General features: G+C 61.6%; 86 protein-coding genes and 1 pseudogene. 39 read left to right on the top strand and 48 right to left on the bottom strand.

Annotated elements, in window-relative coordinates:
- Positions 1 to 137: 137 nt before the first annotated feature.
- Positions 138 to 1,337, bottom strand: coding sequence for a glycogen synthase (gene glgA / locus CXQ94_RS18295; RefSeq protein ID WP_104092022.1), 1,200 nt, complete (start codon positions 1,335 to 1,337; stop codon positions 138 to 140).
- A 103-nt stretch (positions 1,338 to 1,440) separates the two neighbouring features.
- Here glgA and glgC point away from each other — a divergent pair, with 103 nt between their 5' ends.
- The 4 genes from glgC to pepN are packed head-to-tail and all read left to right on the top strand — an operon-like array spanning position 1,441 to position 8,073.
- Positions 1,441 to 2,850: a glucose-1-phosphate adenylyltransferase gene (gene glgC, locus CXQ94_RS18290; protein WP_104092034.1), complete on the top strand. Its 1,410-nt coding sequence runs from the start codon at positions 1,441 to 1,443 to the stop codon at positions 2,848 to 2,850.
- A 17-nt stretch (positions 2,851 to 2,867) separates the two neighbouring features.
- A complete protein-coding gene (locus CXQ94_RS18285; protein ID WP_104092021.1) occupies positions 2,868 to 4,307 on the top strand; it encodes an SDR family oxidoreductase in 1,440 nt (479 codons plus the stop codon).
- A complete protein-coding gene (locus CXQ94_RS18280) occupies positions 4,301 to 5,386 on the top strand; it encodes a YeiH family protein (RefSeq protein ID WP_258067211.1) in 1,086 nt (361 codons plus the stop codon). The genes CXQ94_RS18285 and CXQ94_RS18280 overlap by 7 nt, the downstream gene beginning before the upstream one ends.
- 47 nt (positions 5,387 to 5,433) lie before the next feature.
- Positions 5,434 to 8,073 (top strand): aminopeptidase N, encoded by a 2,640-nt coding sequence (gene pepN, locus CXQ94_RS18275; RefSeq protein WP_104092032.1) that lies wholly within the window; start codon positions 5,434 to 5,436, stop codon positions 8,071 to 8,073.
- Between the two features lie 55 nt (positions 8,074 to 8,128).
- Here pepN and CXQ94_RS18270 read toward each other — a convergent pair whose 3' ends face one another.
- The 6 genes from CXQ94_RS18270 to CXQ94_RS18245 form a co-directional block, all read right to left on the bottom strand.
- Positions 8,129 to 9,190, bottom strand: coding sequence for a biotin/lipoate A/B protein ligase family protein (locus tag CXQ94_RS18270; RefSeq protein ID WP_104092020.1), 1,062 nt, complete (start codon positions 9,188 to 9,190; stop codon positions 8,129 to 8,131).
- A 120-nt stretch (positions 9,191 to 9,310) separates the two neighbouring features.
- A complete protein-coding gene (locus tag CXQ94_RS18265; RefSeq protein ID WP_104092019.1) occupies positions 9,311 to 9,565 on the bottom strand; it encodes a type B 50S ribosomal protein L31 in 255 nt (84 codons plus the stop codon).
- A 96-nt stretch (positions 9,566 to 9,661) separates the two neighbouring features.
- Positions 9,662 to 10,123, bottom strand: coding sequence for a peroxiredoxin (locus CXQ94_RS18260; protein ID WP_104092018.1), 462 nt, complete (start codon positions 10,121 to 10,123; stop codon positions 9,662 to 9,664).
- Between the two features lie 44 nt (positions 10,124 to 10,167).
- Entirely contained in the window at positions 10,168 to 10,965 is a 798-nt protein-coding gene (locus tag CXQ94_RS18255) for an RNA methyltransferase (RefSeq protein WP_104092017.1), read from the bottom strand.
- The gene (locus CXQ94_RS18250) at positions 10,962 to 11,741 is read right to left on the bottom strand and encodes a sulfite exporter TauE/SafE family protein (protein WP_104092016.1); all 780 of its coding nucleotides are present in this window, start codon (positions 11,739 to 11,741) and stop codon (positions 10,962 to 10,964) included. The genes CXQ94_RS18255 and CXQ94_RS18250 overlap by 4 nt, the downstream gene beginning before the upstream one ends.
- Before the next feature lie 33 nt (positions 11,742 to 11,774).
- Entirely contained in the window at positions 11,775 to 12,560 is a 786-nt protein-coding gene (locus tag CXQ94_RS18245; RefSeq protein WP_104092015.1) for an ABC transporter ATP-binding protein, read from the bottom strand.
- Between the two features lie 96 nt (positions 12,561 to 12,656).
- Between CXQ94_RS18245 and serB the strand changes: the two genes are divergently transcribed.
- Positions 12,657 to 13,562 (top strand): phosphoserine phosphatase SerB, encoded by a 906-nt coding sequence (gene serB, locus CXQ94_RS18240; protein ID WP_104092014.1) that lies wholly within the window; start codon positions 12,657 to 12,659, stop codon positions 13,560 to 13,562.
- A 186-nt stretch (positions 13,563 to 13,748) separates the two neighbouring features.
- Here serB and CXQ94_RS18235 read toward each other — a convergent pair whose 3' ends face one another.
- On the bottom strand, positions 13,749 to 14,489 hold the full coding sequence (locus CXQ94_RS18235) for an SDR family oxidoreductase (RefSeq protein WP_104092013.1): 741 nt from the start codon (positions 14,487 to 14,489) through the stop codon (positions 13,749 to 13,751).
- Positions 14,490 to 14,600: 111 nt separating this feature from the next.
- Positions 14,601 to 15,335, bottom strand: coding sequence for a beta-ketoacyl-ACP reductase (locus CXQ94_RS18230; RefSeq protein WP_104092012.1), 735 nt, complete (start codon positions 15,333 to 15,335; stop codon positions 14,601 to 14,603).
- Between the two features lie 120 nt (positions 15,336 to 15,455).
- Between CXQ94_RS18230 and CXQ94_RS18225 the strand changes: the two genes are divergently transcribed.
- The 5 genes from CXQ94_RS18225 (at position 15,456) to CXQ94_RS18205 (ending at position 18,505) form a co-directional block, all read left to right on the top strand.
- The gene (locus tag CXQ94_RS18225; RefSeq protein ID WP_104092011.1) at positions 15,456 to 15,956 is read left to right on the top strand and encodes a DUF3099 domain-containing protein; all 501 of its coding nucleotides are present in this window, start codon (positions 15,456 to 15,458) and stop codon (positions 15,954 to 15,956) included.
- A gap of 11 nt (positions 15,957 to 15,967) precedes the next feature.
- Positions 15,968 to 16,204, top strand: a complete 237-nt coding sequence (locus CXQ94_RS18220; protein ID WP_181034300.1) for a hypothetical protein — start codon at positions 15,968 to 15,970, stop codon at positions 16,202 to 16,204.
- A 4-nt stretch (positions 16,205 to 16,208) separates the two neighbouring features.
- Positions 16,209 to 17,102, top strand: a complete 894-nt coding sequence (locus CXQ94_RS18215) for an SURF1 family protein (RefSeq protein ID WP_104092009.1) — start codon at positions 16,209 to 16,211, stop codon at positions 17,100 to 17,102.
- A gap of 84 nt (positions 17,103 to 17,186) precedes the next feature.
- A complete protein-coding gene (locus tag CXQ94_RS18210; protein WP_146070350.1) occupies positions 17,187 to 17,981 on the top strand; it encodes an NYN domain-containing protein in 795 nt (264 codons plus the stop codon).
- A gap of 32 nt (positions 17,982 to 18,013) precedes the next feature.
- On the top strand, positions 18,014 to 18,505 hold the full coding sequence (locus CXQ94_RS18205; RefSeq protein ID WP_258067209.1) for a YbaK/EbsC family protein: 492 nt from the start codon (positions 18,014 to 18,016) through the stop codon (positions 18,503 to 18,505).
- 36 nt (positions 18,506 to 18,541) lie between these two features.
- Here CXQ94_RS18205 and CXQ94_RS18200 read toward each other — a convergent pair whose 3' ends face one another.
- A complete protein-coding gene (locus CXQ94_RS18200; RefSeq protein WP_104092006.1) occupies positions 18,542 to 20,140 on the bottom strand; it encodes an ABC-F family ATP-binding cassette domain-containing protein in 1,599 nt (532 codons plus the stop codon).
- A gap of 137 nt (positions 20,141 to 20,277) precedes the next feature.
- On the opposite strand from CXQ94_RS18200, the gene CXQ94_RS18195 reads away from it, so the two are divergent.
- The 4 genes from CXQ94_RS18195 to CXQ94_RS18180 all read left to right on the top strand — a co-directional run bounded on the left by CXQ94_RS18195 (position 20,278) and on the right by CXQ94_RS18180 (position 31,300).
- On the top strand, positions 20,278 to 20,964 hold the full coding sequence (locus tag CXQ94_RS18195) for a biotin transporter BioY (RefSeq protein WP_104092005.1): 687 nt from the start codon (positions 20,278 to 20,280) through the stop codon (positions 20,962 to 20,964).
- Positions 20,965 to 21,011: 47 nt separating this feature from the next.
- Entirely contained in the window at positions 21,012 to 21,680 is a 669-nt protein-coding gene (locus tag CXQ94_RS18190; RefSeq protein WP_258067219.1) for an energy-coupling factor ABC transporter ATP-binding protein, read from the top strand.
- A complete protein-coding gene (locus CXQ94_RS18185; RefSeq protein WP_104092004.1) occupies positions 21,680 to 22,330 on the top strand; it encodes an energy-coupling factor transporter transmembrane protein EcfT in 651 nt (216 codons plus the stop codon). The genes CXQ94_RS18190 and CXQ94_RS18185 overlap by 1 nt, the downstream gene beginning before the upstream one ends.
- 258 nt (positions 22,331 to 22,588) lie before the next feature.
- A complete protein-coding gene (locus CXQ94_RS18180) occupies positions 22,589 to 31,300 on the top strand; it encodes an isopeptide-forming domain-containing fimbrial protein (protein ID WP_181034295.1) in 8,712 nt (2,903 codons plus the stop codon).
- Between the two features lie 51 nt (positions 31,301 to 31,351).
- Here the strand turns inward: CXQ94_RS18180 and CXQ94_RS18175 are convergent, their stop codons facing one another.
- The 8 genes from CXQ94_RS18175 to CXQ94_RS18140 form a co-directional block, all read right to left on the bottom strand.
- Positions 31,352 to 32,530 (bottom strand): thiolase family protein, encoded by a 1,179-nt coding sequence (locus CXQ94_RS18175; RefSeq protein ID WP_258067207.1) that lies wholly within the window; start codon positions 32,528 to 32,530, stop codon positions 31,352 to 31,354.
- A complete protein-coding gene (locus tag CXQ94_RS18170) occupies positions 32,511 to 33,977 on the bottom strand; it encodes a class I adenylate-forming enzyme family protein (protein ID WP_181034294.1) in 1,467 nt (488 codons plus the stop codon). Before CXQ94_RS18170 ends, CXQ94_RS18175 begins: the two co-directional genes overlap by 20 nt.
- Before the next feature lie 127 nt (positions 33,978 to 34,104).
- Positions 34,105 to 34,455 carry a metal-sulfur cluster assembly factor gene (locus CXQ94_RS18165; protein ID WP_104092001.1) on the bottom strand — a complete coding sequence of 117 codons (351 nt, stop codon included), beginning with the start codon at positions 34,453 to 34,455 and terminating at the stop codon, positions 34,105 to 34,107.
- A gap of 39 nt (positions 34,456 to 34,494) precedes the next feature.
- On the bottom strand, positions 34,495 to 35,262 hold the full coding sequence (gene sufC, locus CXQ94_RS18160; protein WP_104092000.1) for a Fe-S cluster assembly ATPase SufC: 768 nt from the start codon (positions 35,260 to 35,262) through the stop codon (positions 34,495 to 34,497).
- Between the two features lie 40 nt (positions 35,263 to 35,302).
- Positions 35,303 to 35,659, bottom strand: a complete 357-nt coding sequence (locus tag CXQ94_RS18155; RefSeq protein ID WP_104091999.1) for a non-heme iron oxygenase ferredoxin subunit — start codon at positions 35,657 to 35,659, stop codon at positions 35,303 to 35,305.
- Positions 35,659 to 36,975, bottom strand: a complete 1,317-nt coding sequence (gene sufD, locus CXQ94_RS18150) for a Fe-S cluster assembly protein SufD (protein ID WP_104091998.1) — start codon at positions 36,973 to 36,975, stop codon at positions 35,659 to 35,661. The genes CXQ94_RS18155 and sufD overlap by 1 nt, the downstream gene beginning before the upstream one ends.
- Positions 36,976 to 38,451: a Fe-S cluster assembly protein SufB gene (gene sufB / locus CXQ94_RS18145; RefSeq protein WP_104091997.1), complete on the bottom strand. Its 1,476-nt coding sequence runs from the start codon at positions 38,449 to 38,451 to the stop codon at positions 36,976 to 36,978.
- Complete coding sequence (locus CXQ94_RS18140; RefSeq protein WP_104091996.1) at positions 38,451 to 39,221, bottom strand: metalloregulator ArsR/SmtB family transcription factor; 771 nt, start codon at positions 39,219 to 39,221, stop codon at positions 38,451 to 38,453. Before CXQ94_RS18140 ends, sufB begins: the two co-directional genes overlap by 1 nt.
- A 166-nt stretch (positions 39,222 to 39,387) precedes the next feature.
- On the opposite strand from CXQ94_RS18140, the gene CXQ94_RS18135 reads away from it, so the two are divergent.
- The 3 genes from CXQ94_RS18135 to CXQ94_RS18125 all read left to right on the top strand — a co-directional run bounded on the left by CXQ94_RS18135 (position 39,388) and on the right by CXQ94_RS18125 (position 42,118).
- A complete protein-coding gene (locus CXQ94_RS18135; protein ID WP_258067206.1) occupies positions 39,388 to 40,353 on the top strand; it encodes an ABC transporter ATP-binding protein in 966 nt (321 codons plus the stop codon).
- On the top strand, positions 40,350 to 41,120 hold the full coding sequence (locus tag CXQ94_RS18130) for an ABC transporter permease (protein ID WP_104091995.1): 771 nt from the start codon (positions 40,350 to 40,352) through the stop codon (positions 41,118 to 41,120). The genes CXQ94_RS18135 and CXQ94_RS18130 overlap by 4 nt, the downstream gene beginning before the upstream one ends.
- 95 nt (positions 41,121 to 41,215) lie before the next feature.
- The gene (locus tag CXQ94_RS18125) at positions 41,216 to 42,118 is read left to right on the top strand and encodes a heme A synthase (protein WP_104092028.1); all 903 of its coding nucleotides are present in this window, start codon (positions 41,216 to 41,218) and stop codon (positions 42,116 to 42,118) included.
- Positions 42,119 to 42,384: 266 nt separating this feature from the next.
- On the opposite strand, the gene CXQ94_RS18120 is transcribed toward CXQ94_RS18125, so the two are convergent.
- On the bottom strand, positions 42,385 to 43,356 hold the full coding sequence (locus tag CXQ94_RS18120; RefSeq protein ID WP_258067217.1) for a heme o synthase: 972 nt from the start codon (positions 43,354 to 43,356) through the stop codon (positions 42,385 to 42,387).
- Positions 43,357 to 43,781: 425 nt separating this feature from the next.
- Here CXQ94_RS18120 and tkt point away from each other — a divergent pair, with 425 nt between their 5' ends.
- The 6 genes from tkt (at position 43,782) to pgl (ending at position 52,091) form a co-directional block, all read left to right on the top strand.
- Positions 43,782 to 45,908 carry a transketolase gene (gene tkt, locus CXQ94_RS18115; protein ID WP_104091993.1) on the top strand — a complete coding sequence of 709 codons (2,127 nt, stop codon included), beginning with the start codon at positions 43,782 to 43,784 and terminating at the stop codon, positions 45,906 to 45,908.
- 117 nt (positions 45,909 to 46,025) lie between these two features.
- The gene (gene tal / locus CXQ94_RS18110) at positions 46,026 to 47,147 is read left to right on the top strand and encodes a transaldolase (protein ID WP_104091992.1); all 1,122 of its coding nucleotides are present in this window, start codon (positions 46,026 to 46,028) and stop codon (positions 47,145 to 47,147) included.
- A 4-nt stretch (positions 47,148 to 47,151) separates the two neighbouring features.
- The gene (locus CXQ94_RS18105; RefSeq protein ID WP_104091991.1) at positions 47,152 to 48,789 is read left to right on the top strand and encodes a glucose-6-phosphate isomerase; all 1,638 of its coding nucleotides are present in this window, start codon (positions 47,152 to 47,154) and stop codon (positions 48,787 to 48,789) included.
- A 16-nt stretch (positions 48,790 to 48,805) separates the two neighbouring features.
- Positions 48,806 to 50,350: a glucose-6-phosphate dehydrogenase gene (zwf, locus tag CXQ94_RS18100; RefSeq protein WP_104091990.1), complete on the top strand. Its 1,545-nt coding sequence runs from the start codon at positions 48,806 to 48,808 to the stop codon at positions 50,348 to 50,350.
- Positions 50,347 to 51,288 carry a glucose-6-phosphate dehydrogenase assembly protein OpcA gene (locus CXQ94_RS18095; RefSeq protein WP_104092027.1) on the top strand — a complete coding sequence of 314 codons (942 nt, stop codon included), beginning with the start codon at positions 50,347 to 50,349 and terminating at the stop codon, positions 51,286 to 51,288. Before zwf ends, CXQ94_RS18095 begins: the two co-directional genes overlap by 4 nt.
- A complete protein-coding gene (gene pgl, locus CXQ94_RS18090) occupies positions 51,285 to 52,091 on the top strand; it encodes a 6-phosphogluconolactonase (RefSeq protein WP_104091989.1) in 807 nt (268 codons plus the stop codon). The genes CXQ94_RS18095 and pgl overlap by 4 nt, the downstream gene beginning before the upstream one ends.
- A 79-nt stretch (positions 52,092 to 52,170) precedes the next feature.
- On the opposite strand, the gene secG is transcribed toward pgl, so the two are convergent.
- From secG to CXQ94_RS18005, 17 genes are all read right to left on the bottom strand, one after another.
- Positions 52,171 to 52,416: a preprotein translocase subunit SecG gene (gene secG, locus CXQ94_RS18085; RefSeq protein ID WP_104091988.1), complete on the bottom strand. Its 246-nt coding sequence runs from the start codon at positions 52,414 to 52,416 to the stop codon at positions 52,171 to 52,173.
- A gap of 134 nt (positions 52,417 to 52,550) precedes the next feature.
- Positions 52,551 to 53,366 (bottom strand): triose-phosphate isomerase, encoded by an 816-nt coding sequence (gene tpiA, locus CXQ94_RS18080; RefSeq protein WP_104091987.1) that lies wholly within the window; start codon positions 53,364 to 53,366, stop codon positions 52,551 to 52,553.
- A gap of 104 nt (positions 53,367 to 53,470) precedes the next feature.
- Positions 53,471 to 54,709 (bottom strand): phosphoglycerate kinase, encoded by a 1,239-nt coding sequence (gene pgk, locus CXQ94_RS18075; RefSeq protein WP_104091986.1) that lies wholly within the window; start codon positions 54,707 to 54,709, stop codon positions 53,471 to 53,473.
- Positions 54,710 to 54,718: 9 nt separating this feature from the next.
- Positions 54,719 to 55,726, bottom strand: a complete 1,008-nt coding sequence (gap, locus tag CXQ94_RS18070) for a type I glyceraldehyde-3-phosphate dehydrogenase (RefSeq protein ID WP_104091985.1) — start codon at positions 55,724 to 55,726, stop codon at positions 54,719 to 54,721.
- A gap of 286 nt (positions 55,727 to 56,012) precedes the next feature.
- Positions 56,013 to 56,639, bottom strand: a complete 627-nt coding sequence (locus CXQ94_RS18065; protein WP_104091984.1) for a superoxide dismutase — start codon at positions 56,637 to 56,639, stop codon at positions 56,013 to 56,015.
- A gap of 113 nt (positions 56,640 to 56,752) precedes the next feature.
- The gene (whiA, locus tag CXQ94_RS18060) at positions 56,753 to 57,733 is read right to left on the bottom strand and encodes a DNA-binding protein WhiA (RefSeq protein WP_104091983.1); all 981 of its coding nucleotides are present in this window, start codon (positions 57,731 to 57,733) and stop codon (positions 56,753 to 56,755) included.
- Positions 57,734 to 57,757: 24 nt separating this feature from the next.
- Positions 57,758 to 58,771, bottom strand: a complete 1,014-nt coding sequence (gene yvcK, locus CXQ94_RS18055) for a uridine diphosphate-N-acetylglucosamine-binding protein YvcK (RefSeq protein WP_181034298.1) — start codon at positions 58,769 to 58,771, stop codon at positions 57,758 to 57,760.
- The gene (rapZ, locus tag CXQ94_RS18050) at positions 58,768 to 59,691 is read right to left on the bottom strand and encodes an RNase adapter RapZ (protein ID WP_104091981.1); all 924 of its coding nucleotides are present in this window, start codon (positions 59,689 to 59,691) and stop codon (positions 58,768 to 58,770) included. Before rapZ ends, yvcK begins: the two co-directional genes overlap by 4 nt.
- A 121-nt stretch (positions 59,692 to 59,812) precedes the next feature.
- Positions 59,813 to 61,798: an excinuclease ABC subunit UvrC gene (uvrC, locus tag CXQ94_RS18045; protein ID WP_104091980.1), complete on the bottom strand. Its 1,986-nt coding sequence runs from the start codon at positions 61,796 to 61,798 to the stop codon at positions 59,813 to 59,815.
- Between the two features lie 206 nt (positions 61,799 to 62,004).
- On the bottom strand, positions 62,005 to 62,673 hold the full coding sequence (locus tag CXQ94_RS18040; protein ID WP_104091979.1) for a 1-acyl-sn-glycerol-3-phosphate acyltransferase: 669 nt from the start codon (positions 62,671 to 62,673) through the stop codon (positions 62,005 to 62,007).
- Positions 62,660 to 63,406, bottom strand: a complete 747-nt coding sequence (locus CXQ94_RS18035) for an HAD hydrolase-like protein (protein ID WP_258067204.1) — start codon at positions 63,404 to 63,406, stop codon at positions 62,660 to 62,662. Before CXQ94_RS18035 ends, CXQ94_RS18040 begins: the two co-directional genes overlap by 14 nt.
- Positions 63,407 to 63,465: 59 nt before the next feature.
- Positions 63,466 to 66,354, bottom strand: coding sequence for an excinuclease ABC subunit UvrA (gene uvrA, locus CXQ94_RS18030; RefSeq protein WP_104091977.1), 2,889 nt, complete (start codon positions 66,352 to 66,354; stop codon positions 63,466 to 63,468).
- A 107-nt stretch (positions 66,355 to 66,461) separates the two neighbouring features.
- A complete protein-coding gene (locus CXQ94_RS18025; protein ID WP_104091976.1) occupies positions 66,462 to 66,854 on the bottom strand; it encodes a GntR family transcriptional regulator in 393 nt (130 codons plus the stop codon).
- Positions 66,851 to 68,782: an ABC transporter ATP-binding protein gene (locus CXQ94_RS18020; protein ID WP_104091975.1), complete on the bottom strand. Its 1,932-nt coding sequence runs from the start codon at positions 68,780 to 68,782 to the stop codon at positions 66,851 to 66,853. Before CXQ94_RS18020 ends, CXQ94_RS18025 begins: the two co-directional genes overlap by 4 nt.
- A complete protein-coding gene (locus CXQ94_RS18015; protein ID WP_181034293.1) occupies positions 68,779 to 70,521 on the bottom strand; it encodes an ABC transporter ATP-binding protein in 1,743 nt (580 codons plus the stop codon). Before CXQ94_RS18015 ends, CXQ94_RS18020 begins: the two co-directional genes overlap by 4 nt.
- 159 nt (positions 70,522 to 70,680) lie before the next feature.
- The gene (locus tag CXQ94_RS18010) at positions 70,681 to 71,370 is read right to left on the bottom strand and encodes a PIG-L deacetylase family protein (RefSeq protein ID WP_104091974.1); all 690 of its coding nucleotides are present in this window, start codon (positions 71,368 to 71,370) and stop codon (positions 70,681 to 70,683) included.
- A 14-nt stretch (positions 71,371 to 71,384) separates the two neighbouring features.
- Complete coding sequence (locus CXQ94_RS18005) at positions 71,385 to 72,188, bottom strand: trans-aconitate 2-methyltransferase (protein WP_104092025.1); 804 nt, start codon at positions 72,186 to 72,188, stop codon at positions 71,385 to 71,387.
- A gap of 43 nt (positions 72,189 to 72,231) precedes the next feature.
- Between CXQ94_RS18005 and CXQ94_RS18000 the strand changes: the two genes are divergently transcribed.
- The 3 genes from CXQ94_RS18000 to CXQ94_RS17990 are packed head-to-tail and all read left to right on the top strand — an operon-like array spanning position 72,232 to position 76,633.
- The gene (locus CXQ94_RS18000; protein ID WP_104091973.1) at positions 72,232 to 74,769 is read left to right on the top strand and encodes an RNA helicase; all 2,538 of its coding nucleotides are present in this window, start codon (positions 72,232 to 72,234) and stop codon (positions 74,767 to 74,769) included.
- A 47-nt stretch (positions 74,770 to 74,816) separates the two neighbouring features.
- Positions 74,817 to 75,341, top strand: coding sequence for a GNAT family N-acetyltransferase (locus CXQ94_RS17995; protein WP_104091972.1), 525 nt, complete (start codon positions 74,817 to 74,819; stop codon positions 75,339 to 75,341).
- A 35-nt stretch (positions 75,342 to 75,376) separates the two neighbouring features.
- Positions 75,377 to 76,633: an alpha/beta fold hydrolase gene (locus CXQ94_RS17990; RefSeq protein WP_104092024.1), complete on the top strand. Its 1,257-nt coding sequence runs from the start codon at positions 75,377 to 75,379 to the stop codon at positions 76,631 to 76,633.
- On the opposite strand, the gene CXQ94_RS23360 is transcribed toward CXQ94_RS17990, so the two are convergent.
- The gene (locus CXQ94_RS23360; protein ID WP_181034292.1) at positions 76,552 to 77,145 is read right to left on the bottom strand and encodes an FAD-dependent monooxygenase; all 594 of its coding nucleotides are present in this window, start codon (positions 77,143 to 77,145) and stop codon (positions 76,552 to 76,554) included. The genes CXQ94_RS17990 and CXQ94_RS23360 overlap by 82 nt on opposite strands.
- 156 nt (positions 77,146 to 77,301) lie before the next feature.
- On the bottom strand, positions 77,302 to 77,856 hold the full coding sequence (locus tag CXQ94_RS17985; RefSeq protein WP_104091971.1) for an isochorismatase family protein: 555 nt from the start codon (positions 77,854 to 77,856) through the stop codon (positions 77,302 to 77,304).
- Between the two features lie 93 nt (positions 77,857 to 77,949).
- On the opposite strand from CXQ94_RS17985, the gene CXQ94_RS17980 reads away from it, so the two are divergent.
- Positions 77,950 to 79,023, top strand: coding sequence for a GNAT family N-acetyltransferase (locus CXQ94_RS17980; RefSeq protein WP_146070348.1), 1,074 nt, complete (start codon positions 77,950 to 77,952; stop codon positions 79,021 to 79,023).
- On the opposite strand, the gene CXQ94_RS17975 is transcribed toward CXQ94_RS17980, so the two are convergent.
- Positions 79,011 to 79,484: a VOC family protein gene (locus tag CXQ94_RS17975; protein ID WP_104091969.1), complete on the bottom strand. Its 474-nt coding sequence runs from the start codon at positions 79,482 to 79,484 to the stop codon at positions 79,011 to 79,013. The genes CXQ94_RS17980 and CXQ94_RS17975 overlap by 13 nt on opposite strands.
- 155 nt (positions 79,485 to 79,639) lie before the next feature.
- On the opposite strand from CXQ94_RS17975, the gene CXQ94_RS17970 reads away from it, so the two are divergent.
- The 3 genes from CXQ94_RS17970 (at position 79,640) to CXQ94_RS17960 (ending at position 81,132) form a co-directional block, all read left to right on the top strand.
- Entirely contained in the window at positions 79,640 to 80,032 is a 393-nt protein-coding gene (locus CXQ94_RS17970) for a DUF3054 domain-containing protein (RefSeq protein WP_104091968.1), read from the top strand.
- A gap of 75 nt (positions 80,033 to 80,107) precedes the next feature.
- Positions 80,108 to 80,389: an Lrp/AsnC family transcriptional regulator gene (locus CXQ94_RS17965; RefSeq protein ID WP_104091967.1), complete on the top strand. Its 282-nt coding sequence runs from the start codon at positions 80,108 to 80,110 to the stop codon at positions 80,387 to 80,389.
- Between the two features lie 8 nt (positions 80,390 to 80,397).
- Positions 80,398 to 81,132 (top strand): copper homeostasis protein CutC, encoded by a 735-nt coding sequence (locus tag CXQ94_RS17960; RefSeq protein WP_258067201.1) that lies wholly within the window; start codon positions 80,398 to 80,400, stop codon positions 81,130 to 81,132.
- 13 nt (positions 81,133 to 81,145) lie between these two features.
- Here CXQ94_RS17960 and trpD read toward each other — a convergent pair whose 3' ends face one another.
- Complete coding sequence (gene trpD / locus CXQ94_RS17955; protein ID WP_258067198.1) at positions 81,146 to 82,213, bottom strand: anthranilate phosphoribosyltransferase; 1,068 nt, start codon at positions 82,211 to 82,213, stop codon at positions 81,146 to 81,148.
- Between the two features lie 186 nt (positions 82,214 to 82,399).
- Between trpD and CXQ94_RS17950 the strand changes: the two genes are divergently transcribed.
- The 4 genes from CXQ94_RS17950 (at position 82,400) to CXQ94_RS17935 (ending at position 86,722) form a co-directional block, all read left to right on the top strand.
- Positions 82,400 to 83,038, top strand: a complete 639-nt coding sequence (locus CXQ94_RS17950; RefSeq protein WP_181034291.1) for a heme-copper oxidase subunit III — start codon at positions 82,400 to 82,402, stop codon at positions 83,036 to 83,038.
- Between the two features lie 90 nt (positions 83,039 to 83,128).
- On the top strand, positions 83,129 to 83,917 hold the full coding sequence (locus CXQ94_RS17945) for a c-type cytochrome (protein WP_104091964.1): 789 nt from the start codon (positions 83,129 to 83,131) through the stop codon (positions 83,915 to 83,917).
- Between the two features lie 100 nt (positions 83,918 to 84,017).
- The gene (locus tag CXQ94_RS17940) at positions 84,018 to 85,046 is read left to right on the top strand and encodes a ubiquinol-cytochrome c reductase iron-sulfur subunit (RefSeq protein ID WP_104091963.1); all 1,029 of its coding nucleotides are present in this window, start codon (positions 84,018 to 84,020) and stop codon (positions 85,044 to 85,046) included.
- Between the two features lie 2 nt (positions 85,047 to 85,048).
- Positions 85,049 to 86,722: a cytochrome bc complex cytochrome b subunit gene (locus tag CXQ94_RS17935; RefSeq protein WP_104091962.1), complete on the top strand. Its 1,674-nt coding sequence runs from the start codon at positions 85,049 to 85,051 to the stop codon at positions 86,720 to 86,722.
- A gap of 180 nt (positions 86,723 to 86,902) precedes the next feature.
- Here the strand turns inward: CXQ94_RS17935 and CXQ94_RS17930 are convergent, their stop codons facing one another.
- Positions 86,903 to 87,682 (bottom strand): GntR family transcriptional regulator, encoded by a 780-nt coding sequence (locus CXQ94_RS17930; protein WP_104091961.1) that lies wholly within the window; start codon positions 87,680 to 87,682, stop codon positions 86,903 to 86,905.
- 80 nt (positions 87,683 to 87,762) lie between these two features.
- Between CXQ94_RS17930 and CXQ94_RS17925 the strand changes: the two genes are divergently transcribed.
- On the top strand, positions 87,763 to 88,050 hold the full coding sequence (locus tag CXQ94_RS17925; protein ID WP_104091960.1) for an HPr family phosphocarrier protein: 288 nt from the start codon (positions 87,763 to 87,765) through the stop codon (positions 88,048 to 88,050).
- 108 nt (positions 88,051 to 88,158) lie between these two features.
- Here the strand turns inward: CXQ94_RS17925 and CXQ94_RS17920 are convergent, their stop codons facing one another.
- The 5 genes and pseudogenes from CXQ94_RS17920 to CXQ94_RS17900 form a co-directional block, all read right to left on the bottom strand.
- Positions 88,159 to 88,560: a cytochrome c oxidase subunit 4 gene (locus CXQ94_RS17920; protein WP_104091959.1), complete on the bottom strand. Its 402-nt coding sequence runs from the start codon at positions 88,558 to 88,560 to the stop codon at positions 88,159 to 88,161.
- Positions 88,557 to 90,211, bottom strand: a pseudogene (gene ctaD, locus CXQ94_RS17915) (cytochrome c oxidase subunit I). Before ctaD ends, CXQ94_RS17920 begins: the two are co-directional and overlap by 4 nt.
- A gap of 64 nt (positions 90,212 to 90,275) precedes the next feature.
- Entirely contained in the window at positions 90,276 to 91,145 is an 870-nt protein-coding gene (coxB, locus tag CXQ94_RS17910) for a cytochrome c oxidase subunit II (protein WP_104091958.1), read from the bottom strand.
- Between the two features lie 186 nt (positions 91,146 to 91,331).
- Positions 91,332 to 91,718, bottom strand: coding sequence for an iron-sulfur cluster assembly accessory protein (locus tag CXQ94_RS17905; protein ID WP_104091957.1), 387 nt, complete (start codon positions 91,716 to 91,718; stop codon positions 91,332 to 91,334).
- Positions 91,719 to 91,825: 107 nt separating this feature from the next.
- On the bottom strand, positions 91,826 to 93,238 hold the full coding sequence (locus CXQ94_RS17900; protein WP_104091956.1) for a dipeptidase: 1,413 nt from the start codon (positions 93,236 to 93,238) through the stop codon (positions 91,826 to 91,828).
- Positions 93,239 to 93,347: 109 nt separating this feature from the next.
- Between CXQ94_RS17900 and CXQ94_RS17895 the strand changes: the two genes are divergently transcribed.
- Together CXQ94_RS17895 and CXQ94_RS17890 are read left to right on the top strand one after the other, a co-directional pair.
- On the top strand, positions 93,348 to 93,911 hold the full coding sequence (locus CXQ94_RS17895) for a DUF3043 domain-containing protein (protein ID WP_258067215.1): 564 nt from the start codon (positions 93,348 to 93,350) through the stop codon (positions 93,909 to 93,911).
- Between the two features lie 355 nt (positions 93,912 to 94,266).
- Complete coding sequence (locus tag CXQ94_RS17890) at positions 94,267 to 95,271, top strand: aldo/keto reductase family protein (RefSeq protein WP_104091954.1); 1,005 nt, start codon at positions 94,267 to 94,269, stop codon at positions 95,269 to 95,271.
- A 13-nt stretch (positions 95,272 to 95,284) separates the two neighbouring features.
- Here CXQ94_RS17890 and CXQ94_RS17885 read toward each other — a convergent pair whose 3' ends face one another.
- On the bottom strand, positions 95,285 to 96,352 hold the full coding sequence (locus tag CXQ94_RS17885; RefSeq protein WP_104091953.1) for a quinone-dependent dihydroorotate dehydrogenase: 1,068 nt from the start codon (positions 96,350 to 96,352) through the stop codon (positions 95,285 to 95,287).
- A 93-nt stretch (positions 96,353 to 96,445) separates the two neighbouring features.
- Between CXQ94_RS17885 and CXQ94_RS17880 the strand changes: the two genes are divergently transcribed.
- Both CXQ94_RS17880 and CXQ94_RS17875 read left to right on the top strand, forming a co-directional pair.
- A complete protein-coding gene (locus tag CXQ94_RS17880; protein ID WP_104091952.1) occupies positions 96,446 to 98,119 on the top strand; it encodes an FAD-binding dehydrogenase in 1,674 nt (557 codons plus the stop codon).
- Between the two features lie 56 nt (positions 98,120 to 98,175).
- Entirely contained in the window at positions 98,176 to 99,156 is a 981-nt protein-coding gene (locus CXQ94_RS17875; RefSeq protein WP_258067196.1) for an alpha/beta hydrolase, read from the top strand.
- 57 nt (positions 99,157 to 99,213) lie between these two features.
- On the opposite strand, the gene CXQ94_RS17870 is transcribed toward CXQ94_RS17875, so the two are convergent.
- Positions 99,214 to 100,383 carry a DUF222 domain-containing protein gene (locus tag CXQ94_RS17870; RefSeq protein WP_181034290.1) on the bottom strand — a complete coding sequence of 390 codons (1,170 nt, stop codon included), beginning with the start codon at positions 100,381 to 100,383 and terminating at the stop codon, positions 99,214 to 99,216.
- Positions 100,384 to 100,507 lie beyond the last annotated feature (124 nt).

Raw genomic sequence — 100,507 nt, 5'->3', positions numbered from 1 at the left:
ACCTACCACCACGGACTCCCCAAAAACCCATAACACCAAAGACCGCGAAAGTAAGAACCAACCCCAACCCGCAGCCCCGGAAACAACAAAGGACCCCGATCCAAAAGATCGAGGCCCCTCAAACAACCACCAGAAAACTACTTTTGCAGGACACTCCGGTAAACCTCTAGTGTCTGCTCGACGATTGATTCCCAGGAGAAGTGGTCTTGGGCGCGAAGCCGACCCTTCTCCCCCATGGCACGTGCCCGGGCCGGATCGTTGACAACCTCAATCAAGGCGGCAGCAAAGTCGGCGACAAACTTCTCGGGATCCAACGGGGTCCCGGTGCCGTCTGTCACTTGCTCCAACGGCACCAAAAGGCCGGTTTCCCCATGAGCAACAACCTCGGGGATACCGCCAGTGGCACTGGCAACAACCGCTGCGCCACACGCCATCGCTTCAAGATTAACGATGCCCAGGGGCTCGTAGATAGAAGGGCAGGCAAAAACAGTGGCATGGCTGAGCACCTGAATGAGTTCATTTCGCGGCAGCATTCGCTCAATGACGATGACACCATCACGCTGAGCCTTAAGCCCTTCGATTAGTGAATTGACCTCGGCACCCAATTCAGGAGTATCGGCAGCTCCAGCACACAACACAAGCTGCACTTCCGGCGGCAATGCAGCGGCGGCTTTCAACAGATAGGGCACACCTTTCTGCCGAGTAACTCTGCCGACCCAAACAACGCTTGGACGCGAGGGATCGATACCAAGGGAACGAACGACGTCGTCCGTCTCATCACGCTGCCACATATCAACGTCTATACCGTTGTGGATGACCTTCACCTTTGCGGGGTCCACCTCCGGATAGCTACGCAGAATGTCCTGTCGCATTCCGTCTGAGACGGCAATGATGGCGGCAGCGGCCTCGTAGGAGGTCTTCTCGACCCACGACGAAAGCGCGTACCCGCCACCGAGCTGCTCAGCCTTCCACGGCCGCAATGGTTCGAGGCTATGAGCGCTCAGCACGTGTGGAATGCCGTGCAACAGTGACGCCAAATGCCCCGCCATGTTGGCGTACCAGGTGTGGGAGTGCACCAGATCGGCCCCGGCAATGTCGGGAACTATTTGCAGATCCACACCCAAAGTCTGCATCGCAGGGTTGGCACCATTGAGCTCAGGAAGGTTTCCATACGAGGAAACCGTGGCGCCGTGATAGTCCGTTTCACGGTCAGCACCGAAGGCGTGAACCCTCAGATCAACTTTCGCGGCCAGCACACGGCTGAGCTCGGCGACATGGACGCCGGCACCACCATATATTTCGGGAGGAAATTCTTTTGTCACAATATCGATACGCACCCTCCCAAGGTAGTCTGTCTGGACACTTTGTTCTAGTGTGAAGGTGTTCGTTCCGTTCGCGGACGTTATTTATGGCAACATTCAAGCTGTCGGAGGTTGTGACATGTCAGTCAAAAAGGTTCTGGCCATCGTATTAGCAGGCGGTGAGGGCAAGCGTTTGATGCCCTTGACAGCAGACCGCGCGAAACCCGCAGTTCCCTTTGCAGGTTTTCGGTTGGTCGATTTCGCCCTATCAAATTTGGTTAATTCGCGGTACCTAAAGATTGTGGTCCTCACGCAATACAAATCGCATAGCCTGGACCGCCACATTTCCGAGACCTGGCGAATGTCTACATTGTTGGGAAACTATGTCGCTTCCGTTCCCGCACAGCAGCGCCGCGGAAAGAGTTGGTTCCTTGGCAGCGCGAACGCCATCTACCAGTCCATGAATCTGATTGGCGACGCCGAGCCTGACATTGTTGTGGTGGTCGGCGCCGACCACGTCTACCGCATGGACTTTGAGCAGATGGTTCAGAGCCATATCCAGTCCGGGGCCAGGGCGACAGTCGCCGCGGTTCGCCAGCCTCTTGCCATGGCAGATCAATTTGGTGTCATCGAAATTGACAACGAGCCCATACCTGGCGCCATCGGAGCCCACAAGATTTCCGCATTCGTGGAGAAGCCCGCCTCAACCCCCGGTCTGCCGGACGCGCCCGATCAGTTCCTGGCATCCATGGGTAACTACGTGTTCGACACCGAAGCCCTGATCGAAGCGCTTGAACTGGATGCGTCCAAAGATGACACCCAGAATGACATGGGCGGGGACATCATTCCCTACTTCGTCAACCGGGGCGAAGCATTCGTCTACGACTTCTCCACCAACGACATTCCCGATGCCACAGACCGTGACCGCAACTACTGGCGCGACGTTGGCACCATCGATTCCTACTACGACGCACATATGGACCTGATTTCCCCAGTCCCGGTGTTCAACCTTTACAACAGGTCTTGGCCCATCTACACCCACAGCACCGTTTCACCGCCGGCAAAGTTTGTCCGCGGAGACCACAACTCTGTCGGAACGGCCCTTGATTCCATTGTGGCCAGCGGCGTTGTGGTTTCCGGCGGGGTGGTGGAAAGTTCGGTCCTTTCCAACGATGTCTACGTTGGCGCCGGCGCCAGGGTCCAAAACTCGGTGCTGATGGACAAAGTGGTGGTGGGCCCCGGTGCCGTTGTCAGGCGCGCCATCATCGATAAGAATGTACGAATTCCGGCAGGTGCAGCCATTGGCGTCGACGCCGATCTTGACCGCGCACGCGGGTTCCTTGTAACCGAATCCGGATTGACTGTCCTGAGCAAGGGACAGCGCGTTCCAACCCCGGACGCGGCGGAAATTCAGCTGTCCCGGGCCGCGGCAGCCGAACTGCCCGAGGCATTGACCCTGGCGATAGATCGAGACCAGCTCTCTCGAGAGACGGTGGATCTTGTGGTCAGCAACCAGTTGGAGGCTGCCGAGTCAGCAACACTGTCGTAAGAGGCTAAAATTAGAGTGTGACTGCTGCTAACTTGACGCCCGAAGAAATCCAAAATTGCATAAAGGTTTTGGAAAGTATCCATGAATATGACGAAGAACATCCGGACTATGTAAACGTCCGCCGGGCCACCGGGAAGATGTTTAAAGCTGTAAAACGTCATCGCCGAAATGTTAAGCGGGACGCCATTAATGATGCTGACCGGGCGGTAATTGCCAAAACGGCAACCGCCGCTCCCGACCGCATTGATGATGAAACCCGCGGCAATAAACTTACAACTTCAACAACTGGCAAAATGGCGGGAACGCTACAGCGTTCCCGCCCGTGCTACATCTGCAAACAGCACTACACGCAGGTTGATGCGTTTTACCACCAGCTCTGCCCCGAGTGTGCCGCCTTTAACCACTCCAAGCGTGATGCCAGGACCGACCTGAGCGGAAAACGCGCCCTGCTGACCGGTGGCCGTGCCAAAATCGGCATGTATATTGCCTTGCGACTGCTTCGCGACGGCGCCCACACCACTATCACCACCCGGTTCCCCAAGGATGCCGCACGCCGATTCGCAGCCATGGAAGACAGCGGCGAATGGCTTCACCGGCTCCGGATTGTGGGCATCGATCTCCGCGATCCGGCCCAAGTCATGGCCCTGACCGACTCACTTACCGAGGCCGGGCCCCTGGACATCATTATCAACAATGCTGCCCAAACCGTCCGCCGCTCAGGGAACGCCTACAAGCCTCTGGTCGACGCCGAGCTGGAACCGCTGCCTACGGACACCCCCATGCCGGAACTGGTGACGTTTGGGCACGCCCACGACAGGCACCCCCTCGCCTTGGCAAGCCAGATGTCGGAACACCCCAAGCTCGGAGGCGACGAGATCGCCGCACTGGCGATGTCCATGGGCTCTGCCTCCCTTGAGCGGCTTGCCGCCGGGACCGCCATCGACGCCGGGGGGCTCGTACCGGACGTTGCAGCCATCAACAGTTGGACCCAGGTGGTGGACCAGGTGGATCCCCTGGAGATGCTGGAGGTGCAGCTGTGCAACGTTACCGCCCCGTTCCTGCTTGTTTCCCGCCTGCGCCCGGCCATGGCCGCGTCGTCGGCCGATCGCAAGTACATTGTCAACGTCTCCGCCATGGAGGGTCAGTTCTCCCGCGCCTACAAGGGGCCTGGCCACCCACACACCAATATGGCCAAGGCCGCCTTGAACATGCTGACGCGCACCAGCGCCTCCGAAATGCTGGAAGCGGACGGAATCCTCATGACCGCCGTCGACACCGGCTGGATCACGGACGAGCGCCCCCATTACACGAAGATCAGGCTGGCCGAGGAAGGCTTCCACGCGCCTCTTGACCTCGTGGACGGGGCGGCGCGCGTCTACGACCCCATCGTGATGGGTGAAAACGGTGAAGACCAATATGGTGTCTTCCTCAAGGACTACAAGCCGAGCCCGTGGTAACCGCTACCAAGGGCGGAGTTACCGCGTGGTGGATCCGCACGCAACCGCTCTTTCCCGGTCTGGCTGCGGCACTCGTTGCCGTCGGAATCTCCTTGCTCGTCCACAGCTTTGTGCCCATGCTTCCCGCCATGACCATCGCCGTGGTGCTGGGCATTGCAGCAGTTAACCTGCCGGGGACCTCGGCCCTGTGCGAGGGCACCTGGCGAGCCGGGCTCAATTTTTCCGGCAAGCACCTCATGCGGGTTGGCATCGTCTTTCTCGGCCTGAAACTCAGCCTGGGCGACGTCATCAACCTTGGCTGGCAAAGCGTGGCGTTGATTGTGGGCGTGGTGCTGCTCAGTTTCGCCGGGACATACGCCTTGGGCAAGCTGTTCAGGCTTGAGGGCGACACTCCCCTGCTGATCGCCACCGGCTTCTCCATTTGTGGCGCGTCCGCGATTGGCGCCATGGCCGCGGTGAAGGGCACCAAACACAGTGACACCGTGCTGCCCGTGGCCCTGGTGACCTTGTGCGGCACTCTCGCCATCGGCGTCCTGCCGCTATTGATGAACCCACTGGGCCTAAGCCCCTTGCAGTTTGGCCAGTGGGTGGGCGCGGGCGTGCACGACGTCGGTCAGGTGGTTGCGACGGCCCAAACCGCCGGCGCCGTGGCACTTAGTGCCGCCATCATCGTCAAGCTCACGCGCGTCATGTTGTTGGCTCCCATCGTGGGCGTTGTGGGTGGCATGGAACGACGCCGGCACACCCGTCTGGCACAAGCCGCCGCCGCGTCATCTGCTTTGGACCCCAACGCAGAGGCGTCACCCAAACCCCGCTTCCCCCCGGTCATTCCCATGTTCGTGGTTGGATTCCTGGTCATGATCGTGCTGCGCACCACGGGGTGGCTGCCGGCAGGAGTTGTTGAGGCCGGATCCACCGCTCAGGATGTAGCCCTGGGCGCAGCGTTGTTTGGTTTGGGTTCCTCGGTACGAGTCCGTGAACTGTTCCGCACAGGCATCAGGGCCACCATCATGGCCCTTTGCTCCTGGGTACTCATCGCCATGCTGGCCTTGGGTGCCGTCCACCTCATGTCCGCTTAGGAAGCCAGGCGCGGCCCGAATGACTGTGATCATGGTTCAATGAAATGGTGTCGAATTCAAACTTAGGCCGCGCCGAAGCTGCCACTCGTAAAGCCCTGCTCACGGTCCACCACTATGACGTTCGCGTGGATGTCAGCAACGCCCAAAACCTGGACGAGCTGGGCTTCTCCACCCAAAGCGTTATCAGCTTCAGCGCCACCACACCTGGTGCCAGTACGTTTCTGGACTTCATTGGACTCGGCGTGGAATCGGTGGAACTCAATGGCACCCTCTTAGATGTCGCAACTGTGGTCGACGGCGCCCGCATCCACCTGCCGCAGCTGGCCCTGGAGAATGTGGTCACCGTCAAGGCAACGGCCGCCTACTCGAGCAGCGGCGAGGGCCTGCACCGGTTCGTGGACCCCGCGGATCAGAAGGTGTATACCTACACCCAGTACGAACCGGCCGACGCTCGGCGCGTTTTCGCCAACTTTGAACAGCCTGACCTGAAGGCGCCGTTCTCTTTCCACGTCAGCGCACCGGCCCATTGGGAGGTGGCTTCCAACCAATCGGTCACCGACTACAGCGACACAGCCGTGGATGCCGATGGGATTGCCATTGCAGGAACCTGGGACTTTGCCACGACCTTGCCAATTTCCACGTACATCACCACCATCCTGGCGGGTCCGTACTTCAAGGTCTCCGACCAGTTCAGCATGACCTTCGGCCAGGACAGCGCCCATACCGGCACCGAGCTGACCATACCGCTCACCGCTTACTGCCGCGCCTCGCTGGCCGAGAACTTTGATACCGACCCTATCTTTGCGGTGACCAAGGCCGGGCTCAGCTACTTCAACGAACTCTTCGACTATCCGTACCCATTTGGCAAGTACGATCAGGCGTTTGTGCCCGAGTACAACCTGGGCGCAATGGAGAACCCCGGCCTGGTGACTTTCACCGAGTCTTACATCCACACCTCACGGGCCACGGACACGCAGTACCAGCAGCGCGCGAATACCATCATGCACGAGATGGCGCACATGTGGTTCGGCGACCTTGTCACCATGAGCTGGTGGGACGATTTGTGGCTGAAGGAATCGTTTGCCGATTTCATGGGCCACCTGGCCGTTGCCGAGGCCACCGAGTGGGGCGAAAAGTCCTGGACGCTCTTTGCCAGCCGGCGAAAGGCGTGGGCCTATGTGCAGGATCAGCTCCCCACCACGCACCCCATCGTGGCCGATATCCCCCACCTGGAGGCCGCCAAACAAAACTTTGACGGCATCACCTACGCCAAGGGCGCCTCGGTACTGAAGCAATTGGTGGCCTATGTGGGCAAGGATGCTTTCGTTGCCGGCGCCCGCGAATACTTCAGCACCCATGAGTACTCCAACACCACCCTTGCTGACCTGCTGGTTCCCCTCAGCAAGTCATCCGGCCGGGACTTGAGCAGCTGGGCCGCGGATTGGCTTCAGACGGCGGGAATCTCCACGCTGACCCCCTCCGTGGAGTTGGCCGATGACCGGGTCACGGCGTTCAGCATTGGCCAGGAAGCCGTGGACCCCGTCATGGGGTTGCCGGCGCTGCGCCCGCACCGCCTTGCTGTGGGCTTCTACAACAAGAACGACGGCGGCCTTCTGGTGCGCACCCAGTCGGTCACGATCGACGTGGCTGGCGCGCAAACGAGCGTCCCGGAGTTGGTGGGCCTTCCGGCACCGGCGCTGGTGGTCCTCAATGACCAGGACCTGAGCTACGCCAAGGTGCGTCTGGACGCTGTTTCACTATCGACGGCCCTGGAGTCAGCCGGGACGATTGCCGACCCTCTGGCTCGCAGCCTGGTCTGGTCATCGCTGTGGAACGCCGTGCGCGACGGCGTCATGCCGGCACGGCGTTACGTCAACGCCGTGTGCAACCATGCAGGCGGGGAACCGGACATTGCCCTGCTGCAGACCTTGTCCGACAACGCCCTGTTTGCGGTGGCCAACTACTGCCCACCGCAAATTCGTGGCGAGGTGCGTGCGGAACTGCTAGTCGCCGTCGAGCAGCATCTGGATGCCGCGGCCGCCGGAAGCGACGAGCAGCTGGTGTGGGCCAGAACCTTGGCCGCCTTGGGGCGGGCCACCGACACTGCCGTGGCCAGAATCCGCGGGCTTCTGGATGGGGTCCAAGTGCCCACAGGTTTGCGCGTGGATAGCGATCTTCGCTGGCTATTATGGCAAGCGCTGGCTGCGAGGGGTCAGGCGACTGTTGCGGAATTGGATGCCGAACTGGCTGCCAACACGACGGCGGAGACCCGGGTTGGCAGGGTGTGTGCCGGGGCCGCGTTCCCATCCCCCGAGGCCAAGTCCCTGGCGTGGCAGGCTTCCGTCGAGGAAACCGCGTTGACGAACGAACTCCTCAGCGCCACGCTCGAGGGCTTTGCGACCGGCGGGCACGAACTACTTGACCCGTATGTGGAGCCCTACTTTGCGGCCCTCAATGAGATGTGGGAGTCCCGCAGCATTGAGATTGCTGGCCGGCTGGTACGTGGCTTGTTCCCGGCACACCAGGATCTAGGCCTGGGCGAGCTCCCCGTTGAGCACCCCGTGGTTGTGCGCACTGACGCATGGCTGAGTGCCAATGGTGATGCCGCAACGGGTCTGCGCCGCCTCGTCGTGGAGCAGCGTGACCACCTGGTGCGCGCACTCACGGCGCAGTCGGTGGCCAACTAGGGCCCCTTGATGCGCTGGCGTCCGTCCTCGCGGCGGACGCCAGCGCAGGATCCGGTCAGGGGATTCGGTTGAGCCAGGCGTCGGTGCCGAACTTGCTTTCCACCAGTGCTGCGGCCTCGGCAAGTTCCGCCAGCGTCAGTTCTGCCGGCTGCGCGTCGTAGCGCTGGGTGAAAGTTTCACTCATAGTGGTGAGGATCTCGGCCCTGCTCAGGCCTGTCTGCCGCCGCAGGGGGTCCACGCGTTTCTTGGCCGAGCGGGTGCCTTTGTCGGAGAGTTTTTCCTTGCCAATCCGCAGGACCTGAACCATCTTCTCGGCGTCGATGTCATAGCTCATGGTCACGTGGTGAAGCATGGCGCCGTTGCTGAGCCGCTTTTGGGCCGCACCGCCGATCTTGCCTTGATCGGTGGCAATGTCGTTGAGTGGGACGTAGAAGGCCTGCACCCCGATCGACTCGAGTGCGGCCATGACCCAGCTATCCAGGAACTTGTAGGAGTCCTCGAAGCTCAGCCCGTCAACCAGGCTCTGGGGCAGGTACAGGGAATAGGTGATGCAGTTTCCGGCCTCCATAAACATGGCACCGCCGCCGCTGATCCTGCGGACCACGTTGATACCGAACTTTTCCACACCCGCCGGGTCAAGTTCGTTGCGGACCGACTGGAAGCTGCCAATGACCACGGAGGGCTCGTTCCAGTCCCAGAAACGAAGGGTGGGGTTCCGTCGCCCGGCACCCACCTCACGGGCCAGGACCTCGTCCAGGGCCACGTTGACCGCCGTCGGAAGTACCGTGGGGGCAATGATGTCCCAGCTATGATCTAGCCAGCTGGTGGCCTTGGCAAGCGCCCGCCGGACGGCAATGGCCACTGCCTGTGCCGAGAAACCGAAGAGGACCACGCCAGCTGGCAGCACAGCGCTGATGGCGTCGGCGATTTCCGAGGCCGGGGACGCAGCGTCCAGGCCGTTCAGAGCGCGGTTGATATCATCAAGTGCTTCATCCGGTTCCAGAAAAAAGTCACCGCTGACGCTGACATTGGCCAGTGATCCGTTGTGGACTTCCAAGTCCACAACAACTAATTTTCCGCCGTGAACCTTATATTCGCCATGCATTATCGATGCCATGCTTCAAGTCTTTCAAGGCCGGGCCCCAGAGGCAAAATTGCCAGGAAAAGCGCGGTACAAAACAGCAGGCCCGCTCCACGAGGGAACGGGCCTGCTGGGGTGAAACAAAGGGAAGAAGTATTACTTCTTGCCGAAGCCCTGGAAGCGGGCGTTGAAGCGCTCCACGCGGCCGGCGCTGTCCATGATGCGCTGCTTGCCCGTGTAGAACGGGTGCGACTCCGAGGAGATTTCAACGTCGATGACGGGGTAGGTGTTGCCATCTTCCCATTCGATGGTCTTCGTGGACGTCGCGGTGGAGCGTGTCAGGAACTTGGTGCCGGAGGCCAGGTCGTTGAAAACGATGGCTTCGTACTTGGGGTGCGTGTTCTGCTTCACTTTATTACCTCAAAATTTGATCGCCTGGTTTTTGCCAGACTGATGAATGTTATGGCCACTTAGGCCAGCTATGAATAATACCGGCTGGCAGGCGTTTCACCAAGCCGCATTCTGCAATGCCGCCAGGGCCTCGTTGGCGTGGACGTCCATGTTAGTTTCACTGGAAACCTGGAAACGAACTTTCAAGCTTGGATCCACAATGAAGGTGGCCCGTTTGGTGGGCAACGTCTTGGCCAACAGGCGACGCCGGACGCCAAAGAGGTCTGCCACCTCACCTTGGCGATCACTCAACAGCGGGTAGCTGAAATGGTTTTCAGTGGCGAAGGTGAGCTGTTTGGCGGGCGAGTCGGTGCTGATCCCCACCACTGAGGCACCAGCGGCGGCAAATTCCTTCTCCAGGTCCCGGAAATGGCAGGCTTCCTTGGTGCATCCCCCGCTGCTGGCCAGCGGGTAGAAGAAGATGACAAGCGGCCCTTGGGCGGCCAGATCGGAGAGCTTGTGAGGTTTTTCATGTTGGTCCAGTAATTCAAAGTCCGCAACAACGTCACCAATTTTCATGGCTTCAGCCTACTCGCCCAGGCGCAGAAAAGACGGTCACACCACTATTGGGTGGCAAAGAACGCCACAGCACTGGCCGCGGCCACATTCAGCGAGTCCACACCCGCAAACATCGGGATCATCACGGAGAAATCGGCGCGGGCTAGCGTCGCATCCCCCAGCCCCTCCCCTTCTGTTCCCAGGATGAGCGCCAACTTCTCGTCTTTGCGCTCGGCGAGTTCGGTGATGGTGAGCGAATCGGGCTCAAAGGCGAGTGCCGCCGTCGTAAATCCGGCGTCCTCCAGCAGGGACATACCCTCGGGCCATTCCGGGAGCTTAGCCCACGGAACCTGGAACACCGTTCCCATGCTGACGCGAATGCTTCGGCGGTAAAGGGGGTCTCCGCATCGCGGGCTGACCAACACCGCATCGACACCGAGGGCTGCTGCCGATCGGAAGATGGCGCCAACATTGGTGTGATCGACAATGTCCTCGAGAACGGCAACACGACGGGCACCGGCAAGCATGGTGGCAATGTCAAGGGGTTCGGGCCGGTGCATGGCAGCCAGGGCTCCACGGTGCAGATGGAAGCCGGTGATCTCCTCCAGGACCTCCCTTGGGCCCACGAATACGGGAACGTCGGGGTAGGCGGCGAACACATCGGCGAAATCTGGGAGCCATTTTTCGGCCATGAAGAATGAGCGTGGCTTGTGCCCGGCGCTCAGAGCCCGACGCATGACACGGGAACTTTCGGCAATGTACATGCCTTCGGCCGGTTCCCTGACCTTGCGCAGCTGGACGTCTGTCAACTGGGTGTAGTCGTTGACGCGTGGATCGTTGGGATCGGTGAGGTGGATGATCATGCGGCAACCAGTTTCTGAATCATGAAGAACAAGGCCACGAGGCCTAAGAGGACAATGACGGTGCGCAGGGCCAGTGGCGGGAGCCGGCGGCCAATTTTTGCCCCGAGCAGCCCGCCCACTAGTGAACTGACGGCGATCAAACCGACCACGGCCCAGATGATTTTGTCCGGGGCGAAGATCAAATAGGAAATGCCGGCCACAACGTTAACCGAAAGGGACAAGACGTTCTTCACGGCGTTGGCGTTCTGCAGGTTTCCGGACATGAAGATGCCCAGTATGGCAACGAGCAGCACACCCTGGGCCGCTACGAAGTACCCGCCGTAGACGCCGGCGAGGAAGACGAGCCCCACCATGAGCGCGTCGTTGCGTGAGGTGAGCGCCCCCGATGAGCGCCTTTGGGCAATGCTCCGCTGCAACTTTGGCTGCAAAATGACCAGGACCAGCGCCACCACGATCAAGACCGGGGCCACCACCTTGAACACCGTTTCCGGCAGGTGCAGCAGCAAGTAGGCGCCCAGGATGCCACCGAGAATGGATGCCGGCATGAGCCGAATCAGGTTCTCACGCATGCCCCGCAGCTCGCGGCGGTACCCCCAGACCCCCGAGACTCCCCCGGCGATCAAACCCATGGCATTGCTGACCACCGCCATGACGGGGGCAATCCCCAAAGCAATAAGGATCGGAAAGGTGACGAGAGTGCCGGAACCAACGACGGCGTTGATGGTTCCGGCCCACAGTCCACCAAAAGCGATCAAGAGTGAATCGAGAAAACTCACCTGACGATGCGCCGCGTCAAAGGGTGCCCGCGCTTAGTGGCGCGCGGTCGCAGCGTAGCGGCCCGCGTTGTTCGTAACCTGCAAAGGCAAGCCAAAAGTTGCACTGAGGTGTTCCTCGGTCAGCACTTCGGCAATGGGGCCCTGGGCCACCACGGCGCCATCACGAAGCAAAAGCGCGTGGGTGAAGCCCGGCGGGACTTCCTCAATATGGTGGGTGACAAGGACCGTACTCGGGGCGAAAGGATCGGCTGCAAGTTCGCTCAGGCGACGAACCAAGTCCTCACGCCCGGCCAGGTCCAATCCAGCGCCGGGCTCGTCAAGGAGCAGCAGTTCGGGATCACTCATCAGTGCGCGGGCAATCTGGACCCGCTTGCGCTCACCCTCACTGAGGGAGGCAAAGGGACGGTTCATGAACGTTGACATGCCCCAGTCCTCCAGGAGGGCGAACGCGCGGCGTTCGTCGTCGCGCTCGTACGCCTCACGCCAGCGACCGGTCACGCCGTAGGAAGCCGTCACCACCACATTGAGGACCTTTTCGTGCCCAGGTATCTGATTTGCCAAGCTGGCCGAAGCCAAGCCGATGCGGGGACGCAGCTCAAAGACGTCGACGGCTCCCAACACCTCATCAAGGATGCCTGCCACGCCGCGGGTGGGGTGCATGCGCGCCCCGGCAATTTGCAGCAGGGTGCTCTTGCCTGCGCCGTTGGGGCCAAGAATCACCCAACGTTCGCCCTCGGCGACCCGCCAGTCGACGTTTTCCAACAATGTTTTGGTGCCGCGGACCACGCTGACACCTGCCAAACCCAGAACTTCACTCATAACTATTGAGCCTAGGGCACACGGGGTAGTGCGCGCGAACTGTGGACTGTTACATCAAGGGCATTTGTGCTGCCGCAGTTTCGTTAGAATCTATCCATGCCCTCCACATGTACTGCCGTCAGCTATGGCCAAACGCTGCCCCAGGAATCCCTGACCCAGATTCGAGCCCTGCTGACCGGCCACGGCGCCAGGATCCTTGCAGAGTCCAGCGCCCACCATCCGGGCTTTGACGCCGTCACTTTCAGCCTTGAATTGGCAAGCGAAGACACGGACGACGCCGTCGCCAGCCTTCGCGCGGCCCTCGCCGACACTCCCGTTGAGAACGTCGATACCGCCGTCGTGCCAGACTCCCTCCACCAGGCCGCCCGCAAATTCATCATCATGGATGTGGACTCAACCTTGATTCAGCAGGAGGTCATCGAGCTTTTGGCTGCCCATGCCGGCAAGGAGGATGAAGTTGCCCAGGTGACCGAGGCTGCCATGCGCGGTGAGCTGGACTTCGCACAGAGCCTGCATCACCGCGTTGCGACGCTTGCCGGGCTCCCCGAATCCGTTCTGGCGGACGTTGGAGCCAAAATTCGACTCTCCGTGGGCGCCGAACGCCTCGTCTCCCAGGCCAAGGCCGCGGGGCACACAGTGGCGGCCGTATCCGGTGGTTTCTCCCAAATCCTCGCGCCCCTGGCCGCCAGGCTCGGCCTCGACTTTGCCTTGGCCAATGACTTGGAAATCATCGACGGCCACTTGAGCGGCAAGGTATCCGGGGACGTTGTGGACCGGGCAACCAAGGCCCGGGTGCTGCGCAAGTGGAGCGCCGAGTCGGGCATCGATCTAAGTGCCACGATGGCAATCGGCGACGGCGCCAACGACCTTGCCATGATGGCCGCTGCGGCACTGGGTGTGGCGTTCAACGCCAAGCCGGCCGTGCGGGTTGCGGCCGATGCCCAAATCAACTTGCCGAACCTTGACGTGGCGCTGGCCCTGGCCGGCATCCCCACCCGTTAAATCACGGGGGCGGATCCGGCATTCCCTCGGTAGCTATTCCCCGTGCGCTCCCACTGCTCGCGAGCTCGCAGCGGGTCCCTCGCGCTCGTGGGCCCAGACTGACGGCCGCGGGCGGCCAGACAGTCTCCTCAACGCGAGCTACGGAAACACCAGATCCGCCGCCGTCCCGTTTAGCGGGATTCAGGCTTATTTGAAGTAGTCGGCTCCGCCAACGTATTCGGTGTGGCCGGATTCGACGTCGGCTGTTGCCATCTTGGCAATTTCCGCAGCGAATTCAGCCACGGTGTAAAGGCGTCCAGCCTCGGCACGGCGGGCCTCGATAGCGCCGGGATTGGCACGGTCAAGAAGAGTTGCCGTAACGGTGCCCTCGATCATGTCGCCGGAAACTACCACCAAGGAGATCTCCTCGGCGGCAAGGTTCGGGATGAGGGCGCGCAGGGCGTCCTCACCGGCACGCTTGCTCCGTGCCACGGGCACATATTCATCCATGGTGGGTACGGTTTCAATGAAGTGGGCCTGGTGGCTGGTGACAAACACCACACGCGATCCCGGCTTCATTAGAGGCATTGCGGCATTGAGCAGGTTCACCTGGGCATTGCGGTTCAGCTGCAGGGCATAGTCTTCGGCCATACCGCTTTCCATGCCGCCCGAGGCGTTGAGGACCAACAGGTCAAGGGAGCCAAAGTTCTCCATGGCAGCGCTGACCAGGGCATGGACGCCTTCCTTGGTGGTCAGGTCTGCTCCAACTGCCACGGCACGGCCGCCGGCTTCCTCAATCTGTGCTACGACCTTGTTGGCGCGCGGCGCCTTCTGGCGGTAATTGACCACCACGGCGGCACCTTCGGCTGCCAGGAACTTGGCTACGTCCGCGCCAACACCCCTGGATGATCCTGTGACAATTGCCGTCTTTCCGTCAAGCTTTCCCATAAACAATCCTTACTTCAAATACGCGCGTGCGGCCGGCCGGCTCGCGCCGCCCACCATTTTCTTAAGTTCTTCGCAGTGTAACGGGGTCACCCGCTACGGCAAAAGGAGGGGTTAGTGCCCCATCCCCAGTCCGCCGTCGACGGGTATGACAGCGCCGGAGATGTAGGCTGCTTCATCGCTTGCGACCCAGCGAACCACATTGGCTACTTCCTCAGCGGAGGCAAAGCGGCGGGCGGGAATACTGTCCAGGTACTGCTTCTGGGTTTCTTCGGGCAATTCCGCGGTCATATCGGTGCTGATGAAGCCTGGCGCCACCACGTTCGCGGTGATGCCACGTGAGCCCAGTTCGCGTGTCAGGGACCGGGCAATGCCCACCAGGCCGGCCTTGGACGCTGCGTAGTTGATCTGCCCGGGCGAGCCGTACAGACCCACCACGGAGGAGATCAGCACCACACGGCCCTTGCGCAGACGGATCATGCCTTTGGAGGCGCGCTTAATGACGCGGAAGGCTCCGGTGAGGTTCGTGTCAATGACGGAGGTGAAATCATCCTCGCTCATGCGCAGCAACAAGGTGTCCTTGGTGATGCCGGCGTTGGCTACGAGCACTTCTACGGGGCCATGGGCGGCTTCAATTTCGGTGAAAGCGGCGTCAATTGAGGCGGCGTCCGTGACGTCGGCCTTCACACCAAGAATGCCCTCAGGCAGTTCGGACGGGCTCCGGAACGTGACGGCCACTTTGTCGCCATTGGCGAGGAACGCCTTGGCAATGGCGAGGCCAATACCGCGGTTTCCTCCGGTGACCAGGACGCTGCGGCCCTGGGCGGGTGCGCTTACGGGTGCGCTCATGTAATCCTCCATATGTTGGTACTCGCTTTGAATCCTACGGTGAAAGGCGGCCCCGTACACACTTGCCCTTTTGGTTGTGTCTACCCAAAGTGAGAGAATAAATATGTCCCTTGGAGTGTGATGACAGACCATACAGCTACGCCGCCCACCGGTGCCGGCCGGCGGAAACCCTACCGCCGCGTTGCCGCCGTACCGCAGGTCCAGTCGGTCACCAATGCCGCAGAGGCACACAGCGATGAAATGCACTCGCGCATGGTCAAGTACGCCACCACCATGGGCATCAGGATGGTCTGCCTGGTTCTGATCTTTGTTTTTGATGGCTGGTTCAAGCTCATCCCCATCGCGGGCGCTGTCTTGTTGCCGTGGGTAGCCGTCGTCATTGCCAACGCCGGCGCGGACACCAACCACATCACCACCACGGATTTGCTTGATCAGGCACCTCTCTATGAGCTCCCCGAGGCATCGCCGGTTATGGACGACGACGCCGATGTCTCCAGTGTGATTCTCACCGGTGAATTCGTGATCGAGGACGACGCCCCCTTGGCGGGTGGCCCCGACGATGGCGAGGATGATCCAGTGCCGCCGCAGGGACAAAACAAGAGTGGGGATTATCAGCCTTGAACATCTTTGACATGCTTGACCCCGCCCAGGGGCCACAGCAGGCTCCCGTCGAGCACACATGCTCACGCAAGGGCTGCCGGGCCGCAGCAACTACCCAGCTCCTGTGGAACAATCCCAAGATTCATACGCCAGAACGACGCAAGATTTGGCTGGCCTGCGACGACCACGCCTCCTGGCTTGAAGACTATTTGCAAAGCCGTTCCTTATGGAAGGAAACTTTGCCGTTGACCCCCGAGGAATCTGCCTAAACCTATGAAGACTTACAAGTTCCTTTTCTCCAGCAAGTGGGCCGGTTACTTCGCCATGGCCCTGATCTTTGCCATCGCCTGCGTGGCACTGGGGAACTGGCAGATGAGCCGGCGCAACGACGTGGTGGCCAATATTGCCAAGATCACCGCAAACTACTCCGGAACTCCCGTTGATTACAACAGTGTGTCAGCGAATTTTGACCACCTTGACCCCGCCAAAGAATGGACACAGGTCACTCTCAAGGGCACCTATGTAACGGCGGACGAGCGCGTGGTGCGCAACCGGCCACTCAACGGCACCCCCGGCTATGAAGTACTTGTCCCGTTGAAATTGGAAAACGGTGACACCGTCATTGTCGACCGCGGCTGGCTGCCCATTGGCAACAAGGAGGCCGGGCACCCCGACGTCGTCCCGCAGCCCGAACCCGGGATCGTCAACGTGGTGGGCCGGCTCAAGCCCGCCGAGCCAAAGCTTGACCGGGGCGCCCCTGACGGCCAGTTGGCCTCCATTGAACTCAACGATTATGCGGCCCAGCTCAGCTACCCCATCAAGACCGGCGCTTATGCGCAGCTGGCCAGCGAGTCCCCCGCTGCGGCCACCAACCCCATCTCCTTCCCGGCGCCGTCGATCGATGAAGGCTCACACCTCAGCTACGCCATGCAGTGGATCTGCTTTGGCGTGCTGGCGTTCGTCGGCTTCGGTTACGCGGCCCGCATGCAGCGCCGCAGTGATGAATACGACGAGATGGAAGCCGCAGAATCCGGTGTTCCCGTTGAGGAGATCTACGGGCGCGGATCGGCGTTTCACCCGCGCCGGATCAAGAAGATTCGCAAGCCTGGCGCCAAACCCACGGCCGAAGAGGAAGAAGATGCCCTGCTGGACTCACAGGGCTACTAGGGCGCACCGGTTTGATCCACGGTGACTTACCAGCCATTATGAGATGATTCACATCTGATATTGGGGGGTAACAAAGTGGTGGAAGTGGTTCGGCATCGCAATATGGCCGTGTTCATCGATCTCGAGAATCTATTCGGCGGCTATGGGCGCAGCATTACCGGGGTACCGCTGTCAGCGATTGTGAAGACGGTCCAGGCAAAGGCCAATCTGCTGGGTCTTTCACGCGGAGCAGCCACCATCCGCGCCTACGCCAACTGGACCCATCCGGAGATGTCCACCTACCGCAAACAAATGGCGGCAGCCGGAATTGAGCCCGTGCAGGTGTGGACCTGCAGCACGCCGTCCAGTTCAGGGGGCTCCCGGCCGAAAAACGCCGCGGACATCCAACTGGTGGTTGACGCCTTGGCGGTGGCCGCCGATGCCCCCTGGATCGACGTTTTCGCCATCATCAGCGGCGATGGTGACTTCGTACCTCTCGTGCGCCGGCTGCAGTTGCTCGGCAAGGTGGTTCTGGGCGCCAGTGTGGTCAGGGAGAACGCGGGAATAGTCAGCACACAGGCACCGGTGGTCGCAACGCCACCCCCTCCCAAGCCCGTGCCGGACGTCAGCCAGAAGATCGTCGCCTGCGCGCGAACGCCGTCGAAAGCGGAATATGTCAGGGCTGCGGTCGCCTACACCCAGAAGTACCCGAACGCCCTGGTGGGAGGCGCCGTCGTCGGCAGTCATCTTGGTTCCCTCTTGAAGAAACGGTGGCCAACCACCAGCTATTCGACGTTCGGCTACAAAAGCTTTGGTTCCTTTGTTGAGGAGGCGTGCAACTTGCGCATGCACCGGCCAAACACCCCCAAGAAGACGCTGGTTCCCGCCGGCAGCAAGTAGCCCGCTGTGATTTGCGGCATAGAATGGTCTGCGTGAACATTGACCTTGAAGAAGAAACCGGTAACCCGGTGGTCGAAAACGTGCGCCAGGCTCTGCTTGCCGCGGGCCTGAGCGACACCGTGGTGGTGGTTGACGATTCGGTGGCCACGGCAGCCACTGCGGCGGCTGTCCTTGGCTGCGACGTGGGGGCCATTGCCAACAGCCTGATCTTTGAGTGTGGCGGTGAACCCCTGCTGATTCTGGCCAGCGGAGCCGCAAAGGTCGACGCCAAACTGGTTGCCCGGGAGCACGGTCTGCCCAAGATCAGCCGGGCAACGCCGGAGTTCGTGCTGGCGTACACCGGACAGCCCGTTGGCGGCGTGGCCCCCTTGGGGCACAAGGTACACATCAGGACATTTTTGGACACCGATCTCAAACAGTACCCGGTGCTCTGGGCAGGTGCCGGCAGCCACCAGGCCATGCTCTCACTCAGCTACCAGGAACTATTGGACGCCACTGGTGCAACAGAAACTGCCGTGCGCTAGATCAGCGCACGGCAGTTCAAAGGCGGGTTTGGCACGCTACGCCAGGGTGATGAGATCCAGGTAGTCAGGATTCCACAGGTCCTCGTCGCCGTCGGGCAGCAGAACTACGCGCTCGGGATCCAAGGCTTCCACGGCGCCCTCATCGTGACTGACCATGACAACGGCGCCGCTGTAATTCTTCAGGGCACCCAGGATCTCCGCACGGCTGGCAGGGTCAAGGTTGTTAGTGGGCTCATCCAGCAAAAGCACATTGGCCGATGAAGCCACGATGGTAGCCAACGCCAGACGCGTCTTTTCACCACCGGAGAGGACACCAGCGGGCTTGTTGACGTCGTCACCGGAGAACAGGAACGAGCCCAGGATCCCGCGGACCTCGGCGTCATTCATGTCACCGGCGGAGGAACGCATGTTCTCCAGGACCGTGCGGGTGACGTCCAAAGTGTCGTGTTCCTGGGCGTAGTAGCCCACCTTGAGTCCGTGACCGTGGATGATCTCACCCGTGTCAGGCTTTGCCACACCGGCAAGCATGCGAAGCAAGGTCGTCTTGCCTGCACCGTTGAGGCCCAGGATGACCACCTTGGAGCCGCGGTCAATGGCCAAACTGACATCGGTGAAGATTTCCAGCGAGCCGTAGGACTTGCTCAAACCTTCGGCCATCAGCGGGGTCTTGCCACACGGTGAGGGATCCGGGAAGCGCAAAGCGGCAACCTTGTCCTGCGCGCGAACGTCTTCCAGCCCGGCCAGCAGACGCTCAGCCCGCTTGGCCATGTTCTGCGCAGCAACAGCCTTGGTGGCCTTGGCGCGCATCTTGTTGGCCTGGTCCATCAGGACGCCAGCCTTCTTTTCCGCGTTGGCGCGTTCCCGGCGTCGGGCCCGCTCATCAGTTTCACGCTGGGCCAGGTATTTTTTCCAGCCCAGGTTGTACTGGTCAATAGTGGCGCGGTTGGCGTCAAGGTGGAACACCTTGTTCACGGTGGCTTCAAGGAGTTCGGTGTCGTGGCTGATCACGATCAACCCGCCCTGGTGGTTCTTGAGGAATTCGCGCAACCAGGCGATGGAATCGGCATCCAAGTGGTTGGTGGGCTCATCCAGGAGCATGGTCTGGGCGCCGGAGAACAAAATCCTGGCCAATTCCACACGGCGTCGCTGGCCACCGGAAAGGGTTTTTAGCGGCTGGTTCAGAATCCGCTCCGGCAGGGCCAGGTTGGAGGAGATCGCGGCAGCCTCGGCCTCAGCCGCGTAGCCACCGCCGGCCAGGAACTCGTTTTCCAAGCGGTCGTAGCGGCGCATGGCCTTATCGCGAATGGCGTTGTCATCGCTGGCCATGTCCACTTCGGCGGCCCGCAGCTTGGTGATGACCTTGTCCAGGTCGCGGGCGGCCAGAATCCTGTCGCGTGCCAGCTGTTCCATGTCAGGGGTGCGGGGATCCTGGGGCAGGTATCCGATCTCACCGCTGCTGGTGACCTTGCCACCTGCGGGCAGGCCTTCGCCAGCCAGGACACGGGTCAGCGTCGTCTTGCCGGCACCGTTACGACCCACCAGGCCGATCTTGTCACCCTTGTCGATCCGAAATGACACTTCGTCCATGAGCAATCGCGCCCCGGCGCGTAACTCAAGGTCTTGGACCGTAATCAACGTAGTAACCTTTCACATAAGTGGGTAAGTGCCGCGAAACGTCCGCATCCTTAGAAGGTGCCATCACGTTGAACAACCTATTCAGTCTAACGAGGTTCGCGCACAACAAAAATCCCTAGCACTTGAAAGTAGCGAGAATGAATCAAACATCACCCTCGGCGCAACCCGGGTCGCGGCCTGAGCAGCTCAAACTGGCACCGGACACGGCCCAAGGCCAGACCCCCTTGGCGCAGGAAACACCTGCGCTGAAGAAGAAGCGGAGCCGCCCCCGGTGGAGTGCTGGGGATCTGTCACTGATTGCGGTTTTCGCCGCGCTTCTTGCCGCCTCCATAGCCGTACCGGGGGTGAACGTCGGTCCCCTAGGTGTTGCCATCACCTTGCAGACCCTGGTGGTGAGCTTGTGCGGGCTGGTGCTGGGCTTTGGCCGCGGAACGGCGGCCGTATGCCTTTACATCCTGCTGGGGCTGGTGGGTCTTCCCATCTTCAGCGGCTTCCGTGCGGGGCCGGCCGTTCTGGCCAGCCCGTCGGCCGGTTACATCATCGGTTTTATCTTCGGCGTTGCCGTGGTGGGCCTGCTGGCACGCTGGGCGCTGCGTCGCCGCTTCAAGGCCGCAGCCCTCTTCGGCGCGGCACTTACCGGCATGGTGGTGATCCACGCCTTCGGCATTGCCGGATTCATACTCAAGGGCATGAGCCTCGGTGCAGCGATCACCGCTGATGTGATCTACCTGCCCGGAGACATCCTCAAAAACGTGATCGCCGTGGCGATCGCCCTGAGTCTGCATCGCGCCTTCCCCGACCTGCTGGTGCGACGCCGCAGGTGAACACCGCTCCAAGTAACTGCATAGTCCTGGAATCGGCCGGTGTCAGCATCGCCCCGGCCGATTCCGCAGCTGGCCCCGACAAGGTCATTTTGCGACCGCTGACGCTGACACTTGCCGAGCAGCGTATTGCCGTGATCGGCGCCAACGGGTCGGGGAAGTCCACACTCTTGCGTCTGTTGAACGGCCTAGTGCTGCCTTCCACCGGGACGATTCGGGTCAACGGCCAGGACACCCGGACCCACGGTGCGGCGGTGCGCCGGAGCGTGGGGTTTGTCTTCACCGACCCCCTATCCCAGCTGGTCATGCCTACCCCGGCCGAAGACGTTGAGCTTTCGCTGCGCCGGCTAAAACTTTCCAAGCAGGAACGGCGGGAACGGGCGGCGGACATTCTTGCCAGCTACGGGCTGGGCCATCTGGGCGACAGCAGCGTATATGAGTTGTCCGGCGGGGAACGCCAGCTGGTGGCCTTGGCTGCCGTGCTGGCCGTGGAACCGTCCATTCTGGTGCTGGATGAACCCTCCACGCTGCTCGATCTGCGCAATACCAAGAGACTGCGTGAGCGCCTCTCCACGCTGCCCCAGCAAATCATCATGACCACCCATGATTTGTCCCTGGCCGCCACCTTTGAACGTGTGCTGGTGATCGACGACGGCGGCATAGCCTACGACGGCCCGCCCGCCGAGGCTGTGGCCAGGTACCAGGCCCTGGTGGGCTGATGCGCGGCCATGCTCACCTGGTGGCCGGCTTTGTTCCCGGTACCTCGCCTTTTCACAAAATGCCTTTGTGGCGTAAAGCGGTGCTGTTGTTGGTGGTGGCCATTGTGGCACTTGCCTCGCCAGCGTTTTCCGAAGGCGCCGCGGCGCTCATCACCACCGTGATGTTGCTGCTAGTGGTGGTCTCTCACAGGGTGGCTGGCCTACCGTGGCGCCGCTTGTGGCGGGCAGTACGGATGATGGTCATCTTCCTGGTCCTCATTGGCGCGTACCAGTGGTGGAGTTTCGGGGCATTGGTGGCATGGCAGGTAGTGGCTGCCATAGTTGCCACCGTGCTGGCATCGAACATCCTGACGGCAACTACGCCGGTGGATGAGCTCTTGGACGGCTTGGCATCCATGGTGGCGCCGCTGGCGCGGTTCGGTGCGGACCCGGAGCGGTTTTCCCTCACGGTGGCTCTGATGCTTCGTAGCATTCCCTTTGTCATCGGTGCCTTCAGCGATGTTCGCGACGCGGCCTACGCACGAGGTTTGGAGCGCAACCTCCTGGCCCGCACTCTCCCAGTGGTCATAGCCACCGTGGGGTACGCTCGCGCCACTGGCGAAGCATTGGCCGCCCGCGGGCTTGGCGACCCCGAGATGGACGAGAACTAGTCAAACCACGCCGGATGCCTATCCCTTTGGCTAGGCACACAAGCGTCATGTCCTGACTCCGCCAAATCCGCCGGAATTATAGCAAATGCTTGGCTCGAATGTAAAAAGAGATGCGCAAAAACGGAGTGCCCATAGCAATAATTCGACACGATTTCCCATAACCGAACAACTCTCCTAGTCTTTTGGATGATGCCTGGACGACAAAATTGTCCTTGCGTGTACCACTGGGGGCTACAGGCCATGTTCAAAGGGACCATTGTGCGCAAATTACTCGCGCTTCTATCAACTTTTTCCATCGTCACCACCGGGCTTCTGGTTCCGGTGTCGGCCGCCAGTGCGGATACTCCGGGCATCACCGCCACCAAGAGCGCACCGGCTAGTGTTCTGGTGGGCAGCCCCCTGGACTACACGCTGGGTGCATCCAATCCCTCAGGGCCGGCTGCCAAACCCGAATACAACGTCTCTTTCCGGGATGTGCTCCCCGCAGGCGTGAAGTATGTCCCCGGGAGCACCACTCCCACATCGGCTGGCGAACCAACCGTGTTCACCGACCAGCCCACCCCCGGGCAGACCACGCTGGTGTGGCGTGACGTCTTTGACCTGCAAGTAGGCGACTCAAACTCCCTGTCCTTCAAAGCCACCCCGGACGTCGACGCGCACCCGGTGGGGGCAAACGTGGAGAATTCCGCCCAAGCATTTGCCAGCACGGCCCCGCGACAGGTGCCAAAGTTCGATGCCGCAGGCAAACCAACCACGGGGTTCACCTCACAAGCCGCCAGCAACACCACGAGCACCGCGATTTCCGCGCTGACCGTCGGCAAGTCCGAGCCCAGCCCGGAGGCCGAGCTCCTGCGCGGACTCCACAAGCACCCCACCGTCTACACGCTGCCCGTCACCAACAACGGCTCAAAGCCCACGAACGGTGTGGTGGTCAAGGACTACTTGCCAGCCAACCTGGAGTTCCTGGGCTGTGGAGCCGTGGATAACACCACCAGCGCTGGCACCAATGTTGGCAGTAGGGAAGAGTACCCCGGTTCGGGACTGCTCACTTCCACACCTGGACTTCAGACACCCGACTGCATTGTGCCGGCATCGGTGACCACCGTGCAGGACCCTGCTGGGTACCCGAAGGGTGTTTACACGGAAGTGGTCTGGAACCTCGGCACCCTAGCTCCGGGTCAAAGTGTCGAGATCAAGTACGCGGCGGGTGTACCGCTGCGCGAGAACGCTATGTTCACTACCCCGCCCGCTCCTAGCAGTGGGCTCCAGGGCTCCAACCTGGACAACAACACCGGCCCCCTGACCCGCCAAGATGGTCAAGGCATGGCTGCGACAAACTATGTAGCGGCGTTCGGTACCTACACCGGTCCTGTTGCCGACGGAACTAGCCCCGCCATTGTGGCCACAGCCGATCACACCGTAAAGATCCTTGACCTGCGCTTGCTTAAGCGCAGTAGCACCACACAATTTCTAGCGGGGACGGAGGCGTCCTTCACGCTCAGCCTGGAATCCGGTGAGTACACGGACAATTCCGCCATCACCATAACAGACACGATTCCCAACGGCATCTGCCCCCTGGGGGCGAAGAACTACGCAACGGACAACGCCCCGGACTGTGCACCCGACAACGGCGCGCTCCCAACGACGGCCTACGAGTCAGTGAAGCAGAATGCCGACGGTACCTTCACCGTGGTGTTCCAGACAGTGCCGAAACTTGACGCCAACGGCAAGTTCGAGATCACCTACCACGTGCGCCTGCGGGCCAACTACACCGACGGCTCTCTGGCTGGCACGCCGACGTCGTCCGGTGACAGCTTCACCAACACCGCCGTGCAAACGTCTACCTCAAACCCAACTCCCACCAACACGGTGGATGAGGGCCCGAAGAACATCACGGATCCCACGTCGGCCACCCTGACCACCTCGCAGGAAAGCCTCACCAAGGAGATCGCCAAGCGGGTCACGCCTATGGATTGCTCCGTGCAGGAAAACTATGTCGCTTCCACGACGCCGCTGCAAGACGAGCTTTCCTTTGTCAAGGGCGACAGGGTGTGTTTCCGCCTGACAATTGCCTTCTCCAAGGAACTTGAAACAAGAAATGCGGTCCTCACAGACTTCCTGCCGGAGAACCTTGCCTACGAAGTCGGGTCGGCCCAGGCTGGCTACACCAACAATGTTGTCGGTGCCGGCCTTGGCTCCTCGAAAAAGATTGAACCATCCATCGTCGACGGCGGACTGTCGTGGACCTTGGGCTCCGAGCAAAGCGATGGCACCCGAACCATGGAGACGGGCGCCATCTTCCAGGTGGTGTTCAGTGCCATCGTCAAGGGCCCGGCAGCAGGTCCAGCACCCGATAAGGCAGACAATCTGGCCAAGCTCCGGGTAACCAACAGCACCGGGGCCGCACGGTCGCTGCGAGCCCACGCCGGCTTCAAGGTGGACCCGGCCCCCGTTGCCATCACTAAGGGAGTGGCCTCCGTAAACGGAACCACCAACCCGGGCGGTGGCGACCATGTAGCCGTCAGGGAAGGCGACGCCGTACGGTTCCAAGTGAATGTCAGCAACACCTCCGGCCCCAAGGACCCAGATACCACGGGCACTGTGCCGCGGGAGGTCTCCAACGTCGACGTCTGGGACGTGCTGCCACTGCCGCTGCGCTGTGCAGACATTTCGAACATCAGCGACGGCGGGGTGTGCACCAACCCTGGGGACATGAATCAGCCCAGCTTCGCGGGCAGCGACACCAAGTCTGCCATCCGCTGGACGAGCGATGCTGTTCACATAGCGGCGGGCCAGCTTCACAGCTACGGCTACACAGTGAAGATTCCGGCGGGCACCGGGGTCAGCGAGGTTCTTCGCAACACCGCCGCCGTAAGATCCTACGAGGCAAGCACCAACTGGGACGGACCGGCAACGCCGAACTATCCCGGCAACAACATTGATACCACCGTCAAGCCCGAGGATCAGGACCCCAACCCGGTCACCGACGACTCTGATGTGTACCTCCCGACACCCTCTGTGGCCAAGGGCGTGGTCTCCGCGATCAAGGATGCTGGCAACACTGGTGCTGAGGCGGCACCGTCCCCTTCCACTCAGGTGGTTCCCGGAGAATCGGTCACGTACACCGTGACGGCAGTGCTGCCGGCCGGTGCCACGCTCTTCAAGGGCGCCTTCAAGGACACCGTGCCCAACGGTTTTATTTTCGATAGCGCTACGGCCGACTTCGCCGCGGACGGCTCGGTCCCCTCGCCCAGTTTCGGCGCCCTGCCCGCTGCCATGGAGTTCACACCCGGCACCACTTCGCAGGTGACCCTGGGTGACGTCTACGACAACACCGGTACCACGCCGCAGATTATCCGCATGACCATCACGGCACACGCGGACAAAAGCAACGCCGCCGTGGTGAACGGTGCAGCCATCATCAACACCGCCACGCTCAGCTCTGAGGCCGACCCGCGCACCGGATTCAAGCCCACGGATGTTTCCGCCAGCGCCACCACCCATGTGGTGGAACCTGTCGTCGACTTGCTCAAGAGCAACGACAAGTCCGCTGCACCGGAGGGAGTCACTGCTGGCACCACCGTGACTTATACCCTCACGGCGTCGAACGCCTCCGGAAAGCCCACCTTGCATGACGCCTGGGTGGTTGACTGCATACCGGCAGGCCTGACCTTTGGGGCCTTCGTTGGCCCCAGCAACGGTGCCACCGCCCCCGTGTCCGGAACGGATCCCGGCAACAACCCCAACTGCCCTGCTAACACCAAGCAACTCTCCTGGAACGTGGGCAATCTAGAAGGCGGACAAAAGGTAACACTGCAGTACACGGCCACTGTGGATTCAGCAGCCGCAGGCCAGATGGTCTACACGAACTACGCCACGATTGCCGGCAACAGCCTCGCCGGTGCGCGCGATACGCCCTCTGATCCTGGGAATGCTCTGGGCCGCGACTATGCAGACACCGCCAACAGTAGCGTGAAGGTTGCCGGCGCCACCTCTGTAAAGACGGTCGAGCCCGGTGTAGCCACCATTGGTCAAACGGTCACTTACACCGTCACCACCAAGCTGCCCGCCAACGTCAACTTCTACAACGCCACCATTGTGGACACCATCCCCGCGGGCCTTGATCTTTCAAGCGTGAGGCTGGTGGCCGGCTCCGTGAGCTGCACCAACCCCGATGCAAGCAGCTGTGCGCTCGGCGCCACAACGCAACTTCCTGTTCCTGAAAGCGATCCGAAGATTGCTTTCCTTCTGGGCGACTTGCTTTCCAATAGCCAAGTACGAACAATAGCGCTCAAGTACACGGCCAAGGTAGCCGACGTCGCCGTTGCCAAGGCTGGTGCAATCCTCAAGAACGGTGCACTCCCGGCCTGGGATGTGACGGCCAAAGCTGCCCCCGGCGACTCGGGAGCAAGCTTTGAGCAAAAGGGTGCTGAGGCCATTGCCGACTTGAGGATCGTGGAACCAAACGTTGGCATCGCCAAGAAAGTCAGCCAGACTAAACCACAACCCGGCGATGTATTCACCTACACCGTGACAGCCACCAACGCGCCGACAGCCTCCGCCGCCTACAATGTGGAGGTCAAGGACGTGGTTCCTGCCAACGTCATCGTTGATGCGTCCACGATCTCCGGAGGCGGCACCATTGCCCTTCGGAACCCAGTAACCGGCGGTGGTGGCACCATCACCTGGACCGTGAAGGGACCCGTGGCCGCGGGAGACATCCTCGGCGGCGCAACTGGATTCACGTACTCCGCGAAGCTGGCCCCCTCGGGCAGCCTCACCGCGGACCCGTTGACGAACAGCGCAACCGTTACCGGCTACGATTCGCTGCCCACAGACGGCCGGCACTACACCGGACCCACCGCGACGGCGACTGTAACCCCACTGTTCCCGAAGCTGACAGCAGCCAAGGCAACACCCAACGGCAACCTCGCCTACCTGGGCGAGCCGTTCCCTTGGAAAGTCACAGTGACCAATGACGCCGCGGCAGCAAAGGCCTACAAGGTAGGTGCCACTGATGTCTTGCCTGTCAACTGGAACTATGTGGCGGGCAGTGCCCGGGTCTCGGTCAACGGCGGCGTCGCCACCGCGGTGGAACCGGCAGTGACCACCGCCGGTGGCGTGCAGACCCTCAAATGGACGGAACTGGGCAGCCTGCCCGCCGGTACATCCCTGGTTATCAACTACACCGCTACACCCGGCGGCGCGGTCACCACAACACCCGGCGTGGGTATGAGTGTCAACCACACCAACACGGCCACGCCGCAGGGTGAGGATGCCACGGGCGCCACCGGATTCAAGGACACCTCCTACTCCGGTCCCACGGTCAACGCGAAGGCAAACATCGCCTCCGCCGACGTCGCTATTGCCAAAAAGGTAGGCGTGGCACCCATCGCCGGAAGCGGCGGCAGCTGGGTTCTGACAGTGTCAAACAACGGGCCGGACACTGCTACGGGCCCCTTTACCGTCACCGACGCCAGCCCACTGCCCGCGGGCATCGCCATCACTGGTGCCACAGGCCCCGGCTGGGCCTGCACCACCTCACCGGTGACGTGTGTGCGGAGCATTCCGGCAAACACACTGGCCAAGGGCGCCGTATTCCCCGACATCACTGTTAGCTACTCCGTAGCCGCCGACGTCGCCGACGCGACCGCCTACGCAAACACGGCGTCGGTCACGGCCCACAGCTATGACCCCAACAGTGGAAATAACACGGCCACTGCCACAACCACGGTGGCAGCACGAGCCGACCTTGGTGTGCAGAAGACCCTAATCGGGTCCTTGGTGGCCGGACAGAACGCCACCTATGCAATTGCCGTGACCAACCACGGCCCGTCGGTGTCCAGGGCAGGATTCTCCGTCAAGGACACACTGCCAGCCGGGACCACCTTCGTTTCGGCGGCAGGCACCGATTGGAGCTGTGCCAATCCTGTGGACGGTTCCGTGACGTGCACCTACGCCAAGGACCTGGCCCCGGGAGCTGTCGCGCCCCAGATCACGGTGGTTGTGGTGATTCCGTCCTCACAAACCGCAGCGGTGATCAACACCGCAACGGTCACTCCTGTTACTCCTGAACCAGTCGATGCGACGCACCCGAACACCGACACGGTCACCACCGTGCCTACAACGATTGCTGATTTGGGCATCTCCAAGGTCCTTGACAGCCCCCTAGTGGCCGGTGCCAACGCTAGCTACTCCATCAAGGTGGTCAACCACGGTCCGTCGAATGCCCGCACCGTCAAAGTGGTCGACACCCTGGACGCTGCACTCAGTTATGTCTCCTTCACCGGAACTGATTGGAGCTGCACCGCCGTCGGCCAAATCGTAAGCTGCGACTATGTGGCCAACACCGGCTCTTTCCCGGCAACCACACCCGTCACCGTCAGCACGCTGGTCCTGAAGGTCAAGGTATCCCAGAACCTCGGTGCACCCGTGTCGAACACGGCCACCGTGACCTCCACAACCACCGACAACGGTCCCACCCCGAACACCTCCACCGCTCCGGGTACGGTGACCGGCGTCGCCGATCTCTCCATCAGCAAAACCCACACCGGCACCGTCACCGCGGGCTCCCCTGTGAGCTACAACCTTGCAGTGCACAACGCCGGTCCCTCCAACTCCGCCGCCCCCACAACGGTGACGGACACGCTCCCCACTGGCATGAGCTACACCGGTGCCACGGGAACCGGCTGGGTCTGCGCTGCAGAGGGGCAGAGCGTCACGTGTACTCTCGCCGGAAATGTTCTGGCCGGAGCCGATGCCCCTGCCTTGACCATCACGGCCCTGGTGGCAGCGAACGTTGGACCGTCCACCCTCACCAACTCCGCCAATGTCACGGGTGGCACAGGGGTTAGCGATCCCAACATTGCCAACAACACCGCCACCGACCCCACCAACGTGACCGTTCAGTCCTCGATTGACCTGCGTAAGACACTGGATACCCCCGCACCTGTGGCAGCTGGCAGCAACGCCACATTCACGCTCCAGGCCACCAACAACGGCCCCAGCGATGCACGCGATGTGCGTGTCAGCGACACGCTGCCTACGTATCTGGATCTTGTTTCCGCCAGCGGAGACGGCTGGACGTGTTTGGCTGCCCTGCAAATCGTTTCGTGCCACCGTGATGTGCTCGCCGCCGCTGACGGAGGAGTCGCACCTCCCATCACGCTGGTGACCAAGGTGGACCCAAGCACGCCATTGCCGGCACCGGATGGCACGGCCACCATCATCAACTCCGCCACCATCTCCACCTCATCACCGTCCACCGGGCCGCAGGGACCGGTTACAGCGGAGGTTCCCGTGGTGGGCCGGGCGGATCTGGCCATCACCAAGACCGGTTCGGCGCAGAGCGTGGTGGCCGGTGATAGCTTCACCTGGACAATGCAAGTGAACAACAACGGCCCCAGCGACGCCGCCAAGGCTGTAGCCGTCACTGATGAGCTACCGAATTTCCAAACCTTCACCTCCTTCAAGGGTGATGGCTGGAACTGTGTGGCAGGGATCGCACCGGCGGATCCGGCCACCGGGCGCCAGACGGTCACCTGCAGCTACGACGCCCTGCTTGCGGGGGCCTCCGCCACACCACTGGAAATCACTGTCAAGGTGGACCCCGCAGCCACGAAGGGCACAGTGAGTAACTCGGCAGTGGTGGCTAGCCCCACGCCGGATCCACTGACCACGAACAATACGGCGACTGCACCTGTGACGGTTGATCGCGTGCAGGACTTTGCCATCACCAAGTCCCACACGGGCAACGGCACGGTTGGTAAGGACACGGCGTTCACGCTCAGCGTCCGCAACAACAGCCTGACAACGGCCACGAAGGTCCATGTCAGGGACCCCATGCCCCAGGGCTTGACGGCTGTCTCGGCAACCGGTGAAGGCTGGGTATGCGAAATCGTGGAGAATGCGGTGGACTGTGACCTGTCGGAGCCCTTGGCACCCAACGCAGAGGCTCCCGCCATTACGGTGACGGCCACCGTCCTGGCACAGGCCTACCCGTCGACCACGAACGTGGCCACCGTGTCCTCACTTGATCCGGAACTTCCCGGCTCCAAGGATGCCAGCGATATCCTCACCGTGGACCCCTCCGCACAGCTGTCCATCGTGAAATCCCACACCGGGGAGTTCCAAGTCGGTTCGGACGCTAGCTACACGCTGTCTGTGACGAACAATGGCCCCACACCGTCCCCCGGCCCCACAACTGTCACCGACGTGCTTCCGGCGTCGTTGCAGTTCGTCAAGGCTGCAGGTGAGGGCTGGAGCTGTACGACTACGGGCCAAACGGTCTCCTGCGACCGCGCCGGGGAACTGGCCATCGGGGATGCCGCTCCGATCACCTTGACCGTCAAGGTTCTCCCCGCAGCCTTCCCCAGTGTCGCCAACACGGCGACGGCCACCGGTCCCGGTTCAACGCCGGCTACCTCAACCGACACCGCCGCGGTCAATCCCTTGGTGGCCTGGTCACTGAGCAAGACGTTGGAGGACTACTCCAACTTCACGGCCCGCTACATCATCACGGCAACCAATAACGGTCCCAACCCCACGTCGACGGCGACCACCATCACCGACGTCCTGCCAGCCGGGCTGGAATTCATCTCGGCCACAGGGGATGGCAGCGTGTGCACCAACTCTGCTGGCACCATATCCTGCCTCCACACTGGAATTGTTGCCGCCGGTGGCCAGATTCAGGTCACCGTCACCACCAAGGTCACGGCTGCCCCGGGCACCACGGTGACAAATGTTGCCCAGGTTTCAGGTGGCATGGCGGGATCTAGCAACACGGGCACCACTGCCCCGACACCGGACGATGCTAAATCCACGGCAACCTTTACGGCCACGGTAAGCGGGGGCCTGGCGAGCACGGGTGCTACGGTCTTCCCGCTGATGTTCGGTGGAGCCGGGCTGATGCTCCTAGGTCTGGTGCTGGCGTTGAACGGACGACGACGACGACGCCAGCTGCAGCAGTAGCGTGCAGCGGCAGTTCTAAAGAAGCCCCGGTCCACCTGGACCGGGGCTTCTTTAGAACTTCTCCCAACTAAATTGAGCCGAGATTCCCATGCCCCCGGCCATGCTGATCATCGCCAGGGCGGGCAGGCCGGGCTCGGCCCGGAGGCGGGCCTGGGACAATAACCGGACCACCGAGACAGCCCCCGACGCACCGTAAGGGTGCCCCAGAGCAAGCGCCCCGCCGTCGCGGTTGAAACAGTCAGGATCAAGACCTAGGAGGTCGGCCACCGCTAGGACCTGCGCAGCGAAGGCCTCATTGAACTCCACCAGCGCGTCGTTCGGGTTACCAAGCCCCGTGCGGGCCAGCAGTTTGCGTGAGGAGTGGGCGGCGCCCACACCCATGACATTGGGGTCGTTGCCAACGGTGGCGCTGTCGTGAAAAACCAGGCCATCCGGCGCAAAATCACGGGCTCGCGCCAGCGAGGTAACCAGCACCGCTGCGGCGCCGTCGCTGTCCTGGCAAGAGTTCCCGGCAGTGACGGTTCCTGCGCTGTGGAAGGCCGCCGGGAAGCGGGCCAGTAGTGCGGGCGTCAGTTTCCGGTGCAGACCGGCATCCTCGCTCAGGCCGCCCAAGGGCACCAGTTCCTGGACGAATCGGCCTGCCAGTGCGGCCGCCGATGCCCTGTGGTGGCTTTGAAGGGCGTAGGCGTCCTGGCGTTCCCGGCTGATGGAGTACAAGGTGGCGACGTTCTCGGCGGCAACACCGGCGTCGGGGTCCCCTGTCGCCAGCGGTGCGAACTGCGCCCTGTCAAAGAATTCCAGGGAGCCGTCGTCGCCTCGGTGGGCGCGGGCGGGCGCAGTGCTGATGCTCTCCACTCCCCCGGCAAGGTAGGTCTGCCCCGCCCCGGCCTGGATGAGGCGACACGCCAAGACAACGGCCTCAAGCCCCGAGCCGCACTGCCTGTCCACGGTCAGGCCAGGCACCTGCGCCGGGATTCCAGCCGTGAGCGCTGCCAGCCTTGCCACGTTGCCGCCTCCGCCTGTGGCATTGCCGAGGATCACGTCATCGACGGTATCAGCGGGGAGCCCGACGTCGGCCAGGACAGACCGCAGGACCGGCGCGGCCAGCTCGTGGGCACCTATTCCCCGGTAGGCCCCTCGAGCTTTGGCCGTGGGCAGCCTCTTGGCGGCGATGATGACGGGAATGGTGTCCGCGGTGCGGCCCAAGGGATCAGTGGATTCGTTGCGCACGAGTGCCCTCCTCCGCGATCCACTCACGCAAAAGGGACCGGCTGATCTTGCCGCCAGCACTCAGCGGCAACGCAAGGAGTGCAAAGTACTGGGTGGGCCGCTGGTGGGCTGGCAGGGCCGTGGCCCGTTGCCGGCAGGTACGAAGGAAATCGTCCAGGGGCACGGATCCTTCCACAAGCCCGGCCACCAGACGCTGCCCGCGGAGCGCGTCCGGGATGCCCGTGACCACAACGACTCCCTCCGCACTGTCCCCTGTGCCACCGCCCTCCAACGCCTGTTCCACCTGCTGCGGGTATACATTGTTGCCGCTGGTGATGACCATGTCCTGGGCCCGCCCCACCAGATGAAGCAGGCCCGCAGCGTCAAGGTACCCCTGGTCGTGAACCGTGAACCACTGACTGGACAGCGGTGCGGCAGCGAAGGCGTGGCCGTCATCGCCCCAGGCGTAGCCGTCGCAGACATAGGAGCTTCTGACGTAGATGCTGCCCGTCTCGCCGGGGCGGAGCACAACGCCAGCACGATCCATGACGGCAAGCTCGGCCCCGGGGAAGGCCCGGCCGGCGGAGGGCGCCTCCCAGAGCGCCCCGGCAGCGGAATCGCCCGCACCCGCAGACACCCTGCGTTGGGAATCCGCATTGCGGGTTGCGGCCACAAACCCCAGTTCTGAGGCGCCATAGTAGTGGTCAATCCGCGTGTTGGGAGCCCAACGGCGGGCCTGTTCCAGAATGGCCTCCGGAAGCGCGGATCCGGCACAGACAATGGAGGTCAGGGCGCCGGGGCCCTGACCTGTGTCCAGGCCCCGCCCAGCCAGCATCCCCAGTACCGAGGGGACCAGCACCAACCGGGTAACGGCGTCGCGCTTGATCGAGGCAAGTCCGGCGTCCGGGCTAAAGGAAGGCAAGCTGACGAACGTGGTGCCGGAGTGGATGGCCTCGGCCAAGGCGTAGAGGTTCATGCTGGCCGCCATGGGTCCCGGAGCCAGGGTGACAGTTTCCTCGGTAACCCCAAAATAGGCCACACTCTGCTCCAACGATTCCCGCCAGGATTCGCGTGAGCGGGTGAACGCCTTGGGTAGCCCGCTGGTACCAGAAGAAAACCCCAGGAGAAACGTGGACTCCGGCGGACCGTCAGCAACGCCGGAGCCGTTGGACGGGGGCAGGGCAGCGGCCCATGCTTGCGCCTGATCAGCGATGGACGCCCGCAACTCGGCTGGCCAAGTGGCATCCAGGACCGCGGCGATTCCGTGACCCCCAATCGCGGCGCAAAATTCAACGGCCAAATCCGGGCCGGCGGGCGCGTCGATGATCGTCACTGTGCAGTTCCCAGAGGCCAATGCCGCGGAGCGTTCGCGCAATTGCGCAAAAGTGAGCGATTGCTCTCCCACCACCACGGCGGCGCGGTCTGGGCGGGCTGTGGCCCAGTGCTGGAGTTGGTTGATGAACGGCATGGCTTTCATCGTAAACGTTTCAGCGAGGTCCCCGCGACGCAGAGCCGCCCAAGCGAAAAGAAATGCCTGCCCGGAAACCCTTGCGGGCTTACGGACAGGCATCAATTGGTGCTGACTTAGCTGGTGGCTAGATGTTGAAGCCCAGGGCCCGCATCTGGTCACGACCGTCGTCAGTGATCTTCTCCGGACCCCACGGCGGCATCCAGACCCAGTTGATCCGCCACTCGTCCACAATGGGCCCGAGGGAGTTCTCGACCTGTTCCTCGATGACGTCCTGCAGCGGGCAGGCCGCCGTGGTCAGGGTCATGTCAAGGAGCAAGGCGCCATCCTCGGCGTAGCGCAAGCCGTAGAGCAGGCCAAGGTCGACCACGTTGACGCCCAGTTCGGGGTCAATGACGTCCCGCAGCGCTTCCTCGATGTCTTCGAGGTCAGTCTGCGCACCCGCCGCAACGGGGCTTGATTCACTGATGTCAGTCATGATTCCTTCTTCACTTTTCGTCTTGAAAAGGGCTGTGGACTAGGCCGTTGCCGTTTCTTCGTCCAAGTAGCGGTCGTAGCCTTCGGCTTCCAGACGGTCGGCCAGTTCCGGGCCGCCCTGCTCGGCGATGTTGCCATCGACAAACACGTGCACGAAGTCAGGCTTGATGTAGCGCAGGATGCGCGTGTAGTGGGTGATGAGCATGGTGCCCAGGCCACCGGCGGCGATGGTGCGGTTGACACCCTCGGAGACAACCTTCAGTGCGTCAACGTCAAGGCCGGAGTCGGTCTCGTCAAGGATGGCGAACTTCGGGTTGAGCAGTTCCAGCTGAAGGATCTCGTGGCGCTTCTTTTCGCCGCCTGAGAAGCCTTCGTTGACGTTGCGCTCTGCGAACTCCGGCTCGATGCGCAGCTGCGCCATAGCGGCCTTGACGTCCTTGGTCCAGGTGCGCAGCTTGGGGGCTTCGCCGTCGATTGCCGTCTTGGCGGTGCGCAGGAAGTTCGTCATGGTCACGCCCGGGATTTCCACGGGGTACTGCATAGCTAGGAACAGGCCGGCGCGGGCGCGCTGGTCAACGCTCATGGCCAGGACGTCTTCGCCGTCGAGGGTGATGGAGCCGCTGTCCACGGTGTAGCGGGGGTGGCCGGCGATCGTGGAGGCCAGGGTGGACTTGCCGGAGCCGTTGGGGCCCATGATGGCGTGGGTTTCACCGGTGTTGATGGTCAGGCTGACACCCTTGAGGATCGCCTTGACGCCCTGCTCGGTGACGATGCTGACGTGCAGGTCCTTGATTTCCAGAGTAGACATACTCTATTTTCTCCTAAAAATTTGTGTGTGCGTGCGCCCGCTACTGCGGGCTGACGCCGTTAAGAATGTTGGTGACGTCCACATAGACGTCAGTGCCGTGAACGCTCAGGGCAAAGACGGGAACAGGCTCGAATGCGGGCAAGGTCAACGGTTCGCCTGTTGAAAGGTCGAACGAGCTGCCATGAGCCCAGCATTCGATGGTGCCGTCCTCCACGTCGCCCTCGCTCAGCGAAATCTCCGCATGGGAGCAGGTGTCGCCGATGGCGTGCAGTGCTCCGTAGGAGTCCCGCACGATCGCAATCGGGAAATCGTCAACTTCAACCAACAAGGCTGACTTCACCTGGACGTCATCGTCTTGGCAGACGACGACGCCGGCGGGCGTGGTGGAATCGGTCATTACAGTGAGCCTGCCGCCAGTTCACGTTCCACGGCGTCGCGCAGGCGCTCTTCCAGGGCCGGTACCTTGATGTGCTGGATGACCTCGTTGAGGAAACCGCGCACCACCAAACGGCGGGCCACATCTTCCTGGATGCCGCGAGCCTGCAGGTAGAACAGCTGCTCGTCGTCGAAGCGTCCGGTGGCACTTGCGTGTCCGGCGCCCTCGATCATGCCCGTCTCAATTTCAAGGTTCGGCACCGAGTCGGCGCGGGCCCCCTGGGTCAGGATCAGGTTGCGGTTCATCTCGTAGGTGTCGGTGCCCTCGGCCTGCTTGCGGATCAGCACATCGCCAATCCAGACAGCGTGTGCACCGTCGCCCTGCAAGGCGCCCTTGTACGTGACGCGGGACTTGCAGTTCTTCGTGGAGTGGTCGACGAACAGGCGCTGCTCCAGGTGCTGGCCGGCGTCGGCAAAGTACAGGCCGTACATTTCCACTTCGCCACCGGTTCCGGTGTAGCGGGCCGACGGCGTGGTGCGCAGCAGGTTGCCACCCAAATTGACGACGACGTGCTTGACCTTGGCGTCGCGTCCCACCGAGATGTGCTGGGCACTGGCGTGGACTGCGTCATCGTTCCAGTCCTGGATGCTGACAACTGTGAGGTTGGCACCGTCCTCGACGAGAATTTCAACGTTTTCACTCAACACGGCGGTGCCGCGGTGATCCAGGACCACCACGCCGGTGGCGAACTTCTTGGCGTGAACCATGATGTGCGCGGCTGCCGGGGTATCCCCGGCACCTGTCAGCGTCAAGGTGGTGACGTCCTCGCTGTTGCCGAGGTATTCCTCGGGCAGCGTGACAATGGTGGCTTCGGTGAAGTTTTCCCAGGCGGCAGCGGCCACACGGTCCTCGGGGATGCCAGCCTTACCGATGCGGGCGTCATCGCGGCCAACCGTCTCAACCGTGACGGCGTCAGGCTTGGTAACGTCCACGGCCGGTGCGGCGCCGGTGAGTTCCTGACCCTTGATGCCTACCCGGTCCAGGCCGCGAAGGCGCTTGAGCGGGGTGAAGCGCCAGTCCTCTTCGCGTCCTGTGATGGCCGGGAAGTCGGCCAGCTTGTAGGACGTCAGGCGGCCAGCGCGGGAGCTGTCGGGGATGCCGACGCCGCCGCCGTGGCTGTCGCCGCCATGGCTGTGTGCCTTGGCAGCGCTACCGCCCAGCGGGCCGGACTCGGGGTTGATTTCCGAAAGGCTCTCGCCTTCCTCCGTCATTCCCTTGATGAAACCCTGTGACCAAACTTTGTTATCTGTTGCTTGTTCTTGCGTGAGCTCGGTCATTTAGCCGACGGCCCCTTCCATCTGCAGTTCGATCAGGCGGTTCAGTTCCAGCGCGTATTCCATGGGCAGTTCCTTGGCGATCGGCTCGATGAAGCCGCGCACGATCATGGCCATGGCCTCGTCCTCGGGCATGCCGCGGGACTGCAAGTAGAACAACTGCTCCTCGCTGACCTTGGACACGGTTGCCTCGTGACCCATGGAGACGTCGTCTTCACGGACATCCACGTACGGGTACGTGTCAGAGCGGGAGATGTTGTCCACCAGGAGGGCGTCACAGCGCACGGTGTTGGCCGAGTGCGTGGCACCTTCACGGATCTGGACCAGGCCGCGGTAGGCCGCGCGTCCGCCACCGCGGGCAACGGACTTGGAGATGATGGAGGACTGCGTGTTCGGCGCAATGTGGACCATCTTGGATCCGGTGTCCTGGTGCTGGCCCTCGCCGGCAAAAGCCACCGACAGGGTCTCACCCTTGGCGTGCTCGCCCACAAGGTAGACGGCCGGGTACTTCATGGTGACCTTGGAGCCGATGTTGCCATCAACCCACTCCATGGTGGCGCCTTCGTGTGCAATGGCGCGCTTGGTCACCAGGTTGTAGACGTTGTTGGACCAGTTCTGGATGGTGGTGTAGCGAACGCGGGCGTTCTTCTTCACCACGATCTCCACGACGGCCGAGTGCAGGGAGTCCGAGGTGTAGATCGGCGCCGTGCAGCCTTCGATGTAGTGAACGTAGCTGCCTTCATCGGCGATGATGAGCGTGCGCTCAAACTGGCCCATGTTCTCGGTGTTGATGCGGAAGTACGCCTGCAGCGGGATGTCCACGTGCACGCCCGGGGGGACGTAAACGAACGAGCCACCGGACCAGACGGCAGTGTTCAGGGAGGCGAATTTGTTATCGCCCACTGGGATCATGGTGCCGAAGTACTCCTGGAAGATCTCAGGGTATTCGCGCAGCGCAGTGTCAGTGTCGGTGAAGATGACGCCCTGAGCTTCCAGGTCCTCGCGGATCTGGTGGTAGACAACCTCGGATTCGTACTGGGCGGTGACGCCACCCACCAAGCGGTTGCGCTCGGCTTCGGGGATGCCCAACTTCTCATACGTGTTGCGGATGTCCTCGGGAAGTTCTTCCCAAGTGCCAGCCTGCTTCTCCGTGGAGCGCACAAAGTACTTGATGTTATCGAAGTCAATGCCGGAGAGGTCCGCACCCCAGGTGGGCATGGGCTTACGGTCAAAGTACTTCAGACCCTTCAGACGCATGTCGAGCATCCACTGGGGCTCATTCTTTTTGGCGGAGATGTCGCGGACGACCTCTTCGCTCAGGCCGCGGCGGGCGTTGTCGCTTGTAGCGTTTTTGTCCGACCAGCCGAAGGCGTAGTTGCCTAGGCCCTCCAGTTCCGGGTTTCTTTCGAGGATATCGTGGTTAGTGGCATCTTCCACGTCACCATGCGCGCGTACATCCTGCGCTAGTTGATCCGTCATCACGGCCTTTCTTGCTGATGGTTGGAAATTCTTTTCGACGGGGAGGCAAGGCTCACGGGTGCGCTGATGCGCTTGCGAACCACCGCCCGTCCCGTAGGTACATGGGTGGTGCACACGTGTCCCCCACTTGCCAACGTGGAGAGCCTGCGCACGTCAACGCCAAGGAGTCGGGAAAAGACTTCAGTCTCGGCGTCGCAGAATGCGGGGAATTTGGTGGCCAGCTCCTGAATGGGGCAGTGCCCCTGGCAGAGCTGTTCTGCCGCCATGGTGGTGCCCGGATTCAAGGAATTGGAGGTCGCCACAAAACGGTCGGCATTCAAAGCGGAGGCAAGTGCCTTGGACCGTGCGGCAACGTCGGTTCCGGCCGCATCGACCAGCGGCTGGTACTTGACCTCCATTTTGGCAAAGCGACGTTCAGCGAATTTCACGACACCGTCTTCGCCGTTCACCTGAGCAATCTCAGTTAGCGCCAGGCTGGCAATTTCCAGATAGTCATCGCCGATTTCACTCTGACCCTGCTTGGAGACAACATAGCGGCGGGCCGGGCGTCCGGCCCCGGTCTTGGCGTTGCTGATGAGCTTTACCTCAATGACGCCCTGCCGAGACAGCGTATCTAGGTGGCGGCGGACCGCTGCGGGAGTCAGGCCCAGTAACGTGCCCATTTGGGCCGCACTGATGGGACCCTGCTCCAATACGGTAGTCAGGACACGATCGCGGGTGCGTTCATCCGGATCCAGACCAGCCGAATGCACCGATTGGACTTCACTCATTCAAAACACCTCCGCCTCATGGCTGAAAACGAGAACAATAAACAACACAAGTATGTGCTAATTGACTGAGAGTTTCCAGTAAGGTGAGGCTACCCACCTAGCGCTGGCGCCCTGGCCGGCGTCGACCCTTAATCTCGCGAGCTACTACGTCCGGTAGAATAGTGCGGTGACACAATCTCCCACCCCCGCCCTAGACATCGTCGGGCTTGTCAAGGACGTCGGTCCCATCACGGCCCTTGATGGGCGCATGAAGCGGATCATTTCCAATATCAGTTTGCAGGCGCACTTTGGTGCTGTGACCGCTTTGCTCGGCGCCAACGGGGCCGGCAAAACGACAACCATCGAATGCGCCCAGGGCCTGCAACGGCGTACGGGCGGTTCCATTTCTTTGCTGGGGCAGGACCCCGAGAATGCCGACGCCACACTACGCGCCCGCGTTGGTGTCATGCTGCAGGACGGCGGTCTCCCCCCTGCCGCCCGCCCCCTAGCCTTGCTACGCCATGTGGCGAGCCTGTACGAGAACCCGCTGAGCGTCGATGCCCTGGCGGAGCGCCTTGGCATCGGGGAGTTCTCCAACACCACTATTCGCCGGCTTTCAGGTGGCCAAAAGCAGCGCGTGGCCCTTGCCGCCAGCCTGCTGGGTAACCCGGAGGTGGTTTTCCTTGACGAGCCTAGTGCCGGCCTTGACCCACAGTCCCGCATCATGGTTTTTGAGCTGATCCGCGAACTCCGCGACGCCGGCAAGGCCATTGTGCTCACCACCCACCTGCTCGATGACGCCCAACGGCTCGCCGACTACGTTTACATCGTCAACAAGGGCGAGTCAGTTACCGAGGGCACCGTTCCGGAGCTGCTGCGCCAGTCGACGGCGACGGCGGCCCACCGGGTCATGACGTTCGAGGCTCGGCCCGGCCTGGACACCTCCAGTTTGCAACGCGCCGGTGTGCTCTGCGAAGAGACCAGGCCCGGAAGCTACCGCATGGGCGGATCCCTGGAGGCCGACGATCTTGGCCGCTTCGGTCAGTGGTGCAGTTCCGGCTCAATCATGCCGACGTCAGTTAATCTTGCCTCGCAGTCGCTAGAAGATGTTTTCCTGGCGATCGCCGAATCCCTCGACACGGAGATCTCATGAGCACGCTGTTCGGGGGCGCCCCCGTGGGGCGCCCCGCATCCCTGAGTCGCCGCGTGTTCAACCAGGGCAAATATGAAGCCTCCACCATGTTGCGCAACGGTGAGCAACTGGTACTCATGATCGTGATGCCGCTGCTGGGGCTTATTGCCCTCGCAGTGACGCCGATTCTCGATGGCATGGGTGATTCCCGCATCAACATCGCCACCCCGGGAATTCTCGCCCTGTGCGCCCTGTCCACGGCCTTTACTGGCCAGGGCATCGCCACCGGATTTGACCGCCGCTATGGGGTGCTGCGTTTCCTCTCCACCACTCCCCTGGGCAGGACAGGTCTGATCGCGGGGAAGGTGATCGCGGTGCTGGCGGCGCTGGCCATCCAGGTGGTGGTCATCTCCACGGTTGCGGCCTTCCTTGGCTGGCGTCCGGAAGTTGGCGGCGTGCTTCTGGGCATCCCGTTGCTGATTCTCGGGGCCATCACCTTTACGGCGCTGGGCCTGCTGATAGCCGGGACGGTGCGCCCTGAGGCCACCCTGGCCATCACCAATCTCGGCTGGATCCTCTTTGCCGCCCTGGGCGGCATCGTCTTGCCGGCGGACAAGTTTTCCCCCACCATGGCCGCAATTGTCGACTGGCTGCCCTCCGGGGCGCTGGGTACGCTGATGCGGGCGGCCCTGCTCGAGGGTCGTGTGGATGTTTTTGCAATTGTCATCTTGCTGGCGTGGGCCGTTGCCGGTTCAGTGGCGGCAATCAAATGGTTTAAGTGGAACTGAAAGACGTGAACGACGTGAGTCAAAACAGCACCACCAAGCGGTCCTTTACAAATCGCCTACCCACCACCATCACCCCGGCACTGCGGCGATTGTCCATGGCGTCGCTCATTGGCCAGGGTGTCCTGATTGTTTCCGGCGGCGTGGTGCGTCTTACCGGCTCGGGCCTGGGCTGCCCCACCTGGCCCAAGTGCACCGCCGAGTCCCTGACGAACACCCCCGCCATGGGTATTCACGGTCTCATCGAGTTCGGCAACCGGACCCTGACGTTCCTGCTGGCAGCGGTGGCCCTGGCCATGCTGGTGATGCTGTGGAACCTCCGCAAGGAACGCAAGGACCTGTTCTGGCTGGCCTTTGGCCTGCTGGCCAGTATTCCCGCCCAGGCTGTCATTGGCGGCATCACGGTGTTGTCGGGCCTGAACCCATATGTGGTGAGCCTGCACTTCCTGGTGTCCGCGGCCCTGGTGGTGGTCTCCATGCTGCTGGTCAACCGCACCTATGGCCGCACCGGCATGAGCGCACCAAGAGACGCGGTGCGCCCCTCCAAGGTTGTCCGTTGGCTGAGCATTGCTGCGGCCGTGTGCACCTACCTTGCTGTCATCTTGGGCACGCTTGTTACCGGCGCCGGCCCGCACTCAGGTGATTCATCCTCTCCCCGGATCGAGCTTGACGGCTACCTTGTCACCCGCATCCACGCGACACCCGTCTACGTTCTGGTGGCTGTTTCACTAATCTTGCTCGTGCTGTTGTGGCGTCGTGGCGACATCTTGCGCCACGCGGCAATCCTGCTCGTCCTTGGCGTGCTGGCCCAGGGCGCCATCGGCTATTGGCAGTACTTCAACGGCGTGCCTGCAGTGTTGGTGGGCCTGCACATGCTCGGTTCCTCGTTCATGCTGGCCGTGGGCACCAACGTCATGGATCTGGCGTTGCGCCGCGGCAAGTACTCCGTCGGCTCCCGAGGTGCCGAGGGCGCACATACAGCGCCAATCCCACACGGGTAGTCGCAGCAACTGCGCACTCAAAACTGGAAGCCTGACCCCATAGACGACTCCGCTCCGTACCTTTTCGACAAAGGTGCGGAGCGGTCGTCGTTAAGGATCGGTCCCTCACTCGCCGAGTGTGCAGCTAATGCGACTATCCCGCCCGCAACTCGCGTTACGTGCGCACTGACCGCCGGAAGTCCGGGCACCGTGGCCGACTTTGGGGAAAGCGAAACGGCACCCACCCGAAAAGGGTGGGTGCCGTCGTCGTACCCGAAGGTAAAGAACTAGCCCATCAGCGCGGAGCCAACGAAGGGATCAATGGCCAGGGAAAGGAACACCAACGTCAGGTAGGTAATGGAGGCGTGGAAGACCTTCATGGCGTTCTTCTTGGTGACTAGATCCTTCTTGGAGTTGCTGTAGAGCGTGTGCGCCTCGTACAGGAACCAGGCCCCGGCGCCGGCGGTGACAACCGTGTAGACGATTCCGGCTCCACCAAGTGGGATCATCAACAGCGAGCAAGCCACCATGGCCCAGGTGTACAGGACCACCTGGACGGCCACCGTCCGTGAACCGGCGACGGCGCCGAGCATGGGTACGTTGACGGCGTTGTAGTCGTCGCTGTAGCGCATGGACAGGGGCCAGTAGTGCGGCGGAGTCCACAGGAAGATGATCAGGAACAAGATCACGGCGGGCCACTGAACGGTGTTTGTCACCGCAGACCAGGCAATCAGTACCGGCATGCAACCGGCCGTCCCGCCCCACACAATGTTCTGCGTGGTGCGGCGCTTGAGGATCATCGAGTACACCACCACGTACAAGAAGATGGCGCCAACACCGAGGAGGCCCGTGAGCGGGTTGATGCTCCACAGAATGACGATGGACAGCACGGCCAGCACCCACGAAAACACGAGGGCTTCACGCGGGGTGATGACCCCGGTGACCAGGGGACGCTTGGAGGTGCGGTTCATGATCTTGTCGATGTCGCGGTCAATGTAGCAATTGAACGCACCCGATGCGCCGGCGGCCAAAGCACCACCCACCATGGTGGCAACCATGAGCCACAGGCTGGGCACGCCTCCCCTGCCTGAGAAACCCTGGGCGTAAAACATGGTGGGCAAGGTGGTCACCAAAAGCAGTTCCACGACGCGCGGTTTTGTCAGGGCAAGGTACCCCTTGGCCTTTTCGGAGAAACTCACCGGTGTTTTCGGGGAGGATCCGGCGATCGGAGTATGCGTTGCACTCACGTGTAATGTCACCATGTTTTCATCGTTGGTTCACAGCTGGATTCAAAGTTCCCGGCTGCCGGTTTTGCACGGAATGCTTGGGGATCTCACTGGTGCCGCAAAAGGGCGCAGGGGACCGGAGCAAACCTCTAAATATCATACCCCGACGGGCGATGGAAGAGCGGAAATTGTGGTGCATGCCAAGATTTTCCGGGAGTTATACGAAAAAGTGCCAGCCCCCGTCCACTGCTTGTCGGTTTATGACCGACAGCGGCGGGCCCCTATGGAACGCATCACCAGTGGTGGGACTAAGCTATCCAGAGAAGAATGTTTCAACGCGCAGCGGTGCACGTACTTTTTGCGAGTTCGCCTTGGGCCCCTGCGGTCTTCCCGAACCGGCATGAGCAACACGCCGCGCGCGTTTTTTACGCCTGCACCTAACGAGAGGGACTATGTAAATGTCACATCTGGATTCGACAACATTTACCTGGACGGCAAACGATCAGCGAGCAGTGGATACTGCCCGCGTGTTGGCCGCTGACGCTGTAGAAAAAGTGGGCAATGGACACCCCGGCACCGCCATGTCCTTGGCACCGGCGGCTTACCTGCTCTTTCAAAAAGTCATGCGCATCGACCCGAAGAATCCGCATTGGATTGGCCGCGACCGCTTCATCCTCTCCCCCGGTCACACCTCGCTGACCCTTTACACGCAGCTTTTCCTCTCCGGTTACGGACTGGAACTTAGCGATCTTGAAGCCCTGCGCACCTGGGGTTCACTGACTCCGGGCCACCCCGAGTACAAGCACACTGCCGGCGTGGAAATCACCACCGGTCCCCTGGGCCAGGGCCTGGCCTCCGCCGTGGGCTTCGCCTACTCCCAGCGCCGCATGCGCGGACTGATGGACCCCGACGCCGCACCCGGCACCAGCCCGTTCGACCACACTGTGTGGGTTATTGCCTCCGACGGCGACATGCAAGAAGGTGTGACAAGCGAAGCTTCGTCGCTGGCCGGCCACCAGGAACTGGGCAACATGGTGGTGGTGTACGACTCCAACCACATCTCCATTGAAGATGACACCAACATCGCCTACTCCGAAGATGTACTCAAGCGCTACGAAGCTTACGGCTGGCACGTGCAGCGCGTGGACTGGACCAAGACCGGCGAATACGTTGAGGACGTGGCTGAACTGCACGCCGCCCTCGCCGCGGCCAAGGCCGAGACCACCAAGCCGTCACTGATCTCCCTGCGCACCATCATTGGCTTCCCGTCCCCGAAGAAGCAGAACACCGGCGCCATCCACGGCTCAGCCCTTGGTGCCGCAGAAGTTGCAGCGCTGAAGACCGAACTCGGCTTTGACCCCGAGAAGAGCTTCGACGTTGAGCCTGCCGTTTTGGATCATGCCCGCCAACTCGTTGCCCGTGGCGCAGCCGCCCACGAGGAATGGAACGCAGGCTTCAACGCCTGGAAGTCGGCCAACCCGGACCGTGCCGCCCTGTTGGAGCGCATTGAGAACAAGGAACTCCCCGAAGGCTGGGAAAGCAACCTCCCGGTCTTCCCCGCGGGCAAGGATGTCTCCACCCGTGTAGCCTCCGGCAACGTCCTGAACGGCATCGGCGATGTCTTGCCCGAGCTGTGGGGCGGTTCCTGTGACCTGGCCGGTTCAAACAACACCACCATCGAAGGCTCCGGCTCGTTTGTGCCCGCCTCGAAGCAGACCGACACCTGGTCCGGTGGCCCCTACGGCCGTGTCCTGCACTTCGGTATCCGTGAGCACGCAGCGGCCTCGATTGTGAATGGTATCCACCTGGGCGGACCCACCCGCGCCTTCTCCGGTACGTTCTTGATCTTCAGCGACTACCAGCGCCCGGCCATTCGCCTCAGTGCTTTGATGGGCGTGCCTTCCATCTACGTGTGGACCCACGATTCCATCGGCTTGGGCGAGGACGGCCCCACCCACCAGCCGGTTGAGCAGCTCTCCAGCCTGCGCGCCATTCCGGGCCTTGACGTGGTTCGCCCCGGCGACGCCAACGAGGTGGCCGCATCCTGGAAGAAGATCCTGGAAACCACCGACAACCCGGCCGGCATTGTGCTGACCCGTCAGAACATTCCCACCTACGCCCGTGGCACCGGTGTGGCCACGGCCACCGAATTCGGTTCCGCCGACGGCGTAGCTAAGGGTGGGTATGTCCTGGCCGAGGCAGTTGCCAACGGCGCAGTGGTCACCCCGGCTGTCATCTTGATCGCCACCGGTTCCGAGGTGCAGCTGGCCATGGAGGCCCGCGAGGCCTTGGCAGCGGACGGCATTGCGGCCCGTGTTGTTTCCATGCCGTGTGTCGAGTGGTTCCACGCGCAGCCGGCCGAGTACCGCGAGCAGGTTCTGCCCGCAGCCGTCAAGGCGCGCGTCTCCGTTGAGGCCGGACTGGCCCTGGGCTGGCGCGAGTTTGTTGGCGACGCCGGCCGTTCAATCTCCCTGGAGCACTTCGGCGCCTCCGCCGACTACAAGCGCCTGTTCCAGGAGTTTGGCATCACCACCGAGGCCGTCACCGCCGCGGCCAAGGACTCACTGGCCGCCGCCCAGGGCTAAGCCGCACCTCTCTAACGTATTCACTGCGGGCCGGCCCGGTCCGGCCCGCAGGGAATACAACACCTCACCTGCAGTGCTGAAGAATGCAGGCCCTTAATTTCAAGGAAAGAAGCAAAAATGACTAACGCAACCCCCACCGCAGAACTTTCCGCCGCTGGAGTTTCCATCTGGCTTGACGACCTTTCCCGCGCCCGTCTGGTGACCGGCAGCCTGCAAAAGCTCATCGATGAGAAGAACGTTGTTGGCGTCACCACCAACCCCAGCATCTTCGAGGCCGCCATCACTTCCGGTGATGACTACAAGGCTGAGCTGGCCACCTATTCTGCCGCCGGCATCAATGCCGAGGACGCCGTCTTCGAAATCACCACCGCCGACGTCGCCGCCGGCTGCGATCTTTTCGCCGGCATTGCCGCTGCAACCAAGGGTGTCGATGGGCGCGTGTCCATCGAGGTTGATCCCCGCAAGGCATGGGACACCGAGGGCACCATCGCCGAGGCCAAGCGTCTCTACGCCAAGGTAGATAAGAAGAACGTCTACATCAAGATCCCGGCAACACTTGAGGGCCTCGAGGCCATCACGGCAACACTTGCAGAGGGCATCAGCGTCAATGTCACCCTCATCTTCTCCCTTGACCGCTACCGCGCCGTCATGAACGCCTTCATCAGCGGCCTGGAGCAGGCCAAGGCAAACGGCCACAATCTGGCCGACATCCACTCGGTTGCCTCCTTCTTCGTCTCCCGTGTCGACCTGGAAATCGACAAGCGCCTTGACGCCCTTGGCACGGACGAGGCCAAGGCACTGAAGGGTAAGGCCGGCCTGGCCAACGCCCGTCTGGCCTACGAAGCCTTCGAAGGTGTCTTCTCCTCCGAGCGTTGGGCACTGCTGGCCGACGCCGGCGCACTCCCCCAGCGCCCCCTCTGGGCTTCCACCGGTGTCAAGAACCCCGACTACCCGGACACCATGTATGTCACCGGCCTTGCCGCTGCCAACGTGGTCAACACCATGCCGGAAAAGACCCTTGACGCCACCTTCGACCACGGCGTGGTCACCGGCGACACCATCACCGGCACGTACGAGGCATCCAACGCCCTGCTGAACCAGCTTGAGGGCTTGGGCATTTCCTACAACGACGTGGTCAACTTGCTCGAAACCGAGGGCTTGGACAAGTTCGTGGCTAGCTGGAAGGACCTCCTGAACCATGTTCAGGACGCCCTGGACGCTGCCGGCAAGGAAGCGTAATCCCATGACTTCACTGGCATTTGCTGCCACTGGCGCAGCCCAAGCCGCGGGAGCGGCCCACCTTGAGCCGTTGGTTGCCGAGCAGGTTGCCTCCCGGATCTTCGCCAAGGACGCCACTTTGTGGGGCGCCGAGGCGGAGGCCGAGTCGGCCATCCGCTTGGGCTGGGTCGAGGCTCCCGAGGTGTCCGCTGCGCTGGTAGCCGACATCACTGCCCTGCGCGCGGACCTTTTGGCAGAGGGCGTGAACCATATTGTCCTGTGCGGCATGGGCGGTTCCTCACTGGCACCTGAGGTCATCACCGCCACGGCGGGCGTTGAACTCACTGTCTTGGACAGTACGGAGCCTGGCCAGGTTCGTGCGGCAATTTCGGACCGTTTGGCTACCACGGCCATCGTGGTTTCCTCCAAGTCGGGTTCCACACTGGAAACCGACTCTCAGCGCCGCATCTTCGAGCAGGAGTTCACTGCTGCCGGGATCGACGCCAAGTCCCGCATCGTGATCGTCACCGATCCCGGTTCTCCCTTGGATGTTTCCGCACGCGAGGCCGGTTACCGCAAGGTCTTCAACGCCGATCCGCATGTGGGCGGGCGTTACTCCGGCCTGACAGCCTTCGGTCTGGTTCCCTCGGGTCTGGCCGGCGTCGATGTTCAGGCGCTGCTGGATTCGGCCGAGGAGGCTGGGGAGTTCCTGCGCGAGGACGACGTCGACAACATTGGCCTGCGCCTTGGCGCAGCCTTGGGTGGCACCTCGCCGTTGCGCAACAAGGTTGTCATTGTTGATGACGGTTCCGGCATTGTTGGCTTCGCCGACTGGGCCGAACAGCTCATCGCCGAATCCACCGGCAAGCTGGGCACCGGAGTCCTGCCGGTCGTGGCCGAGTCAGGCTCGCCGGAGGTCACCGGCGGTGCCACAGACGTCCTAGTGGTGCGGCTGGTCGCCGGGGACGCCGACGTCGAACTTGGCGAGAATGAAGTCAGCATTGCCGGGGATCTTGGCGCGCAGATGATGGTGTGGGAATTCGCCACCGCCGTTGCCGGACGCCTGCTGGGCATCAACCCCTTCGACCAGCCCGACGTGGAAGCGGCCAAGTCCGCAGCCCGCGGGCTGCTCGATGCAACACCGGCACCCACACCGGCACTGTTCACCGATGGTGCCATTGAGGTTCGCTGCGCCAACGACGACGACGCCTGGCTTGCTGGCGCGTCAACCGTCGGACAGGCCCTGGCAGCGCTGGCCGCCACTTTGCCCGCTGACGGCTACCTCAGCGTGCAGGCGTACCTGGACAGGCTGGCCAACGCCTCCTTGTCAGTGGTCAGGGACCAGCTTGCCGCCGTTACGGCACGGCCCGTCACCTTCGGTTGGGGCCCGCGCTTCTTGCACTCCACCGGCCAGTTCCACAAGGGCGGCCCCGCCATCGGGGTGTTCTTGCAGGTAACTGGTGACGCCGCAGCCGACCTGGCCATTCCGGAGCGCCCCTTCTCGTTTGGTGAGCTCATTGCCGCCCAGGCGGCCGGGGACGCACAGGTTTTGGCCGATCATGGTCGTCCAGTGCTGCGACTGCACCTGACCGATATCCCTGCCGGTGTTGAACAATTGAAAACTGTGGTGGCTGCGCTAGCCGGCCAGCACACCGACGCATAAGGCTCCTAGACCCACGATGCCATCATTTGCAGCCACAAATAATGCAAACCCGCTCCGGGACAGTCGCGATCGGCGACTGTCCCGGGTTGCGGGCCCGTCTTCCCTTGTACTTTTTGGCGTGACAGGAGACCTCTCACGCAAGAAACTCATGCCTGCCGTGTATGACTTGGCCAACCGCGGCCTGTTGCCTCCCAGCTTTGCGTTGGTTGGTTTTGCCCGCCGCGAATGGGATAACCAGGACTTTGCTGCCCAGGTCAAGGCCTCGGTCCAGGAACACTGCCGGACACCTTTTGATGAGGCCGTCTGGAACCAGCTCAGCGAAGGCATCCGCTTTGTCCAGGGCGAGTTTGATGATCACGAGGCCTTTGAACGCCTCAAGACCACACTGAACGAGCTCGACGTCCAACGCGGCACACAGGGGAACCACGCGTTCTACCTGTCCATTCCGCCGAAAGCGTTCGAGCAGGTTTGCCGCCAGCTCTCGGATCACGGCCTGGCCCAAAGCACGGGCACGGACTGGCGACGGGTTGTCATTGAGAAGCCGTTTGGCCACAATCTGGAATCTGCCAGGGCCCTGAACGACATTGTTGAATCGGTGTTCGACCCGGATTCGGTGTTCCGCATTGACCACTACCTGGGCAAGGAAACCGTCCAGAATATCCTGGCCCTGCGGTTCGCCAACCAGTTCTTCGAACCCCTGTGGAACGCCAACTACGTTGACCACGTCCAGATCACCATGGCCGAGGATATTGGTACCGGCGGGCGCGCCGGCTACTACGACGGCGTGGGTGCTGCCCGCGACGTCATCCAGAACCACCTTTTGCAGCTTTTGGCTCTCACGGCCATGGAGGAGCCCATCTCCTTCAACGCCCAGGATTTGCGCGCCGAAAAGGAAAAGGTGCTGGCAGCCGTCAAACTTCCGGCGGATCTTTCCACCCACTCGGCACGCGGCCAGTTTGCTGGTGGCTGGCAGGGTGGCGAACAGGTACTGGGTTACCTGGACGAAGAGGGAATCCCCGCGGATTCAACCACGGAGACCTTTGCCGCCATCCGGCTGGATATCAACACCCGGCGTTGGTCGGGCGTGCCTTTCTACCTGCGCGCAGGGAAGAGGCTGGGCCGCCGTGTCACCGAGATCGCCGTCGTTTTCAAGCGCGCCCCCAACTTGCTGTTCACCGACCATGCCGAGGACGACTTCGGTCAGAATGCCGTGGTCATCCGGGTCCAGCCCGATGAGGGTGTCACCATTCGCTTTGGCTCCAAGGTGCCCGGTACACAGATGGAGGTCCGCGACGTCACCATGGACTTCGGCTACGGTCACGCCTTTACGGAATCAAGCCCGGAGGCCTATGAGCGTCTGATCCTTGACGTGCTGCTGGGTGAACCCCCGCTGTTCCCTCGTCACCAAGAGGTGGAACTGTCGTGGAAGATCCTGGACCCGTTCGAGGAGTTCTGGGCGGAGCAGGGTATCCAGCCCGAAAGCTATGAACCCGGCAGCTGGGGCCCGGCGTCGGCCGATGAACTGTTGAAGCGAGACGGAAGGACGTGGCGTCGACCGTGATAGTTGACCTCCCCGATACAACAACATCCAAGATCACCAAGCAGATTGTGAAGTTGCGCGAACAGGGCGGCGTGGTTGCCCTGGGTCGCGTCTTGACACTGGTTGTCATCACGGCGGACGGGCTGGAGGAGGACGCCATTACGGCAGCCAACCTGGCCAGCCGTGAGCATCCTTGCCGGATCATTGTCCTGGCCTCGGGCTCACCCGATGAGCCCACCCGTCTCGACGGCGAAATCCGTGTGGGTGGTGACGCGGGAGCCTCCGAGGTCATCGTGTTGCGCGGGTACGGCGAACTGTCAGCGGAGAACGAGTCGGTAGTCTCTGCCCTGCTGTTGCCAGATGCGCCCATCGTGGCGTGGTGGCCCAATAGCGCTCCGGCGTCGGCCAGTCAGAGCCCTGTGGGGCGCATCGCCCATCGCAGGATCACCGATTCGGCGAACTCTTCCGATCCCCGGGCCGCCTTGACCCACATTGCCGGCACCTACGCGGCAGGCGATACGGACCTGGCTTGGACGCGCCTGACAAACTGGCGCATCCAGCTGGCAGCGGCCTTGGACCAATTCGATCCCAGCGATCCCATCACGGGGCTGCAGGTAGAAGGCGCCAGCGACTCCCCCAGCACCTTGCTGCTGGCGTCCTGGTTGCACCGCGCCTTGAATGTTCCCATCACGGTGACGGAGGATCCGCAGGGAACGGGCATCCGCCGCGTAGTTTTGGAACGTGCCACGGGTAGCATTGAGCTGTTCCGTCCCGGGAATTCCGAGGCCATTTTGACCCAGCCGGGTCAGCCGGTGCAGCAGCTTTCGCTGCCGCGGCGTTCCTTGCAGGATTGCCTGGCCGAAGAGTTGCGTAGGCTTGATCCCGATGAGGTCTTCGGTGAGGTTGTCACCGTGGGCATGACCAAGCTGTTGGCAGAGGAAAAGGTAGTCCAAGCATGAGCTCTAACGTACGCATTACGGTGCACCCCAGCTTTGACGTCCTTGCCGCCACCACGGCTGCCCGGCTGATTACTCGCCTGCTTGATGTGCAGAGCGAACGCGGCGAGGCCACGGTGGTGTTGACCGGCGGCAGCGTTGGCATCGCCACTCTGAAGGCCATCGCCGAGTCCCCGGCCCGGCTTTCGGTTGACTGGGCCAAGGTTAATTTCTGGTTTGGCGATGACAGGTTTGTTGCCGCTGACTCCGCTGACAGGAATGTTGGCCAGGCCCGCACGGCCCTGCTGGACTCCATTGACGTGGACCCCACCCGGGTTCACGTCATGGCGGCTTCGGATGAGGTGGGCGATCTGGATGCCGCCGTCGCCGATTACGCAGCGCAGCTGGCGGACGCCGCCCGCCGGGAGTGGGAGAACGACGACGACGCCTCCACCTCCCATGACGCCACGGTTCCGCGGTTTGACGTGTTGTTGCTGGGTCTGGGCCCGGACGCGCACATTGCCTCGCTGTTCCCGGACATGGCGGGCATCCGCACCCAGGGAGCAACAGTGGTGGGTGTCACCAACTCCCCCAAACCGCCGCCGTCGCGCGTGTCTCTGACTCTGGAAACTATCAACACGGCCCAGGAAATCTGGATCGTTGCCGCCGGCGCCGACAAGGCCGCGGCGGTTGGCCTGGGCCTGGCTGGTGCCAACCCCGTGCAGGTGCCCGCCTCGGGTGCCCGCGGAGTCAACAAGACTCTCTGGTTGATCGATCAGGACGCGGCAGCGAAAGTTCCCGAGCAGCTCATGCGCCGCGAACACTGACGCCGACTGGTTGTAAACAAAAAGGTCCCGTCCGGATGATTCCGGACGGGACCTTTTTGTTGCTACGGCTTCGTGCTCGCTACGTTGCGTAGGACATGATCAGGCCGAGGCTGATGATGACAACGCCCCAGGTGATGCCCAAGATAACCGTGAAGCGGTTCAGGTTGCGCTCGGCAACGCCTGAGGAGCCAAGGTTGGAGCTCATGCCACCACCGAACATATCTGACAATCCGCCACCGCGGCCCTTGTGGAGCAAGATCAAGAGGGTCAGCAGCAAACTGGTGACACCCAGCAGGATCTGCAGGGCAATTTGTAATGCTTCCACGATTGGCCTTTCAGCATGGGACAAAAAGTTCTAAGAAAAAGTTAAGCCGGATCGGATCATCCCGCACAGGTGGCAGGCGTGATCCGCACCCTAGTCTATCCGTGTCCACCCGCCCAAGGCGAATAGACACGAGTTCACTTGGTGACGAGGTGGCTTTCAAAACGGGCGATGTTGGCGAACTCTCCGGCATCCAGGCTTGCGCCGCCCACGAGCACACCATCAACGTCGCGCTCGGCCATGATGGCGGCAACGTTGTTGGCCTTGACCGATCCGCCGTAGAGCAGGCGGGTCTTGGCGGCCGTTTCGGCGTCGAACAGTTCGGCGAGCTCGGCACGGATGGCCGCGCAAAGTTCCTGCGCATCCTCGGGCCCGGCAACTTCGCCGGTGCCGATGGCCCAAACGGGCTCGTAGGCGATGACCAACTGTGCAGCCTGCTTGGCGCTCAGTCCGGCGACGCCGGCACGAACCTGTGCAAGGGTGTGCTCCACGTGGGTGCCGGCCTTACGAATTTCGAGGCCTTCGCCTGCGCATAGGACGGGTGTGAGCTCATTGCGGAAGGCCGCCTTGACCTTGGCGTTGAGCAGTTCATCGCTCTCGCCGTGGATTTCGCGGCGTTCGCTGTGGCCCACCAGCACGTAGGTGCAGCCGAGCTTGTTCAAGAAGGCGCCGGAGATGTCTCCGGTGTAGGCGCCGGAGTCCTTGTCGGAGAGGTCCTGACCACCGTAGCTGAGCTTGAGTTTGTCGCCCTGAACCAAAGTCTGGACGCCACGGATGTCGGTGAACGGAGGGAAGACGGAAACCTCAACGCGGCTGAAGTCGTGGCGGGCGTCCGAAAGGGTCCACGCCAGTTTCTGCAGCAAGGTGATGCCCTGGACGTGGTCCATGTTCATCTTCCAGTTGCCGGCAATCAGCGGTGTGCGGTCAAATTTACCGTTGGTTGAAGTCGTCATCGCTCTCTCGTTCCTTGCATAGCTAAAGTAAAACTCTTAAAAACAATTGCGCCGGATGGCGCGAGAAGAGGCGGCGGCGGGATAGCCCGCCACCGCCTCTTTGTCTAACGCTCCAGGGCGCTCAATCCGGGAAGTTCCTTGCCTTCAAGGAACTCCAGGCTTGCTCCACCACCGGTGGAGATGTGCCCAAAGTCGGAGTCGGCGAACCCGAGGGTGCGCACGGCTGCGGCTGAATCTCCGCCACCAACAACGGTGAAGCCACCGTTGGCACTGGCATCACGCAAGGCGCCCGCCACTGCACGGGTACCCTCGGCGAAGGCTGCGAACTCGAACACGCCCATGGGCCCGTTCCAGAACACTGTCTTTGCCTCGGCGATGGCAGCGGCGAAGGCCGCACCGGAAACCGTGCCGATGTCCAGGCCCAAGCCGTTGGCACCGAACGAACTTGATTCGATGGCATCGGCGGGAACCGTTTCATGGGCTGCATCGGCGGCAAAACCAGCGGCAACCACAATGTCGGTCGGCAACACAAAGGTGGTGCCAACCGCGGCCGCACGGGCCAGATAGTCCTTGACTACGGGGATCTGGTCAACTTCCAACAGTGAGGCGCCAACCTTGTGGCCCTGTGCTGCGAGGAAGGTGAACAGCATGCCGCCGCCAACCAGAATGGTGTCGGCCTTGCCCAGCAGGTTCTCGATGACAGCCAGCTTGTCCGAGACCTTGGACCCACCCAGAACCACCACGTAGGGGCGCTCCGTGTCGGTGGTCAGCTTGCGCAGAACTTCCAACTCGGTGCGTACCAGATCGCCCTGGTAGGAGGGCAAGAGCTTGGCAATGTCGAAGACGCTGGCGTGCTTGCGGTGAACGGCACCAAAGGCGTCGTCAACGTAGGCGCCGTTGTCACCCGTCAGGGCTGCCAACTCGGCAGCAAATGCTGCACGGTCGGCGTCGACCTTTGAGGTTTCGCGGGCATCAAAGCGCACATTCTCAAGCACCAGGACGGAGCCGTCAGCCAAGGCAGCGGCAGCGGACTGCGCGCTGGGACCAGTGGTGTCGGCGGCCAAGGTGGCGTTGAGCTCGGGAGCTAACTCTGCCAATCGGGCAACAGCGGGAGCCAAGGAGTACTTGGCCTCCGGGGCACCCTTGGGGCGGCCAAGGTGAGCGGTCAGCAGGACCTTGGCACCGGCGTCGGCCAGTGCTTTAACCCCGGGCAAGGAAGCCCTGATGCGGCCGTCATCGGTGACGCGAGAGCCGTCAAGCGGCACGTTCAAATCGCAACGGATAAGAACGTACCGCCCACGGACACCTTCATCGATGAGTTCGCTGAGGGTGTGAAGTGTCATTGCTGGCCCTTAGAGCTTCGAGGCTACGAGCTTGGTCAAGTCGACCAGGCGGTTGGAGTAGCCCCACTCGTTGTCGTACCAGGAAACAACCTTGACCTGGTTGCCGATGACCTTGGTCAGGCCCGAGTCGAAGATCGAGGAGGACGGGTCCCCAACGATGTCAGAGGACACAATCGGGTCCTCGGTGTACGTCAGGTAGCCAGCCAGCTTGCCTTCGGCAGCGGCAGCCTTGTAGGCGGCGTTGACTTCTTCAACGGTGACCTCGCGGCTGACGGTAGCCGTCAGGTCGGTTGCGGAGCCCGTGGGGACGGGTACGCGGATGGCGTAGCCATCGAGCTTGCCCTTGAGCTCCGGCAGAACCAGGCCAATTGCCTTGGCCGCACCGGTAGAGGTGGGGACCATGTTGATGGCTGCGGCGCGTGCACGGCGCAGGTCGCTGTGCGGGCCGTCCTGGAGGTTCTGGTCGGCGGTGTAGGCGTGGATGGTGGTCATCAGGCCACGCTCCAGGCCGAAGTTGTCGTTCAGGACCTTGGCCAGCGGGCCCAGGCAGTTGGTGGTGCAAGAAGCGTTGGAGATGATGTGGTGCGAGGCCGGCTCGTACAGCTCGTCGTTGACACCCATGACAATGGTGATGTCCTCGTCGGAGGCCGGTGCGGAGATCAGGACCTTCTTGGCGCCTGCATCGATGTGCTTCTGCGCGGCAGCTGCCTTGGTGAAGAAACCGGTGGATTCGATGACAATGTCAACGCCCAGCTCGCCCCAGGGGAGGTTGGCGGGATCGCGCTCGGCCAGGACGGTGATGGTCTTGCCATCAACTACCAGGTGGCCGTCAACGACGTCGACGGAAACAGACAGGCGTCCGCCTACGGAGTCGTACTTGAGCAGGTGGGCCAGGGCCTCGGGGCTGGTGAGGTCGTTGACTGCAACAATCTCAATGTCGGCGCCCTGAGCCAATGCGGCGCGGAAGTAGTTGCGGCCAATGCGGCCGAACCCGTTAATACCAATACGAGTAGTCACTTATTCTCTCCTTGGTGCTCTTGCGAACACGCGTAGTCAGGTTGAAGGGTTAGTTTCAACCGTTGATTCCCGCACGACGTTGGGCAGAGATTTTTAATGAGCGAATTCTTAGGGCTTTTCGGCCTTGGAATCCACGTTTTTGGGTGAAGCTGCAGACGCATAAAGCGTCACTGACATCGCTGCTTCGACTTTCGTGATCCATATTACGTTCTTTGGTGCCCGCCCCGGAAATCTTCCGGGGCGGGCGTCCATATGTTGGTCACGTCACAGGACGTGGCAAACCTTCTTAGGCAGGCAGGATCAACGCGGTGGCGTGCTTGCGTGCGGCGTCAAAGCGCTTGGCGACGTCGGCCCAGTTCACAATGTTCCAGAAAGCCTTGACGTAGTCGGCCTTGACGTTGACGTAGTCAAGGTAGAAAGCGTGCTCCCACATGTCGAGCATGAGCAGCGGCGTGGTGGCCACGGGGACGTTGCCCTGCTGGTCGTAAAGCTGCTCGATGACAATGTTGCCACCGAGGCCCTCGTAGGAGAGCAGGGCCCAGCCGGAACCCTGGATACCCATGGCTGCGGCGGTGAAGTGTGCGCGGAAGGCGTCGAAGGAACCGAACGCATCGTCAATTGCCGCTGCGAGCTCGCCCTCGGGCTTGTCGCCGCCTTCGGGGGAAAGGTTGTTCCAGAAGATGGAGTGGTTGGTGTGGCCACCGAGGTGGAACGCCAAGTCCTTGGAGAACCTGTTGACATTGGCGAAGTTGTTGCTTTCGCGCGCCTCGGCGAGCTGCTCCAGCGCAGTGTTGGCGCCGGCAACGTAGGCAGCATGGTGCTTGCTGTGGTGCAGCTCCATGATGCGGGCAGAAATGTTGGGCTCCAGGGCAGCGTAGTCATAGCTAAGCTCTGGGAGTGTGTACTTGGTCACTGTTCCTCCATTGCAATTTTTCTGGTGAGCCCGGCCAGGCATTTGCACGCCCCGCCCAAGCTGCATAACTGGTTGATTGCCAGTCATGTTCTACTCTTTCACACTAGGGACGATTACTGCTCCAACATGTCAAAGGTCACGTTGGACTCCGTTCCCGGAATGCCTAGATCGCCGGCTTTTTTGTCCGCCATGGCCAGCAGGCGCCGGATGCGTCCGGCGATGGCGTCCTTGGTCAGGGGCGGGTCGGCTAGGCGGCCCAGTTCATCAAGGCTTGCCTGCTTGTGGGCTACACGCAGCTCCCCCGCATATTTGAGGTGTTCGGGGACGTCCTCGCCCAGGATTTCTAGTGCTCGGTCAACCCGGGCACCGGCCGCCACTGCGGCTTGTGCCGAGCGGCGCAGATTGGCGTCGTCGAAGTTGGCCAGGCGGTTCGCGGTAGCCCGAACCTCCTTGCGCATGCGGCGTTCCTCCCAGACCAGAAGGGTTTCGTGGGCGCCCATGCGAATCAAAAGCGCTGCAATGGTGTCGCCGTCGCGAATAACCACCCGGTCAATGCCACGGACCTCACGGGCCTTGGCGGCGATGTCGATCCTCCTGGCGGCGCCCACCAACGCAAGAGCGGCCTCGGGGCCGGGGCAGGTTACTTCTAGGGCGGAGGAGCGGCCCGGTTCGGTGAGGGAGCCGTGGGCCAGGAACGCGCCACGCCAGACGGCCTCGGCGTCGGCGGCAGAACCGTTGACCACGACGGAAGGCAGCCCCCGGACGGGGCGGCCTCGACCGTCCAGCAGCCCGGTTTGGCGGGCAAGGGCTTCCCCATCCCGAACCACTCGCACCACGTAGCGGTTGCCCCGGCGCAACCCGCCGCCGGAGACGACGATGATCTCGCTCTGGTGGCCGTAGATCTCGGCGATAGCCACGCGCAGACGCCTGGCCGTGGCCGCGGAGTCCACCTCCGCCTCAATGACGATTCGCCCGGAGATGATGTGCAATCCGCCGGCAAATCGAAGCAGCGCCGAAATCTCCGCTTTGCGCACAGAGGATTTCTTGATGTCCAGCCGAGACAATTCTTCTTTAACAGCAGCTGTCAGTGCCATGGTTCATGCCTTCACTCTCACGTACTAGTTGTCCCCGAAAATGTCTCGATATGCCGCAGCCAGCCGCAATGGGTCATGGATGGGTGTTCCGGCGGAACTTCCCACCTTACCGAACACCACCTCTGCCCCTATCATTGCGGCAGCTTCTGTGAACTCGGCAACATCAGAGATGGAGGACGGGTCGGCAAGGACCACGTCGACCCCAAACTCGGGTGCATACCGGGAGATGACGCGCAGGTGGTCGGCAGCGTTCATGCCTGTTGCCTCAAGGTCGTTGACGTCAAGGTTCATGGTCACCAGGCGCTTGGCCGTGGTGGTGCACAGGGCGGTCCGCAGCTCGGGCAGCAACAGGTGCGGTAGCACCGAGGTGTACCAGGAGCCGGGGCCCAACACCACCCAGTCAGCGGCGTGGATGGCTTCCAGCGCCTCCGCACAAGCGGGAGCGTCCTCGGGAACCAGGCGGACGTTGTCCACTTCGCCGGCTTTCGCCAACCGGGCCTGGCCACTGATGGTGTAGCCGGCCGGAAGGCTGCCGTGGGCGGAGGCTTTAACCTGTCCTTCAATGGTCAGCGGGACACTTGCCATGGGCAGCACTTCCCCGCGGGCGCCCAGAAGTGCACCTGCCCAGCGCAGGCCGGCCACCGTGTCTCCGAGTAGCTCCCACAGGGTCACGATCAGCAAGTTGCCCAGCGCATGGTTGTCCAGGGATCCCGTGACGCCCTCGCGTGAGGTGAACCGGTGTTGCATAACATCCCGCCAGGTGCGGCCCCAGTCCGTGTCATCGCATAGGGCGGACAGGGCCATGCGGAGGTCTCCGGGCGGAAGCACGCCCAGCTCATCCCGCAGACGTCCGGAGGAGCCGCCGTCGTCGGCCACAGTGACAACAGCAGTGAGATTGCTCGTCAAAAGCCGCAGCGCTGACAGTGAAGCGGCCAGGCCGTGCCCGCCGCCCAGGGCAGTGACCTTGACCCCTGATTCGAAGGCGGGCAGGCGCCCACCGGCAGGGATGATCGGCAGAATTCCGGTATACATGCCTATTCCCGGCCCAGGTCGCGGTGCCGGATGCTGGTGGTGACTCGCGGCAGCTGGCTCAGGCGCTTAGCCAATTCGATGGCCACAGCCACGGAGCGGTGCTTGCCTCCCGTGCAACCGATGGCGATGGTGGCGTAGTGCTTGTTCTCGCGGCGGTAGCCGGCCAGGACCGGCTCCAGTGCGTACACGAAGCGGTCAACGAAGTCTGCGGCCCCATTGTCCTTGAGCACAAAGTCACTGACGGCGGCATCCTGGCCTGTCAAAGGCCGCAGGGCAGGGATCCAGTGGGGGTTGGGGATAAACCGGACATCGGCAACGTAGTTGGCATCCACGGGCAGACCGTATTTGAAGCCAAAACTCATGACCGTCAAGCTCAGGACCACCGGGCCCGTCTCCGAGAACAGCTCGGTGACGGCGGAGGCAAGTTCGTGGACGTTAAGCCCGGAGGTATCCAGAACCATCTCGGCCTGAGCCTTCATCTCCGCCAGCAGTACCCGTTCGGCACCGATCCCGTCCAGGATGCGCCCACCCTCTTGCAGGGGGTGTGGGCGGCGTCCTTGTTCGAAGCGGCGCACCAGGGTGTCGTCGCTGGCGTCCAGGAACAGTACCCGGAAGCTGACACCGGCGGCAGAAAGGGCGTTCAAAGACTCACGGATGTCGGCAAAAAGTGCCTTGCCGCGAACATCGACGACGACGGCGAGCTTGGGCAGGGCGGCCGGCATCCGTGACACAAGCTCCGCCAAGGTGCCAAGCATTTGAGGGGGGAGGTTCTCGATGACGTACCAGCCGTGGTCCTCCAGGGCGTTGGCTGCCGTGCTGCGCCCGGCTCCCGACATGCCGGTGACAACCAGCAGTTCAGCCTCCACCGGCTTCACGGCCGTCAGGCCATCGTCAGTGGCCGCGGGCGTCTGGTCCTGCTCCGTCATTGCGCATCCTTTGAACTTTGTTGCATCGAGAACTTTTTGGCCGTGGTCGTGGGACAGCGGGTAGTTGCCTTGCCCGCCTAGCCACTATAAGACTACCGAATTCAAAGCCGGAATTTTTGGGCTAGTCCAGGATCTCCCCGGTTGTCATATTCACTGCCGGGACAGGCTCGGCGCCTTCGGCTCCGCTGCGCAACGTCTCATGAATGGACTGGGCCAGGACAGGGCCTATGCCCTTCACCTGTGTCAGTTCCTCCACGGTGGCGGCCCGCACCTTCTTCATGGAGCCCATTTGGTCCAGGAGTGCCTTTTGCTTTGTGGCTCCCAGACCGGGAACAGTGTCCAGCACCGACGCCGTCATAGCCTTTCCGCGCTTGGCGCGGTGGAAGGTGATGGCGAAGCGGTGGGCCTCGTCACGGATGCGTTGGAGCAGGTACAGGCCCTCCGAGGACCGTGGCAAGATCACGGGGAAATCACTCTCCGGCACCCAGACCTCCTCCAAACGCTTGGCCAGCCCGATGACGGCCACGTCATTAATTCCCAGATCGGCAAGGGCCCGTGACGCCGCGTTCACCTGGGGCACGCCACCGTCGACCACCACAAGGTTCGGCGGGTAGGCGAATTTTGAGGTGGGCGTGTCGGCGGCTTCGTTTCCGTCTCCCGCAGTTGCCACTTCCCCACTGGCCGCCACTGCCTTGGCCCGCGACTCTTTTTCATTCAGATAGTTCCGGAACCGGCGGGTGATGACGTCGTACATGGAGGCGGTGTCATCAATGGCTGCCTCACCTGTAATGGCAAACTTGCGGTATTCGCTCTTTTTGGTCAGCCCGTCTTCGACCACCACCATGGAAGCCACCACATTGGTGCCCTGTACGTGCGAGATGTCGTAGCATTCGATCCGCAGCAGGGGCATGGGCAGATCCAGCGCCTCCTGGAGTTCCTGCAGCGCCAGCGAGCGGGTGGTTAGATCCCCTGCCCGCCGCGATTTGTGCAGCGCCATTGCCTGGTGGGCGTTCGCCTGCACGGTGTCCATCAGGGCTGCCTTCTCACCCCTCTGGGGCACCTTGATGGAGACTTTGCCCTGGCGCAATTCGCCCAGCCACTGGGCCAGGTATTCGTGGTTGGCGGGAAGTTCTGGCACCAGGATCTGGCGTGGAATGGCGTCCTGCTGCTGGTCCTCACCACCGTAAACCTGTTGCATCAAGTGTTCCCACAGTTCGGCGTCGGAGGCGTCCTCCACCTTCTCCACCACCCAGCCTCGCTGGCCACGGATGCGACCTCCCCGCACATAGAACACCTGGACGGCCGCTTCCAGATCGTCCTGTTCCACCGCAAAGATGTCGGCGTTCGTGTCCTCGGTGAGCACTACGGCGTTGCGTTCGAAGACCTTGCGCAGGGCAATAATGTCATCACGCAGCCTGGCCGCCTGCTCATAGTCGAGCTCGGATACGGCGTCGGCCATCTTCTTTTCCAGGGTCTTGATAAACCGGGTGGCCTCGCCGCCCATGAAGTCACAGAAGTCCTGTGCCAGGGCCTTGTGTTCCTCGACGCTAACGCGGCCAACACACGGTGCGGCGCATTTATCGATGTAGCCCAGCAGGCAGGGCCTGCCGCTGCGTTCGGCACGGCGCAGCACACCCACGCTGCAACTACGCACCGGAAACACCCTCAGCAAGGTGTCCATAGTTTCCCGGATGGCACCGGCGGTATAGGGGCCAAAGTATTTGGTGCCCTTCCGCCGCTCACCACGCATGACCTGGACACGGGGGAACTTCTCACTCATCGACACGGCCAAGTACGGGTACGTTTTGTCGTCCCTGAAGGCAAGGTTGTAGCGCGGGGCGAACTCCTTGATCCACGTGTACTCAAGTTGCAGGGCTTCGAGTTCACTGCCCACAATGGTCCACTGCACGCTGGCCGCATGGTGCACCATGGCATGGGTTTTGGGCAGCAGTGTGGCCGGGTTCGCAAAGTATGAGTTCAGACGCGAACGAAGGTTTTTGGCCTTGCCCACGTAAATAATGCGCCCATGCTCATCGCGGAAACGATATACGCCGGGGTTGGTCGGAATTTCGCCCGGCTTCGGCCGGTAACTTGCTGGATCTGCCACATGCCCATTCTGTCACTCCGCGGGCCCGGTCATGGTTCGCGCCTTGGCGAGGGGCGGGCATTTCCTCGGCGACTATCCGCCTGACGGCCGCGGGCGGCCTTACAGTCTCCTTTACGTCGCCTCCGGAAACACCGGCCCCTCGCCATCGTTCCATAATGCTCGCAGTTGCCACAGCCGCCGACGAAGGCCCTGGTGAGACGTGGTGATTATTCGACGGCGGGGCTTTGATTGTATTTGGCGCTGCGTTCCTGCCCGGTCAATGCGGCGATGGCATCCATGATGGTGTCCGTGACATGGCGGCGGGCGGGCAGGGAGTGGTCCGGGCCCGTTTTCTCAAAGTAGAGGGGCTCACCGAATCGCAGGGTGAAGTGCGCCGGTTTAAAGCCCTTCTTGCCGGCGGGTTGGAGTTTCTCTGTGCCAATGAGGCCCACGGGGACCACTGGCGCGCCGGTGGTCAGGGCGAGCCAGCCCACACCGGTCCGGCCCCTGTAGAGAATTCCGTCGCGGGAGCGGGTCCCCTCCGGGTAGATGCCCACGGCGTCACCGCTGCCGAGGATTTCCAGGAGAGTTTTGAGCGCCTGAACACTGGCGGCCTGCTCGCCGCGTTCCACGGGGATGGAGTGTACTGACTCAAAGAAGGACTTCATGAGCTTGCCCTTGAGTCCCTTGCCGGTGAAGTATTCGGCCTTGGCAAAGAAGGAAACAGGCCGGGGTGTCAATGCCTGCACAATCACGGAGTCGAAAAACGACAGGTGGTTGGGCGCGATGATGAACGGACCGTCCGTTGGTACGTTTTCCAGGCCCTCAACGGTGGGGCGGCACAACGTTGAAATGGTGCCCTTGGTGAGCACCCGGGTCAGGTCATAGAGCGCCATGGACATCCTCCGCACCCTGAGCCAACGTTGCAGCAGCCAGCATCGATGCCAGTTCGCTCGTGGACTGCACGACGGCGGCAACCCCTGCCGCTTCCAGCTCACCCTCCGGGGCAAAACCCCAGGCAACACCAATGCAGTCGAGCCCGTTGGCCCGGGCCCCGTTCACGTCCTGGTGCCTGTCCCCCACCATGACGGCTGAACCGGCAGGAACAGCGAGATCCTCCAACGCTGCGGCGATGATTTCTGACTTGCCCTGCCGGTACCCCGGGTCACCGGGCATGAGAGTCTCGTCGGGGTTGGAACCACAAATAATGTCAAAGTGGCCAGCGATTCCGTGGTGCGCCAGAAGTGTCTTGGCCAACGGCTCAGGCTTTTGCGTGGCCACGGCCAGCGCGATGCCCGCCGCACGTAGCTCGACCAAGACGTCCTTGATTCCTGGATACAGCACAGACATGCCCATGCCCGTGCTGGCATACCAGCTACGGTAGACGGCAATCACGTCCGGAACCTGATCCAGGTGGACTCCCGCATGGCTGACAAGGGCGTCGGCCAACTTGGGCCCAATCATTGCCGCAAGGACGTCGGGGCCAGGCACGGGCAGGCCCATGACCGTCAGAGCATGCTCAATGCCGCCGGTGATGCCCCCGGCGGGGTCAACGAGGGTGCCATCTAAGTCAAAGAGGACAGCCTTGAGCAATCTGTTCAGGGCAATGGGGGGCGCGGCAATAGTCACGTCCATAGTTTCTCACGAGCTGCCGCAGCCAGCGTGCATCCATGCCTGGCACGGAATATTTAGCCGTGAAGTACTTCCCGCAAGAACGTCGCCGTGTAGCTGACATCGCTCTTGGCGACCTTCTCTGGTGTCCCGGTTGCGATGACCTGCCCGCCTCCCGTGCCGCCGTCGGGCCCCAGGTCCACAATCCAGTCGGCAGTCTTGATGACATCCAGGTTGTGCTCGATGACGATGACAGTGTTGCCCTTCTCCACCAGGCCCTGCAATACGAGCAGAAGCTTGCGGATATCCTCAAAGTGAAGGCCAGTGGTGGGCTCATCCAGCACGTAGATGCTGCGGCCGTTCGAGCGTTTTTGCAGTTCCGCGGCCAGTTTCACTCGTTGTGCCTCGCCGCCGGACAGTGTTGTGGAGGCCTGCCCGAGCCTGACGTAGCCCAGTCCGACGTCGACCAGCGTTCGCAGGTGCCGGGCGATCGGCGTGAAAGCTGCAAAGAAGTCGGCACCTTCTTCGATGGGCATGTTCAGCACATCGGCGATCGACTTTCCCTTGTAGTGAACTTCGAGGGTTTCGCGGTTGTAGCGGGCACCGTGGCACACTTCGCACGGAACGTAGACGTCAGGCAGGAAGTTCATTTCGATCTTCAGCGTGCCGTCGCCCGTGCATGCCTCGCAACGGCCGCCCTTGACGTTGAAGGAGAAACGGCCCGGCTGGTAGCCGCGCATTTTGGCTTCATTGGTCTCGGCAAAAAGCTTGCGAATGTTGTCAAAGACGCCGGTGTAGGTGGCAGGGTTGGAGCGCGGCGTGCGCCCAATGGGGCTCTGGTCAACGTGCACCACCTTGTCCAGGTGCTCCAGACCATCCACGCGCAGGTGGCGGCCGGCCACCTGCTTGGCGCCGTTGAGCTTGTTGGCCAGCACCTTGTACAAGATCTCGTTGACCAGGGTGGACTTGCCCGAGCCGCTGACGCCTGTAACAGCTGTCAGCACGCCTAGGGGGAAGGCCACGTCAACATTGTGCAGGTTGTTTTCCTTGGCCCCGATCACCTTGAGCTCACGGGATTTGTCATACTTGCGGCGTTTGGCGGGTACGGCTATCTTCTTGCGCCCGGAAAGGTAGTCGCCTGTAAGTGAGTTGGTGTTCGCCAGCAGGCCCGCAACGGAACCGGAGTGGACCACCTGTCCGCCATGCTCACCGGCCCCGGGGCCAATGTCGACAATCCAGTCTGCTTCGTTGATGGTGTCTTCGTCGTGTTCGACCACGATCAGGGTGTTGCCGAGGTCGCGAAGCCGTGTGAGGGTCTCGATGAGTCGGCGGTTGTCGCGTTGGTGCAGGCCGATGGAGGGCTCATCCAGGACGTACAGCACGCCCACCAGACCCGAGCCGATCTGGGTGGCCAGGCGGATGCGCTGAGCCTCGCCGCCGGAGAGCGTGGCTGAGGCCCGTTCCAGGCTGAGGTATTCCAGCCCGACGTCGAGCAGGAACCGCAGGCGGGCCTGGATCTCCTTCAGGACCTGGCTGGCGATTTGGGCCTCGCGACCGGTCAGCACCAGGTTGGAGAGGAACTCGAAGCAGTCGCGCATCGACAACGCACAGACCTCGGCGATGGATTTGCTGTTGATGAGCACAGACAGTGACGCCGGGTTCAGGCGTGCACCCCCGCAGGCGGGGCAGGGAATCTGGCGCATGTACTCTTCGTACCTGTCGCGCGCGGAGTCCGATTCCGTCTCGATGTGCTTGCGTTGAATGTACTGAACGGCACCCTCGAATCCGGTGCTGTACTTGCGCTCCCGGCCGAACCTGTTTTTGTACTGCACCACAACCTTGTGGTCCTTGCCGTACAGGATTGCCTGCCGGGATTCAGTGCTCAGCTTGTTCCAGGAATCGTCAAGACTGAAGCCCAACTCATCAGCCAGGCCCTCCAGCAGCCTGTTCCAGTATTCGGTGGTGGCTGTTCCCAGCGACCACGGGGCAATGGCACCGTCGCGCAGGGACAGGAAGGGATTGGGGACAACCAGTTCCTCGTCGACCTCAAGTTTGGTGCCAATACCACTGCACGCACTGCAGGCGCCGAAGGGGTTGTTGAAGGAGAAGGAGCGTGGCTCAATTTCGTCAATGGCCAGTGGGTGCTCGTTGGGGCACGCAAGGTTTTCCGAGAATGAACGGATGCGCGCGTCGTCGTCTACTTCCAGATCCACCAGCTCGGCCAGGACACGGCCCTCGGCCAAACCCAGGGCGGTCTCCACAGAGTCGGTGAGACGCTGCTGGATACCGTCCTTGACTACCAGCCGATCAACCACCACTTCGATGGTGTGCTTGAACGTCTTCTTCAGTTTGGGCGGATCGGAAAGCTGGACCTGCTCACCGTCAACCTTTGCACGGGAGTAGCCCTTGGCCGTGAGTTCACGGAAAAGCTCCACGAACTCACCCTTGCGCTCCCGCACGACGGGGGCCAGTATCTGAAAGCGCGTACCCTCGGGCATTTCCAACAGCTGGTCAACGATTTGCTGCGGCGTCTGCTTGGCAATGGGCTCCCCACAGACGGGGCAGTGCGGCGTACCCACACGGGCCCAGAGCAGGCGCATGTAGTCGTAAATTTCGGTGATGGTTCCCACCGTGGAGCGAGGGTTCTTTGAGGTCGACTTTTGGTCAATCGAAACTGCCGGGGAAAGCCCCTCAATGAAGTCGACGTCGGGCTTGTCCACCTGCCCCAGGAACTGCCGGGCGTAGGCGGACAGGGATTCCACGTAGCGGCGCTGCCCCTCGGCAAAGATCGTGTCGAAGGCGAGGGAGGACTTGCCCGATCCTGACAGCCCCGTGAACACGATCATGGCGTCCCGGGGAAGATCCAGGTCCACGTTGCGCAAGTTGTGTTCGCGGGCACCCTTCACGATCAGGCGCGAGAGGTCCGGGCGCGGCACAGCAGATTCTGGTGAGGCAGACTTGGGCATTATTTCCTTCAAAGTACTGTCCAAAATTGGACGCGATGGTGCACCAACAGTTACAAGTATAGTCGAAACTTTGTTCGAACACACCGGAGAGGACACATATTCTCAAGCTAGCGGCTGGAGCCACGTTCGAGTGCCGCAGCCGCAATAGCAAGGGCCTTGGGGACGGGAACCCCCAGTTCATGTGCGATCTGCGCGAACGCCTCCGCAGCGTCCGCCACCTTGGCCTCAATGACGTCCCCACCGGAGGCGATGGAGGTTCCACTGCGCCCGGCTGTGAGAACAATCCCGGCCTGTTCCAGTTCCCGGTAGGCTCGGGCAACAGTGTTGGCAGCGACCCCCAAATCCGTGGCCAGGGACCGCACCGATGGCAATTTTGCCCCGATCGCCAGGGTACCGGCGGCCGCCAGATCCAGGATGCGCAAACGAATTTGCTCATAGGGCGGCACAGTGGACTCGGTTTCCAGTTTCCATTTGCGCACTATGGTCTCGGTTACGCTCATGCCTGGCTCGCTTCCTCCACCAATGGATCACCAAATTGGCTCATGTATAGATCGTAGTAGAAAGTCCTCTGCGTCAGCAGTTCCTCGTGGGTTCCTTGTTCAATGATCTGTCCGTCGCGCATGACAAGGATCAGGTCGGCGTCACGAATGGTGGAGAGGCGGTGCGCAATAACAAAACTTGTTCTGCCCTGCCGTAGCCGGTTCATGGCCTGGCGGATCATGACTTCTGTACGGGTATCGACCGAGCTGGTCGCCTCATCGAGAATCAGGATGCCGGGATTGGCAATCCAGGCCCGGGCAATGGTCATCAGCTGGCGTTGTCCCTGGCTCAACCCGCCGCCGTCGTCGGTGAGAACGGTGTCGTAGCCGTCCGGCAGCGACCGCACGAAGTGGTCAACGTGGGTTGCCTCCGCGGCGGCGATGATCTCCTCCTCGGTGGCACCCAACTTGCCATAGGCCAGGTTTTCACGGATGGTCCCGCCAAACAGCCATGCGTCCTGGAGGACCATGCCGAATTGGCGGCGCAAGTCATCACGGGTGAGTTCGGCGGTGTTCACGCCGTCGATAGTGATCTTGCCGGAGTCAATTTCATAGAAACGCATGAGCAGGTTCACAAGCGTCGTCTTGCCGGCACCTGTGGGACCCACAATGGCCACCGTTTCACCGGGCTCGGCCACGAGGGAGAGATCCTTGATGAGCGGTTCGCCAGCCTTGTAGCTAAAGTTCACGTGGTCGAAAACGACCAGACCTTTGGTGTCTGTCAATTTGGCTGGGGGAACATGGTCGGGGCTTTGTTCCTTGGCATCGATCAGCTCGAACACGCGCTCGGCGGAGGCAACGCCGGACTGTAGCAAATTGATCATGCTGCCGATCTGTGCCATGGGCTGGCTGAACTGCCGCGAGTACTGCACAAAAGCCTGCACGCTACCGATGGTCAGTACCCCGGAGGCTACCTGGATACCGCCGAGGACGGCCACCACCACATAGTTCAAGTTCGAGATGAAGTTCATGCTGGGCATGATGATGCCGGAGATGAACTGGGCTTTGGCGCTGGATACGTACAGTTCGTCGTTGGAGACCTTGAATTTATCAATGGCCGCCTGCTGCTGCCCGAATGCCTTGACAATTTCGTGTCCGGTGAACATTTCCTCCACGTGGCCGTTTAGATCACCGGTCGACTTCCACTGGAGCATGAACTGTACGCGAGAGCGTTTGGCAATCACCACAGTAATCAGGGCGATGATGGGCACCGTCACCAAGGAGATGACCGCCAACAACGGCGAGATGGAGAACATCATGCCCAAAACACCGCCAACTGTCAGGACGGCGATCAGCAGCTGGGTCAGTGTTTGGTTCAGCGTTTGGGAGAAGTTGTCGATGTCGTTGGTGACCCGCGACAGCACATCTCCGCGGGATTCCTGCTGGAAGTGTGACATCGGCAGACGGTCAAGCTTTTCCTCGATCTGCGCCCGCAGCCTGTACATGGCCCGCTGCACAATTCCCGTGGTGATGTAGCCCTGGGCCCAATTGAAGAAGAACGCCACAATGTAGAGGCCCAACACGATCATCAGCACGGCGCCCAGTGCGTTCAAGTCCAAACCCTGCCCGGGCACCACGTTCATCCCCGACAACATGTCGGCCACCTGGCCCTGGCCGCTGGCACGCAGCGCCGCCACAGCTTCTGCCTTGGTGGTGCCAGCGGGGAAACTCTTGAGCATCTGACCCACGACGCCGTCAAAAATGATGTCTGTTGCGTGCCCCAGAATCTTGGGAGCGACTACGGATAGCCCAACTGAGACCGCCGCCAGGAAAACCACCCAGGTGACGCGCAGTTTGTCGGGGCCCATGAGTCCGAGGATGCGTTTGATGCTGGGACCAAAAGACATCGGTTTTTGCGGCGGGCCTCCCCCACCCCTCATCATGCTCATGCTGACTGCTCCTGCTCTTCTTCGGTCATCTGAGACGTCACAATTTCCTGGTAGGTCGGGCACGTCAGCAAGAGTTGATCATGCGTTCCCTGGCCAACTAGTTTGCCCTCATCGAGGACCAGAATGTTATCGGCGTGCCGGATGGTGCCCACTCGCTGGGCGACCACCAGGACGGCTGCATCTGTGGTGACAGGTTTCAAGGCCGCCCGCAATTTGGCGTCGGTGGCGTAATCCAGGGCTGAGAAGCTGTCGTCAAAGAGGTACACGGACGGGTTGGCAACCACGGCCCTGGCAATGCACAGGCGTTGGCGCTGCCCACCGGAAACGTTGGAACCGCTCTGCTCAATCGTGGCGTCGAGTCCCCCGGGCATTTCCCGGACGAAGTCGGCGGCTTGGGCTACTTCAAGGGCAGCCCACACCTGCTCGTCGGTGGCATTGGCGTTGCCCATGCGGATGTTGGAGGCCACAGTTCCGGAGAAAAGATAGGCCTTTTGCGGCACCAAGCCGATTGAACTTCGCAGCGACGTCAGGGTGACATTTTTGATGTCATGACCGCCGAGGTGAATTTCCCCCACCGTGGAATCGAGAAGCCGCGGTATGAGGTTCACGAGCGTCGATTTCCCGCTACCGGTGGATCCAATAATGGCCGTCATGGTTCCCGGAGCGGCCGTAAAGCTGACCCCCGACAGTACGGGATCTTGCGCGCCGGGGTATTTGAACGTCGCACCCTGCACGCGTAGGTGACCATCCAGGTGGGCAATCTCCAGGGAATCCGGGGTGTCCACCACTGATGGTTCGGTGTCCAGGACTTCTTGGATGCGCTCCGCGCTGACGGCTGCACGGGGGATCATCATGAACATGAACATGGCCATCATGACGGACATGAGAATCTGCATGATGTAGCTCAGGAACGCCGTCAACGCACCGATTTGCATGTGCCCGGCGTCGATCCTCTGGCCACCAAACCACAGAACACCCACACTGGTCACGTTAACCACAAAGAAGATGGTGGGGAACATCAGCGAAAGGAGCCGCCCGGCCCGCAGCTGGGAGGCAGTCAACGCCCCGTTGGCCGTGGCAAAGCGTTCGGCCTCATAGTCGCGGCGTACGAACGCGCGGATGACGCTGATACCGGTAATCTGTTCGCGCAGCACCCCGTTGATGTCATCGAGCTGGTGCTGGACCTTGCGGAACGTGGGGACCAAAACTCGCACGATCAACGCGATGGCAATAATCAGTACCGGCAAGATCACCAGCAGCAGTCCCGAAAGCGGCACATCCTGCCGCATGGCCAGAATGATTCCACCAATGCACATGATGGGTGCCATAACCATCATGGTGAAGGACATGAGGGTCAGCATCTGAACTTGCTGGACATCGTTAGTTGTCCGGGTGATCAGGGACGGGGCACCAATGATGCCAACCTCTTGCGCCGAAAAGGTTTCGACCTTGTCAAAGAGGTCCCGCCTGATTTGCCGACCAACCCCCATGGCTAGCCGGGCACTGAGGAAAGTGGCGGCGATAGCGCACACCACCTGCCCTGCGGTAATGATGAGCATCCACATGCCGAGGGAGTAGATGGTGCCAATGTCGCCCTTGACCACGCCGTCGTCGATGATGTCGGCGTTGAGGGTGGGCAGGTACAAGGTGGCAATCGTGGAGATGAACTGCAGCACCACAATCATGATCAACGGGCCCTTGTGGGGCGCCAAATTTCGCGCTATCAAGCGATACAGCACGGCTACTCCTCTTGTGTGGCGCACTTGTTCGAACAGCTAACAAGCTACTCCTATAACTACACCCTTGTCAGCGGGATTTTTCCCACGGCGGAATAGTCTGTGAACGCCTCCATTCTGGTCTCCGCTCCAGCCCATTTCAGGGATGCTCGACGGCGGGTCCTAACCGTAAAGTTCGAAGCTGACAGTTCCCCCGGCGGTCACCATGGCGATCTGCCGGCTCGCCTGCTCCTGGACCGGGTCGTCACTGAGCGCGGCAAGGTACTCCCGGTGTTCGGCCAGGGACTCCACCGCTTTGGCGATGCTCTCCTCGCTCACCGGCTGCCCATGGGTGGGGTTCGGTGAACTGACCGCCACCCACCGCACCTTGTGACGCGGCAATCCCGCTCCCAGCAGATCGGGGAAGATCCAGTCGTTATCTGCATCGCCGACGGCGTCAAGGACTGCCCGGCCTACCGCCCGGTGATCGGCACTGTTCCACCGGCCCGGCCCCCAATGGTCGCGGTGGTTCAGAGTCAGTACCAGCTGGGGTTTGACCCGGCGGATGTGGCGGGCGAAATCCTCCCGGAGTGCCAGCCCCTCCTGGATGCGCCCGTCCGGGTGGTCAAGGAACACCAGATCTGTGACCCCCACCCGTGCACAGGCGTTAGCCTGCTCCCGGGCACGCAAGGGACCCGATTGCGCTGGTGGCAGGCCCGCGATGCCTGCCTCACCCCTGGTGGCCAAGAGGTAGTGGACCTCCTTGCCCTCGGCAACCCATTGAGCAACGGCGGCCGCCATTCCATATTCGGGGTCGTCGGGGTGGGCAACAATCACCAGGGCACGCTGCCAGTCCTGCGGAAAATTTTCCATTGTTCATCCTTTGCCTAGTTCTTGGCCGCCACCATGAAGATGCGCCTGAATTCGAAGATGGTGCCAAACTCGCCGCGAGGGTAGGCCGCATCCAGTAGCAACGAATACTGGGCCTCAAAGTCCTGCCCGTCCGCCTCGCTGAGAGCAGCAAGGACGGGACGCAGCCCGGTGCCGCGCACCCAGTCCAGCACAGGTGTCTCCCCCGCTAGCAGTTGGCTGTAGGTGGTCTCCCACACATCGGCTGTTGCACCCGATTGGAGCAAGAGTTCATGGTACTGGCCGGGCTCGCCCACGGCGTCGCCGTGCCGCAGTACCCCGTCAAGGCGTTTGCGCCAGGGAGCCGATTCCGCCAGTTCACGCATCAATTTGTGCGATGGCGCCCCAAAGTTCGCGGGCACCTGGACGGCCAGCCAGGCCCCTGAGTGCATGCCGGCCAGCCAACCGGAGATGAGTTCCTGATGCCCTGGCACCCACTGCAGTGCGGCGTTGGACACCACCACGTCAGTGTCCTGCGCCGGGCGCCAGGATCGAATGTCGGCGACAGAGAAGGTGAGGCTTCCGCCGGCGCTGCCGCCGTCGTGCTGTGAGGATGCCGCGGCCGCCACCATCTCCGGAGAGTTGTCCAGCCCCAGTACCTTGGCCGCCGGCCAACGTTGCGCCAAGGTGGCTGTGAGGTTTCCGGGTCCGCAGCCCAAATCGACCACACCAACTGGCGCGGCTGCGGCCACGCGGGAGGTCAAATCGAAGAACGGCCTATCCCTGTAATCGCCAAATTCAACGTACTTCGCCGGGTCCCAGCGAAACTGGTTCTCTGCCATGGCGTTATCCTCCCACAGGCGTCGCCCGTAGACTGGGGAGACCATGAATCTTCTTGAACAACTCTCCGCCCTTGACCCCAAAACTTCCAGCGATGACGACGTCTTAGAGGCGTTTTTGGAATGGACCATGGACCGAGGGCTTGAGCTATACCCGGCGCAAGAGGACGCGGCCATGGAACTGGTCAGCGGCAACAACGTGATCCTGTCCACCCCCACGGGTTCGGGCAAGTCACTGGTGGCGATCGCGGCGCACTTCAACGCCATGGCGCGCGGCGCCTCAAGCTATTACACGGCCCCCATCAAAGCACTAGTTTCGGAGAAGTTCTTCGCGCTGTGTGAGATCTTTGGCGCGGAAAACGTTGGCATGATCACCGGCGACTCCTCCGTGAATCAGGACGCCCCGATCATTTGCTGCACGGCCGAAATCCTGGCCAACATTGCCCTGCGTGAGGGCGAGAACGCCGATGTGGGCGTGGTCATCATGGATGAGTTCCACTACTACTCCGACCCGCAACGTGGCTGGGCGTGGCAGTTGCCGCTCTTGGAATTGCCGCAGTCCCAGTTCCTGCTGATGAGCGCCACTTTAGGCGAGGTCAACCGTTTTGAAAGCGAGCTCACGGAGCTGACGAACCGGGTCACCACCACCGTTTCCTCCGCTGTCCGTCCCATCCCGTTGCACTACTACTACGTGACCACGGGCGTGCATGAGACTCTTGAGGAACTGCTGGCCACCAAACAGGTACCCGTTTACGTGGTGCACTTCAGCCAGGCCGAGGCCATCGACAGGGCCCAGAACCTGATGAGCATCAACGTCTGTACGCGTGAAGAGAAGGACAAAATCGGGGAGCTGATCGCCGGTTTCCGTTTCTCCGCCGGCTTCGGCAAAACCCTGAACCGGCTGGTTCGCCACGGCATCGGCGTCCACCACGCAGGCATGCTGCCCAAATACCGCCGCCTCGTTGAGCAGCTGGCCCAGGCAGGCCTGTTGAAAGTCATTTGCGGCACCGACACCCTCGGCGTGGGCATCAACGTGCCCATCCGTACCGTGCTGCTGACGGCGCTGAGCAAGTACGACGGCGTCAAGACCCGCGTTTTGCAGGTGCGCGAGTTCCAACAAATCGCCGGGCGTGCCGGGCGTGCCGGCTACGACACTGCCGGGACCGTGATTGTGCAGGCACCTGACCACGTCATCGAGAACACGAAGGCGATGGCCAAGGCCGTGGCCAAGTTTGGTGACGACCAAAAGAAACTCCGCCAGGTAGTGAAGAAGAAGCCAATGCAGGGCTTCGTCAGCTGGGGTGAGCCCACCTTCACCCGGTTGAGCGAATCCGTACCTGAGCCGCTGACCTCCAGTTTCACCGTCACTCACGCCATGTTGCTGAACCTGCTAGAACGCCCCGGCGATCCCTTCCAGGCAGCCCGAAAATTGCTGACGGAAAACCACGAATCCCCTGCGGCGCAGCGCCGGCTGATCCGCAAGGCGTTGGGTATCTACCGGGAACTGCTGGCCGCCGGCATTGTGGAGCGCATCCCCGAGGATGAGTTGGAAAGTGACGGCCGCACCGTACGGCTCACCATGCACCTGCAGATGAACTTTGCTTTGAACCAGCCGTTGTCCCCCTTTGCCCTTGCGGCGTTGGAATTGCTGGATCCGGAAGCTCCCAGCTACTCCCTGGATGTCATCTCCGTCATCGAGTCCACTTTGGAGAAGCCGCGGCAGATTCTCTCCGCGCAGCTCAAACGTGCCCGCACCGAGAAGGTTGCAGCCATGAAGAGTGAGGGGATCGAGTATGACGAGCGCATGGCGATCCTGGATGAAACCACGTACCCGATGCCGCTTTCGGAGATGCTCTTTGAGGCGTTTGAGGTGTACCGAAAGGCTGCCCCGTGGGTTGGCGACTTTGAACTGAGCCCGAAGTCGATCATCCGCGATCTGTACGAGCGGGCCATGAACTTTGGCGAGTACGTCCAGTACTACTCCCTGGCTCGTTCCGAAGGCATTGTGCTGCGCTACCTCACGGACGCGTACAAGGCGCTGCGCCAGACGGTCCCGCAGGATGCCCTGCGCGAGGATTTGGTGGACATCGTCTCCTGGCTGGGCGAGCTGGTCCGCCAGGTTGACTCCAGCCTGCTGGATGAGTGGGAGAAAATGACAAATGGTGAGGACTCGGATCTGGCCGTTGAATCTGCTGTGCCTCCTGCCCCGCCACGCCTGACGGATAACCACCGCGCCTTTAGGGTCATGGTCCGCAATGAGATGTTCCGCCGCGTTGAGCTGGCGGCCGACGACGACTTTGAGGCGTTGGGAGAGCTCGACGGCGATCATGGCTTCAGTGCCGACCGTTGGGCCGACGCTCTGGACACGTACTGGGACGAGCACGAGTTCATCGAGTCCGGTCCTGCCGCCCGCGGCCCGGCATTGCTGCAGATCACCGAAGGCGCCGACTCCTGGAAGGTACGTCAGATAATTGACGATCCCGAGGGCAACCACGACTGGTCCATCACCGCCACGGTGGACCTGGAAGCGTCGAATGAGGCCGGTTCGGCTGTGGTGACGATCCTAGACTTCAGCCGAATGTAGGAGTGGCGCCGCCAACTCGGGGGCCCATGAGCCGATAAGCTCGTTTCATGAGTCTTATCCGCACCGCTGTGCCCGCCGATGTTCCCGCCATCCTTGGCATGATCCACGACCTTGCCGTGTATGAGAAAGAGCCCGACGCCGTCAAAAACACGGTGGAAATGCTCCACAGAAATCTCTTTGGTGAGAACCCGCAGATTTTTGCTCACGTCGTGGACAGCCCGGTGGCCGGTGAACCGATCGTTGGCTTCGCCCTGTGGTTCCTGAACTATTCAACGTGGGAAGGCACCCTCGGCATCCACCTCGAGGACCTGTATGTGCGCCCCGAAACCCGCGGCGGCGGGCACGGAAAGGCGCTGCTGCGCACCCTGGCCCAAATTGCCGTGGAGCGCGGCTACGCCCGCGTTGAATGGAGCGTTTTGGACTGGAATCAGTCGGCCATCAATTTCTACAAATCCCTGGGCGCGGCCCCGATGGATGGTTGGCATGTGTTCCGTCTGGACGGCTCCGAACTGGGGGCTTTTGGGGCCCCTGCCCTTGATTCCGCCGCCGAATCCGTACAGGCCACATCGTGAGCGACAGCGGGGCATACCTCATCCGTGGTGTGGGCATGCGCGACCACTGGTTCCAGGCTCCCCTGAACCATGCCGACCCTGCCGGGCCTGAGATCACGCTGTACGCCCGGGAACTTTTTGACCCCAAGCAGCCGGGCGGCGAGCAGTTGCCGTGGCTGCTGTTCTTGCAGGGCGGCCCGGGAGGCCGCGGTAACAGGCCGCTGGGTATGAGTGGTTGGCTGGCCGAGGCCCTGAAAAGTTTCCGGGTGCTGATGCTTGACCAGCGCGGGACGGGTCTGTCAACACCTGCCAACAGGCAGAGTCTTCCGCTGGTCGGTGACACCAAGGCCCAGGCCGACTATCTGGCCCACTTCCGAGCTACGGACATTGTGGCCGACGCCGAACTGATCCGCCGCGCCCTAGGCTCGGCACCGTGGTCTATTTTTGGCCAAAGCTACGGCGGATTCTGCGCCCTGAGCTACCTGTCCTTTGCCCCCGAGGGCCTGAAGGAAGTGCTCATCACCGGCGGCCTCGGTCCCCTAACCGGCCCCGCCGACCAGGTGTACGAGGCAACATTCGCCCGACTCGTGGCCCGCAATGCCGAGTACTTTGCCCGCTACCCGCAGGACCGACCACTTGTCACCAGGATCATGCGCCACGTGGTCTCCGCCTCGGAGTTTCTCCCGACGGGTGAGCGCCTAACCCCTGAGCGCATCCAAATGTTGGGCAACTACTTTGGCGGAAACACCCGCATCGATGCCCTCCACTACCTTCTAGAAGATGCCTTCGTTCCAACGCCCGACGGCGACAGGCTCTCCGACGGCTTCCTTGCCCAGGTTTCGGCCCAGGTCAGTCGTGCGGCCAATCCCCTGTACGCGCTCATGCACGAGTCAATCTATGTCCAGGGCGAAGCCAGCAACTGGGCCGCCTCCCGCGTCCTGGCCGATCACCCGGCCTTCCATCCGGATGAGGCGGAACCGCTGCTGACCGGTGAAGCCGTGTACCCCTGGTACTTCGAGCAGGATCCTGCCCTGGTTCCGCTACGCGAGTTGGCGGAGTTGCTGGCGAGCCGTACCGCAGGATGGGATGCGCTCTACGATCTGGACCAGTTGGGCCGCAACACGGTACCCGTGGCCGCCGCCGTCTATTCGGAGGACATTTACGTGGACAGGGACATTTCTCTGGCGACGGCAGCCGCCGTTGCGGGCCTGCAGGTGTGGGAGACCGACGACTACCACCATGACGGCATCGCCGACGACGGTGAGCGTATCTTCGCCCGCCTCCTGGGAAAGGTTCGCACACCGAAGGCGTAAGGACACCGCTCTCTGGACCGTCCTGGCCCTAGCTCCCCCCGGCCCCGTGACACCGGGCGCGATCTTCCAGCCAGTAGGGTGGCCAGGTAGCGGTGCGGGTTTCGAGCACGAAATGCCCCGCCTAGAACTTGCCGTAATGCCTCGGCGTTGGCACCCGTTGCGTTCAGCGCTGCCTGAGCCCGCGTTTGTCGCAGTGTTTCTTCGCCAGCAAGGAAAACCCGGCCCACCCTGTACTTTTCGGATAGGCGACTGTTGCCCACCGTTGAGCGCATCCACTGCCCGTCACCGATGGGAAGATCCATTCCCACGACGCGTTTGATACTGGCCCGCATCTCCGCCCACGTGATCTGTGCCGTCGGTTCCTGGGTTCCCCGGGGCTCTTGAGTGCTGAGAATATACAGGTCCTTCGGCGCACTCCTATCCAGCTCCGATGCGCGGCCGATCGTCAGAACACCTGCCGCTGTGTGGTTGGGTTGGAACAACTTCAGGCTCAGCCCACCGGGAAATTCCATGGCATTCTTGGTTTCACGAAAGGCTCCAGCTGGGATCCGCACCTTCAAGAGTCGCCATCCCCTCAGGGCCCACGGTGTCCAAGCACGGTCACGATGTCTCCCACCAAACCGTTGCCCTTGGGCATCGCGCTGGGCTACCGCCATTCTCACACCCGCCTAAGCGCTGAACACCACTTCATTGGTGTCCTGAACGCTTGCGGTGCGGCCCGGAGCGCGTTGGTACTGCCAGTAAAGATTGGTGTGCGCAATGAGTTGTTCCGGCACTGGAACACCCATTTCGCTCAAGTCCGAGGTGGTATGGGCGTCACTGACAAGAGTCACGTCATACCCGCGGGTAAACGCACCGTGGATGGTGGATCGGATGCAGGCATCAGTTTGCGCTCCAGCGACCACTACGTGCCCGACGCCGGCCTGGGCCAGAATCTCCTCTAACGTGGTGTCCTCAAAGGAATCTCCGAACGTCTTGAGCACCAACGGTTCAGATTCCGCCCGGACCAGTTCGGAAACGTACTCCCAGCCGGAACTCCCCAGCACCAGGCCGTCGTCGGAATGCTGAATCCAAACAACCGCAGCCCCTGCCGATCGTGCCTTGTCCACCAGGGTATTGATGTTGGCGATGACGTCGTCGCGCCGATAGGCGTCGGAAACAACATCCTGCTGGACATCAACCACCAGCAGGGCGGAATTGGGTCGGTCTTCAAGCGTCGTCATGGAGCACTCCTTGGCTACTGTGGGACGTACATTTTCCTGCTGTAATTCTAGGCCCCGGCACCGACCCCGATGGTGATCTGCGAGAATTTCCAAATGACCACCCTTAGCAGTCCCTGGCTCTCCTCCAAGTCCAACTCTCACGTACTTGCGCTGGTCCAGGCGCCACCTCCCTTGTTGGCGGCGTTGGCCAGCGGTGACCATGGTGCGGCACAGGCCGAAACTGAGATTGTCATCCCTGACTATTTGGTCTCTTCCGAATGCAGCGGAACGTGGTTGCGGCGCCTGAATCAGATAGCCGATTCCCCCGGTGATGCGCCCTGGGTGACCCGCCTCATCGTGGACACCACAAACAATACTGCGGTGGGTCGCGCCGGCTTCCACGGGCCACCGGACGCCCGCGGCATGGTTGAAGTGGGTTACTCGGTGGACCCCGGCTTCCGGCGCCGCGGTTACGCGCGGGCGGCCCTGGAGATCCTGCTTCAGACGGCAGATTCCTTGCCAGAGGTCCATATTGTCCGGGCCACCATCAGCCCGGACAACCTCCCGTCGAGACATTTGGTGGAACAGTTTGGTTTCCTCGAGGTCGGTGAACAGTGGGACGAGGAGGACGGGCTTGAAATCATCTTTGAGGTCGACTCATCTGACCCGCTCATGCCAAAGGTGCGCGCGGCTCTTGGCCACCATGGCATCCTCGCCGACGTTCTCCCCTGCCCCGACGAACTCTCGGATACCGCAGCATTTTGCGCCCATTTCGGGGTTTCTCTTGAACAGTCGGCCAACGCCATTGTGGTGAGTTCGCGTAAGGTTGAGCCCTCCGTTCAGGCGCTCTGCATACTTCTCGGCACCACCCGCTTGGATGTGAATAAAAAGGTGCGCGAGCTGCTTGGTGTGCAGAGGGCATCCTTTGCCGACGCCGAACTGAGCGCCCGCGTGACGGGCATGGTCATGGGTGGCGTCACCCCGTTCGGAGTTACGGACCTGCCAATCTACGTTGACAGTGCCGTGTTGGAACAAGCCGAAGTCGTCATGGGCGGCGGCAACCGCAACAGCAAACTGCGCCTGGATCCGAGGGAGCTACACAAGCTACCCAACGTCCAGGTCATTGAAGCACTCGCGCAACGGCCCGGACCGGTTCCTGAAGCCGTCGTCGGCCTTCAGCCGTCGTAGGCAGCCTGGAGCGCTGCAATATCCAGCTTCTTCATTCCCAGCATCGCCTGAAGGGCACGCTGACTGCCTGCGGCGTCGGATCCGTTCAATACACTCCCCATCATCGAGGGAATCAGCTGCCATGACACCCCAAACCTGTCTTTGAGCCAACCGCACTGACTTTCAGTACCGCCGTCGGCCGTGAGCGCATTCCATTTGGCGTCGAGCTCGGACTGGGTATCGAAAAACAGTTCGAAGGATATTGCCTCACTGAAGGTAAATTCCGGGCCTCCATTGAGGCCACGGAAGGGCCTTCCTTCCAGCTCAAAGGCAATGGTCAGAACCTCGCCAGGACTGCCAGGCCCTCCCTCACCCCATCGAGAGACGTCGGTAATACGCGAATTATCAAACAATCCGACATAGAAGTTGGCAGCCTCTTCCGCGCGACCGTTGAACCATAGGCATGTGCCGATTCCACCCATCTAAACCACTTCCGTTCTTACCACTAGCAAATAGGGAATGCGCCTCTTGCGAAGCCTATGCTCGCCGCAACTGCCGCTTCAACGCCTACCGGCCGGTAACGTGACTCTTTAGCTTGTTGGAAGGCTTGATGGTGTTTACGGACTAAACTTTTCAGGTGACTATTGCAACTTCCCGCCCCACACCCCTGTTGACTGCCTACGCTGCCGTCCTTGACGTCGTCCTGGTGCTGGCATTTGCCGCATCCGGGCGTAGCTCCCACCAAGAATCCTTGAGCCTGGCCGGGGTGTTCAGTACCGCCTGGCCGTTCCTTGCCGCACTGGCCATCGGCTGGTTGCTGACGCGAAACTGGCACCATCCGGTGCGTTTGTGGCCCAATGGTGTCTGCATCTGGCTCATCACCGTCTCAGGTGGCATGACGTTGCGGATCCTTTCCGGCGGCACAGCGGCGTTCGCCTTTGTTGTGGTGGCCACCCTGGTTTTGGCTCTCTTCCTACTCGGCCACCGCGCCATCGCAGCAACTGTGTTGCGACGCACTCGCCAGCGCTAAGAATTGTTTCAATTGGGTTACGATCGTCACTAAGTAAATCGTTCTCTACCGCCTCACACGACAAGGAACTCACCCGTGATCACCGCTTTTGTCCTGATCAAGACCGACGCCTCAAGGATTCCCGAATCCGCCCAAGAAATTTCCGAGATTGCCGGGATCAGCGAGGTTTACTCGGTGACCGGTGAATGGGACCTGATTGCCATTGCCCGTGTTGAAAAGCATGAAGAACTCGCTGATGTGATTGCCGACAAGCTCTCCAAGGTGAAGTCTGTCGTTTCCACGACCACTCAAATTTCCTTCCGGGCCTATTCCCAGCACGATTTGGATGCTGCGTTCTCACTCGGTTTCGACCACTGAGCGTGGGGATGCAGCTGGAGATCGCTGTCCAGGACGTCCCGGGAGCGAGGCTGGCAGCACAGTACGGCGCTGATCGGATCGAACTCTGCTGTGCACTGCAGATGGGTGGTCTTACGCCGTCTGCCGGCCTCTTGAATTCGGTTCACCAGGCACACCCGGAGCTGCCGATCCACGTACTCATTCGCCCCCGCCCGGGCGACTATGTCTACGATGCCGACACCGTTGAGCTGATGAAGGCCGAAATTGCTGCCTGCCGTGACGGAGGTGCCACGGGCGTCGTCATTGGGGCGCTTACCGCGGCCGGCGCCATCGACACCGACGTCACGCAGGCTTTGATCACCGCAGCCCACGGACTTCACATCACCTTCCACCGCGCCATCGACCACCTCGATGACGCCTCCGCGATTGCCGCCGTCGCCCTGCTGGCAGACCTGGGCGTCAATCGCATCCTCAGCTCCGGCGGGGCCTCACGCGCAGGCGACGGGATCCAACGTCTTGCCGCCATGCACGACGCCGCTCAGGGGCGACTTTCGATCATGGCCGGCGGCGGTGTGGACATCACCGATTTCCCCACCTTCTTCGCGCTGGGAATCACGAACGTGCATTTGTCAGCCAAGCGGGTCATTGACCACAGCCAAGGCGAGCAGCACACCTCAGCCGCCCTGGCCGAAGACGCCAGCTACTACGCAACTGACGAGAACCTTGTCTCCCTCGCAGCCTCGACTGTCGGCGCCCTAGGCTAGCCGGCGTACCGGCCTAGGCTGCGTCTTCGGCGGAGAGTGTCATCCAATTCTTGAGGACATTGGCGGCCGCACCGCTGTCAATGGCCGCCTCGGCACGCGCCGCTGCGAACCGGATGCGCTCCTGAAGTGTCCCGGAGGCGGAACGGTCGTAGGCAACCAGTCCGGCCGCCGCGTTCAGAACCACCGCGTCACGCACCGGGGAGCGTTCCCCGTCGAGGATCCTGCGCACGATGTCGGCGTTGTACTGCGCATTCTCACCGCGGAGGTCTTCAATCCTCGCACGGGGAATGCCGACATCCAGGGGGTCAAAAATGGATTCGGTGACCTGCTTGTCCCTGATTTCCCAGACAGTGGAGGGGCCCGTCGTGGTCAACTCATCCAGGCCGTCACTGCCACGGAACACCAAGGACCGCACGCCGCGGGTCGCCAGGACACCGGCCACCAAGGGTGCCAGGCGAGCGTCGGCGACGCCGATGGCTGAGGCAGCCACCCGGGCCGGATTGGTTAGCGGCCCCAGCAGATTAAAGGCTGTCGGAACCCCCAGCTGCCGCCGTGCAACAGCTGCATGGCGCATGGACGGGTGGAAGTAGTTAGCGAAGCAAAAGGTGATGCCCACCTCGGTGGCGGCCCTGGCAACGAGGTCAAGGGACATGTCCAGCCGGACGCCCAACGCCTCCAGTACGTCCGCGGATCCTGCCGCCGATGACGAGGCACGGTTTCCATGCTTAACCACGGTGGCGCCCGCGCCGGCACAGACCAAGGCCGCCATGGTGGAGATGTTAACAGTATTGAGCCGGTCCCCACCTGTGCCGACAATGTCCAGCGCCTCGACGTCGATTGCCAGGGGGCGGGCATTGGAAAGCATCGCTTCGACCAGGCCCGCAACCTCAGCCACCGTCTCACCCTTGGCGCGCAGGGCAACCAGAAATCCAGCGATCTGCACATCATTGGCGTTCCCGGCCATGATGGTGTTCATGGCCCATTCCGTCTGCCCAGCCGAGAGGTCTTCGCGGGCTATCAGCGCGGCGATAAGATTGGGCCACGTGGGGTCGGCGGGCAGTGCCGCATCTTGAGCATTCACCCTCCAAATATTAGAGCAAACACCGGCACACCAAGCGAATGTGACCATTGACACCGCCGCCGTGTTGTGCATAGCTCTCTGGGTTAACCCTGTGAAACCCCCGGAATTTCGCAAGTTTGTAGAAAAAGATTTTCGAAACGGCATTTCGCATTGGGATTGCTGGAGTTTTATAGACATAATGTCTATGTGACAACTGCGACCCATGCCCCCAGTACCCCGGCGCATCCGACGCTGAATCGACCCAACATGGTTTCTGTAGGAACCGTAGTTTGGTTGTCCAGCGAGCTGATGTTCTTCGCCGGCCTTTTTGCCATGTACTTCACGCTTCGCTCCACCACTGGTGGACTGTGGGCGGAAGAAACGGCCAAGCTGAACTTCCCGTTCGCCTTGGTAAATACCCTCATCCTGGTTTCGAGCTCATTCAGCTGCCAGATGGGCGTTTTTGCCGCTGAGAACCTTCAGCCGCGCCGCACCGGCCGCCTCTTCCAGTTCTCCCGTTGGGGAATGACGGAGTGGTTCTTGCTGACCTTCGTTCTTGGTGCCATCTTCGTAGCCGGTCAGTCGACCGAGTACGCAATGCTGACCTCCGAGCACGTGACCCTTAACGCCAACGCATACGGCTCCGCCTTCTACATGACAACAGGTTTCCACGGCCTGCACGTCATCGGCGGCCTCATCGCGTTCCTACTCATCATCGGCCGCGCCTACGCCGCAAAGAAGTTTGGACACTTCGAAGCAACCAGCGCGATCGTTACCTCGTACTACTGGCACTTCGTGGACGTTGTGTGGATCGGCCTCTTCTTGGTCATCTACGTCCTGAAGTAAGCTGAACCCCAGCTTTCTTCTACACGAAGCAGAATTAGCTTTTGCGGCTCTCACTAGGGGCTGCCGAATATAGATCAAAGGAACCACCAAGTGAAGGCACTCTCGCAGAAGCGACGTCATCCGCTGGCTGCACTAGCGTTGCTAGTGTTGGGGCTCATGTTGACAGGTGGGCTATACGCCGTTGTCACAACCGTGAATGAAGCCAAGGCCGACACCACCACCTTTACCGCACAGCAGGTTGATGAGGGAGAGAAACTCTTCGTCGCCAACTGCGCCACATGCCACGGCGTTGGTGCCAGCGGTACGGACGCAGGACCGTCCCTCGCAGGCGTCGGCGCAGCCGCCGTCGACTTCCAGGTAGGCACGGGCCGCATGCCCATGCAGATGCAGGGACCGCAGGCACGCGAAAAGCCTAAGCAGTTCAACGCGGACCAGACCCGCGAACTGGCCGCCTACGTAGCCACCCTCGGCGACGGACCGGCCTTGCCGGAAGAGCAGTACATTGACGGCAAGGGCGACGCCGCAGTCGGCGGGGAGCTCTTCCGCGTCAACTGCGCCATGTGCCACAACGCTGCTGCTGCAGGCGGTGCCCTGACCCGTGGCAAGTTTGCTCCCGCCCTGGCCGGAGTGTCCAACAGCCACATGTACAGCGCCATGGTCACCGGGCCGCAGAACATGCCCGTCTTCAACGACGCCAACATTTCCCCCGAGGGCAAGCGCGACATCATCACGTTCTTGAACACCATCGAGAACCAGGGCTCACCCGGCGGAGCCAAGCTTGGCTCACTCGGGCCCGTCTCCGAAGGTCTCTTCCTTTGGACCGCCGTTATGGGCGTCGTCATTGGCTTCACCATCTGGTTGACGTCGCGCACGTCCTAACCAGGGCCCGCACCAAAGATTTTGGCTGCTTCTTGCAGCCGTGAGAAACATACATTACGACCCCGGGAAATTACCGGGATAAGAGAAGGATGAGGGGATTATGGGCAACCATAGTGACGGCACGCCGACAAGCTCGGACGCCGTAGCTAAGGCTGGTCACGAAGAGGTGGATAAGTTCCAGGACCCGGGACTTCCTCCACATCGTTTGCGACTGGCTGACACGGACCCCAAGGCAGCAAAGCGGGCCGAGCGCCAGGTGGCGATTCTTTTTGGAATTTCCATCATTGGCACCCTGCTTTTCTTCTTTGCCTACTTTGGCATTCGCCTAGATGACACCATCGCCACGTTGCGGATGCAGAATCTGTTCCTTGGGCTGGGTATTGCCTTCGCCATGCTGGGCATTGGTACCGGAATCGTGCACTGGGCCCGCGCCCTGATGCCCGACCATGAAGTCTCTGAGGAACGCCACGAACTGCGCACCGAAGAAGATCGTCTGGCCGCCGTGCAGATCGTTGACGACATCGTCGAAGAAACCGGCATCAAGCGTCGCCCGCTGATCCGCAACACCCTCATCGGAGCGATGGCCCTGGCACCTTTGCCGGCCATCGCCATCTTCCGTGACTTGGGTCCGCTTCCGGGCAACACCTTGCGCCACACCTTGTGGAAGGAAGGCGAGCGGCTTTCCCGCGACCCCGACGGCACACCCATCAAGGCTTCAGATGTCACCATCGGCTCTGCGTTCCATGTCATCCCCGAGTCTCTGAACAGCCTCGAGCACGGCAAGCTCAACGAGAAGGCCAAGGCTGTTGTCTTGCTGATGCGTTTGAACCCGGAAGACCTCAACCCGTCCGCGGGCCGCGAAGACTGGGCCTACAACGGCATTGTTGCCTACTCGAAGATCTGCACCCATGTTGGTTGCCCTGTTGCCCTGTACGAGCAGCAGACGCACCACCTGCTGTGCCCCTGCCACCAGTCAACCTTTGACTTGACGCAGGAGTGCAAGGTCATCTTCGGCCCGGCTGTACGCCCCTTGCCGCAGCTGCCCATCACGGTGGACAGCGAAGGCTACCTGGTTGCACAGAGCGATTTCCACGAACCTGTTGGACCTAGCTTCTGGGAGCGTGGCTGATCATGACGAGTACAACTCAAGAAAAATACGTTCCTAAGACGAGCACCGGACGCATCACAGACTTTGTTGATCAGCGTGTTGGCGGTTCCGGCATGCTTCGCGAATTCGGCCGGAAGGTCTTCCCCGACCACTGGTCCTTCATGTTCGGTGAAGTCGCACTGTACTCCTTCGTCATCTTGCTCCTCTCCGGAACATTCCTGACGTTCTTCTTTGACCCGTCAATGGCGGAGACACACTACAACGGCTCGTACGTACCCCTCAAGGGCGTCGAAATGTCAGTGGCCTACAGCTCCTCGCTGAACATCTCCTTTGACATCCGTGGCGGCTTGCTCATGCGCCAGATTCACCACTGGTCGGCGCTGCTGTTCGTTGCAGCCGTATCGGTGCACATGCTTCGCGTATTCTTCACCGGTGCGTTCCGCAAGCCCCGCGAACTCAACTGGGTTGTCGGTGGCGTTCTGCTGATCCTCTCGATGGCTGCCGGCTTCACCGGCTACTCACTCCCCGATGACCTGCTGTCCGGTAACGGCCTGCGCATCATCGACGGCGTCATCAAGTCCATCCCGATTGTAGGCACCTACATCTCCTTCTTCTTGTTCGGCGGAGAATTCCCGGGAACCGCGATCATCGGCCGCCTATACATGATGCACATCATGTTGGTACCGGCACTGATCCTGCTCATGGTTGCCATCCACTTGTTCATGGTGGTCATCCACAAGCACACCCAGTACCCCGGCCCGGGACGTAACGACCGCAACGTGGTCGGTTACCCCCTCGGCCCGGTATATGCCGCCAAGGCTGGTGGATTCTTCTTCATCGTCTTCGGCATCATCGCCTTTGTTGCCGCAACGTTCACCATCAACCCCATCTGGAACTACGGTCCCTACGACCCCTCCCCCGTATCCGCAGGCACACAGCCTGACTGGTACATCGGCTGGGTCGACGGAGCGTTGCGCTTGATGCCGGGCTGGATCTTCAACATCCCCATGGAATGGCACATTCCCCTCCCGTGGGGTGTGAATACACTGACCTTGAACGTCTTGATCCCGGCACTGATTCCGGCTGGCCTGGTGTTCACACTGTTGTTCACCTACCCCTGGATCGAACGCTGGATCACTCGCGATGACCGCGAACACCACGTACTTGACCGCCCCCGCAACGTACCGACCCGTACGGGCATCGGCGTTGCAGGCTTCATCTTCTACTGCGTGATGTGGGCAGCGGCAAGTTCCGACTTGATCGCAACGCACTTCCAGGTCTCCTTGAACGACGTCACGTACTGGTTGCGTGCACTGTTCTTCATTGGCCCGATCCTTGGCTTCATCGTGGCCCGTCGTGTCGCCCTAGCCTTGCAACGCAAAGACCGCGAGATCGCACTTCACGGTCGCGAAACCGGACGCATTGTTCGGCTCCCGCACGGTGAGTTCCAGGAAATGCACGCTCAGCTCGACGACTACAAGCGTTATAAGCTTGTGGGCTACGAGTCGCCTCTTCCCGAAGAAGGCATTCCGAACGAGAACGGCATCGTCACGAAGACCGAAAAGCGCCGGGCATTGCTCAGCCGCTTGTTCTTCGAGGACCGCGTGGCACCTGCCACACCGTCCGAACTCGCTGCAGGCCACGGTCACCATGAGGCCATCGAGTCCAGTGACGAGACCAAGTCGGTCGAGCACTAGGGCACGTAGCCATTCATCGGCGCTAAAGTAATGAGGCGGTTCCCTTAGGGGAACCGCCTCATTACTTTAACCAAAGAACCCAATCACTACCCGAACCCTGTTACTGGGTTCAGCGTCCCCCGGAACATGAGCGCACCCCCGCTCCCCCACGCCCCTGTGGACGCCCTTTGCGGGCGATTCCTAATAGGTGCGCCGTGCCCTTACGCCGGGGCGCTGGAGGGGAACACGCAGCTTGTACCTGTCAGCCCGGTAGAACGAGACGGAATAGTCTACGGTTGACCTCGAAACGAATGCGTGACGCTCCATTCGCAAAACCGGGGCACCGACGTCGACCTTCAGTAATCTTGCGATGGATGGAGTGGCGGCATTGGCCTCCACAATGTCCTCCCCCCACTCAATCAGGAGCCCATAGCGCTCACTGAGAAGGTTGTACAAGGAGATGGGCGGTCCGTGATCCAGGATGCCCGGCACGCGCCAGGCAGGGATGAAGTTTTCATCCACGCTCATAGGCTCCTCATCAGCCAACAGCAGCCTCCGGAAGCGAATGACCGGCTGACCCTCCTCCATTTGGAGTTCGCGCGCCAGGCGGGCCGTTGCCGGAATCTGTTCAAAGGAGAGGGTCTTGGCCGCCGGGCGCATGCCGCGACGTTGCATCTCCTCCGAATACGATGTCAGCTTGACTTGCACGTCAAGCTTTTTGTGCGAGACGAAGGTGCCAACCCCAATGACTCGATCCAGGAGTTCTTCATCGACCAGGGCCTCGATGGCATGCCTGACCGTCATTCTGGCAACACCAAAATGTTCGGCAAGATCGCGTTCGGACGGCAGCTGACTGCCCGCCTTCGCGTGCTCGGTAACGAAGCTTCGCAGCAGCTCACGCAATTGGATGTGCACAGAGATGGCAGACCCACGATCGACGCTGCCAGCAACTTTGTTCGCCGGCGGCACTAAATAGCCCATGAAACTCCTTTGATGACCATCTCCAGCCTAAAACACGACTACTCTCTATACGTAAAACAACTACCGTCAAGGAGCAAGAAATGTACACCCGGAAAGCCACCATAGCGGCCAGCGTCGGCTTGCACGCCAGGCCCGCTGCGGTCTTTGTCCGCGCCGTCAACAAAACCGGTCTACCTATTACGGTGGCCAAAGAGGGACTGGCACCGGTGGATGGGCGGTCGCTGCTGGAGGTCATGACTGCAGACTTCGAGTGTGGTTGTGAGGTGGAACTGGCTGTGGCCTCACAGGACCACGACGACGACGAAGTACGCCACGCAATCGACCACCTGGCGCAGCTGCTTGAAACAGATCTCACCGATCCCGCCTAGCCACTTCAGGGACGCAGGCAAAGAAGCAAAAAGGAGGGGCTGCCCACTACCAAAAGTAGTGGACAGCCCCTCCTTTCTAACAGCTCAGGGAAACATCCCTAGGGAGAGTTAGTGGGCGTGATCGCCGCGGCTGTATTCGTAAACCCAGCCGATCAGTGCAATGACTGCCAGGCCGGCTCCGAAGAACAAGACCCACCACCCAACGGCCAAGCCCAGGAAACCCAGGGCACAGGACATGCCCAGAACCAACGGCCACCAGCTCCAGGGGCTGAAGTGCCCCTGCTCGCCGGATCCTTCATGGACCTCGGCGTCGACACGGTCCTCGGGACGCGGGCCAACCCGGTTGCCCGTGTAGTACAGGTACGCGCCAATCATCAGGCACAGGCCCGCTACCAGGTAAATGGCCAGGTAGCCGACGTGTTCATGCCAGTCGACCATGAATCCGTAAACGGTGGCGACGGGGATGAAGAAGAAGCCCATCAAGAGGAAGAACCAAGCTTCAACCTTCATTTGCTTGCTCCATTCGACGAGGCACCAACGGGTACCGGCTGGTAGTGCGGCGCAAGCTCAGGATGGTGAAGATCCAGGGCCGGGCGCTCGGAACGAATACGCGGCAGTGACGTGAAGTTGTGACGCGGCGGCGGGCACGAGGTGGCCCATTCCAGCGAGGCACCAAAGCCCCACGGGTCATCAACTTCGACCTTCTTGCCATTGCGCCAGGTGATGTAAACATTCCAGAACCACGGAATCATCGAGGCGCCCAAGACGAACGAGGAAATCGTGGAGAACTGGTTCATCCAGGTGAAGTTATCTTCAACCATGTAGTCGGCGTAGCGACGCGGCATGCCCAAAACACCCAACCAGTGCTGGATCAAGAACGTGCCGTGGAAGCCCAGGAACAGCATCCAGAAGTGGATCTTGCCCAAACGCTCGTTCAGCATACGGCCGGTGAACTTAGGCCACCAGAAGTAGAAGCCGGCGAACATGGCGAACACTACGGTGCCAAAGACCACGTAGTGGAAGTGGGCAACCACAAAGTAGGTGTCCGAGACGTGGAAGTCCAGGGGCGGTGAAGCCAAGATGATACCGGTGAGGCCACCGAACAAGAACGTCACCATGAAGCCAAGGCTCCAAAGCATGGGCGTCTCAAAGGTCAGCGAACCTCGCCACATGGTACCGATCCAGTTGAAGAACTTCACACCCGTTGGTACGGCGATCAGCATCGTCATGAAGGAGAAGAACGGCAACATAACCTGACCGGTGACGTACATGTGGTGAGCCCACACGGTCACAGACAGGGCAGCAATGGCGATGGTTGCAAACACCAAGCCCTTGTAACCGAAGATCGGCTTGCGGCTAAAGACCGGGAAGATCTCAGAAACAATGCCGAAGAACGGTAGCGCAATAATGTACACCTCGGGTGGCCGAAGAACCAGAACAGGTGCTGCCAGAGCATGGCCCCACCATTTTCGGCATCAAAGATGTGTGCACCAAAGCGGCGGTCTGCACCGAGCGCGAACAGCGCTGCAGCCAGCGGCGGGAACGCCATCAGGACCAAGATGGCCGTGACCAGGGTGTTCCAAGTGAAGATGGGCATGCGCCACATCGTCATGCCCGGGGCACGGAGGGTGATGATGGTGGTGATGAAGTTGACGGCACCCAAAATGGTACCGAAACCCGACAACGCCAAACCAAAGACCCACAAGTCGCCACCGATGCCGGGGCTGAAGGTGGTGTTGGACAGTGGTGCGTAGGCGAACCAACCGAAGGCGGCCGCACCCTGGGGGGTAATGAAGCCGGATACTGCAATGGTGCTACCGAAGAGGAAGAACCAGAACGCCAAGGCGTTCAGTCGCGGGAAGGCAACGTCGGGGGCACCGATTTGCAACGGCATGATGACGTTGGCAAAGCCAGCGAACAGCGGCGTTGCGAACATCAGCAACATGATGGTGCCGTGCATGGTGAACAACTGGTTGTACTGATCTTTGGTCTGCAGGATCTGCATACCGGGCTCAAACAGCTCCGCACGGATGATGAGCGCCATGACTCCACCGAGACAGAAGAAGATGAACGATGCGATCAGGTACATGTACCCAATCGTCTTGTGGTCGGTGGAGGTGATCCAATTGACGACGATACGTCCCTTGGACACGGGAACCACCTTAGGTGCAGCCGAATTAACTTCGGTTGCCGAGTACTCGAGTGTAGACACTTTCCTCCTCCCCCTACTTCTGATTCAGATTCGGATTGCGGTCATACTTATTACCCAGCTCGCCAGTCTGGCCCTTAGCCTTCAACGAAGCCAGGTGAGCATCAAACTCGGCCTGCGTGACAACCTTGACGTTGAAGAGCATCTCGGAGTGGTATTCACCACAGAGTTCTGCGCACTTGCCGTCAAAGGTACCCAAAGCTGTGGGCGTCAAGGTCATGTAGTTGGTCTTGCCGGGCAAGATGTCCAACTTGTTCAAGAATGCCGGCACCCAGAAAGAGTGGATGACATCGCGGGAGTTCAGCTGAAGCTCAACCGAGCGGTTGACGGGCAAGTACAAGGTGGGCAACGTCGACTTGTCGAACGGCTTGCCGTCGAGCTGAGCCTGAACACCGACGTCGTAGACGGCATCCTTGACATCGTTGCCGGCCAGGTAGTTGAAGTCCCATGACCACTGCTTGCCGCGGACGTCAATGGTGACATCGGGGTTGGCATCGCGAGCGGTGATGGATTGCTGCGCCGAGTCGGTGAAGTAAAAGAACACCAACACCATGAAAAGCGGAACCAGCACATAAAAAACCTCCAACGGGAGGTTGTAGCTGGTCTGTCGCGGGAAACCGGTGGCACCCTTGCGACGACGGTAGGCGATGATGCACCAGATGATCAGACCCCACGTAATAAGGCCGATGATCAATACTGTGATCCAGGTATTAACCCACAGATCAATGATCCCTGCCGTGTGATTGGTCGTATCACGTTCGGCTGGCAACCAGCCGTTCTTATTCTCTGCCGTACATCCTGACAAAGCTAACGCTCCGGCAATTGCCAGCCCCGCTATGGGGATGACTTTTGCGCGTCGGCTGCCGGTTCGGTCCTGCGAACTCACAGACGGCCCTTCCTCTTGTTACTGCGCACCATTGCGGCTATGTGCCACGGGTGCGAAACGGGTTTTACTACTCGATGTAGAGCTTACCGCTAGAGCACGCAAAAAACGTACTAAACCCACCGTGCGTCGGCGGCAAAACCAAGTTTTGCCGCCGAAGTGTTCTACAAGGAGCAGAAAAACATTTGGTTAGTGGAATGAATCACCGCAGGCGCATGAGCCTCCGGCGTTGGGGTTGTCGATGGTGAACCCCTGCTTTGAGATGGTGTCCTCAAAGTCGATGCTGGCACCGTCAAGGTAAGGAACACTCATTTTGTCGATGACAACCTCGACGCCGTCAAAGTCACGGACGGCATCCCCGTCCAGGATCCGCTCGTCAAAGTAGAGCTGGTAGATCAGGCCCGAACAGCCGCCGGGCTGGACAGCTACGCGCAAGCGAAGGTCAGTGCGACCTTCCTGCTCAAGCAGGCTGCGTACTTTGCCTGCGGCGACGTCGCTGATCAACACGCCGTGGGCGGGAAGTTCGGTGGCGTCGCTGACAGCCGTGGGGGTTTCTTCGTGGACATTTGCAGTCATGGCATTTCCTTACGTGGGGTACAAGTACATGCTACGTCGGGCCCGGCAGGGGCGCTAACTTAGGCAACCATTTTTGCCCAATTTCTGTTCCCACGCCGGGCCCCCAACTAGCGGGTGTTCATGGCTGCCAGCATGAGCGCTTCGGCCACGATGGCCTTCTCAAAGTCGCCCAAGTGGAGGGACTCGTTGGCGCTGTGGGCTCGTGAGTCCGGGTCTTCCACGCCGGTGACGAGGATTTGGGCCGCGGGGAACATGTCGTTGAGGTCCGCAATGAAGGGAATGGATCCGCCCATGCCACTTTCCACTGCGTCCACGCCCCAAGACTCCCCCAGGGCCCATAGGGCGGTCTGGGCCGCTGGCGCACTGGTGTCGGTGGAGAAGGCCTGCCCGGCCTCCCCGGCAGTGAAGGTGACCTGGGCACCGAAGGGTGCGTGCTTTTGCACGTGCGCGTCCAGTGCCGCCATGGCCTCCTCCGGGACCTGACCGGGAGCCAAGCGGAGGCTGAGCTTGGCACGTGCCGCCGGCAGCAGGGTGTTCGAACTCATGGCCACTGAGGGGATGTCCATGCCAATGATGGACAACGCAGGCTTCGACCAGAGGCGTGAGGTGATGGTGCCCGTGCCAGCCAGCAGGACGCCGTCGAGCACCGCAGCGTCACTTCGGAAGGTTTCCTCCGGGTAATCCAGGTCCGAGTCCGCCGCTGTTGCCAATCCTTCAATAGCGACGGAGCCCTGTTCGTCATGGAAGGTGGCGATGAGGCGGGCCAGAAGTGTGGGGGCGTCAAGGATGGGGCCGCCGAACATGCCAGAATGCACGGCATGGTTTAGCACCCTCACCTCCACGGTGCCATCCACCAGGCCACGCAAGCTGGTGGTGAGGGCGGGGACGCCGATCTTCCAGTTGGCGGAGTCGGCCACCACGATCACATCACCGGCAAGGAGTTCATGGTGTGTCTGCAAGAAGGTGCGGAAGGTGGGCGATCCGGCTTCTTCCTCCCCCTCGATGAAGAGCGTCACGCCCAGGCCGTAGTTGGCGCCCAGCACCTCGTTCAATGCCCGAATGGCACCAATGTGCGCCATGATGCCGGCTTTGTCGTCCGCAGCGCCGCGGCCAAAGAGGCGGCCGTCCTTTTCGACGGCAGTAAACGGCTCCGTCTCCCACAGGGTCAGATCGGCGGGGGGCTGCACGTCATGATGGGCGTACAGCACCACCGTGGGGAAGCCCGGCTCCGCGGGCTTCCGGGCGACGACGGCAGGGCCACCCGGTGTTCCGTCTTCCTTGTTCACGCGAAGGATCTGGACGTCGTCCAGGCCCGTGCTGCGGATCAGCGCAGCAACTGCCTCGGCGCTGCGATCCAGCTGGGAGGCGTCGAAAGCCTCCCAGGCGATGCCGGGAATAGCCACTAGGTCCACAAGCTCGGCAACGGTGGCGGAAAAGTTGTTGGCAACACTGCCGCGCAGTTCGGCAACGGGGACTCCGGCTCCAATGGGAGCGGACGGGAGGGAGAAGTCATCAGTCATGGACGCAACATTACTGCCACACCACTGCTTTCGGTCATAGTTACCAGCCACGACGGGGTATCCTTTACGGGTGTTTGGACGAAAGAAAGATCAAGCCCCCGACCAGCAGCTGACGGCTGCCTCCTCCGAGCAGATTGACCGGTCCAAGGACCCGCAATCCGCCAAAGGCGTGCCCACGCCGTCGCGAAAGGCCCAGGAAGAGGCCCGCAAGCGCCCCCTGGTGCCCAACGACAGGGCAGCAGCAAAGGTTGCCGCACGCGATGCCCGCCGCGAGGAGCAGGCCCGGATGCGGCGCGCCCTGGACACTGGTGAGGAGCGCTTCCTTCCGGCCCGTGACAAGGGACCGCAGAAGAAATACGCCCGCGACTACGTAGACGCCCGTTTCAGCCTCGGCGAATACGTCATGTTCGTTGCCCTGGCGATCGTCGTGCTGACGGTTGTGGTTCCTCCCACCAGCAATTCACAAATCATCATCTTCGGCCTGTTCTGGGTCATGGTGGCCGGAGTTGCCGTGGACGCCTGGTTGATGTCGCGCAAGCTCAAGCGCAAAATCACCGAGAAGTTCGGCAGCGTTGACCCCGGTGTCACCTGGTACGGCACCATGCGTTCCTTGCAGTTCCGCCGCCTGCGCCTACCCAAGCCCATGGTTAAGCGCGGAGAATGGCCTAGCTGATACTCATACCACCACGCCGGTTCCCTCATCAGAGGGGACCGGCGTCGTATTTTAAGTTCCGCAAGGGCCTAGCGTCCTCCCCTCAACTCGCTCCTCCCCAGCCGCTCCCACCACTCGCAAGCTCGCGGCGGGTCCCTCGCGGCAGTGGCCCCACGTTGGGGGCCCCTCGGACGCTAGCGCCAAGCGTCCTCCCCTCAACTCGCTCCTCCCCAGCCGCTCCCACCACTCGCAAGCTCGCGGCGGGTCCCTCGCGGCAGTGGCCCCACGTTGGGGGCCCCTCGGACGCTAGCGCCGAGCGTCCTCCCCTCAACTCGCTCCGCTCGTTGGGGGCCCCTCGGCCGCTAGGCTGGGGGCCATGGACTATAGATACCTTGGCCGCTCAGGCCTGAAGATCACTGAAATCACCTACGGCAACTGGCTCACCCATGGATCCCAGGTGGAGAACGACGTCGCCACGGCCTGCGTCCGAGCCGCTCTTGACGCGGGCATTACCACCTTTGACACTGCCGACACGTACGCGAACGGCAAGGCCGAGGAAGTCCTTGGCGCGGCACTGGCCTCCGAACGGCGGGAGTCTCTGGAGATTTTCACGAAGGTGTACTGGCCGGTGGGGCTGAAGGGACCCAACGACACTGGGCTCTCCCGTAAGCACATCATGGAAGGCATCAACGGCTCTTTGCGGCGTCTGAACATGGACTACGTTGACCTGTATCAGGCCCACCGATTCGACTATGAAACACCGCTGGAGGAAACAATCTCCGCGTTTGCAGACGTGGTTCGGGCGGGCAAGGCGCTCTACATCGGGGTTTCCGAGTGGAATGCCGAACAGTTGCGGCGAGGTCAGCTCCTGGCCCGTGAGGCCGGCTTCGCGCTGGTATCCAACCAACCCCAGTACTCAGCCTTGTGGCGCGTGATTGAACCCGAAGTCATCCCCGCCGCCAAGGAACTGGGCATGTCCCAGGTGGTGTGGTCGCCCATGGCGCAGGGCGTCTTGAGCGGCAAGTACCTGCCCGGTCAGCCAGCCCCGGCCGGTTCGCGCGCTACGGACGAGCACGGTGGGGCGAACACCATCAAGGCGTATCTTGATGATTCCATTCTGACAAACGTGCAAAAGCTGCGGCCCATAGCCGATGAGTTGAGTTTGTCGATGCCGCAGCTGGCCATCGCTTGGGTATTGCAAAACGAGAACGTGGCAACGGCGCTGGTGGGAGCCTCGCGGCCCGAGCAGGTCGCCGAGAATGTTGCCGCTTCCGGGGTGAAGATTCCCGCCGAGCTCATGGCGGCCATTGACGAGGCGTTGGCACCCAGTATTGTCAACGATCCCGCTAAGACCCTCAGCCCGGCCACACGCGTGGCGTAGCCGGGCGTCTTGACTACTTACGCAGCTGGACCAGTTCTTTGTTGATGCGCGCCGCCCAGAAGGGGCCCTCATACAAGAAGCCCGTGTAGCCCTGGACCAGGGTGGCACCGGCGTCGAGGCGTTCTTGCACTTCGGCGCCGGTTTCCACGCCGCCCACGGAGATCAGTGTGAGCGAATCGCCCACGGCGGCCTTTAGCTGGCGGAGTACAGCGAGCGAACGAGCTTTCAGAGGTGCCCCGGAAAGACCGCCGGCACCCTTCTCTTCCACCATGACTGCCGGGCTTTTTAGGCCGTCGCGGCTAATAGTGGTGTTGGTGCAAATGATGCCGTCGAGCTTCAGATCCAACGCAAGAGCTGCGACGTCGGCCACGTCGTCGTCGGAGAGGTCCGGGGCAATCTTGACCAGCAACGGCACGTGTCGCCCGGACGCCGAATCTGCCGCCTCACGTACACCTGTCAGCAGCGGGCGCAAGGTTTCGACGTTTTGCAGCAGTCGCAACCCTGGCGTGTTGGGCGAGCTGACATTAACGACCAGGTAATCTGCGGCCGGGGCCAGAGTGCGGGCGCTGATGAGGTAGTCCTCCAGCGCGTCATCGAGTTCCACCAGTTTTGTCTTGCCGATGTTCACGCCGACCACTGGGCGCACGGTCGGGTAGCTCTTGGCCAACTCTGACACCGCTTGGGTCAGGCGCGGCGCAACGGCGGCGGCGCCGTCGTTATTAAAGCCCATGCGGTTGATGACAGCACGGTCCTCCACGAGGCGGAAGAGGCGCGGCTGCGGGTTACCGGGTTGGGACTGGCCGGTAATGGTGCCAACCTCGATGTGGCCAAATCCGAGGTTTGCAAGTGCATTGATGCCCTTGCCTTCCTTGTCGAACCCGGCGGCCAGGCCAAACGGCGTAGGAAATGTCAGGCCCAAGGCACTAGTTTGCAGCGACGGTGACGGCGCGAACATGCGGCGCAGCACGGCACCGGCACCCACGGTATGGGCGGTCTTGATCAGGGTGAACCCGATCTTGTGCGCCCTTTCGGCGTCCATCCAGGAGAAACAGAGCCGGAAAAAGGTGGGATAAATTCGCATACCTCCTAGTTTTCCGTCTCGGCGCCCCAACTGCAAAACGTCTCACTGCCCATTCTTCGCCGTTGAGGCAGGCATCGGCGCTAGCATGGCCACATGGAGAGCAACGAGGTGGGTACACAGTTCCACGCTGACGTGGTGGTGGTGGGGGCAGGTCTGTCCGGGCTGGTCAGTGCTGCGGAGGCCTATAACGCGGGCAGGAGGGTCCTGATTATTGACCAGGAACCCGAGGCATCCCTGGGCGGGCAGGCACACTGGTCCTTTGGTGGGCTGTTCCTTGTGGACACCCCCGAGCAGCGGCGCCTGGGCGTGAAGGACAGTGTAGATCTTGCCCTGGGCGATTGGATGGGCTCTGCCGCCTTTGACCGCCCGGAGGACCACTGGGCGCGCCAATGGGCGGAAGCGTACGTGAATTTCGCCGCCGGGGAGAAGCGATCATGGCTGCACGCCCTGGGGGTGCGGTTCTTCCCGCTGGTCCAGTGGGCCGAGCGCGGTGGTTATGACGCACAGGGCCATGGGAACTCTGTTCCACGCTTCCATGTTGTGTGGGGTACGGGGCCAGGGATCTTGGAGCCCTTCATTGCCAAGGTCACCGAAGGCGTCGAATCCGGACGTGTCCAGTTTGCCTTCGGGCACCGTGGCACCGAGCTAATGTTCGACGCCGGGCGGGTCACCGGCGTGCGCGGCGACGTTTTGGCGCCGTCCGCCAACGAGAGAGGTGTGGCCAGCAGCCGCGAGGTTGTGGGCGAATTCACAGCGTCCGGAGCCGCCGTGGTCGTCACCACCGGCGGTATCGGCGGCAATCACGCGATGGTCCGGGAGCAGTGGCCCGAACACAAGAGTCCCAAATACTTGCTGACAGGTGTTCCCGCATCCGTGGACGGCGAGTTTCAACAAGCCGTCGCCACAGCTGGTGGAAACCTCATCAATACGGACAGGATGTGGCACTACCCGGAGGGCATCCACAACCCCGATCCTGTGTGGCCAAACCACGGCATCCGCATCCTCTCTGGTCCGTCACCCCTGTGGCTCGACGCCACAGGACATAGGCTTCCTGTCCCTTTGTTTCCGGGTTTCGATTCTCTCGGCACGCTCCGACACCTGGGAACAACCGGCCACGATCATTCCTGGTTTGTGCTAAACCAGACAATCATCAGCAAGGAGTTCGCCCTCTCGGGGTCTGAACAGAACCCCGACCTGACGGGCAGGGACGTGAAGTTGCTGGCTAAACGCGCATTGCCGGGGGCCACCGGGCCCGTGCAGAACTTCCTGGACCGCGGAGTCGACTTTCTGCAGGCAACTACGGCGCAGGAACTGGGCACGAAAATGAACGCTCTCATCGGCGAAGACTTAATTGACCCGCAAGGCCTGCTTGAAACCCTGGAGGCACGGGACCGGCAGGTACACAGCGGCTTGGGAAAGGACACCCAGCTCAATGCCATCCGCGAGGCCCGCCGCTTCTCCACTGACAAACTCATGCGCGTGGTGCCACCGCACGCCATGTTGGCGCCGGAACACGGGCCGCTGATCGCCGTGCGGCTTTCGACGTTGACCCGCAAGAGCCTGGGCGGGTTACAGACTGATCTGACCGGACGGGTCTTGAATTCTGACGGCGAACCCATCGCCGGTCTGTACGCTGCTGGGGAGGCCGCGGGGTTCGGCGGCGGCGGCTTGCACGGGTACAGGTCTCTCGAGGGCACATTCCTGGGCGGCTGCCTCTTCTCCGGGCGCATCGCCGGGCGTCAGGCCGCCAGCGACACCGCCGGATGACGGCCGCAGCAAAACCGGGCTGGATACCGGATATTCTTGGTCCCGACTATCAAGCCATGACGCTTCAGGCGCCGCGGCCCGACGGCACAGCTCGACGCGCCACGCTTGTCCGGCACCGACCAATTGTTTCTGCCACCACCGGCGTCTCGCCGCGCCGGGCCGTGCTCTTCATCCATGGCTGGAGCGACTACTTCTACAACACCGGGTTGTCCGAATTCTTTACTCATCGTGGGTACGACTTTTACGCGCTGGATTTGCATAACCACGGGCGCAGCCTGGAAACGGCAGAGCTTGGCGGATACGTGGACGACCTCGCAGATTACGACGACGAAATTGTCCTCGCCCATCAAGCCATTGCGAAAGACGTTCGCCCCGGCTCGGCTTGGGGCGGCAAGCAGGGCCCAGAAATTGGTGACACTGGAGCACCCGCTGAGGCCACGGTTATTCTGATGGGCCACTCAACCGGTGGCCTCATCGCCGCACTGTGGGCCCACAAGTACCCGGAGAAGGTCAGCCACCTAATCCTCAACAGTCCTTGGTTGGAAATCCAAGGCGGCGCTGCTATCCGGCGGGCCGCCACTCCCCTGGTGCGACCTGTTGCCGATCGCCGACCTTTGACCAGAATGCGCGTGCCGGAGCGCACGTTTTACTGGCGCGGGATCAGCGACGAAGCCTATGGGGACTGGCACGTGGATCGGCACATGCGACCACCGCAGGCCTTCCCCGTCAGGGCCGGATGGATGCAGGCGATTCTGTCGGCCCAGCGGCAAGTGGCCAACGGACTGGACCTGCCCATGCCCGCCCTAGTTTTGCTGTCCGCGCGAAGCATGCTTGGACCGGTTTGGAACGACGCCATGCTTCACGCGGACGTCGTGCTAGATGTTAGGGCGCTGTCTTTTCGAGCACTGTCACTGGGCAGCAGCGTGTCCATAGAACGGATTGACGGCGCCTTGCACGAGGTGTTCCTCTCCAGTAAACCTGTGCGGGAGGAAGCCTACGGAAGGCTGGACCGCTGGCTGCGGGGCTATGTCGGTTAGCGACGCACTAGGCCGCGGCCGAGCAAACATGTCCCTGGCCGGCGTTTCCTGGTGGCGCTAGAAGGGTGCGGGGAGGTCGTTTTCGTTGTGGGTGTGGTGGTATTCGCGGCCGGTGGGGGTGGTGGTTTTGGTGGTGCCGTTGGTGGTTGGTTCCACGGTCCATCCGGTGGTGGGGTGGTCTTTGAGGCGGTGGCAGTAGGTGGATCGTGGGCGGAGGTTCTCCACGCTGGTTTCGCCCCGGGGCAGGGCGGTGCCGTCGGGTGTGTAGCGGGGTTGGTAGAACGGGATAGTGTGGTCGATCTGGCAGGTCCGGGAGGGTGCGTCGCAGCCGATTCCGGTGCAGACGGGGTCCAGGAGCCTGACGAGGCGAACCATGTCGGCGGGAGGTTTGTAGGAGTGCCGGCTAACGCTCAAGATGGTTCCTTTTTCTGGGTCCGTGAGGATCCGGTGCCAGGAGGTGGCCCCCGCGGCAAGTTCTCTGGCCTGCTCCGCGGGAATCGGCCCGTAACCGTCGAGGTGACCAGGGTCCTCGGATAGGTTCAGCAGGGTCAGGAACGGGATGGTGACGTTGACCTTCGCCGGGATACGCGGCATAAACCCAGGCCCGGACACGACAACGCCCCTACTCGGCAGGCCCGGCAGGCCCGGCCTGCCGGGCTGCTGCCGGGTGTTCACCGTGCCGCTATTGGCAACCATCATGTTTCCGGGCACCGTGTTTTCGTGCGCCCTGTTCCCGAATGTGGCGTCTTCTGGCAAGGAGATCCCAGACCAGGTGTTCCCCATCCCGGCCTCTGCTGGTAGGGCGTTCCCTACACCGGTGGGGTTATCGCAAGAACAGCTGCCGCAGGTGCTGGCGGGGTGGAGGAAGGCTTGGTGGGTCAGGTCCAGGAAGCAGTCGGCGAGGTAGTTCTCCAGACTGCGCGAGGGCCTCCCGGTAGGAGTGGGTGCGGTGGAAGGCTCCCCGTCGTGCTGGGCGCGTAACGCCCATGCCTCCAAGGACTGGAACAGGGCCAGGGCAGGGGTAGCGGGCAGGATCGCCCCGAGCTGGGCCATCCCGTCAGGCAGGGGTGTGAACCAGACCCGGCGCTGAGTCCGGGCACGTTCATGGCGCTCGGTCAAGGGTTCGGGGTTGTGGCGTTCGGCCAGGCGGCGGATCTTACGAGTCAACCCGGCCGGGTTCATCCGGGACGCCCCGGGCAGAAACAACGGCTCCAGGACCGCGAACAAGGATTCAGGTATGTTCTCTAGACCCCGCAGGATCGCCTTGACCCGCAGAGCTTGTCAAGATTTCTGTGTAAGTGGTTCATTGTCTCTTTAGTTCATGTATCTGTTGATCCGGTCCGGGTAGGCC

This window comes from Arthrobacter sp. GMC3 (assembly GCF_002929305.1).
Classification (GTDB): domain Bacteria; phylum Actinomycetota; class Actinomycetes; order Actinomycetales; family Micrococcaceae; genus Specibacter.
This window is presented reverse-complemented; position numbering and strand designations above follow the sequence as displayed.

What these genes read in the sequence shown, in the direction of transcription:
- CXQ94_RS17920 (WP_104091959.1), bottom strand. Translation starts at nt 88,560, where the DNA reads ATGAAGGTTGAAGCTTGGTTCTTCCTCTTGATGGGCTTCTTCTTCATC.
- CXQ94_RS17975 (WP_104091969.1), bottom strand. Translation starts at nt 79,484, where the DNA reads ATGGGTGGAATCGGCACATGCCTATGGTTCAACGGTCGCGCGGAAGAG.
- CXQ94_RS17930 (WP_104091961.1), bottom strand. Translation starts at nt 87,682, where the DNA reads ATGGGCTATTTAGTGCCGCCGGCGAACAAAGTTGCTGGCAGCGTCGAT.
- CXQ94_RS18225 (WP_104092011.1), top strand. Translation starts at nt 15,456, where the DNA reads ATGACAGACCATACAGCTACGCCGCCCACCGGTGCCGGCCGGCGGAAA.
- CXQ94_RS18020 (WP_104091975.1), bottom strand. Translation starts at nt 68,782, where the DNA reads ATGAGCATGATGAGGGGTGGGGGAGGCCCGCCGCAAAAACCGATGTCT.
- CXQ94_RS18220 (WP_181034300.1), top strand. Translation starts at nt 15,968, where the DNA reads ATGCTTGACCCCGCCCAGGGGCCACAGCAGGCTCCCGTCGAGCACACA.
- sufB (WP_104091997.1), bottom strand. Translation starts at nt 38,451, where the DNA reads ATGACGGATCAACTAGCGCAGGATGTACGCGCGCATGGTGACGTGGAA.
- CXQ94_RS18170 (WP_181034294.1), bottom strand. Translation starts at nt 33,977, where the DNA reads ATGCCGTTCATCAACCAACTCCAGCACTGGGCCACAGCCCGCCCAGAC.
- uvrA (WP_104091977.1), bottom strand. Translation starts at nt 66,354, where the DNA reads ATGCCCAAGTCTGCCTCACCAGAATCTGCTGTGCCGCGCCCGGACCTC.
- glgC (WP_104092034.1), top strand. Translation starts at nt 1,441, where the DNA reads ATGTCAGTCAAAAAGGTTCTGGCCATCGTATTAGCAGGCGGTGAGGGC.
- CXQ94_RS17980 (WP_146070348.1), top strand. Translation starts at nt 77,950, where the DNA reads ATGACCACCCTTAGCAGTCCCTGGCTCTCCTCCAAGTCCAACTCTCAC.
- CXQ94_RS18185 (WP_104092004.1), top strand. Translation starts at nt 21,680, where the DNA reads ATGCGCGGCCATGCTCACCTGGTGGCCGGCTTTGTTCCCGGTACCTCG.
- CXQ94_RS18270 (WP_104092020.1), bottom strand. Translation starts at nt 9,190, where the DNA reads ATGGCATCGATAATGCATGGCGAATATAAGGTTCACGGCGGAAAATTA.
- serB (WP_104092014.1), top strand. Translation starts at nt 12,657, where the DNA reads ATGCCCTCCACATGTACTGCCGTCAGCTATGGCCAAACGCTGCCCCAG.
- pgl (WP_104091989.1), top strand. Translation starts at nt 51,285, where the DNA reads ATGAGCTCTAACGTACGCATTACGGTGCACCCCAGCTTTGACGTCCTT.
- whiA (WP_104091983.1), bottom strand. Translation starts at nt 57,733, where the DNA reads ATGGCACTGACAGCTGCTGTTAAAGAAGAATTGTCTCGGCTGGACATC.
- CXQ94_RS18105 (WP_104091991.1), top strand. Translation starts at nt 47,152, where the DNA reads ATGACTTCACTGGCATTTGCTGCCACTGGCGCAGCCCAAGCCGCGGGA.
- CXQ94_RS18010 (WP_104091974.1), bottom strand. Translation starts at nt 71,370, where the DNA reads ATGGAAAATTTTCCGCAGGACTGGCAGCGTGCCCTGGTGATTGTTGCC.
- CXQ94_RS23360 (WP_181034292.1), bottom strand. Translation starts at nt 77,145, where the DNA reads ATGGAATTTCCCGGTGGGCTGAGCCTGAAGTTGTTCCAACCCAACCAC.
- CXQ94_RS18025 (WP_104091976.1), bottom strand. Translation starts at nt 66,854, where the DNA reads ATGAGCGTAACCGAGACCATAGTGCGCAAATGGAAACTGGAAACCGAG.
- CXQ94_RS17935 (WP_104091962.1), top strand. Translation starts at nt 85,049, where the DNA reads ATGACGAGTACAACTCAAGAAAAATACGTTCCTAAGACGAGCACCGGA.
- CXQ94_RS18005 (WP_104092025.1), bottom strand. Translation starts at nt 72,188, where the DNA reads ATGGCAGAGAACCAGTTTCGCTGGGACCCGGCGAAGTACGTTGAATTT.
- CXQ94_RS17925 (WP_104091960.1), top strand. Translation starts at nt 87,763, where the DNA reads ATGTACACCCGGAAAGCCACCATAGCGGCCAGCGTCGGCTTGCACGCC.
- sufC (WP_104092000.1), bottom strand. Translation starts at nt 35,262, where the DNA reads ATGTCTACTCTGGAAATCAAGGACCTGCACGTCAGCATCGTCACCGAG.
- CXQ94_RS18195 (WP_104092005.1), top strand. Translation starts at nt 20,278, where the DNA reads ATGAATCAAACATCACCCTCGGCGCAACCCGGGTCGCGGCCTGAGCAG.
- CXQ94_RS17880 (WP_104091952.1), top strand. Translation starts at nt 96,446, where the DNA reads ATGGAGAGCAACGAGGTGGGTACACAGTTCCACGCTGACGTGGTGGTG.
- CXQ94_RS18155 (WP_104091999.1), bottom strand. Translation starts at nt 35,659, where the DNA reads ATGACCGATTCCACCACGCCCGCCGGCGTCGTCGTCTGCCAAGACGAT.
- zwf (WP_104091990.1), top strand. Translation starts at nt 48,806, where the DNA reads ATGCCATCATTTGCAGCCACAAATAATGCAAACCCGCTCCGGGACAGT.
- CXQ94_RS18140 (WP_104091996.1), bottom strand. Translation starts at nt 39,221, where the DNA reads ATGAGTGAAGTCCAATCGGTGCATTCGGCTGGTCTGGATCCGGATGAA.
- tpiA (WP_104091987.1), bottom strand. Translation starts at nt 53,366, where the DNA reads ATGACGACTTCAACCAACGGTAAATTTGACCGCACACCGCTGATTGCC.
- CXQ94_RS18235 (WP_104092013.1), bottom strand. Translation starts at nt 14,489, where the DNA reads ATGGGAAAGCTTGACGGAAAGACGGCAATTGTCACAGGATCATCCAGG.
- CXQ94_RS18040 (WP_104091979.1), bottom strand. Translation starts at nt 62,673, where the DNA reads ATGGCGCTCTATGACCTGACCCGGGTGCTCACCAAGGGCACCATTTCA.
- CXQ94_RS18245 (WP_104092015.1), bottom strand. Translation starts at nt 12,560, where the DNA reads ATGAGTGAAGTTCTGGGTTTGGCAGGTGTCAGCGTGGTCCGCGGCACC.
- CXQ94_RS18255 (WP_104092017.1), bottom strand. Translation starts at nt 10,965, where the DNA reads ATGATCATCCACCTCACCGATCCCAACGATCCACGCGTCAACGACTAC.
- tkt (WP_104091993.1), top strand. Translation starts at nt 43,782, where the DNA reads ATGTCACATCTGGATTCGACAACATTTACCTGGACGGCAAACGATCAG.
- CXQ94_RS17940 (WP_104091963.1), top strand. Translation starts at nt 84,018, where the DNA reads ATGGGCAACCATAGTGACGGCACGCCGACAAGCTCGGACGCCGTAGCT.
- CXQ94_RS18130 (WP_104091995.1), top strand. Translation starts at nt 40,350, where the DNA reads ATGAGCACGCTGTTCGGGGGCGCCCCCGTGGGGCGCCCCGCATCCCTG.
- CXQ94_RS18230 (WP_104092012.1), bottom strand. Translation starts at nt 15,335, where the DNA reads ATGAGCGCACCCGTAAGCGCACCCGCCCAGGGCCGCAGCGTCCTGGTC.
- CXQ94_RS17890 (WP_104091954.1), top strand. Translation starts at nt 94,267, where the DNA reads ATGGACTATAGATACCTTGGCCGCTCAGGCCTGAAGATCACTGAAATC.
- CXQ94_RS18215 (WP_104092009.1), top strand. Translation starts at nt 16,209, where the DNA reads ATGAAGACTTACAAGTTCCTTTTCTCCAGCAAGTGGGCCGGTTACTTC.
- pgk (WP_104091986.1), bottom strand. Translation starts at nt 54,709, where the DNA reads ATGACACTTCACACCCTCAGCGAACTCATCGATGAAGGTGTCCGTGGG.
- CXQ94_RS17990 (WP_104092024.1), top strand. Translation starts at nt 75,377, where the DNA reads ATGCGCGACCACTGGTTCCAGGCTCCCCTGAACCATGCCGACCCTGCC.
- rapZ (WP_104091981.1), bottom strand. Translation starts at nt 59,691, where the DNA reads ATGACGGAGCAGGACCAGACGCCCGCGGCCACTGACGATGGCCTGACG.
- CXQ94_RS18260 (WP_104092018.1), bottom strand. Translation starts at nt 10,123, where the DNA reads ATGAAAATTGGTGACGTTGTTGCGGACTTTGAATTACTGGACCAACAT.
- CXQ94_RS18165 (WP_104092001.1), bottom strand. Translation starts at nt 34,455, where the DNA reads ATGACTGACATCAGTGAATCAAGCCCCGTTGCGGCGGGTGCGCAGACT.
- CXQ94_RS17905 (WP_104091957.1), bottom strand. Translation starts at nt 91,718, where the DNA reads ATGACTGCAAATGTCCACGAAGAAACCCCCACGGCTGTCAGCGACGCC.
- CXQ94_RS17900 (WP_104091956.1), bottom strand. Translation starts at nt 93,238, where the DNA reads ATGACTGATGACTTCTCCCTCCCGTCCGCTCCCATTGGAGCCGGAGTC.
- tal (WP_104091992.1), top strand. Translation starts at nt 46,026, where the DNA reads ATGACTAACGCAACCCCCACCGCAGAACTTTCCGCCGCTGGAGTTTCC.
- CXQ94_RS17960 (WP_258067201.1), top strand. Translation starts at nt 80,398, where the DNA reads ATGCAGCTGGAGATCGCTGTCCAGGACGTCCCGGGAGCGAGGCTGGCA.
- sufD (WP_104091998.1), bottom strand. Translation starts at nt 36,975, where the DNA reads ATGACCGAGCTCACGCAAGAACAAGCAACAGATAACAAAGTTTGGTCA.
- CXQ94_RS17995 (WP_104091972.1), top strand. Translation starts at nt 74,817, where the DNA reads ATGAGTCTTATCCGCACCGCTGTGCCCGCCGATGTTCCCGCCATCCTT.
- CXQ94_RS17875 (WP_258067196.1), top strand. Translation starts at nt 98,176, where the DNA reads ATGACGCTTCAGGCGCCGCGGCCCGACGGCACAGCTCGACGCGCCACG.
- CXQ94_RS18125 (WP_104092028.1), top strand. Translation starts at nt 41,216, where the DNA reads ATGGCGTCGCTCATTGGCCAGGGTGTCCTGATTGTTTCCGGCGGCGTG.
- CXQ94_RS17885 (WP_104091953.1), bottom strand. Translation starts at nt 96,352, where the DNA reads ATGCGAATTTATCCCACCTTTTTCCGGCTCTGTTTCTCCTGGATGGAC.
- CXQ94_RS18000 (WP_104091973.1), top strand. Translation starts at nt 72,232, where the DNA reads ATGAATCTTCTTGAACAACTCTCCGCCCTTGACCCCAAAACTTCCAGC.
- CXQ94_RS17985 (WP_104091971.1), bottom strand. Translation starts at nt 77,856, where the DNA reads ATGACGACGCTTGAAGACCGACCCAATTCCGCCCTGCTGGTGGTTGAT.